Genomic DNA, 108,720 nt, shown 5'->3' with positions numbered 1-108,720 from the left:
TTGGTGCAGATCGACCCGAAGAAGCCGGAGTACCTTTTCGCATGGCGCAACCGCTCGATGCCGTCGCGCTGCACCAGCCCCATCGTGCCGGCATAGTAATAAGGCCAGACCGTCTCCGAGCCGTGTTTTGCCTCGGCCGCGATGAATTTTTCGGCGACCAGGTCGAGTGCGGCCTCCCAACTCGCTTCCTTCCAAAGGCCCTCACCCTTGGCGCCGGCACGGATCAGCGGCTTCAGCAAGCGGTCGGGATGATGGACGCGGTCGGCATAGCGGGCGACCTTGGCGCAGATAACGCCAGCCGTGTAGCTGTTGGCCTTGGCGCCATGAACGCGGCCGATGCGCTTGCCGTCGAGCAGCTCGACCTCGAGCGCGCAGGTCGACGGGCAATCATGCGGACAGGCCGAATGGCCGATCCTGAGCTTGGCGTGCTGATTCATGGGGGCAGACTAGTCGGTTGCGAAAGCGGCGTGTAGGGCCAGATGCAGCGCTAACTTGCTTCTCCTTGCCGAGGCAAGCTGAAAATCTGGCGACCACCAGCGCGGAGCCGTTAGAACTGCGTCGTCAACGCCGTCAGCCACTCGGGCGAAGCGTTGACGAGTGCGGTTTCCAACGCCTTGTCGAACCCAGACAGAATCGCGGCGGCGGTCATCACCAGCAAGACGCCTAACGCGACCTTCAGCCCGCTGCCGGCGCCGGCGATGTGGCTGCGCCAACTCAGCAAGGTCGCGCGGGACAGTAGTCCGAGGATCAGCAACGGCACGGCAGCACCGAGACCAAACAGGACCATGGTGACCCCAACCTGGCCAAGGTCTTGGCCCTGCGCTGCAAGGACGGAAGCGGCACCGAGAGTCGGACCAACGCAAGGGCTCCACACCGCGCCGAGCAGCAGACCGACGCCGAACTGCCCCCAAAGGCCAACGGAGGAAAAGCCGCCAAACCGCTGCTCGACCCAGTTGCCGGCCGGACCGGCCGCAAGCGCGATATGCGCCTGGAATGCCGGCACGATCAATATCGTGCCGAGGACGAGCATCAGAACTGCGGCGGCGCTGCGAAAGACACCGCCGTCAAGCCCGACGGAGAACCCGATCGTGGCGACGAAAAGCCCTATGGCCGTGAAGGATATGGCAAGTCCTGCGGCCAGTGCGATGGGGCCATAGCGATGCTGACTGACGGCAGCACCGAGCACGACCGGGATCAGCGGCAGCACGCATGGCGACAGCGTCGACAGCACCCCGGCCAGGAACGAAAATATGAAGCCGAGTAGCATCGCCGCCGCTCAGATCGTTTTATCAAGCAATTGCTTGATGGCATCCGCCTTGGTCACGCCAACGAGCCGACCGACTTCCGTTGCGCCCTTGAAGGTGATCAGCGTGCTCTGCATCCGCGCACCAAGAGCCCGAACAACCTCTTTTTGGGAATCGAAATCGACTTCGAAAACGACCAGGTTTGCGTGCTCGGGCGCAGGCAACAACTGGCCGAGCACCCGCTTCTGCGCCTTGCAAATCGGACACCAACTGGCGGTGATCTCGACCAGGATCGGTTTGCCTGCCTTTTGCGCCTTTTCGAAGGCCTGCCGTGTGTAGGCCATGCGGCTGGCAGCCAGCGCCGCCGGAGCCGAGGCGAGGCCCGATATTGCGGTCAGGCCGATGAGGAAGGTGCGACGGTCTAGCATTCTTGACTCCTGAAGGTGTCGGCGGGCAAGTAATCCCGCCATGGCGGACATGAGGATACGGTCCGTTGTTCGCGCCAGTGACGGCGAACGTTACAGGCTCACGGTAATGTTACCGAGGCCGCCCATCGCTTGTGTCCACGTGCATTCGACGCCGTCAGCAGCCATCAGGTGCTCACGCCAAGCGCACCAGTGGCTTCAGCAAGCGCTCGGGATAATGGACGCGGCGGCGTAACGGGCGACCTTGGCGCAGATGACGCCTGATGTATACGTATTGGCCTTGGCGCCGTGGACGGGGCCGATGCGCTTGCTGTCGAGCAGTTCGACCTCGAGCGCGCAGGTCGACGGGCAATCATGCGGACAGGCCGAATGGCCGATTCTGAGGTCGGGTTGGTGATTCATGAGGCCAAACTAGCCGTTTATGGCGGCGTCGTGTAGGGCCAGATGGGCCTTCCCTTCTCCCCTTGTGGGAGAAGGTGGCCGAGCGGAGCTCGGCCGGATGAGGGGTGCTCCAGCTTGGCACCGACCGCACTCCGTCCAACACCCCTCTTCTGGCTCGGCGCTACGCGCCGATCCACCTTCTCCCACAAGGGGAGAAGGCAGAGGGCGTCGCGCTACTCCGCCGTGCCTTCCTCATACTCCGCCGACATCGACAGCCATTTTTCCTCTTGGCCGGCGAGCGTCTGGGCCAGTTGCGAGCGCTCCTTGGCCAGCCGTGTCGCCGTTGACGGGTCCTTTTCATAGACCGCCGGATTGGCGAGCTCGTCCTCGATCAAGTCGATGCGCTTGCGGATGCGGTCCATCAGCGCTTCGGTGGCGCGGATCTCCTTTGCCAGCGGCTCGAAGGCGGCGCGACGCGCTGCCGCATCGCGGCGGCGGTCGGCCTTCGAGGCCTTTTCGGCCTCGCGCTTGCCGCGGCGGTCGCCTGACACGCCGGTGACCAGCGTCTTGTAGTCATCGAGGTCGCCGTCAAAAGGATTGACCGTCCCGTCCTTGACCAGCCACAGCCGGTCGGCCGTCGCCTCGAGCAGATGGCGGTCGTGCGAGATCAGGATGACGGCGCCGGGAAATTCGTTCAGCGCATGGATCAGCGATTCACGGCTGTCGATATCGAGATGGTTGGTCGGTTCGTCGAGGATGAACAGGTTTGGCCCCTCGAACGCCGACAGGCCCATCAAGAGCCGCGCCTTCTCGCCACCCGACAGGTCCTTGGCGGCGGTGTTCATCTTCTCGGTGGTCAGGCCGAACTGGGCGACGCGGCCGCGCACCTTCGATTCCGGTGCTTCCGGCATCAGCCGGCGGACATGCTCATAGGCGTTTTCACTCGGCCTGAGATCGTCGAGCTGATGCTGGGCGAAGATCGCCACCTTCAGGCCGGGTGCTACCGTCATGGTCCCGGTCTCCTGCTTCAGGCGGCCGGACAGCAATTTGGCGAAGGTCGACTTGCCGTTGCCGTTGGCGCCGAGCAGCGCGATACGGTCGTCGGCATCGATGCGCAGCGTCATCTTCTTCAGGATCGGCTCACCCTCGACATAGCCGACATTGACGTTGTTGAGCGCAATGATCGGCGACGCCACAGTCTTCACCGGCTCGGGAAAGGAGAACGGCCGCACGTTGTCGTTCACAATCGCGGCGATCGGCTTCATCTTCTCCAGCGCCTTGATGCGCGACTGCGCCTGTCTCGCCTTGGAAGCCTTGGCGCGGAAGCGCTCGACGAAGGACTCCATGTGCTTGCGCGCGGCTTCCTGCTTGACCCTGCCCTTCTCCTGCAATTCGCGCTGCTCGGTGTTTTGGCGCTCGAACTGGTCGTAGCCGCCGCGCCAGAAGGTCAGCTTCTTCTGGTCGAGATGGACGATCGAGTTGACGGCGCGATTGAGCAGGTCGCGGTCGTGCGAGATCAGCAGCACCGTGTGCGGATATTTCGACACGTAGTTTTCCAGCCACAGCGTGCCTTCGAGGTCGAGATAGTTGGTCGGCTCATCGAGCAGCAGCAGATCGGGCTCGGCAAACAGCACCGCGGCGAGTGCGACGCGCATGCGCCAGCCGCCGGAGAACGACGAGGCCGGCCGCCGCTGGGCATCGTCGTCGAAGCCGAGGCCGGCGAGGATGGTGGCGGCCCGCGACTCTGCCGAATGGGAGTCGATATCGGCCAGCCGCATGTGGATGTCGGCGATGCGGTGCGGATCGGTCGCCGTCTTTTCCTCATCGAGCAATGCGGAGCGTTCGAGGTCGGCCTTGAGCACGATCTCGATCAGCGGCTCCTCGGTGCCGGGAGCCTCCTGCGCCACCTGGCCGATGCGCGTGTTCTTCGGCAGGCCGATCGAGCCGGTCTCGGAGGCGAGGTCGCCGGTGATCGCCTTGAACAAAGTCGTCTTGCCGGTGCCGTTGCGACCGACAAGCCCTGCCTTGCTGCCGGCCGGCAAGGTCAGCGAGGCATGGTCAAGAAGCAGGCGTCCGGCCATGCGGAGCGAAAGGTCGTTAATGATCAGCATGGCCGCGCTTTTGCACGGGACGTCAGCGCTTCGCAAGACCTCGAGCGGCGGTTGGCCGCATAACGCATGAAAATGGCCACCAGCGACAGGTTGCCCGGTGCCGCGGGCGGAGAAAGAAGACGATTGATCCGATCGCCGGCCTCAACGGATCAAACGGACCAGCTCCGGCTGGGCCGGGAACCGGCTGACGATGGCGTGGCGCCTGGCGAGCATCGGCTTCTCACAGCCGAAACTGCGCATTTGTCAGGTAATTGCCGGTGCAAAGGCGGCGTCTTCCGCTATCGCGTCATGACGCAAAGGCAAGACTCAGCTATGTCTAGGTGTGCGGCGGACCTGATACCCGCCTGGCCGGCGTCATCGCTCCCCTCCCAAGCGGCGCCGGCCATCTTTCCCTCAGGCTTCCATCACTGCGCCGGCGGCGTGCCGGGTTGATCATCGCCTGGCGTCGAGTTGGGCGCTGGGTCGACCTGCGGGTTTTGATCGGCGCCGGGAGCCTTTGTCGGTGGAATGTTGTTGTCGCAGGCAGCGGTTGCCAGCGCTGCGGCCAAAACGAGCCAGGTCGGGGCCAGCAAAATTGAGAGCTTGTTCATCGCAACCTCCTGTCACCGGGCAAACGAGACGATGCCGATTTGGTTGCACGCTCGGGCAGAGCTTTGGGCGTTTTGGAACCCGGGGAACAAAACGAGAGAGGGGGAACAAAACGCGCGCTCCTCGGTTGGTCCACACCAATGGAGAAAATCATGATCCGTCTGCTCATAGCCGGGGCCGCCGTCTATGTGGCCTACCGCATAGTCAGGGAAATCGTCGACGAGGTGCCCGACGACTTCGATCCGCTGTTGCCGCCGCCTGCCGATGACGACAAGTCGCTGCCGCGGCAGTCGGCGGCGATGGGCGTAGAGCCGCAGCGCTAGTTTCGGTTCGGTCGCGCGTACGAAAGCGTTGCGAACAAAGCAGAAACGATGCTTGATGGGCAATGAACCTCGCTGCCCGTGATTCGACCTTCCGGCCTGCCTATCTCGCGAAGCTGAATGCCGAGCAGTGCGTTGCCGTCGAGCATGGCGACGGCAAGGTCGCCGGGCCGCTGCTGGTGATCGCCGGGGCCGGCTCCGGCAAGACCAGCACGCTGGCGCATCGCGTCGCGCATCTGATCGTCAGGGGCGCCGACCCCAGGCGCATCCTTTTGATGACGTTTTCGCGTCGCGCCGCATCGGAATTGGCCAAGCGGGTCGAGCGCATCGCCGGCGAGGTGCTCGGCCGCGATGCATCCGTCATCACCGATGCTCTCACCTGGGCCGGCACGTTTCACGGCATCGGTGCCAGGCTACTGCGCGACTACGCGCTGGAGATCGGCCTCGATCCGGCCTTCACCATCCACGACCGTGAGGATTCGGCCGACCTGATGAACCTCGCCCGGCACGAACTCGGCTTCTCGAAAACCGAAGGCCGTTTTCCGACCAAGGGCACCTGCCTGGCGATCTATTCGCGTGCCGTCAACGCGCAGGCGCCGCTCGGCGAAGTTTTGGGTTCGGTGTTTCCCTGGTGCGCGGGGTGGGCAGAACAGCTTAAGGCGCTGTTCGCCCGATATGTCGAGGCCAAGCAGGCGCAGAACGTGCTCGATTACGACGACCTGCTGCTCTACTGGGCGCAGATGGCCGGCGAGCCGGAGATATCGGCGCATCTGGGTGGACGTTTCGACCATGTGCTGGTCGACGAATACCAGGACACCAACCGGCTACAGGCCTCGATCCTCGCGGCGCTCAAGCCGGACGGATCCGGGCTGACGGTGGTCGGCGACGATGCACAGTCGATCTATTCGTTTCGCGCCGCCGAAGTGCGCAACATCCTCGACTTTCCAAAACAGTTCGCGCGGCCGGCCGAGATCGTCATGCTGGAGCGCAACTACCGCTCGACCGCGACCATCCTGGCCGCCGCCAATGCGGTGATCGGCGAGGCCTCGGAGCGCTTTACCAAGAACCTCTGGTCGGAGCGCAAATCGACCGAAAAGCCGAAGCTGGTCAGCGTCCGCGACGAGGCCGAGCAGGCGGGTTACGTCTGCCAGGCGATCCTGACCGAGCGCGAGGCCGGCACGGCGCTGAAGGCGCAGGCCGTGCTGTTTCGCGCCTCGCACCACAGCGGGCCGCTGGAGATCGAGCTGACGCGCCGCAACATCCCGTTCGTCAAGTTCGGCGGGCTGAAGTTCCTCGACGCCGCCCATGTCAAGGACGTGCTGGCGGTGCTGCGCTTCGCCGAGAACCCGCGCGACCGCGTCGCCGGCTTTCGCGTGCTGCAGCTTTTGCCCGGCATCGGCCCTTCGGCGGCTTCGCAGATCGTCGACACCATGGCGACGTCGCTCGACGAAGCGATGGGGCTGGCGCGCTACCGGCCGCCGCAACGCACCGCCGACGACTGGCCGGGCTTCGTCGCACTGTTCTCGCAGTTGCGCGCCGGGTCGGGAAAATGGCCTGTTGACCTCGAACAGGTCAGGCTCTGGTATGAGCCGCATCTCGACCGCATCCACGAGGACCCAACGACGCGCCGGGCCGATATTCTGCAGCTCGAACAGATCGCCTCGGGCTATGCCTCGCGCGAGCGTTTCCTCACCGAGCTGACCCTCGATCCGCCGGATGCGACCAGCGACGAGGCTGGGCCGCCGCATCGCGACGAGGACTATCTGATCCTGTCGACCATCCATTCTGCCAAGGGCCAGGAATGGAAGAACGTCTTCGTGCTCAACACCGTCGACGGCTGCATCCCGATCGACCTCGCCGTCGGCTCGAAGGAGGATATCGACGAGGAGCGCCGCCTGCTCTACGTGGCGATGACGCGGGCCAAGGACGGCCTGCACCTGGTCATGCCGCAGCGCTTTTTCGTCCACGGCCAGGCGGCGCGCGGCGATCGCCATGTTTACGCCTCGCGCACCCGCTTCATCCCGGCCTCGATCCTCGGCGCCTTCGAACAGACATCGTGGGCAAGCGTCCAGGCCAAGGATGATCCGCGCCGCCAGCCGCAAGTGCGCGTCGACCTTGGCGCCCGCATGCGCGACATGTGGAAATAGGCCGCCTCTTCGGCACGACGCTCATGCCACGGAGCTTGGTGGCGAAAACCAAATTGCGGCAACAGGGAACCTGATGCCGCAATCCGCGTTTCTGGGCGTCCTACCCCCCGGTCGGAGAGCGGCGTCCGCCCGTCACCTCCGCCCAATTCAAGAGGCCAGAATGCACGACACGACATTTTTCACCCCGGTCGCCGTAACGGTCGGCGCCGGCCATAAGCGCATGATCGTTTCGCTCTTCGACATGCATGAGTTCCTGACCGAGTTCCCGCCATCGCGGCGACGCCTGAGCTATGGCGCGGCGGTGAAGGCATGCGAGGCGGCACGCGCCGGCGAGATCTCGCCCGAAGCCGCGCGCGACGCCTTGATCACTTTCGCGGCGGCGGCAGGCATTCTCTGGCCTTCGGCGCAGCCGGCAGTCTCGGTCAAGCCGATCGCCCGCGGCCAGGGCGGATACGCCGCCTGACTGGCCAGGCCTCTTTTTGCGACTGTGGCCCGCCGAAGATGCTGTTCGTCTTCGACGGGTTTTCCTGTCAATTCGATCCGGATAATCCCAAATCAGGCATAGGCGCGGCCCTCTTCGCTGCGCTGGAACAGCGTCAGGTCGAGCGGCACCGAAGGCCGGCCGAGAATGGTCAGGATCGCGTGCGCCTGGCCGCGGTGATGGGTCTGGTGGTTGAAGAAATGATCAAGCGCCGGCGCCAATCGCTGCGAGACGGTGCGCATGTCGGAGACGGTCATGTAGGAGAAGCGGCCGGACAAAGCCTTGTCGCTTAACGCCCCAACCCAGTCGATGATCCTTTTGTCTTCGGCCTCGCGCGCCAGCCGCAAGCCCGGCAGGGCGCGGTGCAGGATCGTGTCGAGCCTGGCCGGCGCGTCGCCCTCGCCGGTAAAGCGCCTCATCCAGATGCGATCGGCAGTCAGAACATGGTTGAGCGTGCCCATCATCGAGCCGAAGAAGACCCCGACGTTGCGGTGAAAATCTTCCTCGTCGAGATCGGCGGCGGCATCGTAGATGCGGCTATTGGCCCATTGATTGTAGGCTGCAAACATCATGAAGTGCTGTTTCATCGTTTTCTCCGGCCGGCGAGACCCCGTTTCGGGTGCTTACCGCAAGGCCCGAAACGTCGCTCTAGTAGACCGCAAGGAAGCTGCCGCCAATGACCATTCTGCTCTATGACCTCGTCGGACGCGATGGCGCCCGTCCGTTCAGCCCGCATTGCTGGAAGGCGACGATGGCGATTGCCCACAAGGGGCTCGATATCTCAACCGTGCCGACACGCTTTCTCGAAGTGCCCACCGTTGAAGGCGGCGTTTCAAAACTCGTTCCGGTGATCCGCGACGGCGAGAAGGTGGTCGCCGATTCTTTCGCCATCGCGCTCTATCTCGACGAGGCCTATCCAGAGCGACCGACATTGTTTTGCGGCGGCGGCGGCAAGGCGATGGCGCGCTTCGTCGAACGCTGGTCGCAACTGACCATCCACCCCTATGTCACCACTGCGGCGATCATGGACCTGCACGCCATGCAGGACGAGGCCAATGCCGCCTATTTTCGCCAAAGCCGCGAGCAACGCTTCGGCAAGAGACTGGAAGAGGTGGTGGCGGCGCGGGACGCCGGCCTTGGTGCCTTCCGTGCCTCGCTGGAACCATTGCGCTCGATGCTTGCCTATCAGCCGTTCATCGGCGGCCAATCACCGCTGTTTGCCGACTACATCGTCTTCGGCGCGCTGCAATGGGCGCGCGTTGCTTCGCCCTACCGTTTGCTCGACGACAGCGATGTGGTGGCGCAGTGGTTCGAACGCTGCCTCGACCTGCATGATGGGCTCGGCCGCGAGGTGGCGGCGGCCGCATAGGGGGGTAAGGGAGTAGGGGAGTAGGTTAGTAGGGAGTGACGAAGCAGCCTCGGCGCGCATGCCTACTCCCCCTACCGCCCTACTGCCCTACTGCCCTACTGCCCTACCGCCCTACTGCCCTACTGCCCTACTGCCCTACTCCCCTACTCCCCTACTCCCTTTAGCAAAGGCAGCACGACACCATGACGTCAGGCCCGGAATTCCCAGACGATTTTCGCGCCGAGCTGGTCAATCTCTTCCAGTGGCGGCGGGACGTCAGGCGATTCAAGCCGACGCCGCTCCCCGAAGGCGCGCTGGAGCGGCTGCTTGACGTCGCCAGCATTGCGCCCTCGGTCGGGCTGAGCCAGCCCTGGCGTTTCGTCATGGTCGAGAGTGCAGAGTGCCGCGCCGCCGTCAGGGCCTGCTTTGAGCGCTGCAATGCGGAGGCGCTCGCATCGTTCTCGGGTGAGCGCGCCGCGCTCTATGCGCGCCTGAAGCTCGCCGGCTTGAATGAAGCGCCCTGCCAATTCGCGGTTTTCGCCGACCGCGCGACAGAACAGGGGCATGGGCTCGGCCGCCTGACCATGCCCGCGACCATCGAATATTCGGCGGTGATGGCGATCCACACCTTTTGGCTGGCGGCGCGCGCGGAAGGAGTTGGCATGGGCTGGGTCTCGATCCTCGATCCGGCCGAAATGGCGACGATCCTGGACGCGCCGCCGGAGTGGACGCTGATCGGTTACTTCTGCGTCGGCTACCCGAGCGAGAACCACAGCGTGCCGGAACTGGAACGGGAGGGCTGGGAAGTCCGGCGCGCTTCGATGGTGATAAGGCGGTAGCGCAACGGCGACGCTGGCATCCTCTCTTGCAGGGGAAGAATGGCTCCTCCATGCAGGGAAGAATGGATATCATGGATGTTTTCGCCAATCGCCGGCGTTGCCAACAAGGCACTATGGCGAGGCCACCGGTGACAGCCTTGATCTGAGGAAGGGCACAAAATGTTTCGCTACGACGTGCAGGCCGAGATCTGGGTCTATCCAGGCAAGGGCGGCTGGCATTTCGTGACGCTGCCGCCGGAACTTGGGGCACGGATCAAGACGGCGACGGCGGGCATGGCACGGCCCTGGGGTTCGCTTGGCGTGGAAGCCGTCATCGGCCAGACCAGATGGCGGACATCGCTGTTTCCCGACAAGAAATCCGGCAGCCTGCTGTTGCCGATCAAGACGGCGGTGCGGGTCCGCGAAGGCCTTCGGGCTGGCGACACGGCCAAGCTGACGATCGAGATGCAGTTATGAAAACATTGGTTCGGGCTGACGGCGATGCGCTATGCGGCGCAGAAATGCGCGCCGCGCCAGCCTCCCCTTGGCAAGCCGGCGGGCGGCTTGTATAGAGCCCGCCACCCTGAATTCCACTCTCCATCACAAGGACGACCCCATGGCGCTCGAACGCACCTTTTCCATGATCAAGCCGGATGCAACCCGGCGCAATCTCACCGGCGCCATCACCCAGATGCTCGAAGAAGCCGGCCTGCGCGTCATCGCCTCGCGCCGGGTGTGGATGAGCCGCCGCGAGGCGGAAGGTTTTTACGCCGTCCACAGGGATCGTCCGTTCTTCGGCGAGCTGGTCGAGTCCATGTCGTCGGGTCCAACGGTCGTGCAGGTGCTGGAAGGCGAGAACGCCATTGCCAAAAACCGCGACGTGATGGGCGCCACCAACCCGGCCAACGCCGCCGAAGGCACCATCCGCAAGGTACACGCGCTGTCGATCGGCGAGAATTCCGTGCACGGCTCCGACGCGCCGGAGACCGCCGCGCAGGAGATCAAATACTGGTTCTCGGACACCGAGATCGTCGGCTGAGCCGATAAGTCCATCACCACGTCATATGCAAAAAGGCCGGCGCAATGCTGGCCTTTTTTGCGGCGATCCTGCACGGGACGCCGGGCGCCGACACCCGCCAACTGCGCATGATGCTCAAAAACCGAAACCGGTTATCAGCTCGCGGCGTTGAAGCGCAGGATGACGCGGTCGTCTTTGTCGACGATGATGAGCTTGCCGGCGTCGACGTGATACGATGCCGCCTTGGCCAGCGCCTCGAACAGCGCCTTTTCCTCGGCCATAATCTCGGACGCGCAGGCCTTGAACGTCGAACCGATGTCACTGATGGCGATCGTCGAACCATCGACTTTGGCGGTGGCGAAGTAGACGTTGCAAGGGCCGCTGCCGCCGGCCTTGCCGCCCTCGTCGATCCTGAACGTCGCCTGCGGCTCGGCGATCATACCAATGCCGTCGACATACTCGATCAGCCAGCTCTGCCCGAACATCGGAGCCGACGCCGGCTGCTCGCTCGACGTCACCATCTTCAGCATGACGGTCTGCGGCGCGTCGCTCAGCGGATCGACCTGGTGGCGCTCATCGGAGATGAACAACAGCCTGTCGTCGACGGTGATGCGCGCCTGCAGCACATAGGTCATATCAGGCCGGATCACCTGGGGATCAAAGCTGATCTCGAACTTGATCGGCACCTGGCCGGCCGGCGCCACCTTGCGCTCGCCAACGACAGCGGCCTTCGCGTCGGCCAGCGAGACATCGGCAAGCTGCACGGAAAGCACGGCGTTGGGCGGCAGCGCGATGCGCTCGCGATACATCACCTCGCCCTTCAGGGTCTTCTCGGCAGCGACGGACAACTCAGGCACCACCAGTATACCGACCAGCGGCACGACACCGAAGATGAAGAACTCGGCGATCCTGCTCAGCATGATCCTGCTCCCATAGCGCAGCAAACTGGTCGCAAAGGTCTCGCAGGATTGCGGTGGTTCCGTGGCGCCTCACACGGGCTGTTCACACGGCGGTGCCTTCCGGCGGCTCGTTGCCCTGTGGTCAGCCCCCTTGGCGTGACAGGCGAAATATTGCTCACGCCAGGTCCCCAGGCGATCACGAAGTCGTGTTCCAAAAAAATGTAACGCATGGAACCTCCGGACCGAACTGACCAATGCGTGCTTGAGGAACGGCGCGCGCAACAACCCAATCGGAGGTGAATCATGTCAACACGATCAACCGTGAGCGTGGCCTTTCTGGCCGGCGCCGTTGCCACGGCTCTTGCTTCTTTTGCGACGGCCGCGCCGCTGTCCGAGGCAGAGGCCAAGGCGGCGATGGATGCCGGCAAGGAGAAGTGCTTTGGCGTCGCCCTGAAGGGGCAGAACGACTGCGCGGCAGGACCGGGCACCACCTGCCAAGGCACCTCGACTGTCGATTACCAGGGTAACGCCTGGAAGTTTGTCGACGGCGGCACCTGCACGACGATGGACCTGCCCGGCGACCGCAAGGGCTCGCCCACGGCGCTGACCCGCGACATCCCATCGTAAGCAATGCAACTGCCCGGAAAGCGGAGATGAAGATAAACGGAATGGTCACTCACCCAACATCCCGCGTGTCGAAAACCTCGCGCTTTCCGGCACACCCGGTCGCCGGCCTTGCCGGCACCAGCTTCAAGCATGAACATCTACCCGCGATCCTCGGCGACGACCCAAAGGACGGCTTCTTCGAGGTCCACGCCGAAAACTACATGGGCGCCGGCGGCCCGCCGCACGATGCGCTGACCAAGATCCGCCGCGACTATCCCGTTTCGCTGCACGGGGTATGCATGTCAATCGGCGGACCGCGGCCGCTCGACAAAGCGCATCTCGGTCGTTTCAAGGCGCTCGTCGACCGCTATGAACCGGCGCTCGTTTCCGAGCATCTCGCCTGGTCGACCCACGACACAACCTATTACAACGACCTGCTTCCCCTACCCTATACGCATGCAACGGTTTCGCGCGTCGCGGATCACATCGACGAAGTGCAGCGGGCGATCGGCCGCCCGATACTGCTCGAGAACCCCTCGACCTACGTCCTTTTCCCGGAATCGACGATGAGCGAGACGGATTTCATCCGAGAGCTGGTGCGGCGTACCGGTTGCGGCTTGCTGCTCGACGTCAACAACGTCTTTGTTTCAGCCACCAATCACGGCTATTCAGCCCTTTCCTACCTTGCGGATTTCCCGCTTCAGCATGTCGGCGAAATCCATCTGGCCGGCCACGCCGAGCAGGAGGATGACGAGGGCGACCCGCTGCTCATCGACAGCCATGACGGCCCGGTCGCCGACGCAGTCTGGAAGCTTTTCGATGTCGTCATCGGCCGATGCGGGCCGCTGCCGACGCTGATCGAATGGGACAGCGCCATTCCCGACTGGCCGGTGCTCAAGGCGGAGGCCGCCGCCGCCCAAGTGATCCTCGACCGTCATGCCGACAGCTTGTTCGGAAAAGCCCATGCCGCAGGATGAGCTCCAGTCGGGCGATCTTAGCCGCCGGTTCGACTATGCCGCGACATTCAGCGCCGGTTTGCTCGATCCTGACCGAGCCCCGCCTGATGTTGTCTCGGGGCCGAACGGGAAGGCTGCGATCAAGCGATATGCCGTCTACCGCAACAACGTCACGGTCAGCCTGATCGATGCGCTGGCCGCCAGCTTTCCGGCGACGCTGCGCATCACCGGCCCGGACTTCTTTCGCGCGATGGCGCGCTTTCATGTTCGCGAAACACCGCCCACCTCGCCGCTTCTATTCGAATACGGCCGCGACTTTCCCGATTTTATCGAACATTACGAATACGCGCAGTCGATGCCGTGGCTGGCCGACGTGGCGCGCATGGAGCGTGCCTGGCTCGACGCCTATCATGCCACAGACGCGGAACCGTTGGCTTCCGGAGCACTGGCGTCGATCCCGCCCGAACGACTGGGCGATACCGTGTTCGTGCCGCACCCGGCAACGCACGCCATACGCTCGCGCTATCCGGTCGTGACGATCTTTGCGGCAAACCGGAGCGACGGCCCTGTCGGGCGGATCGAGGCGGACGGCCCTGAAGATGCGCTGGTCACGCGGCCGGGCCTCGAAGTCTTTGTTCGCCACCTGCCGCCCGGCGGCGCTGTTTTCCTGGATCGTCTCATGGCGGGCGAGCCACTCGGCGCCGCGGCCGCGGCGGCATTTGCGGAGCGTGCCGAATTCGACCTTGCCGCCAACATTGCCGGCCTGCTGCAAGCAGGCGCCTTCACAGCGGCACGCCAGGGAGGATGAGCATGACGAACCATGAACGGAACGCCAGCACCGGGCCGCGAGGGGCTGCCACGCTTGTCGAGAGGGTGAATGCCGTGCTGCGCACGAGTGCCACACCGTCGCTGACGCAACTTGTCCTGCGCTGCGCGCTCGCTGTCCCGTTCTGGCGGTCCGGCATTAACAAATGGGATGGTTTTCTTCAGTTGAACGAGGTGGCCGTGCTGCTTTTCAGCTCGGAGCTCAAGCTGCAGCTGCCAGGCGGCCCTTACGATTTTCCTGCACCTGGGCTGGTGGCGTTCGTCTCAGGATCGGCGGAAATCCTGCTGCCAATTCTTCTCGTTCTCGGCCTGGCGACACGCCTCGCGGCATTCGGCCTGCTCGTGATGACGCTGGTCATACAACTCACCGTGCCGGACGGCTGGCCGCTGCACATCACCTGGGCGGCGATGGCGCTCGGCATCATGGCGTGGGGACCCGGCCGGATTGCGCTCGATCACTGGATCGGCACTGACAAGGGCTAATTGGGGGCTGATCGGTTTCCACCGCACTGGCTGACGCGAAGCATCAACTTCGTTTCGGCACGGCCTGCTTCCAGCGGCTTGCGGCCTCGTCGTCGGTCTCCTTGGCGTCGACCCAGCCGCCTTGCGAGCCGTCGGTGTGGTGTTCCTTCTTCCAGAACGGCGCGCGCGATTTGAGGTAATCCATCAGGAAGCTCGCCGCCTCGAACGCCGCCTGCCGGTGGGCGGAGGCAGCGACCACCAGCACGATGTTCTCACCGGGCGCGATCCTGCCGTGGCGATGGATGGCGGTGAGCCCCTGCAGCGGCCAGCGGTGAACCGCCTCGGCGGCGATACGGCCGATCTCGGCCTCGGCCATGCCGGGATAATGTTCGAGTTCGAGTGCCGCGAGCCTGCCCGCTTCATCGCGACAGAGACCCGAGAAAGTCACCACGGCGCCGATGTCGGCGCGGCCTTGCGTCATCCCGGCGATCTCGGCGGCGACATCGAAATCCTCCGCCTGGATGCGCACCGTCGGCACCACCGCGCCGGGCATTTCAGCCACCCGTCATCGGCGGGAACAGCGCGATCTCGCGCGCGCCTGAAATCTTCTCGCGGTGCTCGACATGTTCCTGGTTGATGGCGACGCGGATCACGTCAGGAGATTGCAGCGCGTGCTCGTACTCCTCGCCGCGCGATTTCAGCCAGCGCAGCAGGTCGGCCACCGTCTCGATGCCGGCGGGCAAATCGACGTCCTCTTGCGGCTTGCCGATCCGCTCGCGCACCCAGGCGAAATAGATGAGCCTCGTCGACATGCTACTCGTCCATGATGTGCTTGAGGCCGGCGCGGAAATAGTCGTAGCCGGTGTAAAGCGTCACCAGCGCGGCGATCCACAACAGCACAAGCCCGATCTGCGTGGTCAGCGGGAAGATCTTGTCGCCGGCAGGTCCGGCGAGCAGGAAGGCGATGGCGATCATCTGGATGGTGGTCTTCCACTTTGCCAGCTGCGTCACCGGAACCGATACCTTTAGCGCCGCCAGATATTCGCGCAGGCCCGAGACCAGGATCTCGCGGCACAGGATGATGATTGCCGCCCACAGCGACCAGCCGGCGATGCCGGCATGCCTATCGGTATCGGCCGCCAGCAGCAGCAGGCACGTGGCGACCAGCAACTTGTCGGCGATCGGATCGAGCATCTTGCCGATATTCGAGGTCTGCTGCCAGGCGCGTGCCAGATAGCCGTCGAAATAATCGGTGATCGAGGCGAGCAGGAAAATGATCAGCGCCGACCAGCGGGCGAAGTCGCTCGACTTCAGATGGCCTTCGAGAAAAAAACACAGCACAACCAGCGGCACCGCGAGGATGCGGAGGTAAGTGAGCATGTTGGGCAGGTTGAATGCGCGCTGGGCCATATCTTTGGAACTCTTTCTGCCTGCCTACTCAAATCAGAAGCGAATGTGGGGGGTCAACAGGTGATAGTCGATGGACCAGCCGAAAATAGCCGAATCATCAGCTCTCGTGAAAATGGTTGTAGACCAGCTTGGCGACCTGCTCGGAAATGCCATCGACCTTCACCAGATCCTCGATCGCGGCGCGGCTGACCGCCTTGGCGGTGCCGAAATGCATGAGCAGCGCGCGCTTGCGGCCGGGACCGATGCCGCTGATCTCGTCAAGCGGGCTCTTGACCATCTCCTTCTTGCGGCGGGCGCGGTGCGAGCCGATGGCGAAGCGGTGGACCTCGTCGCGCAGCCGCTGCACGAAATAGAGCACGGGGTCGCGCACCGGGAGCGAAAACGGTGGCTTGCCCCTGACGAAGAAGCGTTCGCGGCCGGCGTCACGGTCCTGGCCCTTGGCGATGCCGATGGCCTGGACACGGTCCTCAATGCCGAGGTCGGCGAGGATTTGTCGTACCGCCGTCATCTGGCCCTGGCCGCCATCGATGAGGATGACGTCTGGCCAGGCCGGGAAGCCGCCCGCATCCTCGATATCGTCGCCCTGTTCGGCCAGGATGACGTCCGCCGGCTGTTCGCTCCGCGGCACATCGCCATGCTCCTTCAGGAGGCGGGAGAAACGCCGCTCCATCACCTCGCGCATCATGCCGAAATCGTCTCCCGGCGTGATCTCGGTCGAGCGGATGTTGAATTTTCGGTACTGGCTCTTCACGAAGCCTTCCGGCCCGGCGACGATCATGGCGCCGACGGCGTTGGTGCCCATGATGTGGGAGTTGTCGTAGACCTCGATGCGAACCGGCGGTTTCTTCAGGCCGAAAGTCTCGGCGAAACCGGTGAGCAACCGCCCTTGCGTCGAGGTCTCGGCCAGCCGGCGGCCGAGCGCCTCACGGGCATTCTGCAGGGCGTTGTCGGTCAGGTCCTTCTTCTCGCCGCGCTGCGGCACCGAGATCGCCACCTTGCGGCCCGCGCGGGTGGAGAGCGCCTCGGCCAGCAACTCCTGGTTCTCGACGCCATGCGACAACAGGATGGTGCGCGGCGTCGGCTTGTCGTCATAGAATTGCGCCAGGAACGAGCCCAGCACCTCGGCCGCCTCCAGCGCCGGATCGGCCTTGGGGAAATAGGCGCGGTTGCCCCAGTTCTGGCCGGTGCGGAAGAAGAACACCTGGATGCAGACCTGGCCGCCTTCCTGATGGATGGCGAAGACATCGGCCTCGTCGACGGTCTGCGGGTTGATGCCCTGATGGCTCTGCACATGCGACAGCGCCGCCAGCCGGTCGCGATAGATGGCGGCGCGCTCGAAATCGAGATTCTCCGCGGCCTGCTGCATGGCGGCGGAGATGTCGGTCTTCACCTTCTGGCTGCGGCCGGACAAGAAGTCCTTCGCCTCGGCGACCAGCCTGGCATAGTCACTATGCGAGATTTCGCCGGTGCACGGGCCGGCGCAGCGCTTGATCTGGAACAGCAGGCACGGCCGGGTGCGGTTCTCGTAAAAGGAATCCGTGCAGCTTCTGAGCAGGAAGGCGCGCTGCAGCGAGTTGATGGTGCGGCCGACGGCGCCGGCCGAGGCGAAGGGGCCGAAATAGTCGCCCTTGCGCGAGCGCGCGCCGCGATGCTTGTAGATGCCGGGCGAGACATGATCGCCGGTCAAGAGGATATAGGGGAACGACTTGTCGTCCCGCATCAGCACATTGAAACGCGGCCGCAAGCGCTTGATAAGGTTGGCTTCCAGCAGCAGCGCTTCGATCTCGGTGCGGGTGACGACGAACTCCATCGTCGCCGTCTCGCGCACCATGCGGCCGATGCGGCTGGTGTGGAAACGGCCTTGCGCGTAATTGGTCACCCGTTTCTTCAGGCTGCGCGCCTTGCCGACATAGAGCACATCTCCCGCGGCATTCATCATGCGGTAGACGCCTGGCGCGTTGGGCAGCCTTTTGACCAGCGTCTGGATGACTTCGGCGCCGACCATGCCGTCTGCATCGCCGGCATGCGGCGCCCAATCGATGGCCGTGAAGGCGACATCAGGGCCGCCGGAACCGGAAGCTGACGGTTCGACGATCTCCCCCGCCACCTCGTCGTCGAGGTCGACATCGGGGGGCAAGTCGTCGGCGGCGGCGCCGCGTTTGTGTTTCTGGTCCATGGGACTCATTCGACAATGCCTGTCACATCCGGCGTCTGCCATGCAAGGTGCTGGCCGCCGTCGAGCGCGATCATCTGACCGGTGACCGAGCTTGCGCCCCAGAGATAGCGGATGGTGGCGCCGAATTCAGGCAATTCCGGGCCGCGCTTCAGGATCAGGCCGTCGACCTGCGCGGCAAAGTCGCTGTCTTGCTGACGCGCGCTCTTCAGCGTCGGGCCGGGACCGATGGCATTGACACGAATGCGGGGTGCCAGCGCCTGCGCCATCATCTGCGTCTGCGTCCACAATGTCGATTTCGACAGCGCATAGGAGAAATAGCGTGGCGTCGGGCGCCAGACGCGCTGGTCGATCATATTGACGATCAGCCCTTCCTCGCCTTCCGGCAGCGCGCGGGCGAATTGTTGCGCCAAAAATGCCGGCGCCTTCACGTGGATGGCGAAGTGACGGTCCCAGGCAAGCCAGTCGACGGCCTGAATCGTATCGTGCACGAACAGCGACGCATTGTTGACCAGCAGTGTAACAGGCCCGAGCGCGGCCTCGGCGCGGCCAACGAGGTCCTCGACCGCGGCCATGTCGGTCAGGTCGGCGGCGACCACAGCAGCGCGACCACCCTGGCCAAAGTGACCGCCGTTGATCCGCGCGGCCAATGCTTCCGCCTCGGCCCGCGAGCGGTTGCAATGGATGGCGACGGCAAAACCGTTCGCGGCGAGACCCTCGACAATCGCCTTGCCGATCCGCTGGCCCCCGCCCGTCACCAGCGCCGTTCCAGCGGCCTTGCTCATCCTGTCAATCCTCAATGGGCTTCGATTTCAGCCAGCCGGCGAACTGTGGCCGGCGAAGCGTTAAATGCCGTTCGGACCTTGGGCAGCATTGTGGCAAAGCGGCCGGATCGGTCTTTCGACTGTGGCCGGGACTCGGCCGTCAGACCGCAATATAGGGCTCCGGACCCCTTGCTCCAAGCGGTGTTCAGCACGGCATGGCAAAGCCTCCTGACACCATCTGTTGCGCTGATGCAACGTCAAAATTCAGCCTCATTCGTGCCAGGTAATGACCCAAGTTCAGGTTCGCTTCAGCCGCATTTCGACACGACATTCGGAACCGTTGAGCGCCAGACCCGTTTTTCCCCCCGGCGGGTTGAGGGCGCTTGTGAAAAGCAAGCCAGTGCCTGTGGCTTAAGGAGTAAAGAACAATGCAAGCCAATCTTAAATTTGCGCGACCGCTGGCGGTGGCGTTCGGGCTCTTCGCCCTCGGCGGAACCGCCTATGCTGCTGACGTCATCGCGGAAGAGCCGCCGGCCCCCGCCCCGATCGCCGAACTGCCGGTCGCTTCCTGGGCCGGTCCCTATGCCGGTGTGAGCGTCGGCTACGGCTTCAGCGGCCATGCCGATGCCGAGGATATCGGCACTGACGTCGACACCGATGGTTTTGTCGGCGGCGTCTTTGGCGGCTATCAGTGGCAGGCGGAGAACTTCGTCTACGGTGCTGAAGCCGATATCGGCTATAGCGGCATCGAGGGCGACGATGGTGGCGTCGAGGCCAAGGGCGGCTTCGAAGGCTCGTTGCGCGCCCGCCTCGGCTATGCCGTCACCCCGGAAATCCTGCTCTACGGCACCGCCGGTGGCGCGCTCAAGAACCAGGAGATCGAAGCGGCCGGCGCCAGCGACGAAAACACCATGCTCGGCTGGACGGCCGGCGTCGGTACCGACATCAAGATCACTGACAATGTGTTCGGCCGTGTCGAGTATCGCTACACCGACTTCGGCGACAAGGACTTTGACGGTATCGGCAAGGTCAAGTCGACCGACAACCGCGTCACCTTCGGCGTCGGTATGAAGTTCTAAATCGTCCAAGCCACGACACGAAAAAGCCGGGCCTCGTGCCCGGCTTTTTTATGATTGCTTCTCCAACTGCGTGCCAACCAGCTCACGCCGGAATGCAGGGTTTCAGCTCGGGAAACTTCTCGTCAAATCGGGTTGCCCAGCGGACCAGCCTGCTGCGGCCCTTTTCCCATTTTCCGGCAAATCGCAGCGAGAGATAGCCAAGGCAGGCGCGCAGCGCCAGCTGACCGGCGGTGATCTTCTTTGGCAGCTTTGGCGGATTGGCGTTGAGCAGATCGAGCGCGCTGGTGATCTTCGCCCACTGGCGGTCGAGCCACGGTTGGTAGACCATGTCTTCGGGGCGCGTGCGCCGCTCATAGACCATCGACAGCGCGCAGTCGCAGATGCCGTCGGCCAGTGCCTCAAGCACTTCCGCCTCGAGCCGCTTGTCGGGATTGCGCGGAAACAGCGCATTCTTCGACATGCGGTTGAGATGCTGGGTAATGGCGCGGCTATCGTGGATCGAGCGGCCGTCGTCGAGCACCAGCACCGGGATCTTGCCGAGTGGATTGGCGTCGATCAGCTCAGCCGGTTTGTCTTCGGTTTTTATCGGCACGAGATCGACGGCGATGCCGGCATAAAGCGCGGCCATGCGCACTTTGGAACTATAGGGTGACGTGGACGCGTAGAGCAGTCTGGGCATGATCGGGTTCCTGTTTGCCGAGTACAGAGCATGGACGCGCAAATGACGCTGTAGCACATTGAATTTGCGTATGATCCATTTCCGCGACACTGTTGGCCGGACATCCCGACATGATCAACAGCCCACAGGCGGAAAAACCGGGCGCCACGGCGAACGACCGTCCTCTTCCACGATCCCGAGGCAGTTCCAGCCTAAGAGCATCTGGGCAGGTCAGACGGATCCGAAACCGGCCAACCCGGTCTTGCACCAAGAATTTCTCTCCGGGCACAGAGAAATGGCCCACCGGACTTCGCCGTAGGGCGAAGTCCTGGGAGCTGCGAAAAGCTGTCTTCCCTCCGCCTCTTTTGCTGCCCGAGCACTGACCCTGCGAGCGAGGCGCCGGTCCGGCACCCGCCCTCAACCGTCATCAGCACTGTCCTCCGCGAGCGAAGAAACGCGATTACTTCTTGGCCTTCGCGGTCGCGGCCTTCGCCTTTGGCTTGGCCGCCGGCGCTGCTTTCTTCACCGCTACCGAAGACTTCGCTGCAGCCGCTTTCTTTGGCGGCGCAGCCTTCTTTGCCGGTGCAGTCTTGGCAGGCGCAGTCTTGGCAGGCGCAGCTTTCTTCACTGCCGGCTTGGCCGCGGCCTTTGCAGCTGGCTTCTTGGCCGGCGCTGCTTTTGCCTTGGCGGGCGCGGCCTTGGCAGGTGCTGCTTTCTTCACTGCCGGTTTTGCCGCGGCCTTCGCGGCCGGCTTCTTGGCCGGCGCTGCTTTTGCCTTGGCCGCGGCGACCTTCGGCTTGGCAGCAGGTGCTGCTTTCTTCACAGCGGCCGCGGCCTTTGCCGCCACTGCTTTTACTGGTGCCTTCTTTGCCGGCGCCTGCTTTGCCGGTGACTTCTTTGCCGGTGACTGGGATGCCGGCGCTTTGGATGACTGTTTAGCCATATCATGCCCCTTAGTTGTGCCGACGGCCGTTAATGACCCGGCGCGTAATGCATATCTGACTCGCGCTTGTCTAGCCAGCGAAGCATCATCATGATTTTTTCAGTTTAAGTTTTGGTTACAGGCGACACACGCTCGTGCTGATTTCGCAAAATGCCGTTGCTGCTCTTCGATCTTTGCCGACGGTTTGCGACAGACACTCTGCACGCTTTGCCGGAACCAATCCCGCTCAAGGCGCTGAAGGTTAGCAAGCCTTTTTTGTTCGCTGATCGTCGACCGCCAACACCATGACGGGCTGCTTCATCGGTCTCATCCTCTTGTTCTACCAGGCGATCTACATAATCTGCAAAAGCAAAGCGCGGCCCATTCGGCCGCCATGACTTATCCGCTGTTGACAGATTATTCTATTTGGCAGAGTATTCTGGATCATTGGGAAGAGCGCATGTCATTCGCGCAATATCGGGCGGCGCTGTCCCAGATCAGTGAGACTGAACGCCGGACACCACAGCAGGCCTGATATGGCTGCCGACGAAATCATCCACCAGAGCGTGCGGCTCAGGATCATGGCGGCGCTGAATTCTCTGGAACGGCGCGAAGCGCTGGAATTCACCCGATTGAAGGCCATCGTCAATGCGACCGACGGCAATCTCGGCGCGCATATCGATACGCTTGCCAAGGCGGGCTATGTCGATGTCGAAAAGCTGTTTGTCGGGCGTCGACCGCAGACGCGGGTCAAGGCGACGTCAATCGGACGGCGCGCCTTTCGCGGTCACGCCGCTTTCCTTCGCGCCATCCTCGATGAGGCGGAGCAGCCCGGCAAACGCGTTCAGCGCAGGACGCGGCAGCGGCCGTTGTAGACCATCCAGCGGTCGAAGCCCGCGACGCAGAATTCGACATTATCGCCGATCGAGGCAAAGCCCTGTCCTTCCTCGATCAGATACCAGATGGTGCGGGCGTGGCCGTCGGACAGGCTGACGGTGGCGCCGCAATAGCGGCGGCCGATCGGCCAGGTTTCGTTGGCGGGCAGATAGCGATGCTGGTGGATGCCCTGGAAATCGACAATCTCGACGATGGGCAGATTCGGCACGTGGTGCACCTGGTAGGAGAAGCGGCTGGTGATCTTGTTCAGCACCCAGGCCTCACCGCAAACGCCGCTGTCTCCTTCGGTATAGACGGCAAGGTCGGCCGCCTTTGCTGCCTGGGTGACAGCGAGGGACGTGCCGAGCGGCGTGCAAAGCGCTATCAGTGCGGCAAGGGCGGATTGGGCGAAGCGAGTCATGGCAGCCTCTTATGGTCGACTGCGCGCACTGTGCGGATTCGCTTGCGCGCGGTCAAGCGGTTGTAGCGACAATGGTTTCCTAGTTCGAAATCGCTTTCAAACCAGGACAGGCGCGCGGATAGCTCTGCCGCCCTACGCCGCCAGCCATTCCAGCGTCCAATGCGCCGGTTTTTCAATGACAAGCAAATTGTGCAAAGCCGGCAGCAGCGTGCGCAATTCGCCCTCCAGCGTGAACGGCGGGTTGACCACCACCATGCCGCTGCCGTCAAGGCCGGGCTCGGCCGATGGCGACCTGATCTCGAAGCCGATGTCGAGCAGCTTCGGGACACCTGACTGCGCCAGCGCCTTGCGGAAGGCGGCGACCGCCTTGCGGTCCTTGACCGGATACCACAACGCATAGACGCCGCCCGGCCAGCGCTTGTGGGCTTTGCGCAGCCCATCGACGAGGCGGTCGAATTCGCCCTCCTCCTCGAAGGGCGGATCGACCAGCACGAGGCCGCGCTTTTCCTTCGGCGGCAGATGCGCGCCGAGTGCCAGCCAGCCGTCGAGCTCGATCACCCGGGTCTGGAAATCGCCTTGGAACAGCGCCCTCAGCTTTGCGGCGTCCTGGCGATGCAATTCGATCGCCGACAGCCGGTCCTGCTTGCGCATGAGATGACGCGCGATCAGCGGCGAGCCCGGATATTTCTTCACGCCGCCTTCAGGATTGAGCGAACGGACGGCTTCCAGATAAGGCGCCAGTAGTGCTGCCGCCGGCGCGTCAAGGGCGGCATCGACCAGTCGGCCGATGCCGCCTTGCCATTCGCCGGTCTTTTGCGCTTCAGTCGACGACAGGTCGTAGCGGCCGACGCCGGCATGGGTGTCGATAACGCGAAAGGCCTTGTCCTTCTGCTTCAGATATTCGACGAGGCGGCTCAGCACGACATGCTTGACGACATCGGCGAAGTTTCCGGCGTGATAGGCGTGGCGGTAATTCACGATCTAGTTCGAGCCCCTGCCCCAGCGTGGCGGTGGCGGCTGCGAGTTCGGATCTTGCGGCCGGCGGCCGCCGAAACGCAACGCCAGCACCAGCCCGATTAGGCCGACAGCCATCAGCGAGAAGCCGACCGGTTGCGCCCGGCGATCGACCTCGCCAACGCCGGAGCGCAGCACGAGGTCCACCGCCCGCATCTCGATGCCTTCGGCGTCGCCCGGGCCGATGGTGAAGAGGTACGGGCCGGGGCTGACCTTCGCGATCAGGCCGGCTTCGTCGCGAAAAATCTTGTCCGGCAGTTGCGGGCTGACCTGGCGCGGATTTTCCGAATGGTTGAATTGCAGCGTCGAGGCGAGCACCGTCCTGCCGCCGGTGGCGGCGGTCAGCGTCAGCACGGTGCGCTGTTGCGAGACGACGATGCGTTCGGTTCTCGCGGTGAGGTCGACAAGCACCCGCACCGGCGCGTCGCGAGCGGCCAGCGGCACCGTCGCCGGCATGAACCGGCCCTGTTCGTAGACCCGCCAGGTCCCGATCTCATGGCCGGAGAAATTGGTCATCGCCCAGGGATAGACGACGCCGATGCCGATGCCGGCGAGCAGGATCAGAAGAAACAGAAAGCGCATGCGCTCGACTACCTTGCCCGGATATTAGCATTAGCGCCGCCGCGGGCGCGTTCCATCTCGTACAGAGCCATGTCGAGGCCGAGATCAAATGTCGTATCGAATTCGGCGGTGCCAAGATAGACAATAGCATCGGACCCAAAGGTGGGAACCGGTTTTGGGAGAATCCGAATGATCTGAGCGCCCGATAAGGAGGATCAGCCCTTCCCCTTGTGGAGGCTCGATTCCAATGCGCGCATTCCAGTCTCGTCGAACAAATGCAGATGTTGCGGCGGGAAAGCCACCGTCACCGTCGGGCCAGCCGTCAGCGCCGCCCTGTCCAGCGTGAAGACGTTGAACGGCAGACCATGCAGGCCGAGATGCAGGATGATGCCGAAGCCGGTCGGCTCGATCAGGTCGACCGTCGCCCTCAGGCTGCTCTCCGAGCCCGGCGACATCTCGACATGCTCCGGCCGGATGCCGAGCGTCACCGCCGCGCCTTGCTCGAGTTGATAGGCTGACGAAAGCGCAATCAGCGTTCCATCGGGCAATCGTGCGCCAGCCGTGCCTACGCCGACCTCATAGCGCGCCGACAGAAAATTCATGGCCGGCGATCCGATGAAGCCGGCCACGAACAGGTTGGCAGGGCGGTCGTAAAGCTGCAGCGGGCTGCCGACCTGCTGCACCACGCCCTCATGCATGGCGACGATCCGGTCGGCCAGTGTCATCGCCTCGATTTGGTCGTGGGTGACATAGATCGAGGTCGCGCCGAGATCGCGGTGCAGCTTCTTGATCTCTGCCCGCATCTGCTCACGCAAGCGCGCATCGAGATTTGACAGCGGCTCGTCGAACAAGAATGCCTTGGGCTGTCGCACGATCGCGCGGCCCATCGCCACGCGCTGGCGCTGACCGCCCGACAGTGCCTTCGGCCGCCGCGCAAGCAGCGGCTGCAGCTCAAGCTTCCTGGCTGCATTGCTGACGGCGGCCGTGATCTTCTCGCGGGCAGCCTTCCGGATGCGCAGGCCATAGCTCATGTTCTCGGCGACATTCATGTGCGGATAGAGCGCGTAGGACTGGAACACCATGGCGATGTCGCGGTCCTTGGGCGCCCGCTCATTGACGCGCATGCCGTCGATCCGGATCTCACCTTCGGTCACCTCCTCGAGCCCGGCGATCATGCGCAGCAGCGTGCTCTTGCCGCAGCCCGACGGCCCCACCAGCACCACGAACTCGCCGTTCTCTATCGACAGGTCGACGCCATGCAGCACGGAGACGATGCCGAAATTCTTGCGGACGTTGCGGATGTCGATCGATGCCATGGAACCTCACTCAGCCCTTGACCGCGCCGGCCGTCAGGCCTTGGACCAGATAGCGCTGGATGAACAGGAAGAAGAGGCAGGCCGGGATCAGCGCCAGCACGCCGGCCGCCATCATCTGCCCGAAATCGACCGAAAACTTCGACACGAAGGTGAGCAGACCGACCGGAAACGTGGCGGCGCTGTTGCCCGAAATCAGCATCAGCGCGAACAGCAGTTCGCTCCATGCGGCGGTGAATACAAAACCCAGCGTCGCCGCAATGCCGGGCAGCGTCAGCGGCAGAACAATCTGGCGAAACGCCATGAACTGCGTGGCGCCATCGATCTTGGCCGCCTCCTCCAACTCCTTGGGAATGCCGTCGAAAAACGACTGCATCAGGAACGTCGCAAAGGGGATGTTGAAGGCGGTGTAGACGACCACCAGCCCGGTCAGGCTGTTGGTCAGCCCGAGCGGTGAGAGCATCTTGAAGATCGGCGCGACCAGCATCACCAATGGAAACATCTGGGTGAGCAGCATCAGCGCGACCAGCCAGTATTTGCCGCGGAAGGTGAAGCGCGACAATGCATAGCCGGAGAGAGACGCAAGCAGCGTCACGATCACGGCCGTCGCGCCGGCAACGATCATGCTGTTCCTGAAGAAGACCGGGAATGCGCTGTGGGCGAGCACGAAGCGGAAATGTTCAAAGCTCATCCGCGACGGCCACATGCGCACGCCCTCGGAATAGAGCAGGTCGTTCGGCGTGACCGATACTTTCAACAGCCAGAACAGCGGGAACAGTGCAAAGAGGACGTAGCAAAGGATCGCCAGGCGGTGAAGCGCGGTGCCGAAGGACGAATAGCTGTTCATCTGGTCATCCCGATCAGGCCCGATCCATCAGGACTTGCCGCAGCATGACGATCAGCATCGAATAGGCGAGCAACAGGACGAGCAGCACCAGCGCAATGGCCGAGGCATAGCCGAAATCCAGGGCCCTGAAGGCTTGCGTGAAGATGTAGCTCGCGACGATCTGCGTGCGGTCGGCAGGCCCGCCGCTGGTCATGACGATGATCAGGTCGGCGAAGTTCGAGATCCAGACGGTGCGCAACAGCACGGTGATCGCAATGGTCGGCGCAAGGAATGGCAACGTGATCGACGTGAACCGTCTGAATGCCCCGGCGCCGTCGATCGCCGCCGCCTCGTAGAGGTCGCGCGGGATGGCCTGGAGCGCGGCCAGCAGCGTGATGGCGAAGAAGGGAATGCCCCACCAGACGTTGGCGATGATCGGCCCCCACATGGCAAGCTGCGGATTGGAAAGGATGTTAGCCGGCTCATTCATGAGGCCGAGCGCATAAAGCCAATGCGGCAGCGGTCCGATGACGGGGTTGAACAGCCACGCCCAGTTGAGCCCGGTGAGGAAGGTCGGCACCGCCCAGGGCAGGAACACCAGCGCCTGCGCTATGGCGCGGCCGGCAAACGGCCGGTCGAGCAACAGCGCCAGGATCATGCCGAACACGAATTGCAGCAAGACGGACGCGCCGGTCCACCACAGCGTGTTGCGCAACGCCCGGTAAAAATTATCGTCGCCATAAAGGGTGCGAAAATGATCGAGCCCGACATACCCGCCAGAGAAGGGATTGAGCAAGTGCACGTCGCGGAAGGCGTAGGACAGGCCTAGCACCAGCGGCGCCAGCATGATGGTGACGATCAGAATCAGCGCCGGGGCGGTGTAAAGATATGGCTCGGCGTGGCGCGTGATCCGGTCGACCAGCGACCGGCGGCGCGATTGCGGGAACCCGGCGGTGGCGTCAAAAACCATCAGCTAACGCTTTCGCTCCAATTGGCCATCCGTCCAATCGACCATCCTTCCAATCGACCTTGGACCAGACCTATCGGAGCCACCCGGCGATGGGCGGCTCCGATGCTCTAGGTCCGCCGTTTATTTCTTGGCCAGGTACTTCTGCTGCGCCTTGGTCAGATAGTCGGCCCACTGGTTGGCCATTTCCTCTGGCGTGATATCGCCAAGCAGTGCCTGCTGACTGGTCTTGATGACCATCGAGTCCTTGAAGAAGGCGAACTCCTCGAGATAGGTCGGCATGACCGTTGGCACTGCATCCTTGTCCTCGAGTTCGGCGAACCAGCCCTTGAACTGCTCGCTTGCGTAGAAGGGATCCTTTTCGGCCGACTTGTGGACCGGCAGCGCTCCGGTGCGTTTGTTCCACTCGACATTGCCCTCGGGCCCTTCGAGCGTTTCGATCAGCTTCCAGGAGAGGTCCTTGTTCTGGCTGGCCGCCATCATCGACCAACCGGCATAGCCGATGGTCGGGAACGTCTTGCCGCTCGGCCCCTTCGGCATTGTCGTGACGCCGTAGTCTTCCGGCTTCATCCGCTCGGCTATCGCGATCAGCGCGTCTGGATCCTGATCAAGCATTGCGCAGGTGCCGGTGTAGAAACCGGCGACGATTTCGTTAAAACCCCAGTTGACACTGTCCTTCGGCGCCAATCCCTTCTTGTAGAGATCGACCACCCAGGTCAGTCCCTTGACCCAGCCTTCGCTGTTCATCGTCGAGGTGCCGTCCTCATTGAAGAACTTGTTGGAGCCGGCCATGGTTGCGCCGAACATGATCCAGCCGTTGAGGCCACCCGGCCCGCCGCGCAGGCAGTAGCCATATTTGCCTGGAAGCTTGGATACTTTCTCCGACGCCGCCACGAACTCGTCCATCGTCTTGGGCGGCTCGGTGACACCAGCCTCCTGGAACAGCTTCTTGTTGTAGAACATCGCCCGGAGATAGAAACCGTAGGGCAGCATGTAGGCGGTGTTGTTCACGTCGCGGCCGAGTTCGAGCGCGCGATCGGTGAGGCCCGAGGTGTGCTCCCATTTGGCAAGATAGGGTTCGAGGCTTTCGAGAAGGCCGTTGTTGGCATAGAGCGACAGCCAGGTGTCCGGCATCTCCATGACGTCGGGGATTTCGCCGGCGGACACCATGGTCGCGAATTTCTGGAACGCCTCGCCCCAAGGCAGCGAAATCACCTCGACCTTCGTGCCCGGGTTGGCCGCCTCGAATTTGGCGACGATCGACTTCAGGGTTTCGGTGCGCTCGGGGCTGGTGATCACCTCCACGAGCTTCAGCGTCGTGTCGGCGAGTGCAGCACCCGACATCAGTACGGTGGCGAATGCGGCGATAAGAAGCTTCTTCATTTTCCGTTCCCTTCTTGTCTGGTTGCTTCAGGTCTTTTCGTCGGAAGCGGCGTCGATCGCCGTTTCCAGGTCACTCCACAGCGCCTCGGTTCCCTCGAGGCCGACATGGAGACGCACGGACCGCGGATGGACGCCGAACGCCATCGCGGAATTGGGTTGGGCCTTCTGCTGCAGCACGACCTCGCCGGGCACGATGAGGCTTTCGTGGCCGCCCCAGGACACGCCCAGCTTGAACAGCTTGAGGCGGTCGGCAAACGTGCGGATGTCGATGCCGTCGCGGAAGACAAATGAGAACAGGCCCGACGTGCCGGTGAGCCCCGCGGGAAGCAGGTTGGCCAACCCCGGATGGCAGACCCTCTCGACGATCGGATGATCCCGCAGGCGACGTGCGATTTCGAGGCCGGAGGCCTGATGCGCGCGCATCCGGATCGGCAGCGTGCGCAAGCCGCGAATCAAGAGCCAGGCATCGAATGGCGACAGCTTGCCGCCGAGATATGGATAGGCTTCGCCGCGGATGCGGCCGATCAACTCCTTCGAGCCCGCGACCACGCCGGCCACCACGTCGCTGTGGCCGCCCAGGTACTTGGATGCGGAGTGGACCACAACGTCGACACCGAGCGACAGCGGCCGCTGAAAGACCGGGCTGGCCCAGCTGTTATCGATGATGGTCGGGATGCCGCGGGACTTTGCCAGCGCAGCGAGCGCACCGATGTCATGCGTTTCCATGACCCAGCTGGTCGGGCTTTCCATATAGAACAGCCTGGCGCCAGGCAGGGCGCTCGCGACAGCCGCCTCGTCGCGCCCGTCGACATAGGTCACCTCGATGCGCATGCGCGCGAGCAACGTCCCGAACAGTCTGAACGCGTCCGGGTAGATATGCCTGACCGCGACAATGCGGTCGCCCGGTTCGACGAAGCTCAGCACTGCCGATGAGATGGCGGACATGCCGCTTGCAAAACCGATCGCGTCATCGGCGCCCTCCAGCTTTGCCAGCATTTCCTCGAACATGCGCACGGTCGGGTTCAGCCCGCGCGTGTAGGTCGGCCGCACTTTTTCGCCGCGGTATGTCTCGAGCATTTCGTCATAATTCGAGAAGGTGAAGAGCGAGGTCTGCACGATCGGCGGGACGACGGCATCGAAGGCGTTGCCCTCGTCATGGGCGGCGATCAGCGAGGCCTGGTCGAAAAAATCAGGGCCGTTCATTTCGACATTTCCTCGATATCCTCTTCCACGATCTCGAGGATCTTCAGCGTTTTTCCGCGCGCCCGCTCCGCGTCCCCGGCGACGATCGCATCGAACAGCTCACGGTGATACGGGAACGATCGCCGCGCGAAATCCTGCCGGTCGAAAGGATGGTCCCAGAAGCGCTCGAACGCTTCGCGCATCTGCCCCAGGAGCTGTCGGAAAAGCGGATTGTGCGTGGCATCGTAGACCGCCAGGTGAAAGGCCAGGTCTTCCGGTCCCGACGTGCCGGTCGCGAGATGGACGCGCTCCATCTCGATGAGTTTTTCCTCGATCGTCCGCAGATCGTCGACTGTCCGCCGCCGCGCCGCAACCATGCTTGCCTCGGCCTCGATGCCGCGGCGCACCTCGAGGGTGTGCAAGAGACCGTCGCGCAGCTCAGCCGTATTGAGCGACAGCGGTAAATGGATCGTGCCGGCGGATATCGGCTTGAGCAGATAGGTGCCGCTGCCTTTGCGGGTCTCGGTGACGCCGAGCGCTTCGAAACGCCCCATCGCCTCGCGAATCGTTGAACGCCCCACGGAAAGCGCGGCCATCAATTCGCGTTCGGTCGGAAGCCGGTCACCGCTCTTCAGCGCAGCGCGCTCGACATAGTCTGCCAGCGCTTCCATAACCTGTTTGCCGCGGTCCAATGGCGGGAGCGTGGCGATTGCCACACGCGTGGCAGGTGCCCCGGGCAGTTCGCCGCGCATTCGCATGGGTACCTACGCCCAAGATTGGTCTGACATCTTAGCAGTTTTGCGCGCCACCGGCCTTTCGTCAAGTGGCCTGGGCAGCATCTCAGTTTGCATTTCGGCTCATTGCGGAACCTTGCCGCAAAGGGCGTCTTCTGCGACCTTGCAAAAATCAGCTGCAAAACTGTGATTTTATCGACGATTTTGCGACAGTCGCTTTCAGCCAAAGCTACCGTTCAGCCTCATCTTGAGAGAGGCCATCGAGCAGGAAGCCGAGGCCTTTCCGGAAAGCGCCGTCCCAATCATTGTCCAACAGCAGACGAGAGCGTTCGATTGTCGGGTAGCGCTCGCTGAGCCGTGTAAGGCGCTGCTGCGCAGCGGCCCTGTCGTCGTCCGAGAGGTCGAAGCTCGCCCGGGTGATGGTGGCGCCCATCACATAGTTCCAGAGCGACCATATCGCAACGTTCACATCTGCGTCCGCAACACCGGCCCTGGACAAGGTCTTGCTCAGCAGTTCCAGGCGACCGAGGATGTTCGGGCCGAGCGCCCGGCGCGGCAACAGCGATGCCGACCAAGGGTGGCGCAGCATGCTGGCGCGCCAGTCTTCGAGCATATGAACGACTTCACCGCGCCAGTCTTGAGACTCATCCATTCGCGGCGGTCCGCGATATTCAAGCACCGAGTCGAGCGCCAGATCAAAGACATCCTCTTTGTTGTCGACGTGCCAATATAGGCTCATCACGCCCGAGCCGAGGCGATCGGCCAGCCGACGCATTGTCAATCCGTCGACTCCCTGGGCGTCCAGCAGTTCTACCGCGGTCGCCACGATACGTTCCCGAGAGAGAAGCGGTTCACTGCGCGACTCCTGCACGGGCTGGAGCCGCTCATTTATCCCTCGTTTGCTCCGGGCGCCGCTGCGTTTTGCAGCCATCCGTCTCCCTCGCTGTTCAGAACGTCGATTTTGACCGGCAAAGCGGCGAATGTCGATCTTAAACGATTGACTCGTACGACGTACCATACGATGACTCGTACGTCGCACGAGTCATCGTATGGGCGATGCGGTCAAATTTCAGTCATGCCGGCCGCGAGGGTACGTTGCTCGAAGAGCCAAGAGAAAATCATCACGCGAGAAAATCATGTCCCGCGCAATCAAGCATCTGCTTATCGAAGGGCTAATCATCATGACCATCGGAGTTCCCACTGCCACGACAGCCAATGAGAAGAATCTCAAGCTGACCATCGTCAATGCACAAAACCTCTACGACCCGTCGCCGAATGGCTACAGCACGGCGGTGATCACGCCGCGCGGAGTCCGGGTGGCCTACCTCTCCGGACAGGGCGGGCAAGACAGCACGGGAGCCTTGTCGCCCGACTTCGCTGTCCAGGTTGAGCAGGCCTACACAAATTTGCGCACCGCCCTCGATGCGCTCGGCGCGAGGCCGGATCAGGTCGCCAAGCTCACGGTTTTCGTGGTCGATCACGATATGTCCAAGCTTGAGGTGCTGACCAAGAACGTCAAAAAAATGTTCGGTGAGGCGCTGCCGGCGCAGACCCTGATTCCCGTTCCCAAGCTTGCACTTGACCCCATGCTCTTCGAGGTGGAGGCCGTCGTCATTCTGGAATAGTGGTGCCGGTCGCCTTTCGCACATATGCTGCGCTTCGCGATAGTTTCACCCTGTCCATCCGGTCAATGGTTTGCCTGTCGCAATTTTCCTCGCAAAAATGGGTGTTTCGCGGGCGATTTTTGGGACAGCCGCAAGGGCGCTCGCCCCACCCAAATGCGGTCATTTAGTGTGGGGATCGAGGAGCCGAATGTGATGGCATTGGATGGCGTACGTGCGTTGGTATTCGACGTGTTCGGCACTGTCGTCGATTGGCGCAGCGGCGTGGCGCGCGAAGCTGAGCCGTTCCTGAAGCGGCATGGAGCAGGATCCGCTATTCCTACCGCTTTTGCGGATGCGTGGCGCCGCCGTTACTCCCCAGCGATGGAGGAGGTGCGCAGCGGCAGGCGGCCCTTTACACGGCTCGACGTGCTGCATCGGGAGAATCTGGCAGCCGTTTTGCCAGAATTCGGGATCGACCCGGCTTCGGTGCCAGCGTCCGAGCTGGACGAACTGAACCTCGCATGGCACCGATTGGAGCCATGGCCGGACGTGGTGGCCGGCCTTGCACGGCTCAAGGCCCGCTATATCATCGCGCCGCTCTCGAACGGCAACATCGTCCTCATGCTCAACATGGCGAAGCGTAGTCGCATCCCCTGGGATGCGATCCTCGGCGCCGAAGTCGTGCAAGCCTACAAGCCTACGCCAGAAGCCTATCTTCGCACCGCTGACGTCTTGGCAATGAAGCCAGATGAGATCTGTCTTGTGGCCGCCCACAACGGCGATCTTGCAGCGGCTCGGGCATGCGGATTGCGAACAGTCTTTGTCCCGCGTCCGACCGAGCACGGGGTAGCGCAGGCCACGGATCTGCACCCTGATCAAGCCTGGGACCTGATGGCCAGCGACTTCATTGACTTGGCTGAACGCCTTCAGTTGTAGCGCGATCTCAACGAGCCGCGGGGACCCAGCGACAATCCTGGGTTGTGGATAGCCAAAGCGGCAGGCTTTACTACGCCTTGCGTTGCCAGCGCCGGTCTCGCCTTCACCGAGCGACTGCCAGAATCCCGAGCACCGACGCGACGGTGGCGAGCAGGATTCGAACGTTGTGGACCATGAGCCAGGTGTCTAGCCTTGCGGGCACCTGATCCAGGGGGAACGACTTGGTGGCGAATTGCGCGTTGGTCGGAAGGAACCAGGCCATAGTGAGAACCAGAACGGCAGCCACACAGGCAGTCGCCCCGATCCACAGTGCACGTATTCCTGCCTCGCTCCAGCTGAGCCAGAGCGAACCGATCAGGCCGATGAGGGTCGGAACGACGACAAGGGGGATCGTCCTTATGATGAACCGGTCGTTCTGGCTAAACCAGTCGAGGAATTCGGCAGCGGGAAGGCTCTTCCAGTAGCCGCCCAACGTTACGCCGATCGTCAGCATGACGCCGGCGAACATCGCCGAACCCGAGATAGCGAGAATGTTGAATAGGAGTCGCAACGGAATCTCTCCTGCCTTTGTTTTCTTTCGAGTTTGATGACTTCGAGTTCTTGCTGAGCCAACGCCTACGCGAGGCAGACGCCCGCCACGCCGACTTTTTGAAACAGGTGCGGGGATGCGACCGCCGAAGCCGATAGACTGAGAGTTTCGCCCTGAACTCCGGGTTCATGAACGCAGTCCGGAAAGTCTGCTGTCGATCCCCAGACGGCATAGTTCAGATAAGTAGGGCTTTCGCCGACCGCGCGGTGAAGCTGGGTCGAGATGAAACCCGGCTGCTGTTTCATGAACAGCGCATCGTCCTGCCAGGCTCGAAGAAAGGCCTGTTCGTCCGCCTTGTCGAGCGTGAACAGGTTCACGAGCACGATGGAAGCAGCATCGACTGCGATCTGACGTTCGATCGGGAACGCTGGGTCCAGTGGGCGCATAAGAGACATGACAGATTCCTTTTCATTTTGGTTGCAGGATGTCGATCTGGTATGATGCATCACATAGCCAATTGACATGATGATGTCAATATCATCCTATGGTGACAAATGAATGAATCAACGAAGACCGCAAACCGAACCCTCGCGGGTGAAGCCTTGACCGATCTCATTCTCGGCCTGTTCAGGGTCAATAACCTGACTTTGACGTGGGGCGATCGGCTCGTGGCTCCGCTGGGGCTGACCAGCGCCCGTTGGCAGATCCTCGGCGCCATTGTCGCAACCGAACGCCCGCAGCCGGTCGCGTGGCTCGCACGCGATCTCGGCGCCAACCGCCAGAACGTGCAGCGCATCGTCAACGATTTGGCGAAGGAAGGGCTCGTCAGGTTCGAACCCAATCCGCATCACCGCCGCGCGCAGCTTGTCGTGCTGACCGACAAGGGACAGCGGACTTATGACGCCGCGATCGGTTTGTACGACCCACGTGTCAACACGTTCGCGGAGGGTTTTCCCATCGAAGATCTCGAAACGGCGGGCCGTGTCATGAAGGCGCTGCGGAAAAAATTCGAAGGAGAAGAAACCGATGAAGAGCAGAGCTGACCGCTACGGCACGATAGCGGTCTCAATTCACTGGCCGAGCGCCATTCTGATTCTGGCTCCGCCAGGCTCCGGCTTTCAGGCCGCGAGGGCCATGGATGCGGCCATCAAGGCGGGTTTCATCCGTGCATCGACTGGTGGCGGCGGCTCGATCTGAAGCCGCTTCCGATCAAGGGATCGCCCGGGGGGCAAGAGCGCGCATCGCGCGCTGGGTAGACGTCGCCTTTCTGGGTATGGCTGCCAGCAGCATCGAGATAGCCAAGGCGGCAGCTTTACGCCTTGCGTTCCCAGCGCCGGTCTGAAGTCTGCTGCCAATAGGTGACCGCGTGGCCGGCTTCCTTCATCGTCTTCCAGTGCGTGCGCGCCGCCTCGAGCTGGGCCGCATCGTGGCCGTCGAACAGGAACACGGCGCGCTCATAACCGGTAAGCTCCGGCGGCACCGCGCCGTCGACCAGGAAGCGTATCTGCGCCTCGTTCGGATTGTCATGGCCGGTTGTCAAAAGGATCGGCTGTTCGGCCAGATAGGATTCGCGGTCCGTCGCATGCGCCAGGAAGGAATCGTCCCTAAAAGTCCAAAGATGCTGGTCCAGCGCGTCGCGCCGCTCCTCGGTGCCGGTCTGTACCACGGCGCGCCAACCGCGATCGACACTGCGCTCGAGCAGGCCGGGCAGCGCATCCTCCAGTGTCGATTCGGTCAGGTGATAGAACAGGACGTCGGCCATGATCGCGCCTTGAAAGGCCTCACTCCTCGTAGTTGTCGCGCACCAGCCGGTCGAGCAGCCTGACGCCGAAGCCGGAGGCCCATGACTGGTTGATCTCGCTGGACGGCGCGCCCATCGCGGTGCCGGCGATGTCGAGATGCGCCCAGGGTGTATCCCTAACGAAGCGCTGCAGGAACTGCGCCGCGATGATGGCGCCGCCATAGCGGCCGCCGATGTTCTTCATGTCGGCATTTTTCGAATCGATCAGCTTGTCGTATTCGGTGCCGAGCGGCATCCGCCACACGCGTTCCTGCGTCGCCTGCCCGGCGCTCGTCAGCCTGTTCGCCAATTCGTCATTGTTGGAGAACAGCCCGGCATAGTGCTGGCCGAGCGCGACCATGGTGGCGCCGGTCAGCGTCGCCAGATTGACCATGAATTTCGGCTGGAAGCGATCGCTACAGTACCACAGCGCATCGGCCAGGACGAGGCGGCCCTCGGCGTCGGTGTTGAGCACCTCGATGGTCTGGCCCGACATCGAAGTGACGATGTCGCCGGGGCGCTGCGCATGGCCGTCGACTGCATTTTCCACCAGCCCGATGATGCCGACGACATTGGCCTTGGCCTTGCGCGCGGCCAGCGCGTGCATCAGCCCGGTCACCGCGGCCGCGCCGCCCATGTCGCCCTTCATGTCCTCCATGCCGGAGGCCGTCTTTATCGAATTGCCGCCGGTGTCGAAAGTGACGCCTTTGCCGACGAAGGCAATCGGGCTGTCCTTGGCCTTGCCGCCGTTCCACCGCATGACGGCCAGACGCGCCCCACGCGGCGAGCCTTGTGCGACGCCGAGCAGCGCGCCCATGCCGAGCTTCTTCATGTCCTTCTCGACCAGGATCTCGACCGAGACGCCGAGCGCTTCCAGTTCGTTGACGCGCGCGGCGAATTCCACCGGCCCCAGTATATTGGCCGGTTCGTTGACCAGATCGCGCGCCATGAGCACGCCGTCGATCACCGCTACCTCGTCGGCGAAGGCCTTTTTCGCCGCCGCCGGATCGGCGGTGTGGATGGTCACCTTAACCGGCTTTTTGGGCTCGGCCTTGTTGCCATCGCGCTGGCCGTCGCCATTGTCCTTTTTCGTCTTGTACTTGTCGAAAGCATAGCTGCGCAGAAGAATGCCCGCGGCAAGCTGTGCCGCTTGCCTGCCGCCAACGTCAGCACCCGGCAGATTGAGCATGACCGCCACCTCCGTCGCCTTGCGCAAGGATGCAGCGATGGTGCCGCCAAGCTTGAGCCAGGCATAGTCGTCGAGCGCCGAGATCTTGCCGGCGCCGACCGCCACCAGCCGGTCGAGCGATGTGCCCTCCGGCGCCAGCACTTCGACAAGGCCGGCGAACTTGCCGGAAAAGTCGGCCACCGGAAACGCCCGCTCCAGGGTCTTTGCCGGATCGCAAGCCTTTGCCGGGTCGCCGAGACCGCCATCGTTGGCCGCCAGCACGAAGACGCTGCCTTTTTTGGGCACTGCGAACCTGGCAAAGGCGATCGAAGGTCTCGAAGTCATTATGTCCTGCTTTCGGGAAGGGCGTTGGGTTTTCGGGAGAGTGCCTTGACGAAACTAGATATTTGGCTGTTTCCGACCGGAAGCACCACCCCCATTTTCAATCATCGACCCTGCCTGGCGATCTGCTGCGTGATTGCGTTGGCCTGAATTCTGGCATTGGCGAAGCAACCGCAAATGCTTGGACGCAATTTTGGGTCGGTCTCGGGAGTTGCCTGCGGGATAGTCGACGCCAGGCGTCGAAGATCGCGATGCGAGTTGAGATGCAGGCGCTGGTGCCGTCGACACCACGGTTCGGCAAGCCGGCTTTCCTTTTCCAGGACAAGCGTCGGCACGCCCGCCTTTTTCAGCGCATGGGCGACGGCCAGCCCTCGCCGCACCGGCGCCGATCACGATCGCACCGTGAAAAATCGATTCCTGGCCGGCTTGGCTGCACAATTCTGTTACTTCTGCTTTCATGCCTGTACCTGTCGCGGCGGCCATGTCAGTGATCGGCGCGACATTTGGTCGTTTTCCGGCATTTGGCAAGACTTTGCCGGAATCCGATCCCATATGGCAGATGGAATCGATGGCGATTCGTCGCGGCACGGCCCCGCTCAACTGCCGCAACCTGTTGTTAACCATTGATGTTCGCCCTTTCTTATCCAATGCCGCCGACACTCCGGCCACCGGAAACAACGATGTGGGACGGGAACCAGATCGAACCGCCAACGGACCGGTTGTGCAGGCGTCGCCGGGCGACTACCTTGTCTGGAGGCATGATGCCGTTCGGCAAAATCGAGAAAAGCCTTCATGAAGGTCGTTGAACGCTACATCATGCGTCGTGCGTTGGCGGTCTTCCTCGCAGCGCTCATCTGGACGCTGGCGATCGTGTGGACGACGCAGGTGCTCGCCCGCATCGATCTCGTGACCGACAGCGGGCAGTCGGCGCTGACCTTCTTCGAGGTCGCTGCGCTGATCATTCCGTCGATCGTCCCGATCGTCGTGCCCTTCGCCCTGGTGGTCGCGGTCGCGCAGACACTGAGCGCGATGAATTCCGACTCTGAGCTTGCCGTCTTGAACGCCGCAGGCGCTTCGCGCTGGACCATCGTCAGGCCGATCATGCTCCTGGCGCTGGCGGCCAGTGTTTTTTCGTTCGCCGTCGACAACGGCGTCGACCCCTATGCACGGCAGAAAAACCGCGAGCTGGTGGCGTCGTCGCGCGCCGATCTTCTGTCGATCATCATCCAGGAAGGCACCTTCCGCAAGATCGACGACGGCCTGTTCCTGCAGATCGGCGAGCGGCTTCCGGACAACCGCCTTGGCGGTATTTTCGTCGCCGATTCACGCGAAGAAGGCGTCAACCTCATCTACTACGCCAAGAGCGGCGCCATCATCGAAAGCGGCGACGAGCGGGTGCTGATGATGAACGACGGCGTCATCCATCGCGAAACGCTGGCCGGCGATCTTTCGGTCATCCGGTTCACCTCCTATGCCTTCGACCTGTCGGCCTTCATGTCGGCCTCATCGGACGTATTGCTCTTGCCGAAGGACCGGACGACACAGTACCTGCTCAATCCCAGTCCGAACGACAAGATGTTCCAGAAAAGGCCGAACAAGTACCTGGCCGAGGTCCACCAGCGTTTCTCCGAATGGTCCTATTCACTCGTTTTCGCGCTGATCGCGCTTGCGGTCGCGGGAGACGCGCGCTCCCATCGCGAGGCGCGCATTCATCCGCTGATCACGTCTATCGCGATTGCCCTTTTCGTGCGCTGGCTCGGTTTCTTTGCCGCTGGGAAGGCCGACAACATTCCGCAATACGCCTATATGGTCTACGGCGTTCCTATCGTGGCGTCCGCAGTCGCGACATGGTTCATCGTCTCCAACCGGACCATGGAGCTGCCGGTCGCCTGGGCCGACTGGATGACGAATTTCGCCGGCCGCTTCGGTGACGGCTGGAGCGCCCTGAAGCTCCGCTTCGCCAGGCGCGGCGCTTCTGGCCAAGGGGCCGGCTGATGGGCTGGACACGCTAATGGGCTGGACACTGGGCAGATACTTCTTCTTCCGCTACGTGACGATCACCATCTGGTTCTTCATCGGCCTCCTGGCGCTTGTGTTCCTAATCGACTTCACCGAGCTTTCCGGCCGCACCACCGGCTTGCCGGGTTTTACCTACGGCACGGCGTTCGCCATTTCAGGGTTGCGAATGCCGATGATCATGCTGCAGACGGTGCCGTTCGTTGGCCTGTTCTCGGCGATGGCGACGCTGGTCTCGCTCAATCGCAGGTATGAACTGGTCATCGCGCGTTCCGCCGGCGTATCCGCGTGGCAATTCCTGCTGCCGTGCTGCATTGGGGCGCTGCTGTTCGGGGTATTGTCGGTCGGCGTCATCAATCCGATCGCCGCCTATGCGTTTTCCTGGTCCGAAAAAATCGAAACCCAGCTCCGCTCCGGCAAGTCGAACACCGTCTCAGCCGACGCCGAGCCCTGGATCCGGCAGAAAACCAGTTCCGGCGATACCATCATCGGCGCGCGCGCCATCCTCAATCAGGGCCTGGAGATGGCCGACGCCGCCTTCTTCGTCCTCAACCCGCAAGGCGACATCGTCGAACGCAAGGACGCAGCGCACGCCTATTTGCGGGATGGCTACTGGGAACTGCAGGACGTCAAGGTGTTCCGGGACGGCAACATACAATCGGTGGCAACCGACCGCATACCGACCGATCTCAAGCCCGAGTTCGTGCAAGAGCGGCTGGCGCGCCCGGAAACCATCCCTTTCTACGATCTGCCCGACAAGATCGAGGTTGCCCGCTCCTTCGGCCTCAAGGCAAATGCCTTTGCCATGCAGTTTGATTCATTGGTAGCGCTGCCGTTCCTTCTCGTCGCCATGACTTTGATCGCCGCAACGGTGTCGATGCGATTTGCGAGGATGGGCCAATCCGCGACGATGATTCTGGGTGGCGTCCTCGCCGGGTTTCTGCTTTATGTCGTGACAGTGCTGGTCAAGGCATTCGGCGTGGCGGGATTCGTACCCACAGTCGTGGCTGCATGGGTTCCGGTTGTCGTGGCTATGTTCTTCGGGGTGACTTTCTTGCTGTACAAGGAAGACGGCTAGTGAGGGGGGCGGTTTTGCGCAGCCATAGGCAGGCCGGTTTGGCGCGCCTCTATGGGGCGAGCGCCTTGGCATGCCTGCTCGCTTGCGTCGTCCCGAATATCCCGGCTTTTGCCCAGGATATCAACGGCATGGCAGCCGACGTTCCCTCCGGCTCGCAAATGCTGCTGGCGGCGGATACGCTGGTCTATGACAACGACAACCAGACAGTGACGGCCGTCGGCGGCGTGCAGATCGATTACGGCGGCAACCGCCTCGTCGCCCAGCGGGTCGAATACAATCGCAACACCAAACGCCTCGTCGCCAGCGGCAATGTCGAGGTCATCAACAGCGACGGCACCAAGATCTATTCGCAGCACGTCGACATCACCGACGATTTCGCCGACGGCTTCGTCAACGCGCTGCGTGTCGAAACCGTCGACAAGACCTATTTCGCCGCCGAAAGCGCGGAACGCATGGGCGGCGTGCTGACGACGTTCCACAACGGCGTCTACACGGCCTGCGAGCCGTGCGAGGACAAACCGGACAAAGCGCCTACCTGGCGCATCAAGGCCAGAAAGATCATCTGGAACGGCGAAAAGAAGACGGTTCGCTTCGAGAATTCGAATTTCGAGTTCTTCGGCTTTCCGCTCGCCTATCTGCCGGCCTTCGAGATTGCCGACCCGACCGTCAAGCGCAAGAGCGGCTTCCTGATCCCCGGCATCGCCTACGAGAGCGACCTCGGCGTCGGCGTCAAGGTCCCCTATTATTTCGCGCTCTCACCAACCTACGACCTCACCGTCACCGGCAGCGGCTATACCAAGCAGGGCTTCCTCGGCGAAGCCGAGTGGCGCCAGCGCTTCAATAACGGCCAGTACAGCCTGAAGATCGCCGGCATCCGGCAAGAGGATCCCGACGAGTTCATCGACGACGACGGGCACAATGTCGATTCGGGTGCGGCAGGCGACCCGAACAAGTTTCGCGGCATGATGGGCACAAAGGGTCAGTTCGCTATCAATCCGCGCTGGGACTTCGGCTGGGACGTCCTGCTGCAGACCGACAATGATTTCTCACGCACCTACGCCATCGAGGACTTCAACGATAGCGTGCATCGCTCCTCGATCTACCTGACCGGCCTCAACGGCCGCAACTATTTCGACGTGCGCGCCATGCGCTTCGAGGTCCAGGAAAAGACACTCCCTGACGATCCGACCGCAGTCGCCGGCAAGCAGCCCTGGGTGCTGCCCTCGCTCGACTACGCCTACATCCCCGACATGCCGGTGGGCGGCGGGCAGTTGTCGTTCAATGTCAACGCGCAGACCATCAGCCGCGACAGGCTGGATACGGTCCTTGCCGATCCGAACAACGCTGCGTCCGTCAACAGAGTCCGCGGCATCGAGGGCCAGTCGGGCCGTCTCACCGCTGAAGCGGAATGGAAGCGCACCTTCACCACCGATGGTGGGCTGCTGCTGACGCCGCTGCTGGCGCTGCGCGGCGACGCAGGCTATCTCAATGCCTCTTCGGGATCGCTCAATGCCATCAATCAGATGGCGTCTAACCTCGGCGTCGACGACGATATGCGATCGTCGCTCGCCCGCTTCATGGCGACCGCCGGGCTGGAAATGCGTTGGCCGGTGCTGTTCTCGTCGACCAGTTCCAGCCACATCTTCGAGCCGATGGCGCAGGTGTTCGTGCGTCCGAACGAGCAATATGTCGGCGGCCTCGCTGTTCCCAACGAGGACGCGCAGAGCTTCGTCTTTGATGCCACGACATTGTTCGAGCGCGACAAATTCTCCGGTTACGACCGCTTGGAAGGCGGCACCCGCGCCAATGTCGGGCTGCGCTATTCCGGCGCCTATGACAATGGCTGGAGCACCAACGCGCTGTTCGGCCAATCCTACCAGCTTGACGGCCAGAACTCCTTCGCGGCGCCGGACCTGGTCAACGTCGGCGCCGATTCTGGCCTTGAGAACACGACCTCCGATTATGTCGGCCTTGTCGGCTTCAACAGCCCCAGCGGGCTTTCCGGCTCGGTCAGCGGCCGCTTCGACGAGCAGAGCTTCGAGGTTCGCCGCGCCGAGGTGAAGGCAGCCTATTTCGGCCTGCCGATTTCGTTCAGCGCCAAATACGCCTTCATCCAGGCTCAGCCGCTCTATGGCTTTACGACCGATCGTAACGAGGTCACGCTCGGCGCCTCGACGCAACTTGCCGAGAACTGGCGTGTCTTCGGTACCGGCACCTACGACCTGGAGCAAAGCGTCCTGGTCAAGGACGGGGTCGGCTTTGCCTATAGCGATTCATGCTTCACCTACTTGATGACGTTCTCGGAATCCCGCGACATAAGCACCAAGGAAGTGTCGCAGAACATCGGTTTCAACCTGTCGTTCCGCACGCTCGGCGATTTCGGCTCGACACAAAGCTCCTTCAACACTGTCCAGTAGCAGATGACTGGCCAATAACGGACGGGCGGAACGGGCGGCCGGCCAACGCAACGGCCCGAAAAATTCAAAGTGTTTGCGCGTACTTCGTGCGTCAAAGTGGATGCACATCGCGGCTAACGACATCGTTTCGCCGCATAGGGCAGGCACGGGTTCCAGTTCCCTCAGAATGCGATAAAATTGGGCCGCAAGCGAGATAGGATTGGGATGCTTTCGATGAGGAAATACCTCTTTTCGGCAGGGTTCGCGCTGCTGGTGGCGGCGACCTCAGCCTCGATCACCATGATGACGCCGCCGGCTTTCGCCAGCCAGATCAAATACGTCGTCAACAACGTACCGATCACCACTGGCGACATCCAGCATCGGGCTGCCTTCCTGCGCCTGCAGCGCAAGAAGGGCAATGCCGCCGAGGAAATGATCGAGCAGACGCTGCGCGTCGCCGAAGCCAAGCGTCTCGGCATCCGTATCAGCGATGCCCAGGTCGACGCCGCCTATCAGCGCTTTGCCACGACCAACAAGATGCAGCTCAAGCAACTCGATGGCGTCATGGCGCAGTCCGGCGTCGGCAAGGAGCATTTCAAGGAGTTCATCCGCTCCCAGATGGCCTGGAATCAGGCGCTGACCGCGCGCCATCGCTCAGAGAGCGGCGGCGCGTTGAGCGAACAGGATGCAGTCAGGCGCATGCTCGACAAAGGCGGCACCAAGCCGACCGCCATGGAGTACATGCTGCAGCAGGTCATTTTCGTCGTGCCGGCGGCCGAGCGCAGCGCGACGCTGTCCAAGCGCAAGCGCGAGGCCGACGCCATGCGCGCCCGCTTCAACGGCTGCAACACCTCGCGCGAATTCGCCAAGGGCCTGATCGACGTCACCGTTCGCGATCTCGGCCGGATACTGGCGCCGCAATTGCCACCGGACTGGGCCGACCAGATCAAGGCCACCAAGGTCGGCGGCGCCACCCCCACGCGCGAAACAGACCGCGGCGTCGAGTTCATCGGCATCTGCTCGTCGCGCGAAGTGTCCGACGACAAGGCTGCCCAGATGGTGTTCCAGAGCGAAGGCTCGAGTGGCAAGGACACCGACGAGCTCTCCACGAAATATGTCGAGGAGTTGCGGAAGAAAGCCCGCATCGTCGAGCGCTGAAGCCGCCAGAGGCAGCGCTGGCGCTGAGCGCCGGTGATCCATCCGGCGTTGGGCCGGAAATCGCCATTGCCGCCTGGCAGGCGCGCGACGGCGCCGGTGTGCCGCCCTTCTATCTTATAGCCGATCCGGCGCTGATTGCCGCACGGGCGCGCCTGCTCGGCGCCGATGTGCCAATCACGGAGACAGTGCCAGCCGAAGCGCAGCGCGTCTTTGAGCGCGCCCTGCCCGTCATGCCGCTTGCCGCCCGCTTCGTCGACGACCCCGGCCGGCCGCACCCAGCCAACGCCGCCGGCATCATCGAGGCCATCGAGCGCGCTGTTGACGACTGCCTTGGCGGTCGCGCAGCGGCGGTCGTTACGTGCCCGATCGCCAAGAAGCCGCTCTACGATGCCGGATTCCGTTTTCCCGGTCACACTGAGTATCTGGCGCATCTGGCGACGCTCCACACCGGCGCACAAGCGATGCCGGTGATGATGCTTGCCGGTCCCGAGTTGCGCACGGTTCCGGTCACCATCCACATTGCGCTGCGCGAGGTGCCGGAAGCGCTGACGACGGATTTGATCGTCGCGACCGCCCGCATCACCGCCGCCGACCTCGAATATCGCTTCGGCATTGCCAAGCCGCGGCTTGCCGTTGCCGGCCTCAATCCGCATGCCGGCGAAGGCGGCGCGATGGGCGCCGAGGACGAGCGCATCATCCGCCCGGCGATCGAAAGGCTGAGGGCGGCGGGCATCGACGCTTTCGGGCCGCTGCCGGCCGACACGCTGTTCCATGCCCGCGCCCGAGCCGGCTACGATGTGGCGCTGTGCATGTATCACGATCAGGCGCTGATTCCGGCGAAGGCGCTGGCGTTCGATGAAGCGGTCAACGTTACGCTCGGCCTGCCGTTCATCCGCACGTCACCGGATCACGGCACCGCTTTCGATATCGCAGGCAAGGGCATAGCCCGGGCCGACAGCCTGATTGCGGCGCTCAGGCTCGCCCGCAGGCTTGCCGACATCGGGGCGAAGGCTGCCGCCGCATGAGGCTTTGCATGAGAGCGGTCGCATGAGCACCGACGGGCTGCCGCCGTTACGCGCGGTGATCGAACGCCATGGGTTGCAGGCGAAAAAGGCGCTCGGCCAGAATTTCCTGCTCGACCTCAATCTGACCGGCAAGGTCGCCCGTACCGCCGGCGACCTGACCGATGCCACGGTAATCGAGGTCGGTCCGGGTCCAGGTGGCCTCACTCGGGCGCTGCTGTCCCACGGCGCGGCTCGGGTCATCGCCATCGAGCGCGACGAGCGCTGCCTGGCAGCGCTCGCGGAGGTGTCAGATCACTATCCGGGCCGATTGGAAATCATTGCCGGGGACGCATTGAAGACGGATTTTGCAGCGCTTGCCAAAGGCGCACATGGGGGCGATGGATCTGTGAGGATCGTCGCCAACCTGCCCTACAACATCGGCACCGAACTTTTGATACGCTGGCTGACCGTGGCCGAGTGGCCTCCCTTTTACGCATCGATGACGCTTATGTTCCAGCGCGAGGTGGCCGAGCGCATCGTCGCCCGCCCCGGCAGCGATGCCTATGGCCGGCTGGGCGTGCTGGCAGGCTGGCGGACGGAGGCAAAAATCGCTTTCGACGTGCCGCCGCAAGCCTTCACGCCGCCGCCCAAGGTGGTGTCGTCGGTGGTGCATCTGGTGCCGCGGGCAAATCCCCTGCCCGTCGAGGTCAAGAAGCTCGGCCGCGTTACCGAAGCGGCCTTCGGCCAGCGCCGCAAGATGCTGCGGCAGAGCGTCAAGAGCCTCGGCGGCGAAGCCCTGCTCACCCGCGCCGGCATCGATCCGACCCGCCGCGCCGAAACGCTTGACGTCGAGGAATTCGTGCGACTGACCAACGCAGTGTAACTGCGTAGGTCCCTTCCTCCCCTTGTGGACCCCCAGTGGGGAAAGGAAAGTCGCCCCTAATCCGTCTTCTCGTCGAGCAGCCCCGAGACGAAATCGAACAGGCCGGGCCGGCGGTCGCGTCTGAGCCGCTCGGCGATGACTATGCCGCGCACCTCGGCGAAGGCACGGTCGAGATCGTCGTTGATGATGACGAAATCATATTCCTTCCAGTGCTCGATCTCGTTGCGAGCGTTCTTCAGACGCGTCTCGATCACCGATTCCTGGTCTTCGGCGCGGCGCTTCAGCCGCGCCTTCAACTCTTTCATCGAGGGCGGCAGGATGAAGATCGAGACGATGTCGGCGCGCATCTTCTCCTTGAGCTGCTGGGCGCCCTGCCAGTCGATGTCGAACAACATGTCGCGGCCCTGTGCCAGCGCCAGTTCGGCCGGCTCACGCGGCGTGGCATAGCAATTGCCATGCACTTCGGCCCATTCCAGCAGTTCGTCTGAATCGCGCAACCGCTCGAACTCACGCATGGTGCGGAAATGATAGTGGACGCCTTCGATCTCGCTGCCACGGCGCGGCCGCGTGGTGACGGAGACCGACAGTTCGAGACTGGAATCGCTCTCCAGAAGATTGCGCGCGATCGTCGACTTGCCGGCGCCGGACGGCGACGACAGCACGAGCATCAAACCCCGGCGGCGAATGCGGGAACCCAAATCCCTGGCAACCATAGGCTCCTTGGCGACCATCAGGGTTACTCCAGATTCTGGACCTGTTCGCGAAACTGGTCGACGACCGCCTTCAGCTCCAGCCCTATGGCGGTGATCGCAGCGGCGTTCGATTTCGAACACAGCGTATTCGATTCGCGGTTGAATTCCTGCGCCAGAAAATCGAGCTTGCGGCCGATGGCGCCGCCGCCTGCCAGCAGCACCCGGCCGGATGCCACATGCGTCTTCAGCCGGTCGATCTCCTCGCGGATGTCGGCCTTGGTGGCCAGGAACGCCGCTTCCATATGCAACCGGCTGGCATCGAGATTGGCGGAGGCATCCATCAGCAGCCGCACCTGCTCGGTAATCCGTTCGCGGATCACAGCCGGCTCACGCGACGGATCGGCCTCGGCGCGCAGCGTCAGCGCCTCGATAGCGTCGATATGACCGGACAGCAGCGAGCGCAGGGCGGCGCCCTCGCCCTGGCGTGCCTGCTCCAGCCCGCCCAGCGCCACTTCGAGCGCCGAGAGTATCGCGCTGTCGAGCGCCGCCCGCGCCTCTTCGGTTTCGGCGGTTTCGGGGATGTCGAGCACGCCGCGCAGCGAAAGCAGCCCGTCGGCTGTCGCAGGCGCTGCGCCGAACTGCTCCTGCAGCCGCTTGGCCAGCCCCGCCAGATCTGTCAGGAAGGCCTCGTTGACCACTGGCTGCGCCTGCTGGCCGGCTGCGCGGCCGACCGTCAGCGTTGCCTGGAAATTGCCGCGCGCAAAGCGCTTTTGCACCGTCTGCCTGACGGCCGGCTCGAGCCGCTCGAGGCCTTGCGGCAGCCGCAGCCTGACCTCGACGCTCTTGCCGTTGACCGACTTGACCTCCCAGGCGATCGACGTGCCGTCATGTTCGGCGACGGCCCGTGCAAAACCGGTCATGCTCTGCAAATTCATGATGCCCTTGCTTCCCCCTGGCGCATGATCCCGGAAGCGGTTCCGGGCCAGATCGTGCGCGGCTTCAAAATCCGGAGCGCCTGTTCGCGTCGAATCGGACGCAGGGCGCTCCTGATCACAAAATCAGCACGTCCCTGCCATCAGACGAATCGGAGGGACGACTTCACAACCGTCCGGCGCTACTGCGCCGCCGCTCCGGCGTCGCCATCGCCGTCGTCAACCGGCGCATCGGTCTGACCTTCCACCTTGGCGGCGTCGGCCTTGGCAGCACCGGCCTTGGCGGCTTCATCAGCCAGATCCTTCTGCAGCGCCCGGTAGCGGGCGACGTTCTCGTTGTGCTCGGCGAGCGTCGCGGCAAAGACGTGACCGCCGGTGCCGTCAGCAACGAAATACAGGTCGTCGGTCTTCGACGGATTGGCGACGGCTTCCAGTGCCGCACGGCCAGGATTGGCGATCGGCGTCGGCGGCAAGCCGTTGATCAGATAAGTGTTGTAGGGCGTCGGCTTCTTGATGTCAGACTGATAGATCGGGCGGTCGGCGGGTTTGCCCTTGCCGCCGAACAGGCCGTAGATAATGGTCGGATCGGACTGCAGCCGCATGCCCTTGGCCAACCGGTTGAGGAAGACGGCGGCGACCCGCGAGCGTTCGTCGCCCTTGCCCGTCTCTTTCTCGACGATCGAAGCCAGGGTGACGAAGTCGTCGACACTGGCCAGAGGCAGATCGGGGGCGCGCCGCTGCCAGACTTCCTCGACAAGCTTCTTCTGGTCCGCCAAAAGCTTTTCGACCATCTGCTGGCGTGTCGCGCCGCGGGTGAAACGCAGCGTGTCGGTGGCAAGGCTGCCCTCGGGTGGAATGGTCGCCGGCATATCGCCGTCGAGCGCTGCCTGATCGGCGATGCGCTGCAGCGCCTGCTCGACCGTCAGCCCCTCGGGGACGGTCAGCGAATACATTACCGACTTGCCGCTCTTCAGCAACTCCATGATGTCGCGCATCGAGGCTTGGGGCTTGATCTCGTATTCGCCGGCCTTCAGGGCGGAATCATTGCCAAAAGCGCGCACGCCAACGCGGAAGATACGCGCGTCGCTGATCAGTCCGCGCCGCTCGAGCTGCTCTGCAATTTCCTGGACGCCGGTGTCCGGCTTGACCAGGAAGGTGTCGGCATTGGCCGACGGGCCGGGCTCGTTGAATTCCTGCTTACCGAAATACAATGCAAAACCGGCCGCCAGAACCAACAGCATCACCAAGGAGATGACGAAGTTCATAAACACGACGAACTGGCTGCGCGAGGCGCGCGAGCGCTTGGGCGGCGGCGTGCCGGCTTCAGGCCGCAATGCCTCGCTGGCCGTTTTCGGCACGATCGGACCCGACGGTGCGGACCGTTGCCCGAATTGCCCGTTGTCCGCCGAATTTGTGCTCATGGCGCCCTACCGTTTGATCTTGCAACGAATCCCCTTGGGCACAGTAGGGGCGAATATGGCAAAATTGACGACACGCATAGACCGTGCCGGTCGGCGGACCGGTCAGCCATTGTAGCGCTGGAAGACCAGCGAGGCGTTGGTGCCGCCGAAGCCGAACGAATTGGACAGCGCCACATCGATTTGGCGGGTGCGCGGCTTGTGCGGCACCAGGTCGATCGCCGTTTCGCGCTCAGGGTTGTCGAGATTGATGGTGGCCGGCGCGATGTTGTCGCGAATGGCGAGGATCGAAAAAATCGCCTCGGCGGCGCCCGCCGCACCCAGAAGGTGTCCTATCGACGACTTGGTCGACGACATCGATATTTTCGACGCGGCGTTGCCGACCAGCCGCTCGACGGCGCCCAGCTCGATCGTGTCGGCCATGGTCGAGGTGCCGTGCGCATTGATGTAGTCGACGTCTGCGGGCGCCAGCTTGGCCCGGTTCAGCGCCGCAACCATGCAACGGAAGGCGCCGTCGCCATCTTCGGCCGGCGCGGTGATGTGATAGGCATCGCCGGTCAAGCCGTAACCGGTGACCTCGGCATAGATCTTGGCCCCGCGCGCCTTGGCGTGTTCCAGTTCCTCCAGAATGACGACGCCGGCGCCCTCGCCCATGACGAAGCCGTCGCGGTCGCGGTCATAGGGACGCGAGGCCGTTTCCGGAGCGTCGTTGCGGTCGGTCGACAGCGCCCGGCAGGCGGCGAAGCCGGCGATCGACAGCCGCGTCACCGGCGCTTCCGTGCCGCCTGCGACCATCACGTCGGCATCGCCCCACATGATCAGCCGGGCGGCATCGCCGATGGCGTGCGCACCGGTGGAGCAAGCGGTGACGACGGCGTGGTTGGGGCCTTTCAGCCCATGCCGGATCGAAACCTGGCCGGATACGAGATTGATGATCTGGCCGGGGATGAAGAACGGGCTGATGCGGCGCGGACCGCGCTCCTTCAGGATCATCGCGTTCTCGGCGATGCCTTCGATGCCGCCGATGCCGGAGCCGATCAGCACGCCGGTGGCGCACTGCTCCTCATGCGTCTTCGGCGCCCACCCCGAATCCTTCAGCGCCTCGTCGGCGGCCGCGATCCCGTAGAGGATGAAGTCGCCGATCTTGCGCAGTTCCTTCGGCTCGAGAACGGTCTCGGGATTGAAGGTGGCATTCTCACCATTGCCGCGCGGGATGACGTGGGCGACCTTGCAGGCAAGATCCTCCACCTCGAACTCGGTGATGCGCTTGGCTGCGCTGCGGCCGGTCAGAAGTTCCTTCCAGCCATGCTCGAAGCCTACGCCGAACGGCGAAAGCAGCCCAAGGCCCGTGACGACGACACGCCTCATCGCAGGTCCTCCTCGGTGATGACTGCAAATAGCGTCAGGCCGAAGCCTTGTCGATGTACTTCACCGCATCGCCGACAGTCAGGATGGTTTCGGCCGCATCGTCCGGGATCTCGACGCCGAATTCTTCTTCGAACGCCATGACGAGTTCGACCGTGTCGAGACTGTCCGCGCCCAGATCATCGATGAAGCTCGCCTGCTCCGTCACCTTGTCGGCATCGACGCCAAGGTGCTCGATAACGATCTTCTTGACGCGCTCTGCGGTGTCACTCATTTGGGCATCCTCGTCTTTTGTTTGTCTGTCTTCGTTAGCGGGCAGAATGCCGCTAATCAAGCTGAAAGATGGTCGTGTCGGAAACGCAACGGCACCGGACCGGTTTTTGCCCGAACCGCCGGGTTGCGGGCCGCATTACACGAAAATCGGCCGGGGTCCAAGGTGAAAAGGGGTGTTTTCCCGCAACTGTCAAATCATCGCCATGCCGCCATTCACGTGAATGGTCTGGCCGGTTACGTAGGCGGCTTCGTTGGAAGCGAGGTAGGCGACGGCGGAGGCGACTTCGGCGCTGGTGCCCATGCGCCGTGTCGGAATCGCCGCCATGATCGCCTCTTTCTGCTTGTCGTTGAGCTTGTCGGTCATCGCCGATTCGATGAAGCCCGGGGCGACGCAGTTGACGGTGATGTTGCGCGTGGCGATCTCCTGCGCCAGCGACTTGGAAAAGCCGATCATGCCGGCCTTGGAGGCGCAGTAATTGGTTTGGCCGGGATTGCCGGTGACGCCAACCACAGAGGTGATGTTGATGATGCGGCCATGCCGGCGCCGCATCATCGGATGGGTCAGTTCGCGGGTCAGCCGGAACACTGCGGTCAGATTGACCTCGAGCACCGAATCCCAGTCGGCGTCCGCCATGCGTACGAACAGCCCGTCCTTGGTGATGCCGGCATTGTTGACAAGAATGTCGACGCCTTCGAGATCGGCCTCGACCTTCTGGCCGAGCGCCTTGACCTCGTCGCGATTGGAAAGGTTCGCCGGAAACAGCTTGACCCGCTCGCCGAGCTCGGCCGCCAGCGTCTCCAGCTTCTCGACACGGGTGCCGTGCAGGCCGACGATGGCGCCCTGGGCATGCAGCACTCGGGCGATCGCCTCGCCGATGCCTCCCGATGCGCCTGTGACAAGCGCCTTGCGGCCGGTCAATTCGAACATGTCTTATCCTCTTCTCAATCGTACAAGCCGGTGAGTTCGGCTACCTCTAAACGTTGCCGCGCCAGAAGTCCTCGGCGTTCACGGTCGTTTCCTCGCCACGCCTGATCCGCTCCAGAACCTCGGCTGCGAGATAATAATCCTCAATGTCCTCCAGACCGCATTCGATGAGTTCGCGCAGACAACAGGCCTTGCTGCGACCAGTCTTGGCCGCGAGAAACTCCAGGCGCTGCTCGACTTCAGGGGAAAGGCGGATCGACGTGGCCATGCCCATACCTCATTGGGATACTTGTATTCATGTGGCCAAGCGTCGGTGAATTCAAGCTTACGCGGTTCACCCCAATGCCGCCAGCGCCGCCTCGACATCGGCCGGCGTGCCGACGGCGCTGGTGGCGATGTCGCGGTTGATGCGCCGCGCCAGTCCCGACAGCACCTTGCCGGCGCCCACCTCGTACAGCGTCGCAATGTCGTTGGCGCCAAACCACTCCACCGTTTCGCGCCAGCGCACGCGCCCCGTCACCTGGTCGACCAGGCGGTGGGCGATTGAATCCGGATCGCTGGACGGCGTGACCGACACGTTGGAAACCACGGGTACGAACGGCGCGTTCTTCGTTACGCCGGCCAGCGCGTCGCGCATGACCTCGGCCGCCGGTGCCATCAGCGCCGAATGGAAGGGGGCCGAGACCTGCAGCATTAGCGCCCGCTTGGCGCCCTTATCCGTGCACAGCTTCGCCGCCAACTCGACCGCCGCCCTGGCGCCGGAGATCACCAGTTGGCCACCGCCATTGTCGTTGGCGATCTGGCAAATCGAATCTTTGGCTGCTTCAGCGCAGGCGGCTTCGACATCGGCCTGTTCCAGCCCGATGATCGCCGCCATGGCGCCCTCGCCGGCCGGCACAGCCGCCTGCATGGCATTGCCGCGGATACGCAAGAGCCGGGCGGCATCGGCGACCGAAACGAAACCGGCGGCGGCAAGTGCCGAATATTCGCCGAGCGAATGGCCGGCGACATAGGCGACCTTGTGCTTCAGCGAGAGGCCGCGCGATTCCAGCGCCCGGATCGCGGCGAGCGACACAGCCATCAGCGCCGGCTGGGCATTGGCGGTCAGCGTCAGCCTCTCTTCTGGCCCTTCCCAGATCAGCTTCGACAGGTTTTCGCCAAGCGCGTCGTCGACCTCTTCGAAGATCTTCCGCGATTCCGGAAAGGCGTCGGCGAGGTCCTTGCCCATGCCGACAGCCTGGCTGCCCTGTCCCGGAAAGGTGAATGCGACGGCCATGCGTGCCTCCCAAGCGGCTGATTTTTCCTGCCTGTGACGTAAGGCGGGCGGGCAAGTCAAGTCCGCCATCGGCCCGACCCGGGCCGCTCCGGCTCGGTATCGCTGGCCGAGTAACTGTTCCAAAAGGCTTTTTTTCGATCACTCATGATGAAAATCGCTCACGATTCGTTTGCTGGCTCTTCTTAATTCAGCCACAGGCGCTAGCTTTTCGTGACATATCGATGACAGCTCAATGACACTTTTGTGTACGGTCGGGGGAATTGTAAGGTGGCAAGGGTTAAGAAAGGCGTTGGCAAATCCGCGCCACAGTTTCTAGAAGGCGATCCGGCCACCGGCTATCTGCCAGGCCGGAAATGGCCTGTTATCCGCTATGGCCTCGTCAGCCTTCTCGCCGCCACCATCCTGGTTTTTGCGATCGAACTGATCGTGCGCGGCGACTTTGCCGGCACTGTCGGCTTCTTCCTGCAGCCCTTCAAGCCGGGCTGGACCACCATCATCATCTTCGCGCTGATCCTCATCGGCCTCGATGCCGTGCTCGGCCGCAGCCACCAGAGCCTGATGATCGTCGCGCCGCTGACGCTGGCGCTGGCCTTTGTCGGCCACCAGAAATCGCTCTATCTCGGCGATCCGCTCTATCCGACCGATTTCCTCTATTCACGTCAGATCGTGGCGCTGATGCCGCTGCTGGTGCGCGAACGTCCGGGAACCGCCATCGCTTTGGCGGTCGGCATCGTTGGCAGCCTGTCGCTGCTCGTTTATGGCTGGCGGCTGTGGCGCCGCCGGGTACCGGCGCTCGGTCGCAAGGGGCGCCTGGCCCGGCTGACGCTGACCGTGCCGCTGCTCGCCTTCTTCGTGTCGATCATGGATTACGCGACGTTCTCGTGGACCCGCGACCGGCTTCAAATCATCCCGATCATGTGGGACCAGAAGGAAAATTACGCCTCCAACGGCTTCGCACTGGCCTTCGCCCTCAACGTGCCAATGGCCCATGTCCCCGCGCCTGCCGGCTACTCCGACAAGGCGATCGCGGCGATCGAAAGATCTGGCGTGAAGGCATCGGTGCCGGCCGAGAAGCCAGACATCATCATCGTCATGAGCGAATCCTTCTGGGATCCGACCGAACTGCCCGGCGTCACCATCACGCCCGATCCGATTCCCAATGTGCGGGCGCTGCGCTCCGGCCACGTGTTCTCGCCCGAATTCGGCGGCATGACCGCCAATGTCGAGTTCGAGGCGCTGACCGGCTTTTCCAACGCCTTCCTGCCGGCCGGCAGCATCCCCTACCAGCAATATGTCCGCGCGCCGGTGCCGTCGATGGCGACGTTCCTGAAGAGCCAGGGCTATGAGACGCGCGCCATCCATCCGGGCACAAGCTGGTTCTGGAACCGAACGCCGGTCTATGCCGATTTCGGCTTCGATGACTTTAAGTCCGAAGAAAACATGCCATATCTCGAAAAGCGCGGCCCGCTGACGTCGGACGCGGCGATGACCGACGAGATCATCCGCGAAGCCGACGCCACGGACGATCCGTTCTTCTACTTCGCCGTCAGCCTGCAAAACCACGGACCCTATGAACCGAACCGCTATTACAATCCGACCCACAAGGTGCAGGCTCCGACCAGCCAGTGGGCAAAGGATTCGCTGCTGAGCTTCACGGAAGGCGCATCCGACGCCGACAAGAGCCTCGAGCGCCTCATCGAATGGGCGAAGAACCGGCGGCGACCGACGGTCATCGCCTTCTTCGGCGACCATCTGCCGCCGCTCGGTCCGGTCTATGTCGAGACCGGCTTCCTCAAGGATAACGTCGCGCCACGCAAGGAGCCGCCCGACCAGATGCTGCTGCATCACCGAACACCGCTGATCGTATGGTCCAACCGCACCGGTCCGGTCGCGGACATGGGCACTGTCAGTCCAGCCTTTCTGCCCTACCATGTCCTGACCACGGCCGGGATCAGCCACCCCTATTACACCGGCTTCCTCGGCCAGATGCGCGAGCGCTACAGCGTCGTCGACCGCAATTTGTTATTAACGCCGACGGGCGAGGACACGCCCGACTGGGCGCGCAAGAAGCAAATCGACCCGGCGATTCGCGATTTCCGTCTGCTGCAATACGACATGATGTTCGGCAAGCGCCGTGCAGCGCCCGATTTCTTCCCGGAGACGGTGAACAAGCGGGTCCCGCATACAAGCTGAAGATGCGCGACGTGTCGTCCTGAGCGCGGCGGTTTTTCGGCTCGCCCTTGTCTTGCGGCCAAATTCCTGTATAGACGCCCGCAATCTGCCGGTCCTTGCTGGGGGCTGAACGGAGGGCCGGAGGTTTTTCGAAACCTTCGTGTGGAGCCAGAAGCGCTTCCGCCTCCCGTGTCTCCGCTCTCGACCGTCTCGTCATGCTCCTTTCTTCCCCGCCCCGCCAGGGATCGCCGGGTCAGAGAAGTTGCAGAGGCTTTTGCCGCCGGGACCGGGAGAGAAACGAAGAAAGGCAAAGAACAATATGGCTCTTTACGAACATGTGTTTCTTGCCCGGCAGGACCTCTCGCAGCAGCAGGTCGATGCGCTTGTCGAACAGTACAAGGGCGTCATCTCCGCGAATGGCGGGTCCGTCGGCCGGGTCGAGAACTGGGGACTGAAATCCCTCACCTACCGGGTCAACAAGAACCGGAAGGCATACTATACGCTGATGGACATCACCTGCCCGCCGGCCGCGCTCAACGAGATGGAGCGCCAGATGGGCCTGTCCGAGGATGTGCTGCGTTTCCTCACCATCAAGGTCGATGCGCATGAGGAAGGCCCGTCGGCAATGATGCAGAAGCGCGAAGAGCGCTCGGAACGCGGCGGCTTCGGCGACCGTGACCGTGGCCCGCGCTCGTTCGGCGACCGCGACCGCGGCGACCGCCCGCCGCGCAGCTTCGGTGGCGATGGTGCAGACCGTGGCCCGCGCCGTCCGCGCGAAGCTGTTGAAGGGGGTGCAGAATAATGGTCGACATCAACCAGATCCCGACCCGGCGCCCGTTTCATCGCCGCCGCAAGACCTGCCCGTTCTCCGGCGCCAACGCGCCCAAGATCGACTACAAGGACGTACGTCTGCTGCAGCGCTATATTTCCGAACGCGGCAAGATCGTGCCGTCGCGCATCACCGCCGTCAGCCAGAAGAAGCAGCGCGAACTCGCCAGGGCGATCAAGCGCGCCCGCTTCCTCGGCCTGCTGCCCTACGTGGTTCGCTAACACTGATCAGTTGACCATGATCTTATCCGAAAACCGGTTTCCACTTTTCGGGATCATGGTCTAGCCAGCGGGCGGTTCGCCGCCCGCTTTTCCCACGGCGACGGGCGCCGCGGGGTTGCCATCAAATCCCGGGTTGAGGTCAAGACCTCTAACTGCCGCGACAGGCAGGACAGCGACATCGGCGGCGACGCCCTCAGCTTCCTGACCTGTTCCAGACAATTCGGCGTCGATGCCAGTGATTTGGCGCCCAAACGAAGGAACAAAACCATGGAAGTCATTCTTCTCGAACGCGTTTCCCGCCTCGGCCAGATGGGCGATACCGTCAAGGTCAAGGATGGATTCGCCCGCAACTTCCTGCTGCCGCAGGGCAAGGCGCTGCGCGCCAACGAAGCCAACAAGAAGAAGTTCGAAGGCCAGCGCGCCCAGCTCGAAGCCCGCAACCTCGAGCGCAAGTCCGAGGCCATGCAGATTTCGGAAAAGCTGGACGGCAAGAGCTTCATCGCCGTGCGTTCGGCTGGCGAAACCGGCCAGCTCTACGGCTCGGTGTCGACCCGCGACATCGCCGAGTTGCTGACGGTGGAAGGTTTCTCGGTCAACCGCAACCAGATCCTGCTCAACCAGCCGATCAAGACCATCGGCCTGACCAATGTAGCGATCGCGCTGCATCCGGAAGTCGAGGTCACCATCACGCTCAACATCGCCCGCACGGCCGATGAAGCCGAGCGCCAGGCCAAGGGCGAGACGCTGACCACGGCCGAAGCCATCTATGGCGACGACATCAACGACAATGCGCGCCCGGACAACTTCTTCGATCCCAATGCCGAGTTCGAAGGCGGCGAAGACAACGGCTGATTGCACGTCACAAGGCGTCAGAGCGGCGCTTTAAAACGTTTCGTCGGCTTCCAGTCATTTCTGGACCAACGCCCGGGCGCCTCGCCCGGGCTTTTTTGTGCCAAACGGAACTTTTCGACCCCCTATATCTTGATGCAGACTATAGCGCCGCGCGTCGTTTGGACGCGCAAAGGACGCTGCAGGACTTTGGTTCGGCGCATGATCCTTCCGAAATCGATTTCGATTGTCGGGTAATGCGCCGAGACAGCGTGTCTGATCGAGAGGGGACATTTGTTCATGAATATTCTGCTGAAACGCATTCTCGACCGCCTGGTGCGCACCGGCAATCTCAAGGTCACCGGACCGAAAGGCCTCTCCGTGACTTTCGGTGACGGCAGCGGCGATCTGGTGCACATGCACATCAAGACCACGCATGCCGAGCGCGCCATCAGCTTCGATCCGATGCTGGCGGTGCCGGAAGCCTATATGGACGGTGAGCTCGACATACTCGAGGGCGGCGTGCTGGGGGTGATGCGTATCGCCTTCCAGAACATGGACAGCGGCGGCATCGACGCCACCTGGTCGAAGGCGATCGAGGGCCTGCGTCACGCTTTCCGCCGCCTGCAGCAGATCAACACGGCGGCGCGCGCGCGCCGCAACGTGCAGCGCCACTATGATCTGTCAGGCGACCTCTACAGACTCTTCCTCGACGACGACATGCAGTATTCCTGCGCCTATTTCGAGCAGCCGGACATGACGCTCGACGAGGCGCAGGCAGCCAAGAAGCGCCATATTGCGGCCAAGCTCAGGCTGAAGGCCGGCCAGACGGTGCTCGACATCGGCTCCGGCTGGGGTGGGCTCGGTCTCTATCTCGCCAAGTCCTTCGACGTCGACGTGCAAGGTGTGACGTTGTCGACAGAGCAGCATGGCGTCGCCACCGACCGCGCCCATGCGCAAGGCCTGGAGAACCGCGTGCATTTCGAAGTGAGGGATTACCGCGAGCTCAACGAGCGCTTCGACCGCGTCGTCTCGGTCGGCATGTTCGAGCATGTAGGCGTCAACCACTACCGCACCTTCTTCGACAAATCGGCGACGCTCTTGAAGCCGGACGGCGTCATGCTGCTGCACACGATCGCCCGCTCAGGCGCGCCATGGGCAACCAGCGCCTTCATCCGCAAATACATTTTCCCGGGCGGCTACGTCCCCTCGCTCTCGGAAGTGATGCCGGCGATCGAAAAGTCGGGCCTCATCGTCACCGACATCGAAGTCCTGCGGCTACATTATGCCGAGACGCTGAGACATTGGAGCGAGCGCTTTGCCGCCAACCGCGACAAGGCCAAGGCGATCTATGACGAGCGTTTCTGCCGCATGTGGGAGTTCTATCTGGCAGCCTCGGAAGCCGCATTCCGCTGGCAGGATCTGGTGGTCTTCCAAATCCAGCTCGCCAAAAAGAACGACACGCTGCCGATGTCTCGCGACTATATGGCCAAATGCGAGAAGGTGTTGCAGCTGCGCGACATGGGGCATCGCCCAAAAGCCCCTGCCGCCAAGCCCGCCCGGCGCCGCAAGGTGGCGGATATGGAATAGACCGCCGGCGATCACGCCATTGCCGCTTGCCATTGCCGGCCCACACGCTGAAAAAGGTCTCGCCGTCGCCGCGAGACTTTTTTCATGACCTATCTCATCTACATCGTTGCTGCCCTTGCCGAGATCGCCGGCTGCTTTTCGATCTGGGCGTGGTGGCGGCTGGAAAAGTCGCCGCTGTGGCTGGCGCCAGGCCTGGTCTCGCTCGCTTTGTTCGGCTTCCTGCTGGCGCTTGTAGACATCAGTGCTGCGGGGCGCGCCTATGCCGCCTATGGCGGCATCTACATCGCCGCCTCGCTCGGATGGCTGTGGCTGGTGGAAGGCGTGCGCCCCGACCGCTGGGACCTCGCCGGTTCCGCGCTCTGCATCGTTGGCGCCTCGGTCGTCCTGCTCGCACCTCGGAGTGCCTGAGCTATGGAACTGCCTATCCCGCTTCGACAGGGCGTCGAGCGCCTCCTCGAGAAAGTGTCTCTGCCGACGCTGAAGCAAGCGGCAAAAACGCTGTCGGACCGCTATCGCGCCGAACTGCGCGACGGCCGCCTGCATATGGCCGAGGAGATCGCGGTCAAGGCCTATCTGGCGACGCGGCTGCCGGCGACCTATGCCGCCGTCCGTGCCAGTCTCGACGCGGTCAGCGAGGCAAGGCCCGATTATGCACCCAAAACCCTGCTCGACGTCGGCGCCGGCCCTGGCACCGTGCTTTGGGCTGCGCTCGATCTCTGGCCCGACATCGAGCAGGCGGTGCTGATCGAGGCGAGCGCCGCGGTGCGCCGGGTCGGCGCGGCGCTTGCCGCTGAGGCGATGACGGCCAGGGTCGCCTGGCTGGCCGGAGATGTCAGCCTCGATCTCGCCGATCTCAAGCCGGCCGAGTTGGTCACCTGCGCCTATGTGCTGGACGAGATCGGACCAGCGTCGCTGCCAACACTCATCGACCAGCTCTGGCACCTGACCGACGACACGCTGCTGGTCGTCGAGCCGGGCACGCCGGCCGGATGGCAGCGCATCCTTGCCGTGCGCCGGCAGCTGATCGAGGCGGGCGCGCACGTGCTTGCGCCTTGCCCGCACAAGTCACCCTGCCCGCTGGCGCCGCCCGACTGGTGCCATTTTTCGCGCCGTGTCGCGCGTTCGCGCCTGCACCGGCTGGCCAAGGACGCCGACGTGCCATGGGAGGACGAGAAATTCAGCTATGTCGCCGCCTCACGCCAAGCTGCCCCATCCCACGCCGCGCGGGTGATCGCGCCGCCGAAATCCGGTTCCGGTAGAGTTCTGCTCAAGCTTTGCGAAAAGGACGGCAGTGCCGACGAGAAACTGTTCACCAAGCGCGACGGTGAACTGTTCAAGGCGGCGCGGCGGCTGGACTGGGGTGATTCCGCCTAGCGGCTTCGGCCCGAGTCCACTACACACTTGATTTTGTTCTCCATTTGTTCTAGATATCGCACAGAATCACGACTTTACCGAGTCAACCGGAATCGGAGCACGGGAATTCCGTCCTGTGGACGGTTTATCGTTCCTGTGAACAGTGGGCATCAAAGCCGGTTGGACAGGTACTGTTGCAGATATGTCATCACTGATTTTTCCCATTCTGATATCGAGGAGCCGGGATCGAAATCGGGGACATCATGGCAGAAGCAGCGCGAAAATTCGGCGTGACGGAAACACCGCTCTATCGCGAGGCACCGAACAACATTGAGGCCGAGCAGGCGCTGCTCGGCGCCATCCTCGTCAACAACGACGCCTTCTACCGCGTTTCGGATTTCCTGAAATCCGGCCATTTTTACGAGCCGCTGCATCGCAAGATCTTCGAAGTCGCCGCCGAGCTCATCCGTATGGGCAAGATAGCGACGCCGATCACGCTGAAGACCTTTCTGCCGGCCGACGAGAGGGTCGGCGACATGACGGTTGCGCAATATGTGGTACGGCTGGCCGTCGAGGCGGTCACCGTCGTCAATGCCGCCGACTACGGCCGCGCCATCTATGATCTCGCCACGCGACGCGCCCTGATCACCGTCGGCGAAGACATGGTCAACATCGCCTACGACGCGCCGGTCGACATGTCGCCATCCGAGCAGATCGAGGACGCCGAGCGGCGCCTGTTCGAGCTGGCCGAGACCGGCCGCTACGATGGCGGCTTCGAGAGCTTCACCGACGCGGTCAAGACCGCCGTCGACATGGCCAACGCCGCCTATATGCGCGACGGGCACCTGTCGGGCGTCGCCACGGGCCTGCGCGATCTCGACCGCCGCATGGGCGGCCTGCAGCCGTCCGATCTTATCATCATCGCCGGCCGCCCGGGCATGGGCAAGACCTCGCTGGCCACCAACATGGCGTTCAACATCGCCGAAGCCTATGTGCCGGCGCAACAGGCCGACGGTTCGTTCAAGGCGGCAAATGGCGGCGTCGTCGGCTTCTTCTCGCTCGAAATGTCGTCGGAACAGCTCGCCACCCGCATCATTTCCGAACAGACCGAAATCCCGTCGTCGAAAATCCGCCGCGGCGAGATCAGCGAAATGGATTTCGAAAAGCTGGTCGCCTGCTCGCAGACCATGCAGAAGATCCCGCTGTTCATCGATCAGACCGGCGGTATCTCGATCGCACAGCTGTCGGCGCGGGCGCGGCGGCTGAAGCGCCAGCGCGGCCTCGACGTCATCGTCATCGACTATATCCAGCTGATGCAAGGGTCGAGCGCCAAATCCTCGCAGAACCGCGTGCAGGAGATCACCGAGATCACCACCGGCCTGAAGGCGCTGGCCAAGGAGCTTGCCGTGCCGATCATCGCGCTGTCGCAGCTGTCGCGTCAGGTCGAAAGCCGCGACGACAAGCGCCCGCAACTCTCGGATCTGCGCGAATCGGGTTCGATCGAGCAGGATGCCGACGTGGTGATGTTCGTCTACCGCGAGGAATACTACCTGAAGAACCGCGAGCCGAAGCCCGGCACCGACGAATACATCAAATGGGAACACGAGATGAACGAGATGCGCGGCAAGGCCGAGGTTATCGTCGCCAAGCAACGCCATGGACCGACCGGCTCGGTCAGCCTCGCCTTCCAAGGCGAGTTCACCCGCTTCTCCGACCTCGCCGAGGAGCATCATATTGCGGAGAGGTTTGAGTAGCCTCGTGTCCGACGTCGCACCCAAGATGCGGGATAGCAGCGCTCTACGGCGCCCCCCTCTGTCCTGCCGGACATCTCCCCCACAAGGGGGGAGATTGGCCGTCATCTACGCCGGCCCTCTTTTTTGCGACGCTGAAAATTGGCGAAACCCGACGCGCAATCCGATCTCCCCCCAAGTGGGGGAGATGTCCGGCAGGACAGAGGGGGGCGCTGTCCCGCTGCCATATCTGTCATGGGCATCTGCCAAACACGACGCGGGCCACGCCTGATGGCCAAGTCCCGCATCCAGTTCATCTGCCAGAATTGCGGATCGGTGCATCAGCGCTGGGCCGGCAAATGTGATGCCTGCGGCGAGTGGAACACGCTGGTCGAGGAAGGCACGTCCGGCGGCATCGGCTCGGGGCCGGCCAATACCCGCAATGCGCGCAAGGGCCGCGCCGTGGTGCTCACGACTTTGTCCGGCGACATCGAGGATGCGCCGCGCATCGTTTCAGGCATCGGCGAACTCGACCGCGCCACCGGCGGCGGTTTCGTGCGCGGCTCGGCCCTTCTGGTCGGCGGCGATCCCGGCATCGGCAAGTCGACGCTGTTGACCCAGGCCGCCGCAGCACTGGCGTCCAAGGGCCACCGCATCGTCTACGTCTCGGGCGAAGAGGCGGTCGCCCAGATCAGGCTGCGTGCGCAGCGGCTCGGCGTCGCCGATACTCCGGTGGAGCTTGCCGCCGAAACCAATGTCGAGGACATCCTCGCCACCATCGCCGACGGCAGGCGGCCGGACCTGGTGATCCTCGATTCGATCCAGACCTTGTGGACCGACATGGCCGATTCGGCGCCCGGCACCGTCACCCAGGTGCGTGCCGCCGCCCAGGCGATGATCCGCTATGCCAAATCCACAGGGGCGGCGATAGTGCTCGTCGGCCACGTTACCAAGGAAGGCCAGATCGCCGGGCCGCGCGTCGTCGAGCATATGGTCGACGCGGTGCTTTATTTCGAGGGCGAAGGCGGCCACCACTACCGCATCCTGCGCACGGTCAAGAACCGCTTCGGACCGACCGACGAGATCGGCGTCTTCGAAATGTCTGATATGGGCCTGCGCGAGGTCGCCAATCCATCCGAGCTTTTTCTCGGCGAACGCCATGCGAAAGCGCCGGGCGCCGCGGTTTTTGCCGGCATGGAAGGTACCAGGCCGGTGCTGGTCGAGATCCAGGCGCTGGTGGCGCCGTCGTCGCTGGGCACGCCGCGTCGCGCCGTCATCGGCTGGGACGGCGCCCGGCTGTCGATGATCCTCGCCGTTCTCGAAGCCCATTGCGGAGTCCGCTTTGGCACGCATGACGTCTATCTCAACGTCGCCGGCGGCTACCGCATCTCGGAGCCGGCCGCCGACCTGGCGGTGGCGGCCGCACTGGTTTCCTCACTCACCGGTCTTGCCCTTCCCGCCGATTGCGTCTATTTCGGCGAAATCAGCCTTTCGGGCGCCGTGAGGCCGGTTGCGCACGCGCAGCAGCGCCTGAAGGAAGCCGAAAAGCTGGGTTTTGGAAGCGCGGTTCTGCCCTTGGGCAGCGAGGAACTTGCCGGGGGGATAGGGGCCGGCGCTTTCCAGCCCACCGAGCTTGCCGATCTCGTGGCGCGCATAGCCGGCTCACGGCGCAGCCGCGCCGACGAGCAAGAATGACGCGGCTCATGAAGTGGGGCAAAAGACATGCCGATTACGCTGCTTGACGGAATTCTCGTCGGCTTCACCTTGGTCTCGGCGATGCTCGCCATGGTTCGCGGCTTTTCGCGCGAGGTCCTTTCCGTCATCTCCTGGATAGCGGCGGCGGCGGCAGCGTTCTTTTTCTACCAACCGGTCCTGCCTTACGTTCAGCCCTATGTCGACAATGAGAAGATCGCCATGGTGGTGGCCGCCGGCATCGTCTTCATCGTCGCGCTGATCATCGTCTCCATCATCACCATGAAGCTCGCCGACTGGATCATCGATTCCAGGGTCGGCGCGCTCGACCGCACGCTTGGTTTCCTCTATGGCGCGGCGCGCGGCATCCTGGTCGTCGCGGTGGCCCTGCTGTTCTTCAACTGGCTGGCCGGCCCCAAGGCTCCGGGCTGGGTCGCCGATGCCAAGTCGCGGCCGCTGCTCGAATCGATCGGCGCCAAGCTCGAAAGCCTGCTGCCCGAGGATCCGGAAAACGCGATCCTCAACAGGCTCAATCCTAGCCAGCCGGCACCCGAGACCGGCGCCGAGACGCCTCCGGCAGCGGATGCACCCGCGGCGGACGCACCGGCAACCGGCGACGATGCTCCGGCGCCCGAAGGCAGCGACACCAACGCGCCACCAGCCGACAATGCGCCGGCCAATCCGGCGCCGGCAAACTGACGATCATGTGAAGGCCGCAAACTCTACGTTGCTCTCGAGCAGTCATCACACTATATAGCGACTTTAGCGGAGCTGAAGATGGCAGACGCAGACGACGTGCTTTCCGCCGAGGCTGACGATCATTTCCATGACGAATGCGGCGTGTTCGGTATTTTTGGCCGGCAGGACGCCGCGGCTATCGTCACGCTCGGCCTGCATGCGTTGCAGCATCGCGGCCAGGAAGCGGCCGGTATCGTTTCCTATGACGGCACCCAGTTCCATGTAGAACATCATGTCGGCCTGATCGGCGATACGTTCACCAAGCAGCGCGTCATCGATAGCCTGCAGGGCAACCGCGCCATCGGCCACACGCGCTATGCCACCACAGGCGGCGCCGGCCAGCGCAACATCCAGCCGTTTTTCGCCGAACTCGCCGATGGCGGCTTCGCCGTCGCCCACAACGGCAATCTCACCAACGCCATGACGGTGCAGCGCGCGCTTCAGAAACAGGGCGCGATCTTCTCATCGACTTCCGACACCGAGACGCTGCTGCATCTGGTCGCCACCAGCAGGGAACGCGATCTCAACTCGCGCTTCATCGATGCGGTGCGCCAGGTCGAAGGCGCCTTCTCGCTGGTGGCGATGACTTCAAAGAAGATGATCGGCTGCCGCGATCCGCTCGGCATCCGGCCGCTGGTGCTCGGCGATCTCGACGGCGCCTGGATCCTGGCTTCCGAAACCTGCGCGCTCGACATCATCGGCGCGCGTTTCGTGCGCGACCTGAAGCCCGGCGAGATGGTCGTCGTCACCGCCAAGGGTATCGAAAGCCTGTTTCCGTTCGAGCCGCAGAAGACCCGCTTCTGCATCTTCGAATATGTTTATTTCGCGCGTCCGGATTCGTCGGTCGAAGGCCGCAACGTCTACGAGGTTCGCAAGCGCATCGGCGCCGAGCTGGCGCTCGAAAGCCCGGTCGAGGCCGATATCGTCGTGCCGGTGCCGGACAGCGGCACTCCGGCGGCGATCGGCTTTTCGCAAGCCGCGGGCATCCCGTTCGAGCTCGGCATCATCCGCAATCACTATGTCGGCCGCACCTTCATCCAGCCTGGCGATTCGATCCGCCACATGGGTGTCAAGCTCAAGCATAACGCCAACCGCCGCATGATCGAAGGCAAGCGCGTAGTGCTGGTCGACGATTCGATCGTGCGCGGCACCACCAGCCAGAAGATCGTGCAGATGGTGCGCGATGCCGGCGCCAAGGAAGTGCACATGCGCATCGCCTCGCCACCGACGCGTGCTTCCTGCTTCTATGGCGTCGACACGCCGGAGAAGTCGAAGCTGCTCGCGTCGCGCATGTCGGTGGAAGAGATGGCCGAGTTCATCCGCGTCGATTCGCTCGGTTTCCTCTCGATCGACGGGCTCTACCGCGCCGTCGGCGAAGCCGGCCGCGACAATGAGCAGCCGCAATTCTGCGACGCCTGCTTCACCGGGCAATATCCGACCCGGCTTGCCGACTTCGAAGGCTCCGACAATGTGCGCACGCTGTCGCTCTTGGCAGCGGGCGGGGCGTAGAATTTCCAACTCCGGAGCGAGGTGAGACATGAGCACTCGAAGGGGCTTGTGGAAGAACCTCAGTGATTCACTCTCTTTTGCGAAATCCTTGCTCAAAGATCAGATAGATTCCGAGGTCGATATTGAGACGCCTCTTGGTGGCGGGTTTCTTTTTTGCCAAGTGAGAGAGTCAAGGGAGACCCAAAACAGATACGTCGTCGTCAAAGCTATCGGCGGTGATTCAACAGTTTTTGTTCCTCTTGATGAGAATTCCGCCAAGCAGTTGATTTCTTTCCTTCAGCTGTCGTTCTTAGACCAGCAACCTAAGAATAATAACTCATGACCCCTGCCCTCGACCTTTCCGGCCGCGTCGCCGTCGTCACCGGCGCCTCGCGCGGCATCGGCTACTTCATCGCCCTGGAACTTGCCGCCGCCGGAGCGCATGTCATCGCGGTTGCCCGCACTGTCGGCGGACTGGAGGAACTCGACGACCAGATCAAGGCAACGGGCGGACAGGCGACGCTGGTGCCGCTCGACCTCGCTGACATGGCCGGCATCGACCGGCTGGGCGGCGCCATCCATGAGCGATGGGGCAAGCTCGACATCCTGGTCGCCAATGCGGCGGTGCTCGGCGTCATCTCGCCGATCGGCCATGTCGAGGCCAAAACCTTCGAGAAAGTGATGACCATCAACGTTACCTCGACATGGCGGCTGATCCGCTCGGTCGACCCGTTGCTCAGGCTCTCCGACGCCGGCCGTGCCATCGTGCTTTCCTCCAATGCCGCCCATTCGGCGCGGGCCTTCTGGGCGCCCTATGCGGCGTCGAAGGCGGCAGTCGAGACGATGATGCGTTCCTGGGCGCATGAGACGGAAAACTTGGCCCTCAGGGTCAATGCCGCCGATCCCGGCGCCACCCGCACCGCCATGCGGGCGCAGGCGGTGCCCGGCGAGGATCCGGAGACGCTGCCGCATCCCCAGGAGATCGCCAAACGCATCGTGCCCCTGGCCAGCCCGGCGCTCACGGAAACCGGGCTGATCTTCCAGGCCAAGCACAACCGCTTTGTTGCCTACCGGCAGCCGGAGTAGACGCATCGCGCATTTCGACGGAAGAATTGCGCCGCCACCGACGTTATTGGAATGCCAGATTTTCCGAAACGGAGGACCACCATGCGCAGACTGCTTCTCGTCACCGCCGCTGCATCGCTGGCAGCCATCGGCGTTGCATCCTCGCAGGATGCGACGATGAGCTTCTTCGTCACCAGCGTCGGCTCGGGCAAGGGCGCCGATCTCGGCGGCCTCGCGGGCGCCGATGCGCATTGCGCCTCGCTGGCTGAAGCCGCGGGCGTTGCGGGCAAGACATGGCGCGCCTATCTCTCGACCAGCGACACCGATGCGCGCGATCGCATTGGCACGGGACCGTGGTTCAACGCCAAGGGCGTCAAGATCGCCGACGATGTCGCTTCGCTGCATAGCGATGCCAATGCCATCACCAAGCAAACGGCGCTCAACGAAAAGGGCGAAGTGGTCAACGGCCGCGGCGACAAGCCCAACCGGCACGACGTGCTGACCGGCTCCAAGCCCGACGGCACGAAAATTGCCGACCAGACCTGCGGCGACTGGACGCTCAGCGGAGCAGAAGGTGCTGCAATGACGGGCCATCACGACCGCGCCGGTCTCGACGATTCGGCCGCCGCCAAATCGTGGAATTCCTCGCACGCTTCACGCGGCGGCTGCAGTCAGGAGGCACTGAGGAGCACCGGCGGCGACGGCCTGTTCTATTGCTTTGCAGTGAACTGAGCTGCCCAACAAATGCAGGACATCACGCTGGCGTGGCGACCCACCGCGCCAGGCCGCGCTTTCGTCGGTCGCCCAGAATTGATAGGATCGCCCGACTCCCACAACAAACGAGGAAATTTCGATGGCTTCGAGCTTAGCGTTGGTCTGGTATTTGGTGATTGCCGGCCCGCAAGGCGGCATGGTGGTGCTGCCCAGCACGTTCGACACTCGCGAACAGTGTGCCTTCGCCGTCGCCGAATATCAGAAGCAGCCGACGCCGGCAGGCTGGTCGGTGCAGTGCGTGCCGAGCGCCTCGCCGTTCGCCGACGAGGGCGAAAGCGAGTAGCTGGGGGCGCGCGTTTCAACGCTGCGCGCTGACCGTCAGTTCCGGCCTCGTATTGATGGTCTGAAACACCACGCAATACCGTTCGGTCAGCTTGAGCAACGCGTCGACGCGCTCCTGTGGCTCGTCGGTGTCGAGGCCGAAATTCAGCCGGATGGCGCGGAAGCCGACCGGCGCATCTCTTGCCACACCTAAGGTGCCGCGAAAATCGAGATCGCCTTCGGCCTCCACCGTGGCGGCGCCGAGTTTGAACTCCAGCGCCGTCGCCACTGCCTTCAGCGTTACGCCAGCGCAAGCGACCAGCGCCTCCAGCAGCATGTCGCCCGAGCACAGTTCGAGCCCCGAACCGCCGGTAGCCGGATGCAGACCGGCAACGGCGAGCGCCCTGCCGGTCTCGACCTTGCAGGCGATCGACTGGTCGTCGACCGAGCCCTTGGCCCGAAGCGTGATCAGCGCGCGCGATGCGTCGTCGCGATACGCCTCCTTGAGCGGCGCCTGCATGGCCTTTAGTCCGGTCGCGTCCATGTCCAACCCTTTTCGGCAGTCAGCTTTATCGCTCGTCAGGATACTCGAATAGAACCGGCCTCGATTTCACGACATTTGGATCGGACTGACAAGCTGTCCAGACATTGCCGTGTCGTTAGACCTGGTACCCTTTCATGCGGCCTGGGGCCGCCACGCGATGACGCCATCCGTCCGCGCCCGTACCTCGGGTGAGGCCAGGCAGGTGGCGACGGCCTCGTAGCCGGGAGTGCCGGGGTACCGGGCGACGCACGTTGGCGGGCTGTGATTGGCGGGGCAGAGGATGATCGCTTCGTCGGTGCCGACAGCTGCCAGGTCCAGTATCGCGCAGGAGCGCGTGAGCAGAAAAAGTGGTCGACCGCCGGGGCCGCGGCGACGCAAATGGGCGACCAGGGCCTCTTGCGAGGCTTGATCCAGCCCTTGTTCGATCATGTCGACGACCAGGATGGCCGGACCTTCGGCTTCCAATCCGGCGAGTAGAGCGATCAGTGCGTCGGACACCGCGGCGCCGTCCTCGACGAGCCAGGCCAGCGTCTGATCAACCCGCGACCTGAGAGTTGGGTCGGCGTCCACGCGAGCCAAAGCCGCCGCACAGCCATTCGCCAGTCGGTCCAAGCCAAGGAAGGCGGCGTCAGGCAATGTCTCGGCCAGGCGCTGCGCCAGCCGGGTCTTGCCACTGCCCAGCGGACCGATGATGTAGTTCAGCGGTCGGATATGTCCCAGTTCGAACCGCTCGCCGCCCCAAGGCCAGGGAAGGTCGAAAGCGACGCTGAGCGTAGCCTCTGGCGCCATCAGGCGCGCCAGTTCCCCGGCGCTTGGCGCTTCGCCTCGAGCGAGGTCATCCCGGAGGCTGGCGATCTTCTCCACTATGCCGACAAGCTGGCGCAGCCGGCCTTCGAGTGCTGCTTGATGCGCGGCCAGGGCCGGTTCCATGCCCCGGGGATCGCCGTCCAACACTCGCGCCACCTGGGTCAGGCTGAAGCCAAGCGCGCTCAGGGCCGCGATCTCGGCGCCCCGGCTCATCTCGACAGGACCGTAGGCCCGCCATCCGGCCGCGGTACGGATCGGAGCGATCAGGCCGCGCTGCTCATAAAGCCGCAGGGCCTTGGCCGACACCCCGAGCCGGGCGGCGGCTTCGGAAGCGTTCAGGAACTGGGCGGAAGAGCTCATGAATCACCTTGTTGCTGTTGACCGCCTTTCTATCGGGGCTGACCCAGGGGCCGAGTCAACAGGGATGTTCGCGGTTCGCAGGAGCCGTGCGAAAGGGATGGTCACTTCGTGTCGAACTGACACATCGGCTTTGATGAGATGAATCGACTTGCAAAGGGCATTTCCGCAGCGGCGGTAGGATACGGCAACCCTGCTGACAGTATGGTGTCAGGACAAGGCAGCATAGTCTGGTGACATGACCGGATTCCTAACCATGCCTGACACCGCCGCCGAGCGCACCCTTGGCATCATCCTGGTTTCGGCGTCGGCAGCCGTCTTCGGCCTCACCGGCGTATTGACCAAGTCGATCCATGCCGACCCGCTGACCATCACCTGCTGGCGCGGCTTCGTCGGCTCGATCCTGATCAGCCTCTATGTGCTTTGGCGGCGCCGCCAATCCGGTGGGCGTGAAAGCCTGCGCCTCGGCTGGCGCGGCTGGCTGTTGGCGATCGAGGGCGCGCTAGCCAGCATCGCCTTCATCTCGGCGTTCAAGTTCACCTTCGTCGCCAATGTTGCGATCATCTACGCCACTGCGCCGTTCGTCACCGCGCTGCTTGCCTTCATTCTGGTTCGTGAGCGCTTCCGGCTGCAGACGCTTGCCGCCGCCGCCGTGTCGCTCAGCGGCGTGGCGATCATGGTCTGGTCCGGCTTCGGCACCGGCCATCTGTTCGGCGACGGGCTGGCGTTGCTGATGACAATCGGCAGCGCGCTCTACATGATCATGGTGCGCGCATTCCGCGACACGCCGGTGGTGTGGGCCGGGGCGGTGTCGGCATTCCTTTTGTTCGTGCTCGGTTGGTTCGTCACCGATCCATTGGCCGTCTCGGCCAGGGACGCAGTGTTGCTCGTCGCCTTCGGCACGTCGTTCGCGCTGGCCTCTATTCTATGGACGGAGGGCGCGCGGCTCATTCCGGCTGCCGAATCCGGCCTGCTGGGCTCGGCTGAAGTACCGTTCGCGATCCTGTTCGCCTTCCTCTTCCTGGCCGAGATCCCGCCAGCCGCCAGCATGATCGGCGGCGCCATCGTGCTCTGCGCGGTGTTCGCCCATGCCGGGCGCGACTGGCAAGCGGCCAGGCAGCGCTCTGCCTGAGAAAAACCTGCCCCCGAAATAAATTTGCCCAGTGCAAATAAATTAGCAAGGTCATGGAACCATCAACAGGTTCAGGCATTGTTGGCTTTGACGGGTCATCTAAGTCCCCCCAAACCCCTCGGCCCGTCTAACCTATAGCCGATCGCAAGGTCGGCTTTTTCTTTTGCGAAATCAGCTTGGTGCGGCTGCCAAGGCAAGGTTGCCGCTGAACAGCGCAGCCAGATCCTGGGCCGGGGGCTCGGCATCCTGGCGCAGCCGGATGGCGAACTCGGCGGTGGGAACCGGCGGCAGCCCAAGGGCGCGCGGTGCCTCGACGATGCCGGAATGGGCAAAGCGCGCCGTCCGCAGCGTCAGAGCAATGCCGGCATTCACCGCCGTGCGCAGCCCGGCCAGGCTGGCACTCATGCCGCAGGCGCCACAAGGAAAGATCGGCACCGCACTTTTTCATGGCCGGCCAGAGCCAGTAAGGCAAAGGTACCGCACCTCCGCATTGACGTTGAGCCCACTTCGGCTAGGTTCTCATCAAAGCGGTCACGAAGAGCCGCGAGGTTAAAATCTGTTGGGAGAGACGCGGCATGGTCCTGACACTGGCGCTGCTTGCGGGTTTCGTCGCGGCCTGGCTGCTGATCGGCGTGGTGGAAAAATTCCGCCTCGGCCTGCGTTTCACGCAGGCGCTTCTCTATGTGCCGTTCAAGCTCGCCTACCGGATTGCCGATGATCGTATCAAGATCGCCCGAAGAACAGCCGCCCCGGTCATTTACGTCATTTCGCACCAGTCGCGTCTCGAACCGGCGCTGATGCTGTCACTGCTGCCGGAAGACACGCTGCACATCCTCGACGAGGTCTCGGCGCGATCGCCCTGGCTCGAACCATGGCGCGAGCTTGGCCGCACCATCGCTTTCAACGCCGAGCATGTCTTCGTCAGCCGCCGGCTGGTGCGGGTGCTGAAGGGCAAGGGCCGCCTTGCCGTCTATCTGCCGGATGCGGTCGAGCCTGACATCAAGACATTTCGCCTGTTTCGCGCCGTCACCCGCATCGCCATGCAGGCCGATGCCCGCATCGTGCCGATCTTCGTTGCCAGCGCGCGAACGCTGCCGGTATCGCTGACGCCGGCGGACAAGGCGCCGCGGCACTGGTTTCCCCTTCTGTCGATCAGCGTGCTGGAGCCGATGACCATCGCCGAGCTGGTGGCACGAAATCCTGATCAGTCCTCGAACACCAATGCGCTGTTCGACCGTTTCGCCGAAGCCCGGCTTTTCGGCAGCGATCTTGATCGCGGCCTGTTCCTCGCCATGCGCGACGCCGCCGACCGCGTCGGCGCCTCGCATCCAATCGTCGAAGACGTGGTCAGCGGCACGCTGAATTACAGAAAGCTGTTCATCGGCGCGCGGGTGCTGGGCCGCCGCTTCGAGGCGGTGACGGCGCCGGATGAAGCGGTTGGAGTGCTGCTGCCCAACGCCAACGGTGTCGTGCTGTCGCTCGTTGGCCTGTTGTCAGCGAGCCGCGTGGCGGCGATGATCAACTACACCGCAGGCCCGGCCAGCGTCACCGCCGCCGTGCGCACGGCCGAAATCCGCACCGTGGTTTCGTCGCGAGCCTTTATCGACAAGGCCAACCTCGCTGATATCGTCGCGGCGGTGGAAGAGGGCGGCGCCAAGCTGTTATGGCTGGAGGATGTGCGGGCCAGCGTAACCGTGCTGGACAAGCTCGCTGCCGCCTTGCTGTGGCGCTGGCCGCTGCGGCCGCAGAATGCGGCCAAGCCAGCAGTGATCCTGTTCACCTCAGGCTCGGAAGGCACGCCGAAGGCGGTGGTCCTGTCGCACAGAAATCTTCTCGTCAACGCCATGCAGGCTGAGGCCCGCATCACCATCTCGCCGGCCGACATCCTGCTCAACGTGCTGCCGGTGTTCCACTCGTTCGGGCTCACCGGCGGCACCATCCTGCCACTGGTCACCGGCGTGAAACTGTTCCTCTACCCCTCGCCGCTGCACTACAAGCTGATCCCCAAGGTCGCACGCAAGGCAAGACCGACCGTCATGTTCGGCACCGACACGTTCCTCGCCAACTATGCGCGCACCGCCAAGGACGGCGATTTCTCCAGCCTGCGCTTCATCGTCGGCGGCGCCGAGGCAGTGAAACCGGAGACGCGCCGCGTCTACCGGGAGCGCTTCCAGGCCGAGATCATCGAAGGTTTCGGGCTGACCGAGGCAGCGCCCGTCGTTGCCGTCAACACCGCCATCCACGGCCGCGACGGCACGGTCGGGCGACTGTTGCCGGGCATGCGCATGAAGCTCGAGCCGGTCGAGGGCATTAGCGGCGCCGGACGGTTATTGCTCAAGGGGCCGAATTTGATGATGGGCTACATGACCTCAGATCGGCCCGGGGAATTGCAGCCGCTCGACGGCTGGCACGATACCGGCGACATCGTTTCTGTCGACCGCGAGGGTTTCATTACCATTCGCGGCCGGGCCAAGCGCTTCGCCAAGATCGCCGGCGAGATGGTGTCACTGGGCGCGGTCGAGATGCTGGTGCAGTCGCTGTGGCCGGAAGAGCACCACGCTGTGGTGGCGGTGCCGGACAAGCGCCGCGGCGAGCGTATCGTGCTGGTCACCACCGCCGATGAGGCCGACACCGATGAATTGCGCAAATTCGGCAGACAAGCCGGTGCCGCCGATCTGATGGTGCCGAACGACATCGTCAAGGTCGAGGAAATCCCGGTGCTGGGCTCTGGCAAGACCGACTATGTCTCGACCCGCAAACTGGCGATTGACCGACTGGGGCTTAGCGCGGCAGCCTAGCGCCTAGAGAACCGCCACCGACAACAGAAGGATGAACCCGACCGCCATCATCAGCAGGCCCGGCCAGTTCTGCGACAGGCCGAGGAAACCGAGGCCGCGCCGCCGCGGCTCAAGTGTCGGGCCTGGCGTTGCAAGATTTGGCGTCGAGCGATCCGGCGCCGCGCGAGCAGGCGCCGGGTCGCTGAGCCGCCCACGCCATAGGGCTGCGCCAGCCATGTAGACAACGCCAGCGACGATGAGCAACGCGCCAATCAGGACGGCAGCCATTTCTCCTCACTCTTCTTTAAGCTCCTGCGCCTGGAACAGCAGCTTCAAGGGCTGATAGCGAGGCGTTCGCGACATCGCTCGCCTCGCCCGCTGAGACAGAACGGTCAAGACGCCGGCAGGTTCCCGCGAGCGGGATGCGTCCGAATTGAACAAATTGAACTGGCATCCGCTCTATCTATTCGTGTTAGCCGCATTCTGCGACGCCAAGTGATTCCACTTGGCTGCAAATTGCTCGGGATGACCATCAGCGAATAGGCGACAGGTCTGTCAGCCGAAGTCCGAAGGCGGCACCTTCTCGCCTTCGCGCTTGGCGCGCCTGGAATAGGCGCGGATGCTGAGCGGCAGGAAGAGCAGATAGCCGGCAACCGACGCCGTCAGCGTGTACCAGGGATAGGTCATCAACAGCAGGATGTAGAGGACGACACCGAGGATGATCGGCAGCACCTTGTCGCCCGGGACTTTCAGGCTTTTTCCGGAATAGACCGGCAGCCGGCTGACCAGCAGGAAGGCTATCAGAACGGTGAAACCGGCGGCGATGAAGGCGGCAGGGCGGGACGGCTCCACGCCAAGCCGCAGGAAGTACAGGTAAAGCGGCAGCATCACCAGCACGGCGCCCGCCGGCGCCGGCACGCCGACGAAATACTCGGTCTGCCACTGCGGGCGATCAGTTTCTTCGTCGAGCACGTTGTAGCGAGCGAGTCTCAGCCCGCAGGCGATGGTGAACAGGAGCGCCGCAATCCAGCCCGGCGAGCCGGCCTGGTCGAGCAGGAAGGCATAGAGCACCAGCGCCGGAGCTACGCCGAAATTGACGATGTCGGCCAGCGAATCCATCTGCGCGCCGAATTTGGACGTCGCCTTCAGCATGCGTGCCAGGCGGCCGTCGATGCCGTCGAGGAAGGCGGCCAGCAGCACCATCACCACTGCCGGCTCGAAGCGGCCTTCGAAGCCGAAGCGGATGCCCGAGAGGCCGGCGCAGATGGCGAGCACTGTAACGAGATTGGGCAGCACCATGCGCATCGGAATTTCACGGATGCGCGGGCCGCCGCTGCCATGCGCCTCGAATTTTTTGAACGGCGCGCCCACGGCTCAGGACACCCGCACGAGCGGCGTTGCGGCAATGCCGCCGAATTCGGCCAGTATGGTTTCACCACCGACCGCGGTCTGGCCGACGGCGACACGCGGTGTCGCGGTCGACGGCAGGAACACATCGACGCGCGAGCCGAAGCGGATCAGCCCGAAGCGCTCACCGATGCCGATCGTGCCTCCGGTCTCGGCCCAGCAGACGATGCGCCGCGCCACCAGGCCGGCGATCTGGACCGCAGCCACCGTGCCGTTGGGGCTTTCGATGACCAGGCCATTGCGCTCGTTGTCGGCACTCGCCTTGTCAAGTGCGGCGTTGAGGAACTGGCCAGGGCGATGCTCTATCCTTGTGATGCGGCCGCGCACCGGAGCCCGGTTCACATGGCAGGAGAAGACGTCCATGAACACCGAGATGCGGGTCATCTCGCCGCGGCCGAGGCCAAGTTCGCGCGGTGGCACTGCCGGACCGACGGCCGTGATGATGCCGTCGGCCGGGCTCACCACCAGCCGGTCGTCGACCGGCGTGACGCGCTCGGGATCGCGGAAGAAATAGACGCACCAGGCCGTCAGGATGAGGCAGACCCAGAACAGGATCGAAGAGAAATAGCCGAGGAAAAGCGTCACCGCTGCGAAGGCAGCGATAAACGGATAGCCTTCGCGATGGATCGGAACGAACGTTTTCTTGATCGTGTCGACGAGGTCCATGGAATGGAAACAGCCTAGTTTCAGGTCCGGCCTCAATAGCGGAAACACCCTGTGGCCGCAACGCGACAATGAGGGAACGCCGGATCGGGGCATTCTCGTCCGCATCAGTCGATCGCGGGCGTTGGAAGGGGTCCAATTCGCCTGTCCAAAAGAGCATGACTGTTGTCGGGGCGAACCGGTCTCATGCGTCCTTGGAGATACGGGCCCTATCAAAGCGCCCGCCGAACGAAAGCTGGAGGCAAACAAATGCTGTCGCAGAAATCAGCAGCAAAGGAAGCGCGGGTCGTGATGAACGGTCTGGCGTTCGGCGAATCGCCGCGCTGGCATGATGGCAGGCTTTGGTTCTGCAACTGGGGAACCGGCCAGATCATCGCCGTCGATGCCGACGGCAACAGTGAGATCATGCTCACCGTGCCGGCCACCCTGCCCTATTCGGTCGACTGGCTGCCGGACGGTCGCCTGGTCGTCGTCTGCGGGCGTGAGGGGTTGGTGCTGCGGCAGGAAGCAGACGGGACGCTGGTCACCCACGCCGATCTGCGACACCTCTCAGGGAACGCCTGGAACGAGATCGTCGTCGACGGGCGCGGCAACATCTATGTCAATGGCGGTGGGCCAGCGCCGGTTCCCGGCCAGCATTTCGGCCCCGGTACCATCGTGCTGATTGCACCGGACGGGTCCGTGCGGCAGGTGGCGGACAAGATCGCCTTCGCCAATGGGATGGCGGTGTCGCCTGACAACAAGACGTTGATCGTCGCCGAGTCCCACGCCAACAGGCTGACCGCCTTCGAAATCGCCGCCGATGGCAGCCTTGCCCACCGGCGGCGATGGGCCGACCTCGGCAACGGCTTTCCCGACGGCATCTGCCTCGATGCCGAAGGCGCCATCTGGTATGCTGACGTCCCCAACCGGCACTGCGTGCGGGTGCGCGAGGGCGGGGCGATGCTCGACAGCGTCGATGCCGATCGCGGCTGCTTTGCCTGCATGCTCGGCGGCGCCGACGGCAAGACGCTGTTCATCGTTGCCGCCGAATGGCGCGGCTTCGAGCACATGATCAGCGATGCGCGCACCGGCCAGGTGCTCAGCATCGAGGCTTCCGCACCGGGCGCTGGCTGGCCGTAAGGGCTACGACACCTCGGAGGGGCGGCGGCGGACGACGACGCCGAACTCGTCGCGCTCGCGAGCAATGCGCAACCGCTCCTCGGCCTCGGTTGCCTCACGCTGGCGGTCCCACATCGACGCGTACAGGCCGGCCTTGCGCATCAGGGCGGCATGCGTGCCGCGCTCGGCGATCTGGCCGTCCTGCAGCACGATGATCTCGTCGGCCGAAATCACCGTCGACAGCCGGTGGGCGATGACGATGGTGGTGCGACCTTTGCTGACGAGGTCGAGCGCCGCCTGGATCTCCTGTTCGGTATGGCTATCGAGAGCCGAGGTCGCCTCGTCGAGCATCAGGATCGGCGGCGCCTTCAAAATGGTGCGGGCGATTGCCACGCGCTGCTTCTCACCGCCGGACAGTTTCAGTCCGCGCTCTCCGACCATCGAACGGTAGCCGTCGGGCAGCCGCTCGATGAACGGCCCGATCTGGGCGAGTTCTGCCGCCTTGCGCACATCCTGCTCGCTGGCATCGACGCGGCCGTAGCGGATGTTGTAGGCGATGGTGTCGTTGAACAGCACGGTGTCCTGCGGCACCATGCCGATCGCCGCGCGCAGGCTCTGCTGAGTCACGTCGCGAATGTCCTGGCCGTCGATCAGAATCTTGCCGCCCTGAATGTCGTAAAAGCGGAACAGCAGCCGGGAAATGGTCGACTTGCCGGCGCCCGATGGCCCGACAATGGCAACCGTCTTGCCGGCCGGCACTTCGAAGCTGATGCCTTTCAGGATCTTGCGGTTGGGATCGTAGGAAAACTGCACGTCGCAGAACTCGACCTTGCCGGAGCCGACGACCAGCGGCTTGGCACCCGGCTTGTCGACGATCTCCTGCGGCACATCGAGCAGATCGAACATCTGCTCGATGTCGGTCAGGCCCTGGCGGATTTCGCGATAGATGAAGCCGATGAAGTTGAGTGGCACCGACAGCTGGATCAGCATGGCGTTGATGAAGACGAAGTCGCCAACCGTCTGCGTGCCAGCCTGCACCTCAAGCGCCGAAAGGCACATGACGATAACCGTGCCGAGACCGAAGATGACGCCCTGGCCGAAGTTCAGCCAGCCGAGCGAGGTCCATATCCTGGTGGCGGCGGTCTCGTAGCGCGCCATCGAACGGTCGAAGCGCTCGGCTTCCATGCCCTCGTTGTTGAAATATTTGACCGTCTCGAAATTGAGCAGCGAGTCGATCGCCTTGGTGCTGGCATCGGTGTCGCTGTCGTTCATGTCGCGGCGAATGACGATGCGCCAGTCGCTCGCCCTGATGGTGAACCAGATATAGAGCCAGACCGTCACCGCCACCACAGCCACGTACTTCCAGCCATAGGTGACCGCGAAGATGCCGGCTGTCAGCGCGAATTCGAGGATGGTCGGCAAGGTGTTGAGCACTGTGAAGCGGACGATCGTCTCGATGCCCTTGGTGCCGCGCTCGATGATGCGCGACAGGCCGCCGGTGCGGCGCTCGAGATGGAAGCGCAGCGACAATTGATGCATGTGGACGAAAGTGCGGAAGGCGAGCTGGCGCACCGCATATTGCCCGACGCGGGCAAACAGCGCGTCGCGCAGCTGGTTGAAACCGAGCTGCACCAGCCGCACGACATTGTAGCCGATGACCAGCATGACTGGCGCCAGCATGAAGGCCGGCAGCGGCGGCACCGACTTGGCGTCACCAGCCAGCGCATCGGTCGCCCATTTGAAGAAGTAGGGACCGGCAACCAGTGTCAGCTTGGCGACGACCAGAAGCACGGTCGCCCACGCCACCCGCGCCCGCAGGTCGGCACGGTCGGCCGGCCACATATAGGGCCACAGATTGCGCAATGTCTTGAAGGTCGAGCCAGAATCGGCGGAGACGGTTTTTTCGGCCATTTTATCGCCTTTTCGTATTTCTTATTGCTTGACCATGATCTTTTCCGAAAACCGGCTTCCACTCTTCGCAGACGCGGTCCTTCGGTTCGGGATGATGGTCTAGCGGCCGGAGCAGCACGAATTGACCAGTGCGGCCAGCGATGCGGAAACATCTTCGAGCGCATCGCTGTCGACTTCATAGCGCGAGCGTTGCCGATCCGGCTCGTAGCGGACGAGCCCGGCATCGACCAATATCTTTAGGTGCTGCGAAACAGTGGACTGCGCCAGGTCGAGATGGTCGACGACCTCGCGGCAGCAGCAGGAGCGGCTGGCCGAAAGGTGCCGGAGAATTTCGATCCGGGTCGGATGCGAAAGCGCGGCGAGCTTCGCGGCGACGGTCTGGCTGTCGGAGAAGCCGCAGGTCTTCTCGATCAAGGGAGCGCTCATCGTCTATCGGCGATAGACGATGAATGAACTTTCCGCAAGAGCCCGCTAGAGAAGAAAAGGATTTCTAAAGCGCGTCGCGTTCGACCAACCTCATGCGACGCGCTTTAGGTTGTTGTTTTACGCATGTCGTTATCGCAAAACCGCTGCACACTTTTGCGCGACATGCATTAGTCGGCCTTTGTCGGGGCCGTCGTCATCTGGTCGCCCATCGCCTTGAGGTTGGCGGCTTCGCCTTCCTGCGATTTTTCGGGAACCTTGAACACCTGCCCCGGCCAGATGCGGTCGGGATTCCTGATCTGATCCTGATTGGCGAGGTAGATGGTCGAGAAACGAACGCCTTGGCCGTAGACGCGCCGCGAAATCCGCCACAGCGTATCGTGGCGGCGGATGATAACGGCGCTGTCGGCGTGTTCGAGCTTCGGCGCCGCGGTCTCGGGCACTTCAGTCGGGGGCGTCGCAGCCGCCACATCGGCTGGCGCCTCGGCTGCGGGCGCCGCCGGCATGGTTGCCGGCGCGGCCGGCTTTGCCTCGGCAGGCGCCACGGCGGCGATCGACTCGCCCGGCTCGCGCTCGAACGGCACGGCGGCACGGGCCACCACCTTGACCCCGTCGGCATCGAGCGCATCGACGTGGATCGTATAGGTGCCGACCGGAATGTTGCGCGTCGCCTCGACCAGGAAATGGCCGTCGGGCGAAGTCTTCGCGTCGCCGAGCAAGATATCGTTGGCATAGGCGCGCACCTTGCGGCCGGGGTCGGCGAGCCCGGCGACGAAGATCTTGTTGCCGTCGATCTCGATCGCTTCGACGACGACCTTTGGCCCTGCAGCTGGTGTTGCCGGTGCGGCCGGCCCGTCCGGCGCGGGGGCGGCTTCGACAGTGCCTGGCGCCGTGGCGGCCGGTGCGCCTGGGGCTGGTGCTGCGGCAGCGGGGTCCCCGGCAGCCGACTCCTCGGCAGACGGGGCGGCCGCCTTGTCGCCGGCAGGCGGCGATTCAGGTTTTGCCTCGGGTGTAGGAACGGTGAGCAATTCGGAGGCCTTGCCCGGCTCCTCGATCATCGCCAGCACCTGGCCAGCGGGACTCTTGGGAATCGAGACGATAGCCGTCTGCGACGAGGGGGTCACGACATTGCCGGTCATCGAGCGCAGCGCGATCGTGTAATCGCCGGGTTTCAGCGGATCATCGAGAACGATGGCAAAAGCGCCATCGCCACCGGCGACAGTCGAGCCGAGAACCGTCGAACCGTTGAGAATCTCGACCTTGGCGTTGGGTGCGGCTTTGCCGGCGACGACAATAGACCCCTTGATTTCGACCCGAACGATGTCGAAAGTCGGCGCAATCGCATCGGCCGTGGCCGGCGCTGCCGGTGCCATCGCACCAGCGGCAGGCGCCGGCGGCGGCGATGCATCGGTCGCCGGCTCGGCCGGATTCTCCTCCGGCGGCGTCAGCGATGCCACTTCCGCCGGCGGCGTGCGATTGAGATACGGATCGAGCGCGCCCGACACATAGGCGGTTCCCGCCGCGGCGACGGAGCCGCCGACGACGAACAAAAACGCCTTCAAAGGATTAATTGCCATATTTCCCTGCCCTTAGCCACCTAATGCGGTCTAGCCTGTTTTGCCCAAGCCGACAAGAAAAAGGGGTCGACGAGAAAAGTGGGCCGACAAGAAAAAACCCGCCCGGGCTTGACCGCGAATAAAGACCCAATCACCAATCATCTCATGAACACGATTCGATCCATCTGCGTCTATTGCGGCTCGTCTCCTGGCCGCGATGTAACCTATGCCAACGCCGGACACCTGCTTGGGCGTTCGATCGCCAAGTCCGGCCTGCGTCTGATCTATGGCGGCGGCACCAGGGGCATCATGGGAGCCGTCGCCGAGGGCGCAATGCGGGCCGGCGGCAAGGTGACTGGGATCATTCCGAGCTTCCTGATCAACAGGGAGGCCACCGAAACCGCGCTTGACCGGCTTGACGAGCTCGTCATCACCGAAAACATGCACGAGCGCAAACATGCGATGTTCGAGAAATCCGACGCGTTTGTGGCGCTTCCGGGCGGCATCGGCACGGTCGAGGAAATCATCGAGATCATGACCTGGGGCCAGCTCGGCCATCATCGCAAGCCGATCGTCTTCGGCAACGTCGGAGGATTCTGGGACCCGATGCTGGCGCTGCTCGACCATATGATGGCCGAAGGCTTCATCCACACCGCCCAGCGGGTCAGGCCGCTGGTGGTCGATGATCCGGAAGCGATCGTCGCTGCCATCATGGTCGCGGGATCGTCGGTCGACGCACCGACCGAAGGCGTGCAGTCGGTGATCGACAAGCTTTAGGCTATAGGGGAGTAGGGCAGTAAGTAGTGAATGGGGCGCGGGATGAGCGGCAACCGTTACACGGTCGCGCGAAAATCCTCGATGACAGTGCCGGCAGCGCGCGCCTCCGCTTCGTGGTTCGGCTCGCGCCACGCCTCTGCAAGGGCTGCCGCGTACCATTCGCGCATCGCCGGCAGAGCCAGCAATCGCGCCGGATAGGTGGCAGCTGCGCCCTCGAAGGACAGTCCGTAGGACTGAACCCTAAACGCCACCGGGGCAAAGAAGGCGTCAACGGCAGTGAAGCGATCGCCAGCCAGGAACGGTCCGCCGAAGCGGCGCAGCCCATCGTCCCAGAGATCGCCGAGACGAAAGAGGTCGTGCTTCAGCGCATCCGACATCGGCACCGGCGCGACGCGGACACCGCAGTTCATCGGACAGGAGCCGCGCAAGGCGGTGAAGCTCGAATGCATTTCGGCCGCTGCCGACCGCGCCCAGGCTCGCGCCTTCGCGTCGTCAGGCCAGACGCCAGCGTGGCGCTCGGCCAGATATTCGCTGATGGCAAGCGAATCCCAAACTGCCCAGCCGTCGTCAATCAGGCACGGTGCGAGGCCGCTGGGCGAGAACGGCCGGTAGAGGCTCCAGCTCGATCCGGTCGGAAACGGTGTCAGCCGCTCCTCGAAGGGGATGCCCAGCTCTCGCATCAGCACCCATGGCCGCAGCGACCACGAGGAATAATTCTTGTTGGCGATGTGCAGCACGTACATCGAATATCCCTCGCTCTAACGCATTGCCGGCCGGATCTCGCGGCCGCGGAACATCGACCAGGAATAGATCGCCAGCGCCGCCCAGATCAGGCCGAAGGCGATGGCCTGGGTGCTGCCGAAGGGTTCGCCGAAAATCAGCACGGCGATCAGGAACACAATGGTCGGCGCGATATACTGCATGATGCCGATGGTGGAGAGACGCAGCAGCTTGGCCCCGAAGCCAAACAGCAGCAGCGGTATGGCGGTGACCGGGCCGCAGCCGATCAGCAGTGCGGTATCGTTCAGGGAACTGGAGACGAAATGGTCCTGCCCGGTGGCGATGAGGAAGATGATGTAGCCGAGCGCCGGCACCGATAGCAAAAGCACTTCAAGCAAGAAACCCTGGCTCGGACCGATCGGCAGCGTCTTGCGGAAGAAGGCGTAGGCGGCAAAGGAAAACGCAAGCACCAGCGACACCCAGGGCAGCTTGCCGGCGTCGATCGTCAGCACCGCGACCGCGATGGCCGCCAGCACCACCGCCGCGATTTGCAGCCGGTCGAGCCGTTCGCTGAGCAGCAGCGCGCCGACGACGACGCTGACAAGCGGGTTGATGTAGTAGCCAAGCGCGGTCTCGATGGTACGGTCGACCGCGATGGCCCAGACATAGATGCCCCAGTTGACCGAAATCAGCGCCGCCGTCAGCGCCGCCATGGAAATGATGCGCGGCGAACGCAACGCCGCTTTGAAATCCGCCGTGCGGCCGGCCCAAATCAAAACGGCCGCCGCGATAGGCACCGACCAGACGATGCGGTGCGCGATGACTTCGGCCAGCGGCAGATGTGCGACCGCCTTCATATAGAAGGGCAGCAACCCCCACAGGAGATAGGCGCCCAGCGCCAGCAGGAATCCACGCCGGGCCTTTGAGTCTGCTTCGAGCCGAATTGCTTGCGTGGCCATGGCCCAACGCTATGCGCCAGCCGCCGGCCCAAGACCATCGCAAAGTTCTGATGGATCAATGGACTTTCGCTGATGGTTCAATCCTACTCCGCCGCGACCAGCCCGGCCATGTCGCGGTTCTTCATCAGCTTGTAGACGATCGAATCCATCAGCGCCTGGAACGAAGCGTCGATGATGTTTTCTGAGACGCCGACCGTCCACCAGCGGGCGCCGGTCGCATCGTGCGATTCGATCAGCACACGCGTGATCGCCTCGGTGCCGCCATTGAGGATACGCACCTTGAAGTCGGCAAGCTCGAGGTCGGCGATCTCGTTCTGGAATTTTCCGAGATCCTTGCGCAGCGCGATGTCGAGTGCGTTGACCGGACCGTGCCCTTCCGCCACCGACATCTTCTCCTCGCCGTCGACCAGCACCTTGACGATCGCCTCGGAGACCGTCTTCAGCTGGCCATTGGCGTCGAAGCGGCGCTCGACCATGCAGCGGAACGAGGTGACGCTGAAGAATTCCGGCAGGCCGTGCAGCATCTTGCGCGCCAGCAGCTCGAAGCTGGCGTCGGCGCCTTCATAGGCATAGCCCTCGGCCTCGCGCTCCTTGACCACTGATATCAGCGCGTCGAGCCGGTGGTCGTCTTTCGGCATTTCGATGCCGCGCCGTTTCAACTCGGCGAGGAAATTGGCCCTGCCGCCCTGGTCCGAGACCATGACCCGGCGGCGGTTGCCGACCGCTTCCGGCGGCACGTGCTCGTAGGTGGCCGGCTCCTTGGCCAGCGCCGATGCATGGATACCGGCCTTGGTGGCGAAGGCGGAAGCGCCGACATAGGGCGCCTGCGCTTCCGGCGCGCGGTTCAGCAATTCGTCGAAGGCGCGGGAAAGTCGCGACATGCCGGCCAATGCTTCGGCCGAGATGCCCGTCATAAAACGGTTGGAGAAGGCCGGCTTCAGCGCCAGCGTCGGCACGATCGAGATCAGATTGGCGTTACCACAGCGCTCGCCGATGCCGTTCAGCGTACCTTGGATCTGGCGCACGCCGGCCTCGACGGCGGCCAGCGAATTCGCCACGGCCTGGCCGGTGTCGTCATGGGCATGGATGCCGAGATGGTCGCCCGGTATGCCTGCCTCGATGATCTTCTCGACGATGGTGCGCACTTCCGACGGCTGCGTGCCGCCATTGGTATCGCACAGCACCACCCAGCGCGCGCCGGCGTCGTAAGCGGTCCTGGCGCAAGCCAGCGCATAATCGGGATTGGCCTTGAAGCCGTCGAAGAAATGCTCGCAGTCGACCAATGCTTCCTTGGCTGAGGCAATCGCCGCTTCGACTGACGCCTTGATCGCCTCGAGGTTTTCCTCGTTGGTGCAACCCAGGGCGACGCGGACATGGTAGTCCCAGCTCTTGGCGACAAAGCAGATGGCGTCCGACTTCGACTGGACCAGTGCGGCAAGGCCTGGATCGTTCGAGGTCGACACCCCTGCCCGCTTGGTCATGCCGAAAGCGACGAATTTGGCACTGGCCGTGCGGTGCTCGGCGAAGAAAGCGGTGTCGGTCGGATTGGCGCCGGGATAGCCGCCTTCGATATAGTCGACGCCGAACCCGTCGAGCAGCCCGGCGATGGCGATCTTGTCCTCGACCGAAAAGTCGATGCCCGGTGTCTGCTGGCCATCGCGCAGTGTGGTGTCGAAGAGATAGAGGCGCTCGCGGCCCATGATCATTTCCCCGCAAACTTATCCGTCGCCCGGATCAGCCGGTCGAGGATGCCCGGCTCCGAATAGGCATGGCCGGCGCCCTCGACCAGGTGGAAGTCCGCCTTCGGCCACGCCTTGTGCAGCGCCCAGGCATAGCGCGCCGGGCACGGCATGTCGTAGCGGCCATGGACGATGGTGCCGGGGATGTCCTTCAATTTGAAGGCATCACGCAGCAGTTGCCCTTCCTCGAGCCAGCCAGCATGGACGAAATAATGGTTCTCGATGCGGGCGAAGGCCATGGCGTAATCGTCTTCGCCAAATGGGCTGCTGGTTTCCGGATCGGGCAACAGCGTGATCGTCTCGCCTTCCCACAGGCTCCAGGCGCGGGCGGCCTGAACCTGCGCCTTGCGATCGCTGCCGACCAGCCGCTTGCGATAGGCGACCATCATGTCGCCGCGCTCGGCCTCAGGGATCGGCGCCAGGAAGCGCTCCCATTTGTCGGGAAACATTTCCGAGACGCCGAACTGATAATACCATTCGAGCTCCGCGTGCGTCAGTGTGTAAATGCCGCGCACGACCAGTTCGCTGACCCGCTCGGGGTGCGTCTCGGCATAGGCCAGCGCCAGGGTCGAGCCCCACGAGCCGCCGAACACCAGCCATTTGTCGAAGCCGCACATGTCGCGCAGGCGCTCGATGTCGGCGATCAGATGCCAGGTGGTGTTGGCCTCGAGCGAGGCGTTTGGCGTCGACTTTCCGCAGCCGCGCTGGTCGAACAGGATGACATCGTAAAGCTTCGGATCGAACAGCCGCCGGTGCTTTGGCGAAATGGTGCCGCCTGGTCCGCCATGCAGGAACACGGCCGGCTTGGCGCCCCTAGTGCCGGAACGCTCCCAATAGACCTGATGGCCATCGCCGACATCGAGCATGCCTGACTCGTAGGCCTCTATCTCCGGATAGAGGGTGCGCAGGTCACTGCTCATAATTTCAGGCCCTGCTGCGGCCAGTTGGCCGTCTCGTGATCCGGATGCTGGAAGGAGATGATCGATTCCTGCCTTGTGTAGTAGTCGGGATCGTCATGGACCGGCGCGTCGAAGATCTTCTCCACCCAGGGCAGCCGGGCGGCGTAGTTGACCTGGATCTGCGGTGCGAGGTCGGAGCGATCGTCAAAAGCGCCGATGGCGATCTCGAGCCCGCCGGGCTGCCTGTAGGTCAACGGCGTGCCGCAGCGGGCGCAGAAGCCGCGATCGATGTTGACCGACGACTGGAAATAGCTTGGCTCCTCGCGCACCCATTCGACGCCGTCCTTCGGCACCGTCACCAGCGCGCCGAAAAAGGAACCGAACTGTTTCTGACACATGCGGCAATGGCAGATGGAAGGGCGTCCAAGCGCCCCACGAATGCGGAAACGCACGGCGCCGCACTGGCAGCCACCGGTTCGAACGGTTTCGGTCATGATCTTTCCTCCGGCGGCCATTGTTCGGTGTCGTGGTCGGGGTGCTGGTGAGAGACGAGATCGGCGAGATAGGAGGACGACGAAATATCGGCCATCGTGTCCTCGCCAGGCAATTCGTGGATGTGATCGACGTAGGGGAGTTTTGCTTCGGTGCCCCACTGGACGGTCGGCGCGATCTCCTCCGCATGGTCGAATGCCGCGATGGCGAGTGCGATGCCGTCGGGCGCCTCGAAAGTCAGCGGCGTGCCGCAATCGGCGCAAAAACCGCGCCACGCGGCGTTGGAGGAACGAAAGCGTTTGGGCGCGCCGCGCGTCCAGTCGAGTTTTGCGCCACGCACTGACACCAGCGGCAGGTAGAAATTGCCGCTTGCTTTCTGACACATGCGGCAATGACAGACGGAGGCGTCGCCCAGCGCGCCTTCGACACGGAAACGCACGGCGCCGCACTGGCAGCCGCCTGTGTAGACCGGTCTGTTATCCAGGCTCATTGCTTCGCTCCGGGGCATGGCAGACGGCTTCGATATTGTTGCCGTCGGGGTCGAGGACAAAGGCGCCATAGTAGTTCGCGTGATAGTGCGGACGAAGGCCCGGCCCACCATTATCCTTGCCGCCGGCGGCGATGGCGGCGGCGTGGAAGGCATCGACCTCGGCGCGGCTGCGCGCGGTGAAGGCGACATGCTGGCGATCCTTCGGCTTGTCCTTGCCTTGATGCAACCAGAACACCGGCCGGTCGCGGCCATAGCCGCCGACCTTGGCGCCACCAGTGTATTCCTGCGGCACCATGTAGAGCAGCGAGGCACCGAGCGGTGCCATCGCCTTGTCGTAGAACGCCTTCGACACGTCGAAATCGGAAACGGTGATGCCAAGATGGTCGATCATGGAACTACCTCCCTCGCTGGTTCGCCGGCCGGCATTTCGGCAGTGGCCAAGCCGGCTTCGATCACGATGTGCTGGCAGACATTGTCGATATCGCGGATGACGTCGTCGTTCCAGAAACGCAGGATGGTCCAACCGCTGGCCTTCAAGCAGGCGCTTCGTGCCTCGTCACGCTCGACGTTTTCGGGATCCGCGTGCTGGCTGCCGTCAACCTCGACGATCAAGCTGTGTGTCGAGCAAGCAAAGTCGATGATGTAAGGTCCGATCAGCACCTGCCGGCGAAAGCTCATCCCCATCAGCCGATGGGCGCGCAATTCGTTCCGAAGCTTCAGCTCGGCATCGGTCATGACACGACGCATGGATTTTGCATTCTTGCGCTGGCGCGATGGAACGAGGTCGTGACCCATCAAGCACCCTCGCCTTCGCGATTGGCGAATTCATCGACGACAGCCGATCTCCCCCCTTGCGGGGGAGATGTCCGGCAGGACAGAGGGGGGTGCTGTCCCGCCAGCCTATCAACGAATTGCTGCAACGCCTTCAGGCCGGTTCTGGGTTGCGAATGGGTTACGTCGAAAGTCGGCGATCCTTCCCACCCCCCTCTGTCCTGCCGGACATCTCCCCCGCAAGGGGGGAGATCGGCCGTCACAAAAGCCTTCGCCAGCCTTGCACACGTTTCGGCCTCCGCCCTCATCGCTTTACCTCCCACGTCGTCACGCGCTCGCCGGTGACCGGATCCTTGCCGTCCTTCAGTTGCACGCCTTGCGCCAAAAGCTCGTCGCGAATTCGGTCGGCCTGGGCCCAGTTCTTGGCGGCGATCAGTTCCAGGCGCCTGGCAATGGCCTTGGCGATGGCATCTTCATCAACCTTGGCCGGCGCAACGTCGAAGCCGAGGAACGATAGTGCCGCCTTCAGCGAAGCGGCGGCAGCGTTGCCGCCACCGGCAGCATTGGAATCCACAGCCTCGCCGGCCAGCTGCGTCAGCACCTGGAACGCAGGATAGGTTGCGAGATCGTCCGACAAGGCTTCCACCACTTCGGCCGGCAATTGCTTTGCCGCCCCCGGTGCCAGATCCGCCGCCCGCTTCCATTTGCGCAGCGTATTTTCCGCCTCTTCCAGCTTGCGCACGGAAAAGTCGATCGGCTCGCGATAATGCGTCATCAGCATCGCCAGCCTAAGCACCTCGCCTGGCCACTTGCGGCCGCCAAAGGTCTCCGTCTCGAGCAACTCGTTGATCGAGTAGAAGTTGCCCAGGCTCTTGGACATTTTCTGCCCCTCGACCTGCAGAAAGCCGTTGTGCATCCACACCTTGGCCATCACCTCGGTGCCATGGGCGCAGCGCGACTGTGCAATTTCATTCTCGTGGTGCGGGAAGATCAGGTCGAGCCCGCCGCCATGAATGTCGAAGACCTCGCCGAGATAGGCGGCCGACATCGCCGAGCACTCGATGTGCCAGCCCGGCCGGCCCCTGCCCCAAGGGCTGTCCCAGCCCGGCTCTTCCGGCGAGGACAGCTTCCACAGCACGAAATCGCCAGGGCTCTTCTTATGCGGATCGACGGCGACGCGAGCGCCGGCCTGCTGTTCGTCGAGATTGCGCTTCGACAATTGGCCGTAGTCCGGCATCGAGGCCGTGTCGAACAGAACTTCGCCTGCCGCAACATAGGCATGGCCGCGTTCGATCAAGCGTTGAATCAAGGAGATCATGTCGACTTTGCCATCTGCGCGCGGCTCGACGAATTCAGTGGCGCGCGGCTCGACCGTCGGCTCCAGACAGCCGAGCGTCGCCACATCCTTGTGGAACTGGTCGGCGGTCTTTTCGGTGACCCGCCGGATCGCCTCGTTCAGCGACAGCTTTCCCGAGGCAATCTCGGCGCCGAAATCGCGCAGTGCGCGGTCGTTGATCTTGTCGTCCACATCCGTGATGTTGCGCACATAGGTGACGTGCGCTTGCCCGTAGAGATGGCGCAGCAGACGAAACAGCACGTCGAAGACGATCACCGGCCGCGCGTTGCCGATGTGGGCAAAGTCGTAGACCGTCGGGCCGCAGACATACATGCGTACACTGCGCCGATCGATCGGGAAGAAATCCTCCCTGGTCCGCGTCAGCGTGTTGTAGAGGCGCAGGCCCTTCGATGCGTCAGACATTCGTGCTTCCCGGTGCGTTACTTTTTGGTTGGGGCCACTTGCGCCGAGACGCAAATCAGGCACCAGCCTGCTGGCCGGGGCGTTTGTCCACTCTAGAAGGAAGATAGGCGAAAACGTCCGGACCAGCGCGAAGCTAGCCAATAATGCAGATGCCACAAATGGCGAAAGACGTTCTCATGAGCGGCTTTATCGCCTCAGCCAGTGTTGCCGTCAAGTCGCAACTTTCGGCAAAAGAGTCGCTGGATCACAGGTAATGACGCGATGAAACATTTTATTAAACATCTCGGCACAGTCATGAAACATTCGCCAGCTAGATCACCAGATGTCACGATTTGGTCGGATTCGACCAGCAAAACGCGGACACGAAGACGTTACCAGGGAAGAGAAAAATGCCTCGAGCCAAGCAGGACTCCAGCAGCGCCAAACAACCGGCGCTCGCCAGCCAATACCGAGCGATCGGCCCGGCCGCGATCGTCGCCGCCCTCCTCCACACGGCGAAGAAGAAGAAGCCGATGCAGAAGATCACATCGCCGCGCGCTGCCTGATGTGACGTGCGGCCGGCGGTTCGCCAATAAATGGGAGCGCCGCAATGAAGGCGCTGAAGCGCCCCAGAAAATAGCAGCTACTGCTGAAACAAGCTCATCTGACTGTCGTCCGCGCCCGGCTTCCGGCGCCTGGCCTTCTCGGGCTCAGGCCCCACCATGCCCCTTTCCTGAATCTCCGGTCCGGTGTTGGCGACCTTGTTGACGAGGTCGGAAACCGGGACAGCCTCGAAGAAATCGAGCTGTGCCGGTCTGAGCAGGTCGGCCACGTCGCGCGGCTCGAGCGTGCGGCAATCCAGCCAGCGGGCGAAATCCTGCGGATCGATCACAACCGGCATGCGGTCGTGGATATGGGCAATGTCGGCATTGGCGTCGACGGTCAGGATGGCGCCGGTGTCCATCTCCGAACCGCCCGGCTCGGCATAGGTCTCGATCAGTCCGGCGAAGGCGACAAGCCCGCCATGCTTCGGCCGCACCCAGTAGGGCTGTCCCCTCTTGCCGCCTGATTGGCGCCATTCATAGAAGCCGGAAGCCGGCACTAAAGCGCGGCGATGGCGCATGGCGGCGCGAAACGAGGCCTTTTCCGCTGCTTCCTCCGAGCGCGCGTTGAACAGCAACGGAAACTCACGCGTGTCCTTCACCCAGGCCGGGATCAGCCCCCAGCGCACCAGCATCGGCTGCCGGTCTGGCAGGTTCGAGCCTGGCGCCCGCGGCAAGCCTGTAATTGCCATCAGCACCGGCTGCGTCGGTGCGATGTTGTAGCGGGGCGGGAAATCCTCCAGTTCTGGCAGACCGAGAAAAGCGGCGGCCCGGTCCGGCGTGGCGGTCAAGGCGAAGCGTCCGCACATAAGCTGAAACTCGTTGGATTGGTCGGGTGTGAAGGTGGCAATGGAACCGGCGTTGCGCAACCGCTAATGCTTCCTCTCGCCGACCGGTCCACAACCGGCTGCGGCAAATGGCGATCGGAGGACGAGATGCGCAAAATACTCCCGGCTGTATCGGTCGCCATTGTCCGCGGCGACACGGTGCTGCTGGTCAAGCGGGCGCGGCAGCCTTCGCAAGGATTTTACGCGTTTCCAGGCGGCAAGGTCGAGGCCGGCGAAACGCTGGAACAAGCCGCGCAGCGCGAATTGCTGGAGGAAACCGGGTTGCATGCGCACAACTACCGTCGCCTTCGGGAAATCCACATCGACGGCGACAGCGATGGGCATCCGGTCGACTATCTGCTGACGGTATTCGGCGCCACCTATGCCGGCGGCGGGCCCGTGGCCAGCGACGACGCCGAGACCGCCGCCTTCTATACACTCAGCGAAATGACGGCGCTGCCGCTTGCCGCTTCGGTGTTTGCCGTTGCCGACGAATTGCTCAGGAATACAGGAGCGTAACCTCCAAAATCGCCTTGCAGGCGACAAATTGTTTGGCCACATAGACTTATGATCCGCGCATCGCTTTTCCTTGCAGCTTGCCTCGCCGCCAGTACGGCAATCGGGGCGGGGCCGGCCATGGCCGCCGAGTCGCCGTTCGAGCCGGGGCTGATGCGGCTGGCGGAGGTGCTTGGGTCGCTGCATTTCCTACGCAATCTGTGCGGCGAGAAGGGCGACCAGTGGCGGGTCGAGATGGAGAAGCTGATTGCTTCGGAAAACCCCGACCCGGAGCGGCGCGCCCGCTTCATCGCCAGCTTCAACCGCGGCTACCGCTCCTTCGGCGGCACCTACACACAGTGCACCGCCTCGGCGACCGAGGCCATCAGCCGCTACATGAAGGAAGGCGAGACGCTGTCGCGCGACATCGCCTCGCGCTACGGCAACTGACCCTGGCTCCTCCTGCTGGTGTCCGGCCTGCTTGTGTTCGGTTGCGTCTTAGTGCAATCGTTGTGTTGCACATCTGCAACGGTGTTAACGAAACGTTACGGCGCGGATGTGGAATTAACTCAAACTGAAGGTTTTCATCCCGCTCGCCGGCCTAATCGGCTAAGTTTGAATCGGATCGAACGCAGGTTTGCAAAACGTGACGAACCCTTGTCGAAACGACCCCAGAAATGTCGTATTTACAAGTACTTACTTAACCTGCGTGTAAAAGGGACAGCCCAAGCCTGATCCGCATCCGCCGGATCGCCGCTTGAAAAGGGTGGACATCGCAATGGAACATGGCGTCAACGACATCGACGCGCTGGTCAGGGAAGAAAAGCGCCTGACTGCAGTGGAAAGCCACAGCGAGGCCTGGGCGGAAGGGCTTTCGGCCGGAATCGAGCCGGAAATCATCGCCGAGGCGGCCCTCGAAACCGCGTTCGGCGAGATGCTGCGCGCCAATGGCGAGACCTCGGCCCTTGCCCTGCTCGACCGCATGCGTGAAAAGGTGATAGCCGGGGCCTTCGAACCGGGACGGCTGCGGCACTGACTGGCATCAGGCTCTTCGATGACGGCGTGCCGCTTGGGCGTCATGCCCCGGGCACCTGGGCGGGCCTGGGCAGCTGGACGGAATCATGGAGAGGCAGGCGGTGAATTCTTCGACGTCAGGCCAGCCGCGTGGCTTGGCCCTCAGCATCCAGCTCGCCGCTTTTTGCGCCGCGTTTCCGCTGGCGCCTTGCCTCGCAATCAGCCCCGCCTATGCTTTGAGTGAAATCAAGCGCGAGGACCTGCCCTCGCCAGTCACGCCGCCCGCCGACGACGACATGTCGCCGCCCGGAACCGCGGTGCCGACGCCCGGCCCGCTCGGCGCGACGCCGCCTGCGGCCAGCCAACCGACGCCGCCCGACGAACGGGAACAGGTCGAACCGGGCGGGCCAACAAACGATGGTGGCATAGCCAATCCGCAAGTCGACCCGGATGAACCCTTGCCCGAGGTCGTCTACGATCTCGGCAAGCTGCCGGAGCCGGTCAGGCGCATGCACAATTTAATCATCGAGGCCTGCAAGAGCGGCGACATCGAAAAACTCCGGCCGCTGATCGGCCAGGGCGATGCGATGACCCAATTGTCGCTGAGCGAGATCGAAGGCGACCCGATCACCTTCCTGAAAGGGCTTTCGGGTGACGCGGAAGGCCAGGAAATCCTCGCCATCCTGGAAGAGGTGCTCAGTGCCGGCTATGTCCATGTCGATGTCGGCACGCCGCAGGAACTCTATGTCTGGCCATATTTCTTCGCGCTACCGCTGGACAAGCTCGACGCCAGGCAGCGGGTCGAGCTGTTCAAGATCGTCACCGCCGGCGACTATGACAGCATGAAGCAGTTCGGCGCCTATATCTTCTACCGCGTCGGCATCAACCCGGATGGACAGTGGACGTTCTTCGTCGCAGGGGATTGAGCTGCCGTTGTGGTAAACTCCACGCGCTGCCTCGACCTGCTATTCGTTGGCGCGATCGGCGGGGTCGTTGCGGAAGGAGAACGAACTTCAGCCAGTGGTCAAAAGGACGCCGTGACCGAATTTGTCGGCCAGATCCCGTATAAGCCGTTTTTCACGGGCCGTAAGACGCTTTTGATCGCTAAAACGCCAATTGCGCTCATACAGCGCAAATGCTTCTTCGGCGGGAATCGGACGCGCTACGTCACGATTCCAGGCGAGAGCCTGGAGCTCCGGAAACTCGGCGGGGACAATCATGGGCGCTATATCTGCGTTCATAACCCCAGCAACATAATGCGCGGTGCTTAAAAAATCCAACACCGTGGAAACGGCTACACCGCCGGCGCCTCGGAAAACTCCACGGCCCGACCCTGTCCTGGCGTGACTATCTCGCCTTCCCACATAACGCGCCGGCCGCGCACGAACGTGCCGACCGGCCAGCCGGTGACTTGCCTGCCGTCATAGGGTGTCCAGCCGGCCTTCGAGCCTGCCTGCGCATTGGTGATGGTCTCGCGGCGCTTCAGATCGACAATCGTGAAATCGGCGTCGTAGCCGGCGGCGATGCGACCTTTCCTGGCCATGCCGAAGATGCGCTGCGGGCCGTGGCTGGACAGGTCGACGAAACGCTGCAACGTCAGCCGGCCGGCATTGACGTGATCGAGCATGATCGGCACCAGCGTCTGCACGCCGGTCATGCCGGACGGCGAGGCCGGGTAGGGTTTTGCCTTCTCGGCCAGCGTGTGCGGAGCGTGGTCGGAACCCAGCACATCGACAATGCCTTGCGCAATGCCGTGCCAGATGCCGTCGCGGTGTCGCGATGCGCGCACCGGCGGGTTCATCTGGATCAGCGTGCCAAGCTGCGCATAATCGTCCGCGCTCAGCGTCAAGTGATGCGGCGTCGCCTCGCAGGTCGCGACGTCCTTGTGCTGTTCGAGGAAAACAATCTCCTCGGCGGTCGAGATGTGCAGCACGTGGATGCGGGCGCGAGCCTGGCGCGCGATGCGCACCAGGCGCTCGGTGCAGCGTAAGGCGGCGATCTCGTCGCGCCACACCGGATGCGAGGCTGGGTCGCCCTCGATGCGTTCGCCGAGCCGCTCGCGCAGCCGGAATTCGTCCTCGGAATGGAAGGCCGCACGGCGGCGCGTATTCCTCAGGATCGAGGCGACGCCCTCATCGTCCTCGACCAAAAGGTCACCGGTCGATGAGCCCATAAACACTTTTATGCCGGCAGCACCAGGCAGCCGCTCGAGGTCGCCGGCATCCCCGGCATTCTCGCGGGTGCCACCTACCCAGAAGGCAAAATCGCAATGCATGCGGCCAGTGGCACGCCGCACCTTGTCGGCAAGCGCTGCTTCGCTGGTGGTCAGCGGGTTGGTGTTGGGCATCTCGAAGACGGCGGTGACGCCGCCCAACACCGCTGCCCGCGAGCCTGTCTCCAGATCTTCCTTGTGCTCCAGCCCTGGCTCGCGGAAATGCACCTGGCTGTCGACGACGCCAGGCAGGATGTGCAGGCCGCGACAGTCGACCGTCTCGCCGGCGGAAGCTTGGCCGAGATCGCCGATAGCGGCGATGCGCCCGCCGTTGATGCCAATGTCGCGCCGGCCTTCGCCATCGTGGTTGACCACCGTGCCGCCTGTCAGGATGAGGTCGTAGGTCGTGGCCATGCTGATCCGGTCTCTTGCGGGGGGAGTGCCCGCGGCTTACGTAATGGCCGACCGTTTTGCAAGATCAGGTTCTTTTCCGCCCATGCCCTTTGCCCAGTTGAAAGACCGCGCGCTCGTTTCCGTGTCAGGCCCGGATGCCGAGAGTTTTTTGCAGAACATTCTGACCACCGACCTCGACGCACTGGCTGCCGGCGAAGCAAAGCCCGGCGCCTTGCTGACGCCGCAAGGCAAAATCCTGTTCGACTTCCTGATCTCCCGCGCTGGCGAGAATTTGTTCCGCCTCGAATGCCGATCCGATATATCAGACGATTTCATGCGCCGGCTGATGCTCTACAAATTGCGCGCCAAGGTCGAGATCGCCAAGGCAGATCAGGGGCTTGTCGCTGTTGCGTGGGGAGATGATTCAACCACTTCGCAATTTGATTCAACACCTTTCGCCGATGCACGGTTCCTCGACGCAGTCGCCAATCGCTTTTATGGCGCCACGGCGGCGGGCGGCGACCCGGCCGCATGGCAAGCTCTGCGCATCGCCCATGGGATTGCCGAAAGTGGCAGCGACTATCAGCTCGGCGACGCCTTCCCGCATGATGTGCTGCTCGATGAAACCGGCGGCGTCGGCTTCAGGAAGGGCTGCTATGTCGGCCAGGAGGTCGTTTCGCGGATGCAGCATCGCGGCACCGCCAGACGGCGGGTGCTGATCGTTTCGGCCGAACGGCCCCTGCCCGCTCCTGGCACAGAGTTGACAGTTGCAGGGCGACCGGTCGGCACGCTTGGGTCCACCGCCGGCACGGCGGGCCTGGCCATAGCCCGTATCGATCGCGTCAAGGCAGCGCTCGACGCCAGTCAGCCGATCATGGCGGATGACATCCCTGTGTCGCTCGCCATCCCGGCCTGGGCGACATTCATCTTCCCGCCGGAACCCGTCGGCGCGGAGGAGGCCTGATGGCGGCCGACCGTCCCGGCGCGCCGCCGCGCGCCTGGCAGCGCATGCTGTCGGGCCGGCGGCTCGATCTGCTCGACCCTTCGCCGCTCGACATCGAGATTTCGGACATCGCCCATGGGCTTGCCCGCGTCGCCCGCTGGAATGGCCAGACCATCGGCGATCACGCCTTTTCCGTCGCCCAGCATTCGCTGCTGGTCGAGGCGCTTTTCGGCGAGCTGGTGCCGGACGCCCCAGCTGATGCGCGGCTGGCGGCTTTGCTGCACGACGCGCCGGAATATGTCATCGGCGACATGATTTCACCGTTCAAATCGGTGATGGGCGGCAGCTACAAGGAGTGCGAGTTGAGGCTGCAGCGTGCCATCCACCTGCGCTTTTCGCTGCCGGTCGAACCGGTTGCGGGCACGCGCAAGGAGATCAAGCGCGCCGACCAGATCGCCGCCTATTTCGAGGCGACGCTGCTTGCCGGCTTTTCGACCGCCGAGGCGACCGAATTCTTCGGCCGGCCGCGCGGCTTCAATGCCGACCGCTTCGATTTCACCCCGCGTTCGGTGACCTGGGCGCAAAACGCGTTTCTCCAACGGTATGCGGCAATCGAGAAATCGCGGCGCCAAAACGCTGCAGCCGGCCGACTGAAAACACTAAATTGACCGGAGGGCATGAAAGTGCCGTGTTCGACCACGGTCTGCAGGACGCGTCCTGCCCAACATCGACACCGCGACACGGCCGCGATCGTGCGGGCACAGGGCGGACATAAATTGTAATCTAAAATAGAAAAATTAGCGCGTAGAGCACGCAGTCGAAAGGAACACAGTTACTAACGGGTGAAATACAAAAACCCTGGTTTTATTTCCAACTCTGTGAAAGGGATCTTTTCCTTCTCTCCAATAAAATTCGTTAGTTTCCTTAAGCGGGTTATCCTGAGAAAAATCCCATTCTGTGCGCGAATAGAAAATAACATCTGATATCACTACCCTAATATATAGCACCAAGACAGTCGACCAAACTATTAGGTAAATATATATCAACAAGCCCCCCTCATTTGCTCCCATGGGATGGCGCGAGCAGTAAGTCTACCGTCCCTGTCGGTCGAGCCGCTCCAGGAACCACTGCGTCAGCCGCACCCAGACCTCGTCTTTTTCGCCAGAATCCTCCCAGCCATGGTCGAGGTTGGGATTGTCGTTGACCTCTATGACGAAGACACCGTCCTTGGTTTCCTTGAGGTCGACGCCATAGAGGCCATCGCCGATGCAGCGCGCCGCCCTCACCGCCGTCTCGACGACATGGGCCGGCGCCTCCTTCAAGGTGAAGGTCTTGATGCCGCCCTGGTCGGGCTTGCCGTTGGCCTTGTGGTTGACGATCTGCCAGTGCTTCTTGGCCATCAGGTAGTGCACGGCAAACAGAGGCTGGCCGCCGAGCACGCCGACGCGCCAGTCATATTGGGTCGGAATGAATTTCTGCGCGATCAGGAGATCGGAATCCTCCAGCCATTCGGTGGCAAGCGACTTCAGCTCCTCAAACGTGGCGCATTTCTTGACGCCGCGTGAAAACGACGAGTCCGGGATTTTCAGCACCAGCGGAAAGCCCAGCGTCTGCGCCGCCACTTCAAGGTCCGAGATGCCGGCGATCATCACCGTCGGCGGCACCGGCACCTTGTTGTAGGTCATCAGTTCGTTGAGATAGACCTTGTTGGTGCAGCGGATCATCGACAGCGGATCATCGATGACCGGCATGCCTTCCTGCTGGGCGCGGCGCGCGAAGCGGTAGGTGTGATTGGAGATCGAAGTGGTCTCGCGGATGAACAGCGCGTCGTAGTTGGCGAGCTTGGCCAGATCCTTTTTGGTGATCGGCTCGATTTCGACGCCCATCTTCTCGGCGATCTTGGCCCAATAGCGTAGCGACGAGATCTCCGATGGCGGCAACTCCTCATGCGGATCGACCAGCGTGGCGAAGGTGTAGCGCGCCGGTGTGCGGCCCTTGGTGTCACGCCACTCGCGGCTGGTGTAGGTCTCAAGGCACTGAAGAAAGCGCTTTTCTTCCTCCTCGGTCATCCTGGCCAGCGGATGAAAGCCGATCTTGCGGATCGACGCCCATTCGGCGCTGTCCGTGATGTGGACTTCCAACGCCGGCGCTCGGAACCAGTCGAACAAAAGCTTGGCGAAGCGATCCCATATCTTCGACGAGCCGATGCCGAAAAAGATGCAGACTTTTTGCGGAAAGGCGCCGCCCAGATCCTTGCGGCATTTGTTGAGCGCGAGTTCCAGTTCCGGCAGCGCATGATCGTAGAGCTTGCGCTCGGACAGGTCGATCATCGTCTCGACCGTCGGAATGACCTTGTGACCGCGCGAACCGGCGAGCAGCGAGGCATAGTAGCCGCGGCTTTGGTAGCCGTAATTGTTCGACAGGTTGATGACTTTCGGCCGCTGGCCGCGAAACAGCGCCGGATGCGCAAGATAGTCGCGATTGGTGATGATCTTGTGCGGTGTCGCCACCTGGTCGAGATCGTTCTGCCGGCCGGTAAGGATGACCCAGGTCATTGTCTATCGCGCTTTCCGAGGATTATGGCGGCACGCAATCCATCGCGGCCGAATTGCGCCATGTTCATGAAGATGCCGTAAGGCACCGGAATGTTGGCGGCATCAAGGATGGCCTCCTGTCTCTCGTCTTCGACCCAGGGATCGTGGATCAGGATATGGTCGCCATCGTCGCCGATGGCCAGCACCCAGTGCGGAACCTTCTTGCCGAACATAAGGAAGCCGCTGATCAGGACCAACACCAGTTTTCCTTCTGCGATTGCGGTGCGGATATCGTCGATGGCGAATGGACGGTAATTCACCGGGATGCCGTAACGTTCCGCGCGCCGGCGAAAGTCGACCTGCGCCAGTTCCATCACCCGCCGCTTGTCTTGGCTGCGCACCGACTGCAGGAACAGCGCACCATGGAAGGAGACATATATCTCGGCAGAGAGCCCGCTTTCGTGGCCGGCAACGGCGAGGCCGAACGGCTCGCAGCCGCCCGGCCCCGACATCATGAAAACGGTGGTCGCCTCGCGCCACAAACGGATTTCCATAACCGGGTCGGGCACGAAGCCGGGATCGAAATTGGCCATCGCCATCATCAGGCAGCACGGGCCGCAAGTGAAATCGCAGGTCTGCTGGTAGAACGGCACCCTGGTGGCGACCGGAATGTCGCCGCGCAAGGTCTTTTCGTAGCGCAGCGCCGTGGCGCCGTCCTCGTAATAGCCCGGTTCGCGGCCAATCTTGCGGTAGCCGCTCTGCTCGTAAATGCGGATGGCTCGGCTGTTATCCTCGCGCACCTCGAGACGCAGCATCATGCGGTTGTGTTCGAAGGCGGCTTCCTCGGCCCGCTTCAACAGCATGCGGCCAATGCCGAGCCCGCCGAAAAGCGGAGCGGTGGCTATGGAATAGAGCCGTGCTACTCCGCTGCCCTTGCGAAACAGCACGACCGCATAGCCGGCGATGCGGCCTTCGTTTTCAGCGACCAGCATCTCGGCGGTCTCGCGTTCGATCAACTGACGAAAGGAACGACGGGAAATGCGGTCGCCAGAGAAAACAGCTTTTTCGATCGCCGCGAGGTCATCGACGTCGGACGCGCGGGCCGTGCGAATCTCGGCAGGCATGCGGGCTTGGAAAACCTCGATTGGATTGTGGAAAGGCTTTGTCAGAAGTGTCGACAACACAGCCGAAGCGCCAGCATCCGTCAAGCGCTATCGCACCTCGATTCGGGCTGAATTGTGACAGTTTCGGCGGCGCATGACCCCGATAATCGAAATCGATTTTCGGAAAGGACCATGCGCAAAAATTAAAGTGCTACAGCGTCCTTTGCGTGTCCAAAAGACGCGCGGCGCTGTAGACGCAACCTTTGAAAAACAGCGCAGCTCAGCTGGCCAGCCCGGCAACAAGCTGGCTGTAGGCGCTCTTGGCCACTGCAGTCAGCTGCGCGCGCGGCAGCGAGCCGACGACGGCGCAGCCATAGCCCTTGTCCAACCAGTAGATCGCCTCGGGGCCGTCTTCTCCCGATCCATAAGTGCCCTTGGTCTTCTCGGCCGATTCCGCAGTGACGAACAGCGAGATGCGCTCGCCCTTGGCGTCCTCATAAAGCAACATCGCGGCCTTGCTCTCGCCAGCGGGCAGCAGCCGACCGCCGACGAGCTGGAATCCTTGCGCCGCCAGATCCGGTGCGACCAGCTTCAGGCCGACCCTATTGGACAGCCAGGTCTGCAGATGATCCTTGTCGCTGGCCGGCACTTCCACCGCATGCCGCTGCTCGGCGGCATAGAGGACATGGGCTGCGATCGCCTGCTCGGCGAGTTGGTCCTCGGCCGGGTCTTCCAGACCGAGACGGTCGATGCCGGCGACATATCCGCCGACACCGCCAATGGCCAGCATCGCCGCTGCGGCAGCCGCCCGCCACCAGCGCGAGTTCGATGCCGCCGTCTTGACCGGCGCCTCGCCGAACACGATATTTTGCAACCGCGCCGGCACCGGCTCGTCGAGCACGCCGGCGAAGGCGGCACGCAGCGCTGCGCGGTCGGCGACATAGCGGAAGCTCCTCGCCTTCATTTCAGGATTGGCCTCGAGCCAGGCGTCATAGGCCACGCGCTCGTCAACCGGCAACTCGCCATCGAGGGCCATATGGATGTCGCGTTCGGAAAAGTCGCGCCGGGTCATTTCTCGACGATCCTTATCGCCCGGCGACGCGCGGCGTCATCCAGCAGCCCGCGCAACTCGTCACGCCCGCGCGCGATGCGCGACATCAGCGTGCCGGCCGGGACGCCGAGGATGTTGGCGGCCTCGGCATAGGAAAAGCCTTCGATGGCGACCATGACCAGTGCTGCGCGCCGATCGGGGCTGATCGCCTGCAATGCGTCGATGATCTCGCGCGAGGCGATGCTCTCCACCTGCTCAGCGGGTGCTGCCTGCGCCTCGCGCGCTTCCAGCGGCAGCATCGCTGCTTCGCCGCGCCGGTTCACCTTGCGCATCTGGTCGATGAACAAATGATGCATGATCGTAAACAGCCACCTCCTGGGGCTTTCTCCAGTCTGCCAATTGTCGAGCCGCACAAGCGCTCGTTCGAGACAGTCCTGAACGAGATCGTCGGCGGAATCGCGATCGCGCAGCAGCGAGCGCGCATAACGGCGCAGGCGTGGTATCTCGCCCAGGATTGCTGCCTTCTTTTCGTCCATGACCGCTGGTTCTGAGGTCGCCCTTGTTCATCCGATTGAACGCGCCTTCACGGTGCGGCGCAAGCGGCCAGCGCGAAGCGGTCCGCCGCCCGGCCACCCTAGCAACAAGATAACGCAGGGGCGGACCGGTTTATTCCCGGTGGGATTGCGAGGCAAAGCAGAGTCCTCCCATCGCGGGCGACGCGACAAAGGCCCCGATAACCCGCAGTGACATGTGCGGAAGGCGCTAGCGATCTCGAATCGAGCCGTCGAGGTCCTTCGCATCCCCTCCCTCCAGCGCTGCGGAATATCCCGCACCGTATTGGGACTCACAGTTGAACCGCCCGGACCGGGCTCGCCAACGTCAGTCTTCCCATGCCTCGTCGGTGAATGCCTTCATGTCGAAGTTGGGATCGGATGGCCCCAACGCGGCACACTTCTCCTGCAACACCGCAATCCTGTCACGCAAAGGCTTGCGGGCGTGGTTACGCTCAAGTTCATGCAAAAGTGCAATCCGCACTGCTTCTGTTTTGCTGGCGGCGTTGATCTCGCGTTGCAATTTTGTGGCCAGCGCATCCACTTCCTTGTCGCGAATATAGAGAGGCACTTTTGAATATCTCCTGCTGAACCTTCAACTATTCCATTTATTGGACATTCAAACAGATGATCCCTTAGGCCTCCTTCGCTGCTCTTGTCAGCAGCCGCTGGTAAAACAGCCCGATGCCAATCAGCACCGCGCCGAGGCCGATGAATGACAGCGCCCTCAGCACGCCTTCCAGTTCCGACATGTCGAAGAGGAAGACCTTCAACACCGCGACCGAGATCAGCGCGGCCGACGCAACGCGCAGCACCTGCGACTTCAGCCAGACGCCGGCGGTGAGCAGCGCCACGCCAATGATCAGCCACAGCGCGGAATAGGTGTAGGTCTCGAGCTGACCGAGGCCGCTCCATAGGCCGATGAACTCGCCCTTGAACAGCCGCCGCACCGACAGCGTCGCATAGACGAAGGCGAGCAGCGCCGCCATCAGCGCCAGCATCGCGGCATACCATTTCGGCCGCTTGTCACGTGCGTAGAGCGCGAGCCCCCCAGCAGCGAGGGCCGGCAAGAGATAGGCGAGGAACAGCAGGTTGAACACCGGGATCCGGCCGGTCGATTCGTCGGTAAACAGCGGGTTCAGCGCCCCAAAATGCTGGATGACGATGAAGGCGGCCGAGACGACGCCCGCGGCAAGCGAACCATAGCGCAGCACTAGGCTTGGCGAGCGCATGTCGATGGCGACCAAGATGGCGCCGGCGCCGATGGCGATCAGCGTGTAGATCGCCTGCTCGGCAAGCGTCGCAGCACCCGCGTCGATGACGCCGCCATGCATGGCATGGCGCACCAATATGGCAACCGTGAGCACTGCAAACAGTGCTGCGCCCGCTTCCATGGCGAGGCGTGGCCGGCCATTTGTGGTGCGGGCGAGTTGCCAGGCGGCAAAGCCGAAGGCAAGTGCCGGCACGCCGTAGCCCGGCAGCAGCCAGTTGAACACCGGCGTCCTCGACAGGAATTCAGCGCCGACGATTGTCGGGTCAAAGGCGATGCGGCCGAGCACCGCGATGACCGCAGCGACCGAAATCCAGCCGAGCACCGGGTAGGCGCGCCAGCGGGTGGCCAACGCCGGCACGATGGCCGCGGCACCCAGAAGCATGGTCGTCCAGCCGGACCCAAAGGCCATGTAGAGCATCAGCAAGGCAGCGACTGCTGCCCCGCCAAGCGCGAACGAGACGGCAGCACCGCCCTGTAGCGGCGGCTGTTCACCGCGCGCAATCCACTCGCCTCCGGTGGCGAAGACCACCACCAGAAGGGCTGCAACCGCCGCGTAGGCAAGATCGCGGTCGAGATTGCCGAAGGTGAACCAGAGCGCCAACAGAATGACCAGTGGCGCGACAGCGCCCCATGCCGCCCACGAGGCGGCACGGATATGAGCGGATGCGGCAAATCTGCGCGCTGCCCAGAAGCCGGCTCCGATGAACACAAGTCCAAGAAAGATGCCGATCCTGAGCATCAGCATGTCGGATACAGCCGCCGGCAGGCCATCGACGCCGAGAGCGCCACCTGAAAAGTCTGAAGCAATCGAGGTTGGCGGAATGATGCCGAGATAGACCAGCACCGTCGCCAGCCCTGCGGCGTGCAGAAGCGCCAGCGCCAGCGGCCGGTAGAGCGCTGTTGCAACCAGGGCTGCGATAATGGCTGCTCCCGGCAGAGCATCGCCGGCAGCGTATGCGGGGTCGACGAACAGCGCCATCGCCGAAAGGCCGACGAAGAAGCCAGGCGCGACCGATGGCCAGTCGAAGCCGCTGGCGGGTTCTGCTTCGCCACCGCGACGGCCGAGCCAGACGAGGGCGAGCACGGCCAGGGTCACCGCGTTGATAAAGAGGATGACAGGCAGGTTGGTGCCCGGCGCATCGGTCATGTAAAGAATGGTCCACAGGCCGGTGCCGACGAACGCTGCCGCCATCAGCAATTTCCAGTCGCGCAGGCGGGCGATCACGCCGGTAGCGGCGAGCACAATCGCCAAATAGCCGAACAGCGCCCAAGGATTTGGTGCCTGCGAGGCGACCAACATGGGCGTCACCACCGCGCCGAGCAGGCCAACGCCGGCCAGTGCCTGGCCATGGACGAGGGCTGCCGCGATCGTCGCCACACCGATGGCGCCGAGCAGCGTGAAGGCGAGCGCCGGCCCGATGAAGCCGTAGACGCCATGCGCGGCATAAACCGTGCCGAACAGGATGAAAGCACCGGCCGCCGTCAGGATCGCCGGAATATAGGCGCCGGCGACGCCCTGCACCGGCACCTTGAAGCCGGTACGGCGGATGAACTCGCCGACGGCGACCAGCACCAGCCCGAGCATTGCTGCCATGCTCAGCCGCACGCCGGGACCGAAAATGCCGGCCTCGATGGTGTAGCGGATCAGAAACAGCCCGCCCAGAGCCAGCGCGATGCCGCCGACCCAGACCGCCCAGCGGGTGCCGAGCGCCGTTTCAATGTCGGGTTTCTGGGCCGCTTTTGCCGTCGCCGCGGACGGTTGCGCAGGTGCAGACCTAGCCGGCGCCGCCTCGCCCGCAGCCCACGGTCCGGATGCAGCCTCCCCGGCTTCAACCTCCGTGGGCGGCTTTTCCTCAGCCTCGCGCGCCGATGGCGGGGCAATGTCGGTCACGGCCGCAATTGCCGCGTCCGCCGGCATGCTGTCGTTTGCGGCCTGATCTACCGGCTTGGCCTGCGGCGGGGCCACATGGACACCCGAAAGCACGAGGCTGCGCAGCGCCCCGAGCTCGCGCTCGATCAGGCCGATGCGGCTCTGCTGGCGCGAGATAATGACGAACAGCGCGATGATCGCGACGAGGCCGATCAGGCTTTCGAACATGGCGGTTCCCCCAAACCAAGCCAGTAGTTACTGACAAATACGGCGGCCAGACGGCCAGCCGAGTCAGCGCGCCGCCAGATCGGCGACCGGAAGACTGGCGACCGGAAAGATCGAGCATGTTTCGGTGCCGAAAGCCAGCGGCGGCGCCTTGTATTTGTTGTCGATGATGCGTTGGAGCAATTTCAGGCCGGTATATTTGGCGATCACGGCGTGCGAAATGGTGCCGAGGCCGGGCGGCGAGACCCGGCCTGGATAGAGTTCCGCTTCGCTCATGTAATGATTTCTCCGGCGGCGGTCTCGGCGCCAATCTCCTTGCCCGCCGCGTGGTGCTTGCGCAAGGCGGAGAGGAAGCCGGCGCGGGCGCCGGGCGCCTCGATACCGCGCGGCTCGTAGACATGGCGGGAAAAAAAGAAGCCGGTCAACCGGAAGGCATCCTCGATCGCCGCCGGGTCGGCGCGCAGCCCGGAGCCGCGCTGCAGGAATGCGGGGAGCACCAGCATCTTGTCGCGCCAGGGCGCGCCGGCCTGTCGCGACACGGCGCGACCGGATTTCGGCGAGACATAGGCAAGGTCCTGCCTGGCGCCGGTCGCGGCACACTGACTGAGATCGAGGCCGAAGCCGAGTTCGTCGAGAATCAGCAATTCGAAACGCGCCACCAGTTCGCCGGCGGCGTCCGCATCATCGAGATGGGCGATCATCACGGCCAGCGTCTCGTAGAGGCCGTCATGCGCGTCGCGCTCGGGCAGCAAGCGCAGATGCGCCGCCATGGTCTGCAGCCCATAGATGGCGACGGCGCTGTCCATCAGCCGGGCGGCGTTCATCTCGATCGCCTCGGCCTGGAAGGTGCCCAGATGCTCGTCGAGCCGCGCCCGCCACAACAGGTCGACGCGGTTGCCGGGCTGCAGAACCGGCTGCTGCTTGCGCGAGCGGCCGCCGCGCACGAGGCCGAGATGGCGGCCATGCGCTCGCGTCATGACCTCAAGAATGGCACTGGTTTCGCCATGCTTGCGGGTGCCGAGAATAATTCCCTCGTCGTGCCATTCCATGAACGCAGCTTGTCACCGCTTCGGTGGCGAAATCAAGTTTTTCAGGCGCTGTGTGGGTGCCCTCCGCGGCGGTCCGCGCGGAGGTGATCGGCGAGGACGTCATCGATCAATTGCGTGGCGACCAACCGGCTCACGAGGGCTGTGTCGATAGTGACTTCCTGTTCGAGCATGATCTTTTCCTAAAACCGGCTCCCACTTTTCGGGAACATGCTCTAATGCGGAAACTCCAGCCCCATCTCGCGATAGCGCTCGGGGTCGTCGCCCCAGTTCTCGCGCACCTTGACGAACAGGAAAAGATGCACCTTCTGTTCGAGGATACCGGATATCTCCATGCGTGCCGCCTGGCCGATGGCACGGATCGTCTCGCCCTTGTGGCCGAGCACGATCTTCTTCTGGCTGTCACGCTCGACATAGATGGTCTGGTCGATGCGCACCGAGCCGTCCTTCTTCTCTTCCCATTTCTCGGTCTCGATATGGGAGGAATAGGGCAGTTCCTGATGCAGCCTGAGATAGAGCTTTTCGCGAGTGATCTCGGCCGCCAGCTGACGCATCGGCAGGTCGGAGATCTGGTCCTCCGGGTAGTACCAGGGGCCGGCAGGCAGGGTTTCCGAGAGATAGTCGAGCACGTCCCTGCAGCCCGACCCGGTTAGCGCTGAGACCATGAAGGTGCGCTTGAAAGGCACTCTTTCATTCGCTGCCGCGGAAAGGGCCAGCAGCGCCTCGGGCTTGACCCGGTCGACCTTGTTGAGGATCAGCACCATCGGCTGGCGGACATCCTTCAGCCGTTCGAGGATCGCGTCGGCGTCGCCCCTGATGCCGCGCTCGGCGTCGATCAGCAGCAGCACGATGTCGGCGTCCTTGGCGCCGCCCCAGGCGGTCGTCACCATCGCTGTGTCCAACCGCCGCTTCGGCTTGAAGATGCCCGGCGTGTCGACGAAGACGATCTGTGCGTTATTGTGGATGGCGATGCCGCGCACGATGGCGCGCGTCGTCTGCACCTTGTGGGTGACGATCGACACCTTGGCGCCGACCAGTTGATTGACCAGCGTCGATTTTCCCGCATTGGGCGCGCCGATCAACGCAACGAAGCCAGAGTGCGTGGTGGCGGCTTCCGTTGCCGGCGGGACGTCTTCGGTGGCGGTCATGCCGCGCTCCCCTTGTTCAGCCAGACGCCTTCGCGCAACAGCAGCGCAGTCGCGGCGGTTTGCTCGGCCTCACGCTTGGAGCGCCCGCTGCCGGTCGCCGGCGGATAGGCGCCGACCTTGACGGTGACGGTGAACAGCGGATCGTGGTCCGGTCCCTCGCGGCTGTCGATTATATAGACCGGCACGGCGCCTGCCGCCTGATGCGCCCACTCCTGCAGTTCGGTCTTGGCATCGCGGCGGGCGGCGCCGGTGGCCTGCGAGCGCGGCCGCCAGTATTTGTGGATGAAGGCGCGGGCCGCCTCCAGCCCGCCATCGAGATAGAGCACGGCGATCAGCGATTCCAGCGCATCAGCCCGCAGATTGACGCGCTTGCGCCCGTCCAGGCCGCGCACGTCCGAGCCGGCACGGATCAGCTCCGGCAGGCCGATCTCCTCGGCGATGTCGGCCAGCACCTCGGCATTGACCAGCGCGTTGAGCCGGAGCGACAGTTCACCTTCGGCAGCGTCCGGATACGCCGCCAGCAGCATGTCGGCGACGACCAGGCCAAGGACGCGGTCGCCCAGGAATTCGAAACGCTCATAGTCGATGCCGGCATGGCTGCTGCGGGCGCTGGCATGGGTCAGCGCGCGCTGCAAGCGCTGTCGGTCGGCAAAGGCGTGGCCGGTGCGCTCCATGAGCGCTTCGGCGAGCGCGTCGACGGTCAGCCGTTTTGTCGCCACCATGACCTATTTGACGAAATCGAGCAGGCGCGACGCGCGCATCTGCGACGGCCATTTCCAGATTTCGAGCGGGCTGGCGCTGCCACCGATCGAGAAGAAGATGAGGTTGGCGCGACCGACCAGGTTCTCGTCGGGCACGAAACCGACGGTGAAGCGACTGTCCGAGGAATTGTCTCTGTTGTCGCCCATCATGAAATAGTGGCCGGGCGGCACGTCGAATTCCTGGGTGTTGTCACCGATCGAGTTGGGTATCAGGTCGAGCGTGTCATAGCTGACGCCATTCGGCAATGTCTCGCGATAGACGTCGACCGGCCCGCTCTCCTCGGTGATGTCGCGATTGTCGATCTGCCCGACCTTCTGGCGCTGCACGCCGACGCCGTTGATGAAGAGCTGGCCATCCTTGACCTGGATCTTGTCGCCCGGCAGGCCGACGACGCGCTTGATGTAGTCGACGGAGGGGTCCGGCGGGAACTTGAACACCGCCACGTCGCCGCGCTTCGGCTCGGCGCCCCAGATGCGGCCCGAAAACAGGTCCGGCCCGAACGGCAGCGAATAGCGCGAGAAGCCATAGGACCATTTGGTGACGAAGAGATAGTCGCCTTCGAGCAAGGTCGGCCGCATCGACCCGGACGGGATAGAGAATGGCTGGAAAAGAAGCGTGCGGATGACCAGAGCGAGCAACAGCGCCTGGACGATGACGCTGACGGTTTCGCCAAGCCCGCCGGATTTCTTCTGGGATTTTTCAGCCACGCTCATGTCGTCCTCGATTATGCGTTGGTTGGTATAGAGTCTCGGCGCGCGCTGGGCAACGTCATGCCGGTGGTCAGATGCGATCAATATGGCGCTTCTTCGACGGGCATCGCCTCGATTATCACAAAGGCTTGAGCAAGCGGAAAATCATCGGTGATGGTAAGGTGGATCGCCGCTCTGTGGCCTTCAGGCAGGATCTTGTCCAACTGCGCCGCCGCCCCGCCGGTCAACGCCATGGTCGGCTTGCCGCTGGCCAGATTAACGACGCCCATGTCGCGCCAGAACACCCCTTGCGCCATACCGGTGCCCAGCGCCTTGGCGCATGCCTCCTTGGCAGCAAAACGCTTGGCATAAGAGGCGGCGCGGGCGCCGCGGTTTTCGGAGCGGGCCTGTTCGACCTCGGTATAGATGCGCTGGATGAAGCGCTGGCCATGGCGCTGCAGCGATTTTTCGATGCGTCTGATGTCGATCAGGTCGCTGCCGATGCCAATGATCATTGGGCGGGAACTTCGCGTACGGCCGTTCCAGCTCTGTTCGTCAGGCGCATGGAGCGCGAGAAAGAGCGGCGTGGCCACACATAGAGACGCACCCGCTCGAAAAGACCATCAGGCTTGCGGCGTCGAAAAAGCACTCTGTCCCTGTCCTGATCCACTACGCCGGCCCGGCCACCCGGAAGCGGGCTTCACATCTTGCGCTGCAAGCACGCCGGAAGGCAATCAAGGCTTCGATATAGCGACACCCAAGCCCCAAGACAACGAATCGCTGCCGCGATGGTCTGCCACAGGAGGGAACCAAATGCGACGGGTTCGCCTTGCCCCGAAGTAGCAAGTTGCATGGATGTCAGCTTGCGAGCAGCCAAGCTTCAGCCGCAATCCTATCGTGCACGGCCGGCGTTGCCGGTCTCGAAAACCCAGCCGTCGGGGTAATCCTCGGCAAAGCCAGCCTCGGAAATGACCAGCGTGGCACGGTAAGGCACTGTGGGAGCCTCGTAGATATACTCGGTCTCACTCACACGATAGTAGGTTTGCGGCAGAACAACCAAATTCGACGCGCCGGCAACCAGCCAGGCTACCGGAAAATCCGCCTTGTCGCCGACCTTCAGGTTCATTCTGCGAATTTGTTGCAGGTTCGTCGCCGGCGTGAAGCTGTAGTCCAGATCCACCATCGACTGAACCGCCGGCTGCCGCTGCCCATTGACAGTCCAGCCGGACTCGTTGCGGATGCCGGTCTCGTTGCGGATGATTGTGAGATCAACTGACTGGGAACCGACGAA

General features: G+C 63.2%; 120 protein-coding genes and 2 pseudogenes (2 of these 122 only partly in view). 51 read left to right on the top strand and 71 right to left on the bottom strand.

Annotation, left to right across the window (positions count from 1 at the left end):
* The 6 genes and pseudogenes from AC0L16_RS07880 to AC0L16_RS07855 form a co-directional block, all read right to left on the bottom strand.
* Positions 1-437, bottom strand: partial view of a molybdopterin-containing oxidoreductase family protein gene (locus AC0L16_RS07880; RefSeq protein WP_473619989.1) — the 5' portion only. Its footprint begins 1,672 nt before the window's first position; only the first 437 of its 2,109 coding nucleotides appear in the window; the start codon lies at positions 435-437; the stop codon falls past the left edge of the window.
* A gap of 110 nt (positions 438-547) precedes the next feature.
* Positions 548-1,267: a cytochrome c biogenesis CcdA family protein gene (locus AC0L16_RS07875; protein WP_473619988.1), complete on the bottom strand. Its 720-nt coding sequence runs from the start codon at positions 1,265-1,267 to the stop codon at positions 548-550.
* Between the two features lie 9 nt (positions 1,268-1,276).
* Positions 1,277-1,723, bottom strand: a complete 447-nt coding sequence (locus AC0L16_RS07870; RefSeq protein WP_473619987.1) for a thioredoxin family protein — start codon at positions 1,721-1,723, stop codon at positions 1,277-1,279.
* A gap of 130 nt (positions 1,724-1,853) precedes the next feature.
* Positions 1,854-2,071, bottom strand: a pseudogene (locus AC0L16_RS07865) (molybdopterin oxidoreductase family protein); the annotation flags it as partial.
* Positions 2,072-2,283: 212 nt separating this feature from the next.
* On the bottom strand, positions 2,284-4,161 hold the full coding sequence (locus AC0L16_RS07860) for an ABC-F family ATP-binding cassette domain-containing protein (protein WP_473619985.1): 1,878 nt from the start codon (positions 4,159-4,161) through the stop codon (positions 2,284-2,286).
* A 404-nt stretch (positions 4,162-4,565) separates the two neighbouring features.
* A complete protein-coding gene (locus AC0L16_RS07855) occupies positions 4,566-4,751 on the bottom strand; it encodes a hypothetical protein (RefSeq protein ID WP_473619984.1) in 186 nt (61 codons plus the stop codon).
* Between the two features lie 150 nt (positions 4,752-4,901).
* Here AC0L16_RS07855 and AC0L16_RS07850 point away from each other — a divergent pair, with 150 nt between their 5' ends.
* The 3 genes from AC0L16_RS07850 (at position 4,902) to AC0L16_RS07840 (ending at position 7,679) form a co-directional block, all read left to right on the top strand.
* Positions 4,902-5,072, top strand: a complete 171-nt coding sequence (locus AC0L16_RS07850; protein WP_202363386.1) for a hypothetical protein — start codon at positions 4,902-4,904, stop codon at positions 5,070-5,072.
* A gap of 62 nt (positions 5,073-5,134) precedes the next feature.
* Positions 5,135-7,216 carry an ATP-dependent helicase gene (locus AC0L16_RS07845; protein WP_473619983.1) on the top strand — a complete coding sequence of 694 codons (2,082 nt, stop codon included), beginning with the start codon at positions 5,135-5,137 and terminating at the stop codon, positions 7,214-7,216.
* Between the two features lie 160 nt (positions 7,217-7,376).
* On the top strand, positions 7,377-7,679 hold the full coding sequence (locus AC0L16_RS07840; RefSeq protein ID WP_473619981.1) for a DUF982 domain-containing protein: 303 nt from the start codon (positions 7,377-7,379) through the stop codon (positions 7,677-7,679).
* 92 nt (positions 7,680-7,771) lie between these two features.
* On the opposite strand, the gene AC0L16_RS07835 is transcribed toward AC0L16_RS07840, so the two are convergent.
* On the bottom strand, positions 7,772-8,284 hold the full coding sequence (locus AC0L16_RS07835) for a DinB family protein (RefSeq protein WP_473619980.1): 513 nt from the start codon (positions 8,282-8,284) through the stop codon (positions 7,772-7,774).
* Positions 8,285-8,373: 89 nt separating this feature from the next.
* Between AC0L16_RS07835 and AC0L16_RS07830 the strand changes: the two genes are divergently transcribed.
* The 4 genes from AC0L16_RS07830 (at position 8,374) to ndk (ending at position 10,902) form a co-directional block, all read left to right on the top strand.
* Entirely contained in the window at positions 8,374-9,066 is a 693-nt protein-coding gene (locus AC0L16_RS07830; RefSeq protein WP_473619979.1) for a glutathione S-transferase family protein, read from the top strand.
* A 182-nt stretch (positions 9,067-9,248) separates the two neighbouring features.
* On the top strand, positions 9,249-9,884 hold the full coding sequence (gene bluB / locus AC0L16_RS07825; RefSeq protein ID WP_473619978.1) for a 5,6-dimethylbenzimidazole synthase: 636 nt from the start codon (positions 9,249-9,251) through the stop codon (positions 9,882-9,884).
* Positions 9,885-10,043: 159 nt separating this feature from the next.
* Positions 10,044-10,340, top strand: a complete 297-nt coding sequence (locus AC0L16_RS07820) for a DUF1905 domain-containing protein (RefSeq protein WP_473486729.1) — start codon at positions 10,044-10,046, stop codon at positions 10,338-10,340.
* A 139-nt stretch (positions 10,341-10,479) separates the two neighbouring features.
* Positions 10,480-10,902: a nucleoside-diphosphate kinase gene (gene ndk / locus AC0L16_RS07815; RefSeq protein WP_473619976.1), complete on the top strand. Its 423-nt coding sequence runs from the start codon at positions 10,480-10,482 to the stop codon at positions 10,900-10,902.
* A gap of 134 nt (positions 10,903-11,036) precedes the next feature.
* Here ndk and AC0L16_RS07810 read toward each other — a convergent pair whose 3' ends face one another.
* Positions 11,037-11,801, bottom strand: a complete 765-nt coding sequence (locus AC0L16_RS07810) for a YbaY family lipoprotein (protein WP_473619975.1) — start codon at positions 11,799-11,801, stop codon at positions 11,037-11,039.
* A 282-nt stretch (positions 11,802-12,083) separates the two neighbouring features.
* On the opposite strand from AC0L16_RS07810, the gene AC0L16_RS07805 reads away from it, so the two are divergent.
* The 4 genes from AC0L16_RS07805 to AC0L16_RS07790 are packed head-to-tail and all read left to right on the top strand — an operon-like array spanning position 12,084 to position 14,650.
* On the top strand, positions 12,084-12,407 hold the full coding sequence (locus tag AC0L16_RS07805) for a BufA1 family periplasmic bufferin-type metallophore (RefSeq protein ID WP_473619974.1): 324 nt from the start codon (positions 12,084-12,086) through the stop codon (positions 12,405-12,407).
* A gap of 26 nt (positions 12,408-12,433) precedes the next feature.
* A complete protein-coding gene (gene bufB, locus AC0L16_RS07800) occupies positions 12,434-13,363 on the top strand; it encodes an MNIO family bufferin maturase (RefSeq protein ID WP_473619972.1) in 930 nt (309 codons plus the stop codon).
* On the top strand, positions 13,350-14,150 hold the full coding sequence (locus AC0L16_RS07795) for an HvfC/BufC N-terminal domain-containing protein (protein ID WP_473619971.1): 801 nt from the start codon (positions 13,350-13,352) through the stop codon (positions 14,148-14,150). The genes bufB and AC0L16_RS07795 overlap by 14 nt, the downstream gene beginning before the upstream one ends.
* A 2-nt stretch (positions 14,151-14,152) precedes the next feature.
* Positions 14,153-14,650, top strand: a complete 498-nt coding sequence (locus AC0L16_RS07790; RefSeq protein ID WP_473619970.1) for a DoxX family protein — start codon at positions 14,153-14,155, stop codon at positions 14,648-14,650.
* Between the two features lie 43 nt (positions 14,651-14,693).
* Here the strand turns inward: AC0L16_RS07790 and AC0L16_RS07785 are convergent, their stop codons facing one another.
* The 5 genes from AC0L16_RS07785 to AC0L16_RS07765 all read right to left on the bottom strand — a co-directional run bounded on the left by AC0L16_RS07785 (position 14,694) and on the right by AC0L16_RS07765 (position 18,997).
* Complete coding sequence (locus AC0L16_RS07785; protein WP_473619968.1) at positions 14,694-15,182, bottom strand: molybdenum cofactor biosynthesis protein MoaE; 489 nt, start codon at positions 15,180-15,182, stop codon at positions 14,694-14,696.
* A 1-nt stretch (position 15,183) separates the two neighbouring features.
* Positions 15,184-15,441 carry a molybdopterin converting factor subunit 1 gene (moaD, locus tag AC0L16_RS07780; RefSeq protein WP_473619967.1) on the bottom strand — a complete coding sequence of 86 codons (258 nt, stop codon included), beginning with the start codon at positions 15,439-15,441 and terminating at the stop codon, positions 15,184-15,186.
* Position 15,442: 1 nt separating this feature from the next.
* Positions 15,443-16,039, bottom strand: coding sequence for a CDP-diacylglycerol--glycerol-3-phosphate 3-phosphatidyltransferase (pgsA, locus tag AC0L16_RS07775; RefSeq protein WP_077375516.1), 597 nt, complete (start codon positions 16,037-16,039; stop codon positions 15,443-15,445).
* A gap of 97 nt (positions 16,040-16,136) precedes the next feature.
* Complete coding sequence (uvrC, locus tag AC0L16_RS07770) at positions 16,137-18,224, bottom strand: excinuclease ABC subunit UvrC (protein WP_473619966.1); 2,088 nt, start codon at positions 18,222-18,224, stop codon at positions 16,137-16,139.
* Positions 18,221-18,997, bottom strand: a complete 777-nt coding sequence (locus AC0L16_RS07765) for an SDR family oxidoreductase (protein ID WP_473619965.1) — start codon at positions 18,995-18,997, stop codon at positions 18,221-18,223. Before AC0L16_RS07765 ends, uvrC begins: the two co-directional genes overlap by 4 nt.
* A gap of 407 nt (positions 18,998-19,404) precedes the next feature.
* Here AC0L16_RS07765 and AC0L16_RS07760 point away from each other — a divergent pair, with 407 nt between their 5' ends.
* Complete coding sequence (locus tag AC0L16_RS07760) at positions 19,405-20,055, top strand: outer membrane protein (RefSeq protein ID WP_456007462.1); 651 nt, start codon at positions 19,405-19,407, stop codon at positions 20,053-20,055.
* Between the two features lie 82 nt (positions 20,056-20,137).
* Here AC0L16_RS07760 and AC0L16_RS07755 read toward each other — a convergent pair whose 3' ends face one another.
* Positions 20,138-20,734, bottom strand: coding sequence for a glutathione S-transferase family protein (locus tag AC0L16_RS07755; protein ID WP_473619963.1), 597 nt, complete (start codon positions 20,732-20,734; stop codon positions 20,138-20,140).
* Between the two features lie 446 nt (positions 20,735-21,180).
* On the opposite strand from AC0L16_RS07755, the gene AC0L16_RS07750 reads away from it, so the two are divergent.
* Both AC0L16_RS07750 and AC0L16_RS07745 read left to right on the top strand, forming a co-directional pair.
* Positions 21,181-21,750, top strand: coding sequence for a hypothetical protein (locus tag AC0L16_RS07750; RefSeq protein ID WP_473619962.1), 570 nt, complete (start codon positions 21,181-21,183; stop codon positions 21,748-21,750).
* Between the two features lie 421 nt (positions 21,751-22,171).
* On the top strand, positions 22,172-22,510 hold the full coding sequence (locus AC0L16_RS07745; RefSeq protein WP_473619961.1) for a transcriptional regulator: 339 nt from the start codon (positions 22,172-22,174) through the stop codon (positions 22,508-22,510).
* Here AC0L16_RS07745 and AC0L16_RS07740 read toward each other — a convergent pair.
* The 10 genes from AC0L16_RS07740 to AC0L16_RS07695 form a co-directional block, all read right to left on the bottom strand.
* Positions 22,480-22,932, bottom strand: a complete 453-nt coding sequence (locus AC0L16_RS07740; RefSeq protein ID WP_473619960.1) for a hypothetical protein — start codon at positions 22,930-22,932, stop codon at positions 22,480-22,482. The two genes, AC0L16_RS07745 and AC0L16_RS07740, sit on opposite strands and share 31 nt — an antisense overlap.
* Before the next feature lie 132 nt (positions 22,933-23,064).
* Positions 23,065-23,910: a 23S rRNA (adenine(2030)-N(6))-methyltransferase RlmJ gene (locus tag AC0L16_RS07735; protein WP_473619959.1), complete on the bottom strand. Its 846-nt coding sequence runs from the start codon at positions 23,908-23,910 to the stop codon at positions 23,065-23,067.
* A 3-nt stretch (positions 23,911-23,913) separates the two neighbouring features.
* The gene (locus AC0L16_RS07730) at positions 23,914-24,528 is read right to left on the bottom strand and encodes a hypothetical protein (RefSeq protein ID WP_473619958.1); all 615 of its coding nucleotides are present in this window, start codon (positions 24,526-24,528) and stop codon (positions 23,914-23,916) included.
* 194 nt (positions 24,529-24,722) lie between these two features.
* Positions 24,723-25,823 (bottom strand): ABC transporter ATP-binding protein, encoded by a 1,101-nt coding sequence (locus AC0L16_RS07725; protein ID WP_473619957.1) that lies wholly within the window; start codon positions 25,821-25,823, stop codon positions 24,723-24,725.
* A 10-nt stretch (positions 25,824-25,833) separates the two neighbouring features.
* Positions 25,834-26,667, bottom strand: coding sequence for a carbohydrate ABC transporter permease (locus tag AC0L16_RS07720; RefSeq protein WP_473619955.1), 834 nt, complete (start codon positions 26,665-26,667; stop codon positions 25,834-25,836).
* A gap of 13 nt (positions 26,668-26,680) precedes the next feature.
* On the bottom strand, positions 26,681-27,616 hold the full coding sequence (locus AC0L16_RS07715) for a carbohydrate ABC transporter permease (protein WP_473619954.1): 936 nt from the start codon (positions 27,614-27,616) through the stop codon (positions 26,681-26,683).
* Positions 27,617-27,736: 120 nt separating this feature from the next.
* Entirely contained in the window at positions 27,737-28,996 is a 1,260-nt protein-coding gene (locus AC0L16_RS07710) for an ABC transporter substrate-binding protein (protein ID WP_473619953.1), read from the bottom strand.
* A 27-nt stretch (positions 28,997-29,023) separates the two neighbouring features.
* Positions 29,024-30,199, bottom strand: coding sequence for a PLP-dependent transferase (locus AC0L16_RS07705; RefSeq protein WP_473619952.1), 1,176 nt, complete (start codon positions 30,197-30,199; stop codon positions 29,024-29,026).
* The gene (locus AC0L16_RS07700; protein WP_473620027.1) at positions 30,196-30,930 is read right to left on the bottom strand and encodes a FadR/GntR family transcriptional regulator; all 735 of its coding nucleotides are present in this window, start codon (positions 30,928-30,930) and stop codon (positions 30,196-30,198) included. The genes AC0L16_RS07705 and AC0L16_RS07700 overlap by 4 nt, the downstream gene beginning before the upstream one ends.
* A gap of 211 nt (positions 30,931-31,141) precedes the next feature.
* Positions 31,142-31,843, bottom strand: a complete 702-nt coding sequence (locus AC0L16_RS07695; RefSeq protein WP_473619951.1) for a TetR/AcrR family transcriptional regulator — start codon at positions 31,841-31,843, stop codon at positions 31,142-31,144.
* A gap of 205 nt (positions 31,844-32,048) precedes the next feature.
* Between AC0L16_RS07695 and AC0L16_RS07690 the strand changes: the two genes are divergently transcribed.
* Together AC0L16_RS07690 and AC0L16_RS07685 are read left to right on the top strand one after the other, a co-directional pair.
* Complete coding sequence (locus tag AC0L16_RS07690; RefSeq protein ID WP_473619950.1) at positions 32,049-32,537, top strand: RidA family protein; 489 nt, start codon at positions 32,049-32,051, stop codon at positions 32,535-32,537.
* Positions 32,538-32,729: 192 nt separating this feature from the next.
* Positions 32,730-33,452, top strand: coding sequence for a haloacid dehalogenase type II (locus AC0L16_RS07685; RefSeq protein ID WP_473619948.1), 723 nt, complete (start codon positions 32,730-32,732; stop codon positions 33,450-33,452).
* A gap of 103 nt (positions 33,453-33,555) precedes the next feature.
* On the opposite strand, the gene AC0L16_RS07680 is transcribed toward AC0L16_RS07685, so the two are convergent.
* Both AC0L16_RS07680 and AC0L16_RS07675 read right to left on the bottom strand, forming a co-directional pair.
* Positions 33,556-34,002, bottom strand: coding sequence for an anthrone oxygenase family protein (locus AC0L16_RS07680; RefSeq protein ID WP_473619947.1), 447 nt, complete (start codon positions 34,000-34,002; stop codon positions 33,556-33,558).
* Positions 34,003-34,067: 65 nt separating this feature from the next.
* Positions 34,068-34,436 (bottom strand): annotated as a pseudogene (locus tag AC0L16_RS07675) (antibiotic biosynthesis monooxygenase family protein).
* 99 nt (positions 34,437-34,535) lie between these two features.
* On the opposite strand from AC0L16_RS07675, the gene AC0L16_RS07670 reads away from it, so the two are divergent.
* Both AC0L16_RS07670 and AC0L16_RS07665 read left to right on the top strand, forming a co-directional pair.
* Positions 34,536-35,024, top strand: coding sequence for a MarR family winged helix-turn-helix transcriptional regulator (locus AC0L16_RS07670; protein ID WP_473619946.1), 489 nt, complete (start codon positions 34,536-34,538; stop codon positions 35,022-35,024).
* The gene (locus tag AC0L16_RS07665; RefSeq protein WP_473619945.1) at positions 35,008-35,178 is read left to right on the top strand and encodes a hypothetical protein; all 171 of its coding nucleotides are present in this window, start codon (positions 35,008-35,010) and stop codon (positions 35,176-35,178) included. The genes AC0L16_RS07670 and AC0L16_RS07665 overlap by 17 nt, the downstream gene beginning before the upstream one ends.
* A 115-nt stretch (positions 35,179-35,293) precedes the next feature.
* On the opposite strand, the gene AC0L16_RS07660 is transcribed toward AC0L16_RS07665, so the two are convergent.
* Both AC0L16_RS07660 and AC0L16_RS07655 read right to left on the bottom strand, forming a co-directional pair.
* Positions 35,294-35,743: a DNA polymerase III subunit chi gene (locus tag AC0L16_RS07660; RefSeq protein ID WP_473619943.1), complete on the bottom strand. Its 450-nt coding sequence runs from the start codon at positions 35,741-35,743 to the stop codon at positions 35,294-35,296.
* Between the two features lie 19 nt (positions 35,744-35,762).
* A complete protein-coding gene (locus AC0L16_RS07655) occupies positions 35,763-37,274 on the bottom strand; it encodes a leucyl aminopeptidase (RefSeq protein ID WP_473619942.1) in 1,512 nt (503 codons plus the stop codon).
* Between the two features lie 478 nt (positions 37,275-37,752).
* Here AC0L16_RS07655 and AC0L16_RS07650 point away from each other — a divergent pair, with 478 nt between their 5' ends.
* The 7 genes from AC0L16_RS07650 to rsmA all read left to right on the top strand — a co-directional run bounded on the left by AC0L16_RS07650 (position 37,753) and on the right by rsmA (position 45,806).
* A complete protein-coding gene (locus AC0L16_RS07650; RefSeq protein WP_473619941.1) occupies positions 37,753-38,067 on the top strand; it encodes a hypothetical protein in 315 nt (104 codons plus the stop codon).
* The gene (gene lptF / locus AC0L16_RS07645) at positions 38,064-39,266 is read left to right on the top strand and encodes an LPS export ABC transporter permease LptF (protein ID WP_473619939.1); all 1,203 of its coding nucleotides are present in this window, start codon (positions 38,064-38,066) and stop codon (positions 39,264-39,266) included. The genes AC0L16_RS07650 and lptF overlap by 4 nt, the downstream gene beginning before the upstream one ends.
* 16 nt (positions 39,267-39,282) lie before the next feature.
* Positions 39,283-40,365, top strand: a complete 1,083-nt coding sequence (gene lptG / locus AC0L16_RS07640) for an LPS export ABC transporter permease LptG (RefSeq protein WP_473619938.1) — start codon at positions 39,283-39,285, stop codon at positions 40,363-40,365.
* Positions 40,365-42,782 carry an LPS-assembly protein LptD gene (locus AC0L16_RS07635; RefSeq protein ID WP_473619937.1) on the top strand — a complete coding sequence of 806 codons (2,418 nt, stop codon included), beginning with the start codon at positions 40,365-40,367 and terminating at the stop codon, positions 42,780-42,782. Before lptG ends, AC0L16_RS07635 begins: the two co-directional genes overlap by 1 nt.
* Positions 42,783-42,986: 204 nt before the next feature.
* Entirely contained in the window at positions 42,987-43,919 is a 933-nt protein-coding gene (locus AC0L16_RS07630) for a peptidylprolyl isomerase (protein ID WP_473619936.1), read from the top strand.
* Positions 43,916-44,944, top strand: coding sequence for a 4-hydroxythreonine-4-phosphate dehydrogenase PdxA (gene pdxA / locus AC0L16_RS07625; protein WP_473620026.1), 1,029 nt, complete (start codon positions 43,916-43,918; stop codon positions 44,942-44,944). The genes AC0L16_RS07630 and pdxA overlap by 4 nt, the downstream gene beginning before the upstream one ends.
* A gap of 22 nt (positions 44,945-44,966) precedes the next feature.
* Positions 44,967-45,806: a 16S rRNA (adenine(1518)-N(6)/adenine(1519)-N(6))-dimethyltransferase RsmA gene (rsmA, locus tag AC0L16_RS07620; protein WP_473619934.1), complete on the top strand. Its 840-nt coding sequence runs from the start codon at positions 44,967-44,969 to the stop codon at positions 45,804-45,806.
* Positions 45,807-45,862: 56 nt separating this feature from the next.
* Here rsmA and gmk read toward each other — a convergent pair whose 3' ends face one another.
* The 8 genes from gmk to fabD form a co-directional block, all read right to left on the bottom strand.
* Positions 45,863-46,537 (bottom strand): guanylate kinase, encoded by a 675-nt coding sequence (gene gmk / locus AC0L16_RS07615; RefSeq protein WP_027152668.1) that lies wholly within the window; start codon positions 46,535-46,537, stop codon positions 45,863-45,865.
* 5 nt (positions 46,538-46,542) lie between these two features.
* Entirely contained in the window at positions 46,543-47,433 is an 891-nt protein-coding gene (locus AC0L16_RS07610) for a YicC/YloC family endoribonuclease (protein ID WP_473619933.1), read from the bottom strand.
* A 179-nt stretch (positions 47,434-47,612) separates the two neighbouring features.
* Positions 47,613-48,851: an endolytic transglycosylase MltG gene (mltG, locus tag AC0L16_RS07605; RefSeq protein WP_473619932.1), complete on the bottom strand. Its 1,239-nt coding sequence runs from the start codon at positions 48,849-48,851 to the stop codon at positions 47,613-47,615.
* A 102-nt stretch (positions 48,852-48,953) separates the two neighbouring features.
* On the bottom strand, positions 48,954-50,216 hold the full coding sequence (gene fabF, locus AC0L16_RS07600; RefSeq protein ID WP_473619930.1) for a beta-ketoacyl-ACP synthase II: 1,263 nt from the start codon (positions 50,214-50,216) through the stop codon (positions 48,954-48,956).
* 34 nt (positions 50,217-50,250) lie between these two features.
* On the bottom strand, positions 50,251-50,487 hold the full coding sequence (locus tag AC0L16_RS07595) for an acyl carrier protein (RefSeq protein WP_006203723.1): 237 nt from the start codon (positions 50,485-50,487) through the stop codon (positions 50,251-50,253).
* Between the two features lie 189 nt (positions 50,488-50,676).
* Positions 50,677-51,414 carry a 3-oxoacyl-[acyl-carrier-protein] reductase gene (fabG, locus tag AC0L16_RS07590; protein ID WP_473619929.1) on the bottom strand — a complete coding sequence of 246 codons (738 nt, stop codon included), beginning with the start codon at positions 51,412-51,414 and terminating at the stop codon, positions 50,677-50,679.
* A 46-nt stretch (positions 51,415-51,460) separates the two neighbouring features.
* Entirely contained in the window at positions 51,461-51,679 is a 219-nt protein-coding gene (relB, locus tag AC0L16_RS07585) for a type II toxin-antitoxin system RelB family antitoxin (RefSeq protein WP_202363426.1), read from the bottom strand.
* Positions 51,680-51,745: 66 nt separating this feature from the next.
* Complete coding sequence (gene fabD, locus AC0L16_RS07580; RefSeq protein WP_473619928.1) at positions 51,746-52,687, bottom strand: ACP S-malonyltransferase; 942 nt, start codon at positions 52,685-52,687, stop codon at positions 51,746-51,748.
* Between the two features lie 267 nt (positions 52,688-52,954).
* On the opposite strand from fabD, the gene AC0L16_RS07575 reads away from it, so the two are divergent.
* The 15 genes from AC0L16_RS07575 to AC0L16_RS07505 all read left to right on the top strand — a co-directional run bounded on the left by AC0L16_RS07575 (position 52,955) and on the right by AC0L16_RS07505 (position 67,450).
* Positions 52,955-54,880 carry an LTA synthase family protein gene (locus AC0L16_RS07575; protein ID WP_473619926.1) on the top strand — a complete coding sequence of 642 codons (1,926 nt, stop codon included), beginning with the start codon at positions 52,955-52,957 and terminating at the stop codon, positions 54,878-54,880.
* Between the two features lie 298 nt (positions 54,881-55,178).
* Complete coding sequence (gene rpsF, locus AC0L16_RS07570) at positions 55,179-55,661, top strand: 30S ribosomal protein S6 (protein ID WP_027152675.1); 483 nt, start codon at positions 55,179-55,181, stop codon at positions 55,659-55,661.
* Positions 55,661-55,909 (top strand): 30S ribosomal protein S18, encoded by a 249-nt coding sequence (gene rpsR / locus AC0L16_RS07565; protein ID WP_027152676.1) that lies wholly within the window; start codon positions 55,661-55,663, stop codon positions 55,907-55,909. Before rpsF ends, rpsR begins: the two co-directional genes overlap by 1 nt.
* Positions 55,910-56,176: 267 nt before the next feature.
* Positions 56,177-56,761: a 50S ribosomal protein L9 gene (gene rplI / locus AC0L16_RS07560; RefSeq protein ID WP_473619925.1), complete on the top strand. Its 585-nt coding sequence runs from the start codon at positions 56,177-56,179 to the stop codon at positions 56,759-56,761.
* Positions 56,762-57,037: 276 nt separating this feature from the next.
* On the top strand, positions 57,038-58,327 hold the full coding sequence (locus tag AC0L16_RS07555) for a class I SAM-dependent methyltransferase (RefSeq protein ID WP_473619924.1): 1,290 nt from the start codon (positions 57,038-57,040) through the stop codon (positions 58,325-58,327).
* An 84-nt stretch (positions 58,328-58,411) separates the two neighbouring features.
* Complete coding sequence (locus tag AC0L16_RS07550; RefSeq protein ID WP_473619922.1) at positions 58,412-58,735, top strand: YnfA family protein; 324 nt, start codon at positions 58,412-58,414, stop codon at positions 58,733-58,735.
* 3 nt (positions 58,736-58,738) lie between these two features.
* Entirely contained in the window at positions 58,739-59,701 is a 963-nt protein-coding gene (locus tag AC0L16_RS07545) for a small ribosomal subunit Rsm22 family protein (RefSeq protein ID WP_473619921.1), read from the top strand.
* Positions 59,702-59,943: 242 nt separating this feature from the next.
* Positions 59,944-61,434 (top strand): replicative DNA helicase, encoded by a 1,491-nt coding sequence (locus AC0L16_RS07540; RefSeq protein WP_473619920.1) that lies wholly within the window; start codon positions 59,944-59,946, stop codon positions 61,432-61,434.
* Positions 61,435-61,701: 267 nt separating this feature from the next.
* Entirely contained in the window at positions 61,702-63,105 is a 1,404-nt protein-coding gene (gene radA / locus AC0L16_RS07535; protein WP_473619919.1) for a DNA repair protein RadA, read from the top strand.
* 27 nt (positions 63,106-63,132) lie between these two features.
* A complete protein-coding gene (locus AC0L16_RS07530; RefSeq protein WP_473619917.1) occupies positions 63,133-63,801 on the top strand; it encodes a CvpA family protein in 669 nt (222 codons plus the stop codon).
* A gap of 78 nt (positions 63,802-63,879) precedes the next feature.
* Positions 63,880-65,349: an amidophosphoribosyltransferase gene (purF, locus tag AC0L16_RS07525; protein ID WP_023800717.1), complete on the top strand. Its 1,470-nt coding sequence runs from the start codon at positions 63,880-63,882 to the stop codon at positions 65,347-65,349.
* A 28-nt stretch (positions 65,350-65,377) separates the two neighbouring features.
* Positions 65,378-65,671 carry a hypothetical protein gene (locus tag AC0L16_RS07520; RefSeq protein ID WP_473619916.1) on the top strand — a complete coding sequence of 98 codons (294 nt, stop codon included), beginning with the start codon at positions 65,378-65,380 and terminating at the stop codon, positions 65,669-65,671.
* The gene (locus AC0L16_RS07515) at positions 65,668-66,414 is read left to right on the top strand and encodes an SDR family NAD(P)-dependent oxidoreductase (protein ID WP_473619914.1); all 747 of its coding nucleotides are present in this window, start codon (positions 65,668-65,670) and stop codon (positions 66,412-66,414) included. The genes AC0L16_RS07520 and AC0L16_RS07515 overlap by 4 nt, the downstream gene beginning before the upstream one ends.
* Positions 66,415-66,495: 81 nt before the next feature.
* A complete protein-coding gene (locus tag AC0L16_RS07510) occupies positions 66,496-67,125 on the top strand; it encodes a hypothetical protein (RefSeq protein WP_473619913.1) in 630 nt (209 codons plus the stop codon).
* Positions 67,126-67,246: 121 nt separating this feature from the next.
* Entirely contained in the window at positions 67,247-67,450 is a 204-nt protein-coding gene (locus tag AC0L16_RS07505; protein WP_473619912.1) for a hypothetical protein, read from the top strand.
* Between the two features lie 15 nt (positions 67,451-67,465).
* Here AC0L16_RS07505 and AC0L16_RS07500 read toward each other — a convergent pair whose 3' ends face one another.
* Together AC0L16_RS07500 and AC0L16_RS07495 are read right to left on the bottom strand one after the other, a co-directional pair.
* Entirely contained in the window at positions 67,466-67,972 is a 507-nt protein-coding gene (locus tag AC0L16_RS07500; protein WP_473619911.1) for an OsmC family protein, read from the bottom strand.
* Positions 67,973-68,104: 132 nt separating this feature from the next.
* A complete protein-coding gene (locus AC0L16_RS07495) occupies positions 68,105-69,139 on the bottom strand; it encodes a MerR family transcriptional regulator (RefSeq protein ID WP_473619910.1) in 1,035 nt (344 codons plus the stop codon).
* A gap of 253 nt (positions 69,140-69,392) precedes the next feature.
* On the opposite strand from AC0L16_RS07495, the gene AC0L16_RS07490 reads away from it, so the two are divergent.
* Complete coding sequence (locus AC0L16_RS07490; protein WP_473619909.1) at positions 69,393-70,268, top strand: DMT family transporter; 876 nt, start codon at positions 69,393-69,395, stop codon at positions 70,266-70,268.
* A 171-nt stretch (positions 70,269-70,439) separates the two neighbouring features.
* Here AC0L16_RS07490 and AC0L16_RS07485 read toward each other — a convergent pair whose 3' ends face one another.
* Positions 70,440-70,673, bottom strand: a complete 234-nt coding sequence (locus AC0L16_RS07485; RefSeq protein WP_473619907.1) for a hypothetical protein — start codon at positions 70,671-70,673, stop codon at positions 70,440-70,442.
* A 170-nt stretch (positions 70,674-70,843) separates the two neighbouring features.
* Between AC0L16_RS07485 and AC0L16_RS07480 the strand changes: the two genes are divergently transcribed.
* Positions 70,844-73,066: an AMP-binding protein gene (locus tag AC0L16_RS07480; protein WP_473619906.1), complete on the top strand. Its 2,223-nt coding sequence runs from the start codon at positions 70,844-70,846 to the stop codon at positions 73,064-73,066.
* A gap of 3 nt (positions 73,067-73,069) precedes the next feature.
* Here the strand turns inward: AC0L16_RS07480 and AC0L16_RS07475 are convergent, their stop codons facing one another.
* From AC0L16_RS07475 to AC0L16_RS07465, 3 genes are all read right to left on the bottom strand, one after another.
* On the bottom strand, positions 73,070-73,333 hold the full coding sequence (locus AC0L16_RS07475; RefSeq protein WP_473619905.1) for a hypothetical protein: 264 nt from the start codon (positions 73,331-73,333) through the stop codon (positions 73,070-73,072).
* A gap of 267 nt (positions 73,334-73,600) precedes the next feature.
* Positions 73,601-74,416, bottom strand: a complete 816-nt coding sequence (locus tag AC0L16_RS07470; protein WP_023800727.1) for a CDP-alcohol phosphatidyltransferase family protein — start codon at positions 74,414-74,416, stop codon at positions 73,601-73,603.
* A gap of 3 nt (positions 74,417-74,419) precedes the next feature.
* Positions 74,420-75,118: a phosphatidylserine decarboxylase gene (locus AC0L16_RS07465; protein ID WP_473619904.1), complete on the bottom strand. Its 699-nt coding sequence runs from the start codon at positions 75,116-75,118 to the stop codon at positions 74,420-74,422.
* A gap of 246 nt (positions 75,119-75,364) precedes the next feature.
* Between AC0L16_RS07465 and AC0L16_RS07460 the strand changes: the two genes are divergently transcribed.
* Positions 75,365-76,237 carry an SMP-30/gluconolactonase/LRE family protein gene (locus tag AC0L16_RS07460; protein ID WP_473619903.1) on the top strand — a complete coding sequence of 291 codons (873 nt, stop codon included), beginning with the start codon at positions 75,365-75,367 and terminating at the stop codon, positions 76,235-76,237.
* A 3-nt stretch (positions 76,238-76,240) separates the two neighbouring features.
* Here the strand turns inward: AC0L16_RS07460 and AC0L16_RS07455 are convergent, their stop codons facing one another.
* The 3 genes from AC0L16_RS07455 to AC0L16_RS07445 form a co-directional block, all read right to left on the bottom strand.
* Entirely contained in the window at positions 76,241-78,127 is a 1,887-nt protein-coding gene (locus AC0L16_RS07455; protein ID WP_473619901.1) for an ABCB family ABC transporter ATP-binding protein/permease, read from the bottom strand.
* 99 nt (positions 78,128-78,226) lie between these two features.
* Entirely contained in the window at positions 78,227-78,553 is a 327-nt protein-coding gene (locus tag AC0L16_RS07450; RefSeq protein ID WP_473619900.1) for an ArsR/SmtB family transcription factor, read from the bottom strand.
* Between the two features lie 167 nt (positions 78,554-78,720).
* Positions 78,721-80,127: a LysM peptidoglycan-binding domain-containing protein gene (locus tag AC0L16_RS07445; RefSeq protein WP_473619898.1), complete on the bottom strand. Its 1,407-nt coding sequence runs from the start codon at positions 80,125-80,127 to the stop codon at positions 78,721-78,723.
* 144 nt (positions 80,128-80,271) lie between these two features.
* Here AC0L16_RS07445 and AC0L16_RS07440 point away from each other — a divergent pair, with 144 nt between their 5' ends.
* Entirely contained in the window at positions 80,272-80,883 is a 612-nt protein-coding gene (locus AC0L16_RS07440; protein ID WP_473619897.1) for an LOG family protein, read from the top strand.
* Between the two features lie 56 nt (positions 80,884-80,939).
* Here the strand turns inward: AC0L16_RS07440 and AC0L16_RS07435 are convergent, their stop codons facing one another.
* From AC0L16_RS07435 to cysS, 9 genes are all read right to left on the bottom strand, one after another.
* Positions 80,940-81,626 (bottom strand): glutathione S-transferase family protein, encoded by a 687-nt coding sequence (locus AC0L16_RS07435; protein ID WP_473619896.1) that lies wholly within the window; start codon positions 81,624-81,626, stop codon positions 80,940-80,942.
* Between the two features lie 15 nt (positions 81,627-81,641).
* Positions 81,642-82,562, bottom strand: a complete 921-nt coding sequence (gene rarD / locus AC0L16_RS07430; RefSeq protein ID WP_473619894.1) for an EamA family transporter RarD — start codon at positions 82,560-82,562, stop codon at positions 81,642-81,644.
* A gap of 83 nt (positions 82,563-82,645) precedes the next feature.
* Positions 82,646-84,262: a citramalate synthase gene (gene cimA, locus AC0L16_RS07425; protein WP_473619893.1), complete on the bottom strand. Its 1,617-nt coding sequence runs from the start codon at positions 84,260-84,262 to the stop codon at positions 82,646-82,648.
* Positions 84,263-84,264: 2 nt separating this feature from the next.
* On the bottom strand, positions 84,265-85,221 hold the full coding sequence (pip, locus tag AC0L16_RS07420) for a prolyl aminopeptidase (protein ID WP_473619892.1): 957 nt from the start codon (positions 85,219-85,221) through the stop codon (positions 84,265-84,267).
* Positions 85,218-85,694, bottom strand: coding sequence for a GFA family protein (locus tag AC0L16_RS07415; protein ID WP_127313523.1), 477 nt, complete (start codon positions 85,692-85,694; stop codon positions 85,218-85,220). Before AC0L16_RS07415 ends, pip begins: the two co-directional genes overlap by 4 nt.
* Positions 85,691-86,182, bottom strand: coding sequence for a GFA family protein (locus AC0L16_RS07410; RefSeq protein WP_473619891.1), 492 nt, complete (start codon positions 86,180-86,182; stop codon positions 85,691-85,693). Before AC0L16_RS07410 ends, AC0L16_RS07415 begins: the two co-directional genes overlap by 4 nt.
* Positions 86,169-86,573, bottom strand: coding sequence for a VOC family protein (locus AC0L16_RS07405; RefSeq protein ID WP_473619890.1), 405 nt, complete (start codon positions 86,571-86,573; stop codon positions 86,169-86,171). Before AC0L16_RS07405 ends, AC0L16_RS07410 begins: the two co-directional genes overlap by 14 nt.
* On the bottom strand, positions 86,570-86,977 hold the full coding sequence (locus AC0L16_RS07400; protein WP_473619889.1) for an endonuclease domain-containing protein: 408 nt from the start codon (positions 86,975-86,977) through the stop codon (positions 86,570-86,572). Before AC0L16_RS07400 ends, AC0L16_RS07405 begins: the two co-directional genes overlap by 4 nt.
* Before the next feature lie 280 nt (positions 86,978-87,257).
* Complete coding sequence (gene cysS / locus AC0L16_RS07395; protein ID WP_473619888.1) at positions 87,258-88,712, bottom strand: cysteine--tRNA ligase; 1,455 nt, start codon at positions 88,710-88,712, stop codon at positions 87,258-87,260.
* A 389-nt stretch (positions 88,713-89,101) separates the two neighbouring features.
* On the opposite strand from cysS, the gene AC0L16_RS07390 reads away from it, so the two are divergent.
* On the top strand, positions 89,102-89,257 hold the full coding sequence (locus AC0L16_RS07390; RefSeq protein ID WP_473619887.1) for a hypothetical protein: 156 nt from the start codon (positions 89,102-89,104) through the stop codon (positions 89,255-89,257).
* A gap of 77 nt (positions 89,258-89,334) precedes the next feature.
* Here AC0L16_RS07390 and AC0L16_RS07385 read toward each other — a convergent pair whose 3' ends face one another.
* Positions 89,335-90,102, bottom strand: coding sequence for an SOS response-associated peptidase (locus tag AC0L16_RS07385; RefSeq protein WP_473620025.1), 768 nt, complete (start codon positions 90,100-90,102; stop codon positions 89,335-89,337).
* 126 nt (positions 90,103-90,228) lie between these two features.
* Between AC0L16_RS07385 and AC0L16_RS07380 the strand changes: the two genes are divergently transcribed.
* From AC0L16_RS07380 to AC0L16_RS07365, 4 genes are all read left to right on the top strand, one after another.
* Positions 90,229-90,639 (top strand): NUDIX hydrolase, encoded by a 411-nt coding sequence (locus AC0L16_RS07380; protein WP_473619886.1) that lies wholly within the window; start codon positions 90,229-90,231, stop codon positions 90,637-90,639.
* A 48-nt stretch (positions 90,640-90,687) separates the two neighbouring features.
* Positions 90,688-91,065: a TIGR02301 family protein gene (locus AC0L16_RS07375; RefSeq protein WP_473619885.1), complete on the top strand. Its 378-nt coding sequence runs from the start codon at positions 90,688-90,690 to the stop codon at positions 91,063-91,065.
* Positions 91,066-91,393: 328 nt separating this feature from the next.
* Positions 91,394-91,651, top strand: a complete 258-nt coding sequence (locus AC0L16_RS07370) for a hypothetical protein (protein ID WP_077381793.1) — start codon at positions 91,394-91,396, stop codon at positions 91,649-91,651.
* A 100-nt stretch (positions 91,652-91,751) separates the two neighbouring features.
* Positions 91,752-92,555 carry a hypothetical protein gene (locus AC0L16_RS07365; RefSeq protein WP_473619883.1) on the top strand — a complete coding sequence of 268 codons (804 nt, stop codon included), beginning with the start codon at positions 91,752-91,754 and terminating at the stop codon, positions 92,553-92,555.
* 87 nt (positions 92,556-92,642) lie between these two features.
* Here the strand turns inward: AC0L16_RS07365 and AC0L16_RS07360 are convergent, their stop codons facing one another.
* Complete coding sequence (locus AC0L16_RS07360) at positions 92,643-92,849, bottom strand: hypothetical protein (RefSeq protein ID WP_473619882.1); 207 nt, start codon at positions 92,847-92,849, stop codon at positions 92,643-92,645.
* A gap of 74 nt (positions 92,850-92,923) precedes the next feature.
* Positions 92,924-94,255: a dihydroorotase gene (locus tag AC0L16_RS07355; RefSeq protein ID WP_473619881.1), complete on the bottom strand. Its 1,332-nt coding sequence runs from the start codon at positions 94,253-94,255 to the stop codon at positions 92,924-92,926.
* Positions 94,256-94,337: 82 nt separating this feature from the next.
* Between AC0L16_RS07355 and ygfZ the strand changes: the two genes are divergently transcribed.
* Entirely contained in the window at positions 94,338-95,198 is an 861-nt protein-coding gene (gene ygfZ, locus AC0L16_RS07350) for a CAF17-like 4Fe-4S cluster assembly/insertion protein YgfZ (protein ID WP_473619880.1), read from the top strand.
* Positions 95,198-95,845, top strand: coding sequence for an HD domain-containing protein (locus AC0L16_RS07345; RefSeq protein WP_473619879.1), 648 nt, complete (start codon positions 95,198-95,200; stop codon positions 95,843-95,845). The genes ygfZ and AC0L16_RS07345 overlap by 1 nt, the downstream gene beginning before the upstream one ends.
* A gap of 423 nt (positions 95,846-96,268) precedes the next feature.
* Here AC0L16_RS07345 and AC0L16_RS07340 read toward each other — a convergent pair whose 3' ends face one another.
* From AC0L16_RS07340 to AC0L16_RS07275, 14 genes are all read right to left on the bottom strand, one after another.
* Positions 96,269-97,732 (bottom strand): RimK family protein, encoded by a 1,464-nt coding sequence (locus AC0L16_RS07340; RefSeq protein ID WP_473619878.1) that lies wholly within the window; start codon positions 97,730-97,732, stop codon positions 96,269-96,271.
* Positions 97,729-98,835, bottom strand: coding sequence for a peptidase C39 family protein (locus AC0L16_RS07335; RefSeq protein WP_473619876.1), 1,107 nt, complete (start codon positions 98,833-98,835; stop codon positions 97,729-97,731). Before AC0L16_RS07335 ends, AC0L16_RS07340 begins: the two co-directional genes overlap by 4 nt.
* Positions 98,836-99,094: 259 nt before the next feature.
* Positions 99,095-99,886: an anti-sigma factor family protein gene (locus AC0L16_RS07330; RefSeq protein WP_473619875.1), complete on the bottom strand. Its 792-nt coding sequence runs from the start codon at positions 99,884-99,886 to the stop codon at positions 99,095-99,097.
* Complete coding sequence (locus AC0L16_RS07325) at positions 99,883-100,401, bottom strand: sigma-70 family RNA polymerase sigma factor (protein ID WP_027152718.1); 519 nt, start codon at positions 100,399-100,401, stop codon at positions 99,883-99,885. The genes AC0L16_RS07330 and AC0L16_RS07325 overlap by 4 nt, the downstream gene beginning before the upstream one ends.
* A gap of 343 nt (positions 100,402-100,744) precedes the next feature.
* Positions 100,745-100,987: a type II toxin-antitoxin system VapB family antitoxin gene (locus AC0L16_RS07320; protein ID WP_473619874.1), complete on the bottom strand. Its 243-nt coding sequence runs from the start codon at positions 100,985-100,987 to the stop codon at positions 100,745-100,747.
* Between the two features lie 64 nt (positions 100,988-101,051).
* Complete coding sequence (locus AC0L16_RS07315; protein WP_473619872.1) at positions 101,052-103,787, bottom strand: DUF2339 domain-containing protein; 2,736 nt, start codon at positions 103,785-103,787, stop codon at positions 101,052-101,054.
* Between the two features lie 63 nt (positions 103,788-103,850).
* Entirely contained in the window at positions 103,851-104,060 is a 210-nt protein-coding gene (locus AC0L16_RS07310; RefSeq protein ID WP_473619871.1) for a hypothetical protein, read from the bottom strand.
* The gene (gene recO / locus AC0L16_RS07305; RefSeq protein WP_473619870.1) at positions 104,057-104,833 is read right to left on the bottom strand and encodes a DNA repair protein RecO; all 777 of its coding nucleotides are present in this window, start codon (positions 104,831-104,833) and stop codon (positions 104,057-104,059) included. The genes AC0L16_RS07310 and recO overlap by 4 nt, the downstream gene beginning before the upstream one ends.
* A gap of 41 nt (positions 104,834-104,874) precedes the next feature.
* Positions 104,875-105,003, bottom strand: coding sequence for a hypothetical protein (locus AC0L16_RS07300; RefSeq protein WP_473619869.1), 129 nt, complete (start codon positions 105,001-105,003; stop codon positions 104,875-104,877).
* 42 nt (positions 105,004-105,045) lie between these two features.
* Entirely contained in the window at positions 105,046-105,978 is a 933-nt protein-coding gene (gene era, locus AC0L16_RS07295; protein WP_473619867.1) for a GTPase Era, read from the bottom strand.
* Positions 105,975-106,700, bottom strand: a complete 726-nt coding sequence (gene rnc, locus AC0L16_RS07290; RefSeq protein ID WP_473619866.1) for a ribonuclease III — start codon at positions 106,698-106,700, stop codon at positions 105,975-105,977. Before rnc ends, era begins: the two co-directional genes overlap by 4 nt.
* A 3-nt stretch (positions 106,701-106,703) precedes the next feature.
* Positions 106,704-107,453 (bottom strand): signal peptidase I, encoded by a 750-nt coding sequence (gene lepB / locus AC0L16_RS07285; protein ID WP_077382227.1) that lies wholly within the window; start codon positions 107,451-107,453, stop codon positions 106,704-106,706.
* A gap of 77 nt (positions 107,454-107,530) precedes the next feature.
* The gene (gene acpS, locus AC0L16_RS07280; protein ID WP_473619865.1) at positions 107,531-107,944 is read right to left on the bottom strand and encodes a holo-ACP synthase; all 414 of its coding nucleotides are present in this window, start codon (positions 107,942-107,944) and stop codon (positions 107,531-107,533) included.
* Positions 107,945-108,321: 377 nt separating this feature from the next.
* Positions 108,322-108,720: the 3' portion of a putative glycolipid-binding domain-containing protein gene (locus tag AC0L16_RS07275; RefSeq protein ID WP_473619863.1), read on the bottom strand. It continues 189 nt past the right edge of the window; only the last 399 of its 588 coding nucleotides appear in the window; the start codon falls outside the window, past its right edge — the gene reads right to left on this strand; the stop codon is at positions 108,322-108,324.

Source organism: Mesorhizobium sp. WSM4848, assembly GCF_055811375.1.
The sequence above is the reverse complement of the archived record's forward strand: the minus strand, read 5'-3'. Positions and strand labels throughout refer to the sequence as shown.

Excerpts from the sequence above, each read along its gene's own strand:
- AC0L16_RS07875 (WP_473619988.1), bottom strand. The coding sequence starts at position 1,267 with ATGCTACTCGGCTTCATATTTTCGTTCCTGGCCGGGGTGCTGTCGACG.
- AC0L16_RS07870 (WP_473619987.1), bottom strand. The coding sequence starts at position 1,723 with ATGTCCGCCATGGCGGGATTACTTGCCCGCCGACACCTTCAGGAGTCA.
- AC0L16_RS07860 (WP_473619985.1), bottom strand. The coding sequence starts at position 4,161 with ATGCTGATCATTAACGACCTTTCGCTCCGCATGGCCGGACGCCTGCTT.
- AC0L16_RS07855 (WP_473619984.1), bottom strand. The coding sequence starts at position 4,751 with ATGAACAAGCTCTCAATTTTGCTGGCCCCGACCTGGCTCGTTTTGGCC.
- AC0L16_RS07850 (WP_202363386.1), top strand. The coding sequence starts at position 4,902 with ATGATCCGTCTGCTCATAGCCGGGGCCGCCGTCTATGTGGCCTACCGC.
- AC0L16_RS07845 (WP_473619983.1), top strand. The coding sequence starts at position 5,135 with ATGAACCTCGCTGCCCGTGATTCGACCTTCCGGCCTGCCTATCTCGCG.
- AC0L16_RS07840 (WP_473619981.1), top strand. The coding sequence starts at position 7,377 with ATGCACGACACGACATTTTTCACCCCGGTCGCCGTAACGGTCGGCGCC.
- AC0L16_RS07835 (WP_473619980.1), bottom strand. The coding sequence starts at position 8,284 with ATGAAACAGCACTTCATGATGTTTGCAGCCTACAATCAATGGGCCAAT.
- AC0L16_RS07830 (WP_473619979.1), top strand. The coding sequence starts at position 8,374 with ATGACCATTCTGCTCTATGACCTCGTCGGACGCGATGGCGCCCGTCCG.
- bluB (WP_473619978.1), top strand. The coding sequence starts at position 9,249 with ATGACGTCAGGCCCGGAATTCCCAGACGATTTTCGCGCCGAGCTGGTC.
- AC0L16_RS07820 (WP_473486729.1), top strand. The coding sequence starts at position 10,044 with ATGTTTCGCTACGACGTGCAGGCCGAGATCTGGGTCTATCCAGGCAAG.
- ndk (WP_473619976.1), top strand. The coding sequence starts at position 10,480 with ATGGCGCTCGAACGCACCTTTTCCATGATCAAGCCGGATGCAACCCGG.
- AC0L16_RS07810 (WP_473619975.1), bottom strand. The coding sequence starts at position 11,801 with ATGCTGAGCAGGATCGCCGAGTTCTTCATCTTCGGTGTCGTGCCGCTG.
- AC0L16_RS07805 (WP_473619974.1), top strand. The coding sequence starts at position 12,084 with ATGTCAACACGATCAACCGTGAGCGTGGCCTTTCTGGCCGGCGCCGTT.
- bufB (WP_473619972.1), top strand. The coding sequence starts at position 12,434 with ATGAAGATAAACGGAATGGTCACTCACCCAACATCCCGCGTGTCGAAA.
- AC0L16_RS07795 (WP_473619971.1), top strand. The coding sequence starts at position 13,350 with ATGCCGCAGGATGAGCTCCAGTCGGGCGATCTTAGCCGCCGGTTCGAC.
- AC0L16_RS07790 (WP_473619970.1), top strand. The coding sequence starts at position 14,153 with ATGACGAACCATGAACGGAACGCCAGCACCGGGCCGCGAGGGGCTGCC.
- AC0L16_RS07785 (WP_473619968.1), bottom strand. The coding sequence starts at position 15,182 with ATGCCCGGCGCGGTGGTGCCGACGGTGCGCATCCAGGCGGAGGATTTC.
- moaD (WP_473619967.1), bottom strand. The coding sequence starts at position 15,441 with ATGTCGACGAGGCTCATCTATTTCGCCTGGGTGCGCGAGCGGATCGGC.
- pgsA (WP_077375516.1), bottom strand. The coding sequence starts at position 16,039 with ATGGCCCAGCGCGCATTCAACCTGCCCAACATGCTCACTTACCTCCGC.
- uvrC (WP_473619966.1), bottom strand. The coding sequence starts at position 18,224 with ATGAGTCCCATGGACCAGAAACACAAACGCGGCGCCGCCGCCGACGAC.
- AC0L16_RS07765 (WP_473619965.1), bottom strand. The coding sequence starts at position 18,997 with ATGAGCAAGGCCGCTGGAACGGCGCTGGTGACGGGCGGGGGCCAGCGG.
- AC0L16_RS07760 (WP_456007462.1), top strand. The coding sequence starts at position 19,405 with ATGCAAGCCAATCTTAAATTTGCGCGACCGCTGGCGGTGGCGTTCGGG.
- AC0L16_RS07755 (WP_473619963.1), bottom strand. The coding sequence starts at position 20,734 with ATGCCCAGACTGCTCTACGCGTCCACGTCACCCTATAGTTCCAAAGTG.
- AC0L16_RS07745 (WP_473619961.1), top strand. The coding sequence starts at position 22,172 with ATGGCTGCCGACGAAATCATCCACCAGAGCGTGCGGCTCAGGATCATG.
- AC0L16_RS07740 (WP_473619960.1), bottom strand. The coding sequence starts at position 22,932 with ATGACTCGCTTCGCCCAATCCGCCCTTGCCGCACTGATAGCGCTTTGC.
- AC0L16_RS07730 (WP_473619958.1), bottom strand. The coding sequence starts at position 24,528 with ATGCGCTTTCTGTTTCTTCTGATCCTGCTCGCCGGCATCGGCATCGGC.
- AC0L16_RS07725 (WP_473619957.1), bottom strand. The coding sequence starts at position 25,823 with ATGGCATCGATCGACATCCGCAACGTCCGCAAGAATTTCGGCATCGTC.
- AC0L16_RS07720 (WP_473619955.1), bottom strand. The coding sequence starts at position 26,667 with ATGAACAGCTATTCGTCCTTCGGCACCGCGCTTCACCGCCTGGCGATC.
- AC0L16_RS07715 (WP_473619954.1), bottom strand. The coding sequence starts at position 27,616 with ATGGTTTTTGACGCCACCGCCGGGTTCCCGCAATCGCGCCGCCGGTCG.
- AC0L16_RS07710 (WP_473619953.1), bottom strand. The coding sequence starts at position 28,996 with ATGAAGAAGCTTCTTATCGCCGCATTCGCCACCGTACTGATGTCGGGT.
- AC0L16_RS07705 (WP_473619952.1), bottom strand. The coding sequence starts at position 30,199 with ATGAACGGCCCTGATTTTTTCGACCAGGCCTCGCTGATCGCCGCCCAT.
- AC0L16_RS07700 (WP_473620027.1), bottom strand. The coding sequence starts at position 30,930 with ATGCGCGGCGAACTGCCCGGGGCACCTGCCACGCGTGTGGCAATCGCC.
- AC0L16_RS07695 (WP_473619951.1), bottom strand. The coding sequence starts at position 31,843 with ATGGCTGCAAAACGCAGCGGCGCCCGGAGCAAACGAGGGATAAATGAG.
- AC0L16_RS07690 (WP_473619950.1), top strand. The coding sequence starts at position 32,049 with ATGTCCCGCGCAATCAAGCATCTGCTTATCGAAGGGCTAATCATCATG.
- AC0L16_RS07685 (WP_473619948.1), top strand. The coding sequence starts at position 32,730 with ATGGCATTGGATGGCGTACGTGCGTTGGTATTCGACGTGTTCGGCACT.
- AC0L16_RS07670 (WP_473619946.1), top strand. The coding sequence starts at position 34,536 with ATGAATGAATCAACGAAGACCGCAAACCGAACCCTCGCGGGTGAAGCC.
- AC0L16_RS07665 (WP_473619945.1), top strand. The coding sequence starts at position 35,008 with ATGAAGAGCAGAGCTGACCGCTACGGCACGATAGCGGTCTCAATTCAC.
- AC0L16_RS07660 (WP_473619943.1), bottom strand. The coding sequence starts at position 35,743 with ATGGCCGACGTCCTGTTCTATCACCTGACCGAATCGACACTGGAGGAT.
- AC0L16_RS07655 (WP_473619942.1), bottom strand. The coding sequence starts at position 37,274 with ATGACTTCGAGACCTTCGATCGCCTTTGCCAGGTTCGCAGTGCCCAAA.
- AC0L16_RS07650 (WP_473619941.1), top strand. The coding sequence starts at position 37,753 with ATGTCAGTGATCGGCGCGACATTTGGTCGTTTTCCGGCATTTGGCAAG.
- lptF (WP_473619939.1), top strand. The coding sequence starts at position 38,064 with ATGAAGGTCGTTGAACGCTACATCATGCGTCGTGCGTTGGCGGTCTTC.
- lptG (WP_473619938.1), top strand. The coding sequence starts at position 39,283 with ATGGGCTGGACACTGGGCAGATACTTCTTCTTCCGCTACGTGACGATC.
- AC0L16_RS07630 (WP_473619936.1), top strand. The coding sequence starts at position 42,987 with ATGCTTTCGATGAGGAAATACCTCTTTTCGGCAGGGTTCGCGCTGCTG.
- rsmA (WP_473619934.1), top strand. The coding sequence starts at position 44,967 with ATGAGCACCGACGGGCTGCCGCCGTTACGCGCGGTGATCGAACGCCAT.
- gmk (WP_027152668.1), bottom strand. The coding sequence starts at position 46,537 with ATGGTCGCCAAGGAGCCTATGGTTGCCAGGGATTTGGGTTCCCGCATT.
- AC0L16_RS07610 (WP_473619933.1), bottom strand. The coding sequence starts at position 47,433 with ATGAATTTGCAGAGCATGACCGGTTTTGCACGGGCCGTCGCCGAACAT.
- mltG (WP_473619932.1), bottom strand. The coding sequence starts at position 48,851 with ATGAGCACAAATTCGGCGGACAACGGGCAATTCGGGCAACGGTCCGCA.
- fabF (WP_473619930.1), bottom strand. The coding sequence starts at position 50,216 with ATGAGGCGTGTCGTCGTCACGGGCCTTGGGCTGCTTTCGCCGTTCGGC.
- AC0L16_RS07595 (WP_006203723.1), bottom strand. The coding sequence starts at position 50,487 with ATGAGTGACACCGCAGAGCGCGTCAAGAAGATCGTTATCGAGCACCTT.
- fabG (WP_473619929.1), bottom strand. The coding sequence starts at position 51,414 with ATGTTCGAATTGACCGGCCGCAAGGCGCTTGTCACAGGCGCATCGGGA.
- relB (WP_202363426.1), bottom strand. The coding sequence starts at position 51,679 with ATGGCCACGTCGATCCGCCTTTCCCCTGAAGTCGAGCAGCGCCTGGAG.
- fabD (WP_473619928.1), bottom strand. The coding sequence starts at position 52,687 with ATGGCCGTCGCATTCACCTTTCCGGGACAGGGCAGCCAGGCTGTCGGC.
- rpsF (WP_027152675.1), top strand. The coding sequence starts at position 55,179 with ATGGCTCTTTACGAACATGTGTTTCTTGCCCGGCAGGACCTCTCGCAG.
- rpsR (WP_027152676.1), top strand. The coding sequence starts at position 55,661 with ATGGTCGACATCAACCAGATCCCGACCCGGCGCCCGTTTCATCGCCGC.
- rplI (WP_473619925.1), top strand. The coding sequence starts at position 56,177 with ATGGAAGTCATTCTTCTCGAACGCGTTTCCCGCCTCGGCCAGATGGGC.
- AC0L16_RS07555 (WP_473619924.1), top strand. The coding sequence starts at position 57,038 with ATGAATATTCTGCTGAAACGCATTCTCGACCGCCTGGTGCGCACCGGC.
- AC0L16_RS07550 (WP_473619922.1), top strand. The coding sequence starts at position 58,412 with ATGACCTATCTCATCTACATCGTTGCTGCCCTTGCCGAGATCGCCGGC.
- AC0L16_RS07545 (WP_473619921.1), top strand. The coding sequence starts at position 58,739 with ATGGAACTGCCTATCCCGCTTCGACAGGGCGTCGAGCGCCTCCTCGAG.
- AC0L16_RS07540 (WP_473619920.1), top strand. The coding sequence starts at position 59,944 with ATGGCAGAAGCAGCGCGAAAATTCGGCGTGACGGAAACACCGCTCTAT.
- radA (WP_473619919.1), top strand. The coding sequence starts at position 61,702 with ATGGCCAAGTCCCGCATCCAGTTCATCTGCCAGAATTGCGGATCGGTG.
- AC0L16_RS07530 (WP_473619917.1), top strand. The coding sequence starts at position 63,133 with ATGCCGATTACGCTGCTTGACGGAATTCTCGTCGGCTTCACCTTGGTC.
- purF (WP_023800717.1), top strand. The coding sequence starts at position 63,880 with ATGGCAGACGCAGACGACGTGCTTTCCGCCGAGGCTGACGATCATTTC.
- AC0L16_RS07520 (WP_473619916.1), top strand. The coding sequence starts at position 65,378 with ATGAGCACTCGAAGGGGCTTGTGGAAGAACCTCAGTGATTCACTCTCT.
- AC0L16_RS07515 (WP_473619914.1), top strand. The coding sequence starts at position 65,668 with ATGACCCCTGCCCTCGACCTTTCCGGCCGCGTCGCCGTCGTCACCGGC.
- AC0L16_RS07510 (WP_473619913.1), top strand. The coding sequence starts at position 66,496 with ATGCGCAGACTGCTTCTCGTCACCGCCGCTGCATCGCTGGCAGCCATC.
- AC0L16_RS07505 (WP_473619912.1), top strand. The coding sequence starts at position 67,247 with ATGGCTTCGAGCTTAGCGTTGGTCTGGTATTTGGTGATTGCCGGCCCG.
- AC0L16_RS07500 (WP_473619911.1), bottom strand. The coding sequence starts at position 67,972 with ATGGACGCGACCGGACTAAAGGCCATGCAGGCGCCGCTCAAGGAGGCG.
- AC0L16_RS07495 (WP_473619910.1), bottom strand. The coding sequence starts at position 69,139 with ATGAGCTCTTCCGCCCAGTTCCTGAACGCTTCCGAAGCCGCCGCCCGG.
- AC0L16_RS07490 (WP_473619909.1), top strand. The coding sequence starts at position 69,393 with ATGCCTGACACCGCCGCCGAGCGCACCCTTGGCATCATCCTGGTTTCG.
- AC0L16_RS07485 (WP_473619907.1), bottom strand. The coding sequence starts at position 70,673 with ATGAGTGCCAGCCTGGCCGGGCTGCGCACGGCGGTGAATGCCGGCATT.
- AC0L16_RS07480 (WP_473619906.1), top strand. The coding sequence starts at position 70,844 with ATGGTCCTGACACTGGCGCTGCTTGCGGGTTTCGTCGCGGCCTGGCTG.
- AC0L16_RS07475 (WP_473619905.1), bottom strand. The coding sequence starts at position 73,333 with ATGGCTGCCGTCCTGATTGGCGCGTTGCTCATCGTCGCTGGCGTTGTC.
- AC0L16_RS07465 (WP_473619904.1), bottom strand. The coding sequence starts at position 75,118 with ATGGACCTCGTCGACACGATCAAGAAAACGTTCGTTCCGATCCATCGC.
- AC0L16_RS07460 (WP_473619903.1), top strand. The coding sequence starts at position 75,365 with ATGCTGTCGCAGAAATCAGCAGCAAAGGAAGCGCGGGTCGTGATGAAC.
- AC0L16_RS07455 (WP_473619901.1), bottom strand. The coding sequence starts at position 78,127 with ATGGCCGAAAAAACCGTCTCCGCCGATTCTGGCTCGACCTTCAAGACA.
- AC0L16_RS07450 (WP_473619900.1), bottom strand. The coding sequence starts at position 78,553 with ATGAGCGCTCCCTTGATCGAGAAGACCTGCGGCTTCTCCGACAGCCAG.
- AC0L16_RS07445 (WP_473619898.1), bottom strand. The coding sequence starts at position 80,127 with ATGGCAATTAATCCTTTGAAGGCGTTTTTGTTCGTCGTCGGCGGCTCC.
- AC0L16_RS07440 (WP_473619897.1), top strand. The coding sequence starts at position 80,272 with ATGAACACGATTCGATCCATCTGCGTCTATTGCGGCTCGTCTCCTGGC.
- AC0L16_RS07435 (WP_473619896.1), bottom strand. The coding sequence starts at position 81,626 with ATGTACGTGCTGCACATCGCCAACAAGAATTATTCCTCGTGGTCGCTG.
- rarD (WP_473619894.1), bottom strand. The coding sequence starts at position 82,562 with ATGGCCACGCAAGCAATTCGGCTCGAAGCAGACTCAAAGGCCCGGCGT.
- cimA (WP_473619893.1), bottom strand. The coding sequence starts at position 84,262 with ATGGGCCGCGAGCGCCTCTATCTCTTCGACACCACACTGCGCGATGGC.
- pip (WP_473619892.1), bottom strand. The coding sequence starts at position 85,221 with ATGAGCAGTGACCTGCGCACCCTCTATCCGGAGATAGAGGCCTACGAG.
- AC0L16_RS07415 (WP_127313523.1), bottom strand. The coding sequence starts at position 85,694 with ATGACCGAAACCGTTCGAACCGGTGGCTGCCAGTGCGGCGCCGTGCGT.
- AC0L16_RS07410 (WP_473619891.1), bottom strand. The coding sequence starts at position 86,182 with ATGAGCCTGGATAACAGACCGGTCTACACAGGCGGCTGCCAGTGCGGC.
- AC0L16_RS07405 (WP_473619890.1), bottom strand. The coding sequence starts at position 86,573 with ATGATCGACCATCTTGGCATCACCGTTTCCGATTTCGACGTGTCGAAG.
- AC0L16_RS07400 (WP_473619889.1), bottom strand. The coding sequence starts at position 86,977 with ATGGGTCACGACCTCGTTCCATCGCGCCAGCGCAAGAATGCAAAATCC.
- cysS (WP_473619888.1), bottom strand. The coding sequence starts at position 88,712 with ATGTCTGACGCATCGAAGGGCCTGCGCCTCTACAACACGCTGACGCGG.
- AC0L16_RS07390 (WP_473619887.1), top strand. The coding sequence starts at position 89,102 with ATGCCTCGAGCCAAGCAGGACTCCAGCAGCGCCAAACAACCGGCGCTC.
- AC0L16_RS07385 (WP_473620025.1), bottom strand. The coding sequence starts at position 90,102 with ATGTGCGGACGCTTCGCCTTGACCGCCACGCCGGACCGGGCCGCCGCT.
- AC0L16_RS07380 (WP_473619886.1), top strand. The coding sequence starts at position 90,229 with ATGCGCAAAATACTCCCGGCTGTATCGGTCGCCATTGTCCGCGGCGAC.
- AC0L16_RS07375 (WP_473619885.1), top strand. The coding sequence starts at position 90,688 with ATGATCCGCGCATCGCTTTTCCTTGCAGCTTGCCTCGCCGCCAGTACG.
- AC0L16_RS07370 (WP_077381793.1), top strand. The coding sequence starts at position 91,394 with ATGGAACATGGCGTCAACGACATCGACGCGCTGGTCAGGGAAGAAAAG.
- AC0L16_RS07360 (WP_473619882.1), bottom strand. The coding sequence starts at position 92,849 with ATGATTGTCCCCGCCGAGTTTCCGGAGCTCCAGGCTCTCGCCTGGAAT.
- AC0L16_RS07355 (WP_473619881.1), bottom strand. The coding sequence starts at position 94,255 with ATGGCCACGACCTACGACCTCATCCTGACAGGCGGCACGGTGGTCAAC.
- ygfZ (WP_473619880.1), top strand. The coding sequence starts at position 94,338 with ATGCCCTTTGCCCAGTTGAAAGACCGCGCGCTCGTTTCCGTGTCAGGC.
- AC0L16_RS07345 (WP_473619879.1), top strand. The coding sequence starts at position 95,198 with ATGGCGGCCGACCGTCCCGGCGCGCCGCCGCGCGCCTGGCAGCGCATG.
- AC0L16_RS07340 (WP_473619878.1), bottom strand. The coding sequence starts at position 97,732 with ATGACCTGGGTCATCCTTACCGGCCGGCAGAACGATCTCGACCAGGTG.
- AC0L16_RS07335 (WP_473619876.1), bottom strand. The coding sequence starts at position 98,835 with ATGCCTGCCGAGATTCGCACGGCCCGCGCGTCCGACGTCGATGACCTC.
- AC0L16_RS07330 (WP_473619875.1), bottom strand. The coding sequence starts at position 99,886 with ATGACCCGGCGCGACTTTTCCGAACGCGACATCCATATGGCCCTCGAT.
- AC0L16_RS07325 (WP_027152718.1), bottom strand. The coding sequence starts at position 100,401 with ATGGACGAAAAGAAGGCAGCAATCCTGGGCGAGATACCACGCCTGCGC.
- AC0L16_RS07315 (WP_473619872.1), bottom strand. The coding sequence starts at position 103,787 with ATGTTCGAAAGCCTGATCGGCCTCGTCGCGATCATCGCGCTGTTCGTC.
- AC0L16_RS07310 (WP_473619871.1), bottom strand. The coding sequence starts at position 104,060 with ATGAGCGAAGCGGAACTCTATCCAGGCCGGGTCTCGCCGCCCGGCCTC.
- recO (WP_473619870.1), bottom strand. The coding sequence starts at position 104,833 with ATGGAATGGCACGACGAGGGAATTATTCTCGGCACCCGCAAGCATGGC.
- AC0L16_RS07300 (WP_473619869.1), bottom strand. The coding sequence starts at position 105,003 with ATGCTCGAACAGGAAGTCACTATCGACACAGCCCTCGTGAGCCGGTTG.
- era (WP_473619867.1), bottom strand. The coding sequence starts at position 105,978 with ATGACCGCCACCGAAGACGTCCCGCCGGCAACGGAAGCCGCCACCACG.
- rnc (WP_473619866.1), bottom strand. The coding sequence starts at position 106,700 with ATGGTGGCGACAAAACGGCTGACCGTCGACGCGCTCGCCGAAGCGCTC.
- lepB (WP_077382227.1), bottom strand. The coding sequence starts at position 107,453 with ATGAGCGTGGCTGAAAAATCCCAGAAGAAATCCGGCGGGCTTGGCGAA.
- acpS (WP_473619865.1), bottom strand. The coding sequence starts at position 107,944 with ATGATCATTGGCATCGGCAGCGACCTGATCGACATCAGACGCATCGAA.